Here is a 115,343-nt window from a genome sequence, read left to right as displayed (position 1 = left end):
GTGCTGGTCATGGGCGCGCCGCACGTCCCGCACGCGCAGGTCTACGAGCCGGCGACGAATGGCTGGACGGTGACCGGGCCCCTGGACGTCGCGCGCCGACGTCATACGGCCACGCTGCTCGGAAACGGAATGGTGCTCATCGCGGGCGGCACGGAATGGACGGGCGGCAGCCAGTGCGACCTCCGGAGCGCCGCGGTGTACAACCCCGTGACGAATAACTGGTCGATGGTGCCGAACCTGAGCAGGCTACGCAGCTCTCCGTCGTCCGTGCTCCTCGATGGCAATCGCGTCCTGGTCTTCGGGGGGTTGCTGGGAGGTTGCTCGTCCGGGGACGGCGACCCCGAGGCGCAACCAAGCACGGAGATTTACGAGGGCGGCGTCACCCCGGAGGGCAGCGGCGGAAGCGCAGGCGCGGGCGGGTCCGGCGGAATCGGCGGCTCCGGCGGAAGCGCAGGCGCGGGCGAGGGCGGGTCCGGCGGAATGGGCGGCTCCGGCAGCTCCGGCGGAAGCGCAGGCGCGGGCGGGTCCGGCGGAATGGGCGGCTCCGGCGGCTCCGGCGGAAGCGCAGGCGAGGGCGGAAGCGCAGGCGGCGCCGGTGGAATGGCCGGCTCCGGCGGCTCCGGCGGAAGCGCAGGCGAGGGCGGAAGCGCAGGCGGCGCCGGTGGAATGGCCGGCTCCGGCGGTCAGGGCGGTATGGGTGGCGTGAGCGGCACCGGCGGCTCCGGCGACGGCGAAGAGCCGGGCGACGGCTGCCGCGCCGCACGCGGATCCGCGGAGAATAGCGGGAGCGGCTTCGCGGCCCTCGTGGCCTTGGGCGCCCTCTTCACGCGCCGCCGCAGGCCCTGAAACGCGCGAAGGCTCTCGCAGGCTGCTTCGTTCAGGCGGCCCCTTCGATGCATGGGTAAGTGCCTCCTCAGAAGAGGCGGTTCAAAGGCCGGCGGCGTCCGTCACCCATCGAAGGCAGGGCGCCGGCCGCCTGCGCCGGCCACCCGGTGCTTCGCCAGGAGCTTCTGCAGGTAGGTCCGGTTGAACCCGGACTCCCGCGCCGCCTGCGACACGTTCCCTCCGTGCCGATCCATCAGCGCCACAAGGAACGCACGCTCCAGCTCGGCGACGCCCGCCTCGCGCGCCGCATCGAGCTCGTCGGCGGAGAGCCGCGAGAAGCGCGGCGCCAGCGGCCCGGGGCCTGCTGGCTGAGCCACATCGGACGGGAGCAGATCCACGTCGAGCTCCGGCCCCGTCGCCAGGATGCACGCGCGCTCCACCACGTGAGCGAGCTCGCGCACGTTGCCCGGATAAGCATGCTCGCGGAGCGTTCGCGCGGCGCGCTCCGTGAAGCGGGGCCGCTCGCCGGGGCGCTTCCAGCAGGTGCGGAGGAAATGCTCGACGAGGAGCGGGACATCGCTCGCGCGCTCGCGCAGCGGCGGAATCTCGATCTCGATCACCTTGAGCCGGAAGTACAGATCTCGCCGGAACTTCCCTGCCTCGACGAGCGCCGGCAGATCCTGGTGCGTCGCCGCGATCACGCGGACATCGACCTTGTCGGTCCGGTCGGAGCCCACGCGCTGGATCTCTCCGAACTGCAGGAAGCGCAGGAGCTTCGCCTGCACGTCGGGCGCGATCTCCGCGACCTCGTCGAGGAAGAGCGTGCCTCCCTGCGCCGACGCGACCCGCCCGACGCGGTCCCGGTCGGCCCCGGTGAACGCGCCTTTGACGTGGCCGAAGAGCTCCGACTCGAGGATGCTGCCCGGCAGCGCCGAGGTGTGCAGCGTGACGCAGGCCTTGCTGCGCCGCGGGCTGTTCACGTGGAGCGCGCGGGCGATGAGCTCCTTGCCGGTGCCCGTCTCCCCGCGGACGAGCACGGTCGCGTCCGAGTCGGCCACCTGCGCGACCGTCTTGAGGAGCGCGAGCATCCTGGCGTCCTGCGTGACGATGCCCTCGAAATCGTAGCGGGCGAAGAGATCGCGCTCGAGGCGCTGGCTCCGGCGGCGCAGCGCCTCGCGCTCGAGGGCCCGCTTGAGGAAGAGCCCCGCGAGCTCGGCGAACTCGGCGACGAAGCGGAGCGCCTCGTCGCTGGCGGCCCGGGACTTGTACTCCACGTAGACCGCGCCGTAGACGTCGGCGCCGTGGGCGAGGGGCGCCACGAGCGCGGCGGATGCGCCCGACTCCTCGAGGCTCTTGAGGAGCGAGGCGTGCGGCTCGTCGGCGTCCCTGGACAGGTGGACGATCTGCCGGGTCTCGATGGCCTGCCGCACGAGGCCGCGGCTGAACTTGCGCTCCTTGTCGGAGATCTTCGCCTTGTCGAAGTGGACCGCGAACTTCTGCTCGTAGGAGCCGTCCTCACGGACGACGATGAAGCCGCGATCGGCGCCCGTCGCCTCGAGGACGCGGCGGAGCACGAGCTCTGGGGCCTTCGCGTCGTCGTCCTCTGAGAGGAGGATCCTTACGATCTGAAGGAGCGAGGGGTAGAGATCCATGGGCGCAGAGCGCAGGGTACGATGAGGGGGGAAGGGAAGCCAAAGCGATTCCCCATGGCGCAGGCGGGTCCGCCGTGGCGTCGCCGGGTGTGAGCGCGGCGAATGGGCGGTCGCCCGTGCGCCCTGGCCTGGCGCGGTTGGTCACCGGGAGTGTGGTCCGGGCTGCATCGGCACGAAGAGGGTCGCCGGCACTGCCTCCTACGTGGGCGCCGAGGGCACCGCCAGAAGCATCGCGGAATCGTCCGGCCGACCGGAGATCGCGGGGTTCGCGCCCGACATCGGCAACTTGACGTCGCCCTCAAGCCCCTCAAAACCCGCGCCAATTCCACGCCATAGAGTGTGCACGCTCGACCCGAGACGGCATCTCCGCTGACCTTGCAGCTCGGCGCAACTATGCGGGGGCAACTGGAACAGTAATGAAGATGGGGCAGACACCAGAAACCACCTGCATGAATTAGGAAATGTCGTGACCCCACCTGTGCTACAAGTACATCGTTGCAGCCAATGAGATTCGCGAATGAGCATGTTCTGGTCACGAGCTCACGTTCGGATTACGATCGGCGCTTGGATTGGCTGCTGGAGCACGCTGAGGCGCAGCATGTCCATGGCCACTGGAAGAGCCTGGATGGCCGCCTGCGGGCTTGTTGCGTTTTCCCCCGCATCGAACAGCTCAAACACGACACCCACGCGTTGCTGGGCGGACACGGTCATAGCCGGCGGATACGCGCCGATCTCTTCGTATTCGACCTCGATGATCCAGAGCCCGTCGGCGGCGACGATGCCTTTTTCTTCGAGCACCTTGGGAGAAATGTCCAGCAGTCGATCGATCAGCGGGTAGGCGCCGCTTGCGTTGCCGCCTCCGCGCAACGCCGCTTCCCCACCGAAAGGGCGCACCCTGAGCGATACCTTTCTGCAAGCCCACGAATCCACCAAGGCACTATTGACCGGAGTGCTCCAGGCACACACTATCCGAAGCGTCGGCGTTGATGCCTTTCTCAGCCACTCGGCTGGCACCGGGAACTGAGCCCGGTTAATACTTTTTGCAGCTTGCAACATAGTCTGCCATACGAACACCGCGGAATGCTCGATCGGGGCTCGAAGCCGCTCGGCAGTCGGGAATCCCTTTCCCAGCGTCCTTTGTGCCAGTCGCTCGAACGCCCCCGGCAGCCGAGGTCTCTGAGCCACCAGATTCAGCCAAGCCTTGACGGTCGAGCTGAACGGTGCAACCGTCGGCGCACAATGCTGCGCCAGATCCTTAATTACCCAGGCCGCCTCGCGTGCGACGAGCGGCGCGGCCAAGGAAGTCCCGTTGGAATCCTCCCAGTTTCCCTCGGCATCGCACACCCATGGTCCAGTACCCGGAGCCCAAGCATAGCCCTCTGAGCAATCTCCCCCGGGAGCGCTGAAGCCCGGCACGGGGGAACCGCAGAGCCCGGGGCCAATTCTTGTGAAAGGGCTCGGCGCACCGACAATCCCAGCAACGGAATCGGGTACCAGGACATCGACGTATGCCCCACTGACGATGCCGTTGAACGTGCGGGCCTCGAATCCGAGTCCCCAACGGGGATCATCCACATGATTTGGATAGGCTTCTTTGGGGCTTAACCCAGGCGTAGAGTTCCCGGCGGCGATCACGAGGAGGACATCTCTAGCAAACGCAAAATTGTCCAGATCCTGGAGCTTCATTAAATGCTCGCGCCGAGTCACCGGATCGAGGGTATCGAGCGGAGCGCTACCGACGCTGAGATTGAACACACGCACGTCGGGCGCCGTGCCAACGATGGCATCCATCGCCGGGACAACGAGGTCGCTGTTGATGAAGCCGGCATCATGGGCCACCATCACGTCGATGACGCGACACCTTCCAGGCGGCGGAGGTTGTATACCTCCGTTCATGTTCAGCCTTCCGAAGACGGCGCACGAAGCTACGTGTGAGCCGTGGCTGCCCAGATATGGGTATATCGGATCAATATCCGGGTTCCGGAATCCGGATCGCCGATAGGGAGCAAGATGGACATGCTTTTCTGGAATCCCGCAATCCACGATGGCGACGGTTGGAAGCTCGCTAGGCGGGAGGGTTGGGAGATTTGATGCCGCCACGGATGCGCCGGGTGCGAGGGGACGTCGGCCCTTCCTGGCCATCGCTACCGGGCTGCGAATCGGCGGATGGATCGATTGCACTGAGCTGAATTCTCGGGCGACTGCGAGGATGAACTCCCGCGTCAGAAAGCCGGCGCACCAGTATCGCCCGGAGAACTCCCGGCCCGCCTTCGTCAGCCGAGAATGCTTGTCATCGAGCACCCGTGCCATCGATTGGAGAACGTCGTTGACCTCGAGACGAGTAAGCGCCGGCTGGAACCGGATCACGACCTCCACGACAGCGCCGGGATGCAGGGTCTCGACCCACGCCATCGAGACACGCGCAGTCCAATCGAGGGGCTCGAAAGTCTCGAAATTTATCCAACGAGCCTTTTCCCTGCTGCTCGCGCCAGGCAGTGATGCGATCGTGGAAAGAAGCTGTTCGGTTCGCGTCGAGAGAACGTGGACCGCCGCCTTTCCACCAGGGAGCGTCTCGATCAGATCCATCCCCAGCTTACGGAAGAGGTGGGACTGCTCGCCTCCGAAAGCGGGCGCTTCATACTTGATGCCTCCCGGAACCGTCTTTGCCTGGGAGCGCTTCTGAACGGCGTGGACGGGCACCGCGACGACGAAGAAATGCCGTCCAACGGAAGGATCCGCTGAACGGGCCGGCGGCGTGGTCGCCCGGCGGAAGGACGCCGAGAGACCGGCGGAACGAGCGGACCAGTCAATGGGAACATAGTCGGCCTGGCCCCCACCCCCGTCGCGATCGAAGCTTGCCAGCTCTTGCTTCTCGTTCAGGAAGAAGGTGCGTGGTTGAACCTTAGCTCCACTCCCCGGCGGCACCTTCACACCCCCCGCAGAAGGATTCGACGATGCTCGACCTGGAGGATCTGCTCGGCGTCCGCGAACGTTTTCGCGGACGCGAGTTCGTGCCGGACGCCGTTGATCAGTCGTATCCCGCGTTTGCTCGCCTCTCGCCCAGCAAAGGCCAGGATCTCCGCAGAGCTGGGGGCGGGGAATTCTAGGGTGAGATCGAATCGCCGCAGCAGAGCGACGTCGAGCTCGTCCGGGATGTTCGACGTGGCCACCAGCAGTCCGGCCGGGTGTGACAGGTCGAACTGCTGCATTAAGGAGATCACCACGCGGTCGAGCTCTCCAACGTCCGTCGTCTTGCCACGCCGCCGCCCGACCGCGTCGATCTCGTCGATGAGCACCACACAGGCGCGGACCTCGGCGAAGCGGAAGACCTCCCGGATCCTCAGGGAGGTCTGTCCAAGGTACGAGCCAACCAGAGCGTCGAAGCGCACGACGAAGACCGGCAGGCCCAGCTCCGTCCCGAGGGCACGCGCCGTAAGTGTCTTGCCGCAGCCCGGAGGACCGTGGAAGAACAGGCGGGAACGCGGGCTCAACGCGTGCGCGAGGAGGCGGCTCTTGTTCCGGTGCTCTCGAAGCACTTCATCCAGCTGCACTCGCGCCTTCTGGGGCAGCGTCACATCGCTGAGTGGGCCCGATGGCGGCAGTACCGTCAGGAGGTCGGGCTGGACGGCGAGGAGACTCTGCAAGGGCTGCCCGCCTCCCGTCTCGTCGGCCCGCGGACCGGTCTGAACCAAGGCGCCGCGGAGCCTGGCGGCAGCACCGTGGTGCCCCGCCTTTTCCTCAGCCTCCACTATTTCCTCGGCGAGCAGACGCGACGTGGTCCAGTCTCTGGTGGAAACGGCGTGGAACAGTTTGGCTAGATTGCTGATTCGGGCCATGGCCAGCGAGTTCCCGTGCGGGGGAGAGTAGGCTCTGTATACTTGGAGCCGGCCTCGATTTCTACGGCCGGCCGCGATCGGTGCGCTCCAGGTCACGGACGCGAGCCAGCGGACCGGGGGACGGCGGTGTCGTGCCGACTGTGGGCGGTCTCGTGGTACTTTCGCGGCCCGGCGGCGGCGCCGATCAGTCGTCGCAGCCAGCACCCGCGGCACAAATCCGTGCAAGTGTGCCAGGACTTCAGCATAGTCAGCGGGCGCCGCCGAAGAGCAAGCCTCTCGGGGACGTCCCAAACGCCCGGCAGACTCGACTAGCGGCGCGAGCTTGCTCCCTCTTCCGGTGCAGACGGCGGGCCGAGCAGCGGTCCGCCTCGTGAACAACCGGGGCCCCCTCGTCCGGAGGGCGGCGGTGCCGCTCGGGGGGCCGGCGAGCGAGGCGATCACAACGGCCCGAGGCGACAGGTCGGCCGGTGCCAGCTCCATAGGCAGGCGTTGGGGCCATGCGTTCCGAGGGGGCGAGCGGCGGTAACGTGCCCCACAAATGGCGACAAAGGAGACGGATCGCCACGGCAAATTCGTCGCGCAAGGACGTGGGGATCCATTGTTCTCGCCGGGGTTTTGAGGGCTTGGCGATGGCTCGCGATCCCTCGGAAGACACGGAGCGAGCACTCTCCTTGATGGCCAGCCTCTTGGGTCGGAACCCCTCACCATCAAGCACCATGCTCGATGCGATGGGCTGCGGCATCGATGAAAGCGCGCCGTAATGGCCCGCCGGGTGGGAATCGGCGATCGTCTGCGTGAGATTCGCGACGAGCACCTGGCGCGGGCTGCTCGCCGGAGCCGTGGGCGAGGTTGCTTCGGGTCGGGGGACTCGCCAGCGCAGCCTGCTCCACACTCGCCATAAGCACCGCCCGAAGCGTCACCGAATCGTCCGGCCGACCTGAGACAGATGGGTTCGCGCCCACATTCGCCAGGTAGACGTCGGCCTCGACACCCTCGAAACCCACTGAAACTTGCCCGGTGGCGTCTTCCCGCTCCCTGGAAAAGGGACGCCACCAACACCTTACCCCTGCATCGAAGGGCTCGCCTTCACGGCCGGACTCCCCTCCCCGCGAGGTTCACCCCCTAATCGTTGCACCGTGGATATGCGCGGCGAGATCGGCGTACTTCATCCGAAACCGTCCACAGCCCTCCGGCAGCGGCGCGCGCGGCGGGATGCCATGGCAGCTGTCCGACCCCGCAGGATTGCGCAGGATCACCGAAGCCGGCGTGCCATCCGCCCCACGCTCGATCTTCTCGCCCGCGACCCAGTGATAGCCCCCTTCCCATTTCAGAAGAACCGGCACCTTCTCCCCGCGCCCCAGGGCCCCAGCGACATCCTCAGCGACAGACGCCCCGCTGCGCAGCAGCGCCGAGACGCTCGTGTAGCTGCCGCCCATGATGTCCTGGAACAGGCTCGTGAAGTTGCCGAGCGGGACGCGCGAGTCGCCCCCCAGCGCAGCCCAGAACGAGTCGTTGTCCTCGGGGTTGTCGTAATCGAAGATCCAGCTCATCAGGGTCGCGTGGTTCATGAGCGCGGACTGGAACAGCCGGTCGATGTCGATGCGGCCCGAGGCGTCGCGCGAGATCGCGTTGCGCGGCATCCTGAGCACGCGGCCGGAGCGGAGCGTCACCTCGCCCGCCTCCCGCGTGATCCCGTCGAGGATCCGCGTGAACTCGGCCGGATCGGCGCGCAGCAGGACGTACTCCATCGTTCCCGCGCCGCAGGTGCCGTGGTGCGCCCCCTGCTTGACGCGCAGCGGGTTGTCCACGTGCCGGATCGCCTGCGCGAGCACGAGGTGCGGATCGATGCCGCCCTCGAGCACGAGCCTGCCGTCGCGCCGGACGCCCGCCATGGTCGCGAGGTTCGGCAGCAGCGCCCCTGCGTGCAGCCGGCCCGCGGCGAGCAGCCTCTCGAGCGCGGCCAGCGCGCGCGCGTCGCCCCCGAGCGCGCGCCGGACCTCGTCGAGGCACGCGCTCCGATCGGCGGCGAGCGCGCCGGCGGCGGTGGTCGTAGGCCTGTCGCCGACGGAGTCCACAGAGGGCGGCGGCGAGTCCGGGTCCGGCTCGGCCCCGGGCACGACCCGCGGGAGCCTCCTCGCGTCCGTGAAATAGCCCTGATCGTGGCGCGAAGCCGCGGCGGACGCCTGGACCGCGGACGGCTTGCGGCCGAGCGCCGCCACCTCCTCCGGGCTGAGCCCCGCGGCCCTGGCCATGGCCTCCTCGAGCGGCTGCGCACGCCGGGCCCCTAGGCGCCTGTCGAGGGCGGCGATCGTCGCGGCGTCCACGACACCCGTCTGCGGCAGGCCCTCCCCGCCTTGCAGCGCGACGAGGGCGGCGTGCGTCTTCGGCCCGAACGAGCCGTCGGCCTTCATCGCCTCGCCGATCGCGCCGAGCGCCTCTTGCAAGGCGCGCACGCCGTCGCCGTGCGCCCCCTGCGCGAGCGTCGCCGTGCCCGCCGCGACCGCTCTCAACACCTCGTTCGACGCGAGCTCGGGGGCGCCGAGCCGTGTGTTCCCGCTGTCCCCCATGGGTCCCCTCCTGCGATCACCAGGCGCGCTGGGTTCGTCCCAGGATACCACGCCGCGCCCGTCGGTGCGCGCGTCAGGCGGAGCTCGGTGCGCGGCCCCTCGGCACCGTGAATTCGTCCTTCGGACAGATCGTGGGACTGCTTTCCTTTCTATCATCGGGTCGCGACGATTGCCGCGGCGCGAAGAGCCGTCAGCTCTTGCCCAGCGTCTGCTGGAGCTGGTCCACAAGCGCAACAGCCTCCCTCTGTTCGACGGGCGAGGCGTCCAGCGCCCGCAGCGCATCCATGATCCGGTCTCTCGTGAAGACCTGATATTGACCACTGAACGGATTCAGCTCCGGCGTGTCCATACCATGGACCACTCCACGAACGAATGTCGAGCCTGTCACCAGGCAGATCTTGCTCGGCATGCGAAACAAGGATGAACATGGGTGGCTCATCATGCGCTGCCACTGGGCCGGAGACGGCGCGCTGCCGTCCGTCACGATCAGCGTGCGCGTACGGGTACGCCCCTGAAAATGAGCCACAATCGCGTCGAGGTACAGGTTCCACTCCTCGTCGGACGGCGCCATCTTTCCCTGTAGAAGCACGAAGATCTCGCCCACCGCTCCAAACGCCATCGTCTTCATGCTCCGAAGAATACCACGACGCGCTGACGGGCAGAGGGAGTGCATTCCGTCCGGGCAGGAGCGTGCGCCCGAGCCTACAGAGAACGTCGATATACCGGTCGCCCAACCAAGGCTGCCGATGGAGACGAGCAGAACGCCTCACGTCCAGCCCTGGGCCGGCCGCGCGTCCACTGGCAGCCGCATCGTGAACGTCGTGCCGCGCCCGGGAGCGCTGTCCACATGGACGCTCCCGCCGTGCGCTTCGGCGCAGGCGCGTACCAGCATCAGACCGAGGCCCCATCCGTGCGCGCGGTGCTCGCCTGCGGCGCGCATGAACGGATCGAACAGCGTCTCTTGTGCTTCCGGCGGGATCGGCGCGCCCTCGTTGTGCACGCTCATCTCGACGCCGTCCCGCAGCTTCGTGATGGCGACGGCGATCGGCGCGTCCTTCGCGCCGTACTTGAGCGCGTTCGAGATCAGGTTCCAGAGCGCGCGTCGCAGCTCCGAGGCACCCCAGATCCCTCGGACGCCCGAGTCTGCATGCAGCACGATGCGGTCAGGGTGATCGGCCGCGATTTCGTCGACGAGCTCGCGGCCGAGCTCGCCCAGGTTGCACTCCTCGAGCGTGACCGAGAGGCGCCGGCCGGCGTGAATCCGATCGGCGTCGAGTAGATCGGTCACCATGTGGTCCGCCCGATCCAGGTTGCGGACGATGACCTCGACCCGCTTTGCGACGCTCGGCCCGCTCGCGTCCGGCTGCGCGGCCAGCAGCGTCGCGGCCATCCTCGCGGCCGACAGCGGACCACGGAGATCGTGCGCCAGGATCGAGACGAACTGGTTTCGTACCTCGCGCGCGACGCGCAGGGCACCGAGCTGTTCGAGCAGCTCCGTATAGAGTCTGGCGTTATCGAGGTGGAGCGCGAGCCGCTCGCCAACCGCCGCGATACGCCGCGTCTCACGAACGGTGAACGTCCGCTTTTCACGGAGGCCGATGTACAGGACACCCATGAGAGAACGCTGCGGCGGAAGACGGATGCCGAGCAGCGAGTGGATGCCGCTGTGCCGGAGTCTATCCGGCACGTCGAGCAACGTGGTCTCCACGTCGCGCATCGACATCGCATAGTCCTGCAAGGCGACGGCGCCTGCGAAGGACGAGGCGTCGACAATTCGCACGTACTCGACGAACGGCTCGTCGGCCACGCCCACCGAGGCGACCATCTCCAGCTTCCCGGTCCTGATGTCGTGCAACAGCAACGCAGCCGTATCGGCGTCCATCGACTCCATGACGACCTCGAGGACCTTCCTCAAACGCTTCGACGACAGGGGCGCCTCTCCGCCGAAAGGCTGCAAGAACGGGTCATGGAGCAGCCGCAGGTAGCGCTTCTCGGCTTGCTCGTCCTCCAGGAGGTGTTGCCGGAACGCTTGCGCTATGAACACGGAACGGGCGTGGATCTCGGCGAAGAGGCGATCGATCTCCTCCAGGCTCGGCGGCTCGTCGGCGGCTGCGACGGACCAGGTGCGCACGATCGCACGGCCGAGGATGGCGAACTCTTCCAGCGCCTCCTCGAGGCTGAAGCCGGCACGCAAGCGGGAGGACAGATGGCTCTCGATGAGCTCGTTTCGCTCGCGGTGCACTTCCTCCCCGTCCCACCCACGCGCGAGCGACCGCACGTACTTGGGCATCATGTTTGTCAGCTCCGGGCGCGCCAGCCCCCGCGCCACCGCTGCTTTGTTCGCTTCGTCAGCCCAGAATTCGATGATCTCTGATGCGCGCGCCGCGATGATCTGTTTGATCGTCCGCATCGACCCCCTCACATCCTTGTCGAGATGATCCTTAAGACGCGCGACGGGGCTCGTGCCAGTGCGCGTCACCGAGGCTCCGGATCACACCACCCGAGCGCTTGGACGCATTCCCGGATCTCCTGATCAGCGAAACCCGCACGCACTCGGGCTCGCGCCAGTGATCGCGGTCGTAGCCCTGCCCCGGTCACCGACGCGCCGACCTACCCTGCTCTCACCGCCTTGCCTCGCCGCCCGCGCCCGTGCAGGCTTCGCCCATGGGCCAGCCCGCCGGGAAGCAGCGCCGCGCCACGTACGCCGACCGGACGCGCCGGGGGAGGTCGCGAGGCTACGGCAGACATGCGCTCAGCAGCACGCTCGCGCCGCCGTCGCTGTTTGCTGCGGCGAGATCGGGCGCGCCGTCGCCGTTCAGATCCACCGCAGCGACGGCGCGAGGGTGCGTGTATGCGGCGTAGCTGACCGGAGCTCCGAGCGTGCCGTCGCCTCGGTTGGGCAGCACGCTCAGGCTGTTGATGAAAGAATTCGCGACGACGACGTCGATCGCGCCATCGCCGTCGATGTCCGCGGTCGTGATCGATTGAGGGGTCCGGCCCGCAGGGTAGCTCACCGCGGCATCCAACGTCCCATCGCCTCGGTTGAACAGCACGCTCACCTCGCTGTCGAACGCGTTCGTGACGACGACGTCGAGCCAGCCGTCTCCGTTCAGGTCTGCCGCCGCGACCGACGCGAGCCCGGAACCCGCAGGGTAGCTCACCGGCGCATCCAACGTCCCGTCACCTCGGTTGAGCAGCACGCTCACGTCGCCACCTCGGTAGTTCGGGACCGCGAGATCGGGTTTGCCATCCCCGTTCAGGTCCGCCGCGACGAGCGAGAGGGGCACCGAGCCCACGGGATACGCCACAGACTCACGGAACGTGCCTGTCCCCTGGTTGAGCAGCACGCTCACGTTGTTGTCCTCGTTGTTGGCGACAGCGAGGTCGACGCTGCCATCGCCGTTCAGGTCCGCCGCCTCGACCGCGGTGGCATGCGCCCCCGTCCCGACGCTGACCGGCGAGCCGAAGGCGCCGCCGCCCTGATTGAGCAGCACGCTCACGCCGCGGCTGAAGAAGCCCGCGACGACCAGGTCGTTCCGACGGTCGCCGTTCACGTCCGCCGCCGCGATCGAGTCGCTGCCGCTCGAGCCCGTCGGGAAGAAGGCGGACACGAGGAAAGCGCCATCGCCCTGATTGAGCAGCACGCCCACCCGGTCACTGTTCGACACGGCGGCAATATCGGGCCTGCCGTCATCGTCCAGATCCGCCACCGCGATGTCCGTCGGTGAGTCCACCACGGAGTTGTTGAACGGCGCGGCGAACGTGCCCGTGCACGCGGGCGCGGCGCACACGCCCGCCGAGCAGAGCATCCCGGCGGGGCAGCGGTTCCCGCATCGCCCGCAGTTCGCGAAATCGGTGGTCGTGTCGGTGCACTCGTCCCCACACGAGGTCAATCCTGGTGCGCCGCAGCTCGGCGCCCCACCACCTGCCGTCTCTCCCGTCGTCGCTCCGCCGCCTCCGCCGCCTCCGCCGCCTCCGCCGCCGCCTCCGTCGCCGGTCGTGGCCGTCATCCCCCCGCCGCCGGCGGCGCCAGCTTCCACCGGAGGCGCGTCCCCCCCGCACGCTGCCAGCAGCAACCAACCGCCAGCCGCGCACAGCGCTGCGGCTGCCTGCCACGCGGCACGGTGCCTCGTCCCGATCCGGGTCATGTCCATCGAGCTGGTCTCCACGGGATACCTGGCGCCTTTCGATCCGACGCTGCGTCGTCGCGCGGCATGATCTCCCCCTTGGGTTCAAGGAACTGTCCGGCTAAGGCAGGCAGGCGTTCATGAAGACGGTCACGTGGGCGGCCGGGTTCAAGACGGCGAGATCGCGCATGCCGTCGCCGTCGAGATCGGCCGCCACCATCGACGTCGACGCGCGATTCATGCCGTAGTCCAGCGCGCGCGCGAAGGTGCCGTCCCCCTGGTTGACCAGCACGCTCACGATGGAGTTACCACCGCCGTCGTATCCGACAGCGAGGTCGGGCCGGCCGTCGCCGTTCAGGTCCGCAGCCGTGATCACGAGCGGCGATGGGCCCGCCGGGTAATTGACCGGCGCTGCGAGGGCGCCGTTGCCTCGGTTGATCAGCACGCTCACGTCGGAGGTCCCCCTGTTCGCCACGGCGAGGTCGGGCCGGCCGTCTCCGTTCAGGTCCGCGACGGCGATCGAGACGGGCACCGCGTCTGTCCCATAGTCGAGCGGGGCAGCGAACGTCCCGTCGCCATGGTTGACGAGGAGGCTCACGTCGTTGGCATCGCTGTTCGCGACCGCGAGATCGGTCCGGCCGTCGCCGTCGAGGTCCGCCGCGGCGATCGCAGCAGGGACGCCATGCACGGCGTAGCTCAGCGAGCCGGCGAAGGTGCCGTCGCCCTCGTTCAGCAGCACGCTCACAAGGTTGGTGTCCGAGCTGCCGACGGCGAGGTCGGGCGTGCCATCGCCGTCCAGGTCCGCCGCCACGATCGAGGCGGGAGGGCGATGCACTTCATGACTCCGGGGGCTGGCGAAGGTGCCGTCGCCCTCGCTCAGCAGCACGCTCACGGCCCTGGTCTCATAGTTCGCGACGGCGAGGTCGGGCATGCTGTCGCCGTTCAGATCCGCCGCGGCGACGGCCAGCGGGGTCCTCCCCGCGGGGTAGCTGTCCTGTACGGCGAAGGTGCCGTCTCCCTGGTTGACGAGCAGGCTGACAGCATCGCGGTCGACGCTCGCGACCGCGAGGTCCGGCCTGCCATCGCCGTTCAGATCCGCTGCGGCCATCGAGCGCGCATTCCAGCTGAGGTCCGAGCCGACGTCGTAGCCGGCAGCAGAGGCCACGGCGGGCCCAAAGGTGCCATCTCCCTGGTTGACCAGGACGCGCACCTCACCCGAGCCCTGGAGGGACGCGCCGTCGGTGGCGACGGCGAGGTCAGCCTTGCCGTCGCTGTTCAGGTCCGCCGCGGCGATCAAGTAGGGGTACGCGCCCACCCGGTAGTCGACCGCCGCGGCGAAGGTGCCGTCGCCACGATTCAACATCACCCGGACCTCGGCTTGGCTGGTCGCGACGAGGTCGAGCCTACCGTCTCCATTCAGGTCCGCCGCCGCCACGTACCTGGGGTCGAGGCCCGCGGCGTAGTCTGTCGACGCCGCGAAGGTGCCGTCTCCCTGGTTGAGCAGCACGACCACGCTGTCGGTGAGGTCGTCTGCGACCACGACGTCGAGCCGGTCGTCGCCGTTCAAGTCGTCCGTGACGATGGCGTGGAAGCCTCGATCCGCTTCGTAGCGGACCTGTGGACTGAACGTGCCATCGCCCTGATTGAGCAGCACGCTCACGCCGCGGCCGCTGACCGCGAGATCGGGCGACCCATCGCCGTTCACGTCCGCGGCCGAGATCTCGCCGGGGTACCCGTCCAGAAGATAGTCGACCGGTGCGGCGAAGGTGCCGTCGCCCCGGTTGAGCAGCACGTTCACCTCGTCGGTCAAGCGGCTCAGGACGGCGAGATCGGGACTGCCGTCGTGGTTCAGGTCCGCCGCCACCACCGAGCTGAGGCCGCTGCCCGCAGGGTAAGTGACCCGGGAAGCGAAGGTGCCGTCGCCGTGGTTCATGAGCACGCTCACCTCGTCGCTGCCATAATCCGTGATGGCGAGGTCGGCGCTGCCGTCGCCGTTCAGGTCCGCAGCAGCGATCGATGAGGCCATTTCGCCTGCGTCGTAGTCGACCTCCAGCGCGAAAGTGCCATCGCCGCGGCTGAGCAGCACGCTCACGGTGACGCCGGCAGCGACGGCGAGATCGGCCCTGCCGTCGCCGTTCAGATCCGCCGCGGTCATGGCCCGCCAGCCGAAGCGCAGCGGCGTCGTCAACCCCGGGAATCCAGGCTCGGGGCACGCAGGCGCGATGCACGCGCCCGCGACGCAGAGGATTTCCGCACCGCAGTCGCGCTCGCACCCGCCGCAGTTCGAAGGATCCACCGCGGTGTCGACGCACCCGCCGCCGCAGAGGGTGGTGTCGGGGGCGCAGTGGATCGTGCCTCCGCCGCCCCCCTCCCCCGCCGAGACTTCACCGCCCGTCGCCCCCGTGCCCCCGCCGCCCCCCTCCCCCGCCGAGACTTCACCGCCCGCCGCCCCCGTGCCCCCGCCGCCATCCCCGCTCGCGGCGGGGGGTAACTCCGCTCCACAACCTGCGATAACCGCGGCGCAGCAGGCCGCGGTAAGCCACCCAAGCGATGCCGTGCGCTTCAGCTGAAGCGGTATCGTCGTCTCAACCATCTTGGCTTTCATCGAGCGCTCCATCAGCCCATCGAGAGTCGCGAGGAGTCATCGAGGATCGCACGGACCTCACTCGGACACAAATCGTGGCACCTCTCACGACGGGAGGGCAGCGGGCAGCCCTACACGTTCCGTGTGCCGTGCCACTTCTCGGACAAGAGCGGGCAAGCCGTCATCGATCCGCTTCGTGCCGTCGACCGGGAGCGTCTCGCCCGTCGTCTTGGTCGCCACGCGCCGGCGCCCCTCACGCGCACCGTGGCCGTCCTTCAGGAAATGTTCTCTCCGTGAGCGGAGAGACACGCATCGTCGAACCCCCTGACGGTATCATCCACGCGGTATTTCGACGAGCCCGGCACCGCGCACGCCCATGAGCACCCCCTCGACCCCTGCCTCCGACGAGGCCGTCCTCCGCGTCCGCAACCTCCACAAGTCCCACGCGCTCGGCGCGACGCCCATCGAGGTGCTCCGCGGCGTCGACCTCGACATCCACGCCGGCGAGATGTGCGCGATCATGGGCCCCTCCGGCGTCGGCAAGAGCACGCTGCTCTCGTGCGTCGCCGGCCTCGAGTCGCCCGATCGCGGCGAGATCCGCGTGCTCGGCGAGGACATGGCCGCCCTCGACGAGCACGGGCGGACGCTCCTGCGCCGCCGCCGCGTCGGCATCGTCTACCAGTTCTTCAACCTCGTCCCGACCCTCACCGGCTACGAGAACATCATCCTCCCCTACCTCATCGACGGCGCCGCGCCCGACCACGACGCCGCGTCGCGCATGCTCGATCGCGTCGGCATGCGCGCCCGCGCCGAGCACCTGCCGTCGCAGATGTCCGGCGGCGAGATGCAGCTCATCTCCATCGCCCGCGCCCTCGTCCGCCGCCCCGCGCTCGTGCTCGCCGACGAGCCGACAGGCAACGTCAACGTCGCGACCGGCCGCCGCATCATGGCGCTGCTCGCCGACGCCCTCCGCGACGCCGGCAGCGCCATGCTCCTCGTCACGCACAACGCCGAGGACGCCGCCCGCGCCCACCGCGTCGTCTTCATGCGCGACGGCCTGCTCCTGCACGACGCCGCCCTCGCGGGCCCCGCCGTCACCTCGGCCGCCGTCCACGATCGGCTGAAAGAGCTCGGCATCTGAATGCTCCTCCTCCTCCGCGCCCTCCTCCAGCCGCTCGTCCGGATCCTCGCCCTGCGCAACCTGCGCGCCGACCGCTTCGGCGCCATGGCCGCCGTGCTCGGCGTCGCCCTCGGCACGGCCACGGTCAACGTCGTCCTCATCCTCGACGTCGGGACGCGCGCCGTCGAGGCGAGGAGCGCCGTCACCAACCCCGACCTCCCCGTCTTCACCGATCAGACAATCACCCTGCGCGGCCTCCGCCCCGACGGGCAGCCCATCGACGCGGAGGACGCCCAGGAGGAGACCCACGAGGACTACGAGATCATGCGGTCCGCGATCCGCCTCGGCTCGCTCTCCGCGTTCCTCGTCGGCGCCCTCATCGTCTTCTTCACCTTCAACGTCGCCGTCGAGCGCCGCCGCCGCGAGATCGCCCTGCTGCGCAGCGCCGGCGCGCTGCCGCCGCAGGTCGCGGCGGTCTTCGTCCTCGAGGCCCTGCTGCTCGGCGCCTTCGGCGCGGCGCTCGGCCTGCTCGGGTCGATCCCGCTCGCGTACCTCGCCGCGAAGGCGGGCATCACGACGACGGGCCGCGCGCGCATCCCGCTCAACGCCATCGTCCTGCCCTGGAGCGCGATGCTGCTCGTCTGCGGCACCGGCGCCCTGACCGCGCTGCTCGGCGTCCTGCGCCCGGTGCGCGACGCGCTCCGCCTCGACATCGCGCGCGCCCTGCGCCCGCGCTTCGTCGAGGGCGGGGCCGAGCAGCGGCGGCGCATGCGCGGCGTCACGCTGCTCGCGCTGCCGTTCATGGTGCTCGTCTACGGCCTGCTGCGCCCGTTCTTCCAGGAGTCCGTCCCGCTGTTCGCCTTCTTCGTGCTCGAGGCGGGCCTCGCGTGCGCGGCGTTCCTCGCCGCCATCGTCTTCGTCCCGGACCTCGTCGCCCGCCTCGGCGCGCTCGCCGTCCGCCTCGCGCCGCGCCGCTGGGCCGCCGAGCGGCTCCTCTTGCAGCGCCGGGTCGAGCACAGCGGCCACGAGCTCGCCTGGAGCGTCGGCGGCGTGATGATGGTGTTCGCCCTCCTGCTCGCGCTGCACATCGCCACGACGGCGCTCAAGCAGGAGGTCTCGGCCTGGGCCGGCCGCGCCCTCGCGCCCTACGCGTTCCTCTACCCCGACGAGCCGCTCGGCCACGCCGAGCGCCTGCTGCCGCGGTTGCCCGAGCGCCTCGTGGCGGCGCGGTTCTCGAGCCGCACCCCGTGGCCCAACGTCGCCTACGCCGTCCCCGCCGACGAGCTCCTCGCGCTCGCCGAGGCCACGGGCCGCGCCGAGCCGATCGCGCTCGCCCGCCGCTTCGGCCCGGGCAAGGCGCTCGTCTCCACGATGATGGCCCGCCGCTTCGGCGTCGGCCCCGGCGACCAGCTCGAGGTGGGCGGCCGCGCCGGCACGCGCCGCCTCGAGGTCGTCGGCATCACCGACGAGCTCGGCTACGTCCACGCGGCCGGCGCGTACCGCAACCTGCGCACGTACGCGGTCATCGACGCGTCCGACTTCCCGGTCATCTCCCCGTACGCGACCGCGATCGGACACACGATCGCCCTCGCCGATCCCCAGACCGGCGCCGCGGCCGCACGGGGCGGCTCGGCGACTCCGCCCTGGGCCGAGCTCCTCGCCGACGTGCCGCGCGCCCGCGACGTCCGGATGCAGACGGGGGTCGAGATCGAGGCCATCCGCCGGAAGGCGACGGGGCGCGACTTCGTGATCTTCGACATGATCCTCGGCTTCACGACCGTGCTCGCGGCGATCGGCGTGGCGAACCAGATGGTCCTGGCGCTGCACGCGCGGCGCCGGGAGCTCGCGCTGCACCGCGTGCTCGGCATGACGGCGGGGCAGGTCCGCCGGATGGTCCTGATGGAAGGCGCGCTGGTGGGCGCGCTGGGCGGCGCGCTGGCCGTGCTGCTCGGGATCCCGCTGGGCTCCGCGGCGCTCGGCGCGCTGCGCACGGTGTCGACCTTCGAGGTCGAGTTCCATATCCCGCCGGAGTACGGCCTGTTCACGGCGCTCGGCGCGACCGCGGTGGCGCTCTTCGCGTCGCTCTATCCCGCGCGGAGCGCGGGGCGGAGCAACGCGGCGGAGTCGGTCCACTACGAGTGACCACGAGCAGGGACGCGCGCCCGTCCTTCACGAAACTCGCCCGGCCGTCGCGGGCTCTTCTCCCCCGATCGCCCTCGGCGGGACGCCGCGAAGCGCTCGGACACGGCGCTTGCGCAGAGGCGTTCAGCATGACAAGCAACGTGGCATATCGTGGGCGCGACCACATCCCCGCGGGCATGTGCGACGGCGCTTCCGGCGCGTTCACCGCAACAGGCAGATCGCTCTCGAAAATAACTGTCACGGACAGCCTCGCTAGCCGTTGACGGCGAGCCAGCGCGCTCAGCGTCCCTGGCGTTGACGCGCCTCCCCGCGCTCGCCGGGACGGGCGGCCGCGCCGCGCGGCGCGCCCGCTCATGAAATCGCTCAGGCCGGACACGGAGCGCGGGACGTCGGTGTGCTCGCGTCGCGGCGACCCCGGAGGGGTGACTCTCTCCCTGGCACAGCGGTGCTCCGCTCGACTTCTGCGTTCGCTCCTTGCCCCTGACCGCGACTAACAGCGACGGATCGACCCTCGTCCGAGAGGAGGTAGGTGTGTTATTGGCCCAGCGGTTTGTGCAGATCTGGTTCGGAGTCCTGCTCGCGATCGCCGCCGCTCCAGCCGGAGCGACGCTGCCCCCGGACAGCGCCGCCCGCTCCGAGGCGAGCTGGGGATATCACCCCCCTCCGGAGGAGCGCGCTGTGTCCTCCCAGGGTTTCTGCAGCCTCGATCTGCCCTACACCGAGCCGCCCTTCCTGGCAGACCAGACGAGCGGCATCGCCTGCCCCGGTTACGCCACCCAATCGCCGCTCTGCACGGGGCCGTTCTGCCCAGCCAGCGGCGTTTGCCCGGGGACGAGGGCGCTGCACGAGGACCTGAATGCTTGCCAGGGGGCGGCCTGCTGCCTGCCAGGCTCCGTCGACCCGGACGGCGCGGTCAACGTCCTGCCCTACCTGGCGAGGCCGGCGGAATGGCCCTTCTCCGCCGAAGCATCCGTCGACCGCAGCACGAACGTCGACGACAGCCCGGGCATCGCGACGGCCATCGAGTGCGCGGCGTCGCTGAGCGCCAGCAGGCGCACCGTGGCTTTCCCTGCCGGGCGTTACGTGCTGCGCACCCCGCTGCGGCCTCACCATGACGCGCTCACCCTGGAGGGGCCGGAGCTGTCTCCCGAGGCCAGCCCGGGCGATCCCCGGACCGCGACCCTCGTGGCGATCCCCTGCAATCCGGAGCAGTACCCCGGGGCCATCCAGGTCACCCGGGTCGTCAAGCCGGACGGGACCGTCATCAGCGCGGTCCGGGGGCTCTGGATCCGCAATCTGCAGATCGTGGCCACGGAGGGGCCACGCAGGACGGCGAACAGCGGCATCCAGCTGAACACCTGCTCGGACTGCAAGGTGGAGAACGTCATCATGCGCTACTCGCCCCTCGTTCCCCAGCTACCTTCCTGCAAGCCGAGCAACCTGGAGGGCATCGGCTTCACCTGGGGCTCCGGGGGCGTCATCCGGAACGTGCTCGTGGATGGCTTCTCGAAGAGCGGCATCTACCTGTCCTCCGTCGCCGGGTACCACGACACGCCGCCCATCCTCGTGGAGAACTGCGAGATCAGGAACATCACCGGCCCGATCGGCGCCAGCGGGATCAAGATCATCACCGCCAACGTGACCGTGCGAAACTGCCATGTCCACCACAACATGATCCATCCCGGCGACGGCTCCACCACGGTCGCCGGCGGGCATGGCCTCTGGATCTCCACCCAGATCTCCCCTGGGCCCGGGATCCCGAGCCCGGCGCCGTACAACGTCGTGGTCAAGGACAGCTACTTTCATCACAACGGCGGCTCCGGCGTCGTGCTCGCGAGCCCCATCGAGGAAGAACGGCCGAAGGGGGTCCTGATCAAGAGGGTCAAGTTCGCTTACAACGGGGGCCATGGCGTCCACGTGCAGGCTGGCGCCGGCGTGGAGTTCTCGGACGTCTGGTCCTGGGGAAACGCGCTCTACGGCGTGCTCCTGAGCTCGCGGACGACGCTGCCCGCGACCTCGGTCCGGGTAGAGGATGTGACCCTGGAGAACCTGCTCGTCTTCGACAATGCCCTGCGCTTCGCGTCGGGCTCCTTTCCCGGCATCAGGATAGAGGCCAGCGACGTCACGATCCGCGGCGGCACGGTGGCTCGCTGCGAGCCCTGGCGCGGGGCGCAGTCGCGATCCATCCAGCAGCAATGCTGGCTGTCGGGGCCGGCCGGCGCGCAGGTGCTCTTTTCTCCGGAAGAGAACGTCATCTCGGACGTGAGCACCTACGGCACGAGCGCGCCGGAAGTGCTGGCGTGCCCTTATTGACGAGCGGCGGGGCCCGCGCTGCGCCGGCTCACTTCCCCCGCTTGCGGCGCCGGGGTGCCGGCCGGCGGCGCGTCGTCGCCTCGGCGGCGAACGGCCTGTCGCCGAGGCGCAGCGCGCTCCGCTGCTCCGGGTCGAGCCGCTTCACCGCCGCCCGGAAGTCCTCCCGGGCCAGCCGTAGCCGGTTCTGCCCCGTGTTCTCGTTGATCTGGAGCTCCCGGGCGATGTCCACCACCGGGATGTCCAGCATGTCGTGCATCACCAGCATCACCCGCCGCTGCGGGTCGAGGCTGGCGAGCAGCGCGTCGATCACCTCGGCCCGCTCCATCGCCTCCAGCCGCTGCTCCAGACGGGGCCGGCTGTCGGCGCCGGCGGAGATCGCGATGAGCCGCAGGCCGTCCGGGATCTCGCGGCGCCGATAGGCCCGGTCGCGGTAGTGGCTGACCTGCCGCCACGCGATCCCGTAGAGCCACCGGTAGAGCGAGTCCCACACCCGCCGCGGCTGCCCCTCCCCGATCCACGGGAGCACCTCGCTGAGCGGCACCGGCTCGTGGTCCTCGTCCTCGAAGTCGTCCTCGAAGAAGTCGTCCTCGTCGCGCCGCCCCTGCAACGCGCGCAGCAGGCGGCTCGCGTCGAAGGTCTCCAGATTGCGGTACGAGGCGAGGAGGACGTCGTGCAGCACGTCCTCGCGATCGTTCGCCCCCACGCCAAACCCCTGGAGCAGCCCGCGAAGGAAAGGAACGCCCACCTCGTGCACCACAGCGAAGCTGAGATGTTTGACGCGGAGGGCATCATCTGATCGTGATTCCACATATTATTTTTACGAACCCTCTTTCCGGGTCGTTTTGGAACCCTCCCCCGCGCGCAAAAACCGCGTTTTTTGAAGCGTTTTTTGATGAGCTCACCAGCGACTGACGCCGTGTGTAACGCCGCGGCTCGTCGTGGTGGTGCGTGGCGCGAGCCAGCCCTCATGTCGCGTCCGGAGATCCGATGCTCCGGTGACCAGAAGCCGTGACCTGCTGGCCGGGTATCGTGTAACGTTGGCGTTTCTCCCGGGAAAACGCGGGCTGCGCCCTCCCGCCGGCCCCCCGCGCGCCGGCCTCGGCCGCGGCCCCGCGGGGCTTGCCCGGCGCCGTCACGCGGTCACGCGGGCACCTCGCCCGCCGCCGGGGCCGCCCCCTTGCCGCCCGCTCTCCCGGCCCGTAGGGTGACGGCGCCGTGCCCCTCACCCAGCTCCGCCGAAGCGCCGGCGCCGCCCCCCGCGACCTGACCGCCTTCCTGCCGACGACCCGGGAGGAGATGCGCGCGCGGGGCTGGGACGCGCTCGACATCCTGCTCGTCAACGGCGACGCCTACGTCGACCACCCCGCGTTCGGCGCCGCGATCATCGGCCGCTTCCTCGAGGGGCGCGGCTTCCGGGTCGGCATCGTCTCCCAGCCCCGCTACCAGGACACGAGCGACCTCCTGCGGATGGGCGTACCCCGGCTCATGGTCGGGGTCACCGCCGGCAACCTCGACTCGATGCTGAACAAGCTCACCGCGCAGAAGAAGGTCCGCAGCGAGGACCAGTACTCGCCGGGCGGGCAGGTGGGCCTCCGCCCCAACCGGGCCTCGATCGTCTACGCGAACCTCTGCCGCCAGGCGTTCCCCGGCGTCCCCATCGTCCTCGGCGGCATCGAGGCGTCGCTCCGGCGCATCGCGCACTACGACTACTGGTCCGACCAGGTCCGCCGCTCGGTCCTGCTCGACGCCAAGGCCGACATGCTCATCTTCGGCATGGGCGAGAAGGCCGTCTGGGAGGTCGCCGATCGCCTCCGGCGCGGCGAGCCCGTCCGGTCGATCCGCGACGTCAGGGGCACCGCCGTCCCGCTGCGCAAGGGCGAGTGGGAGCACACCGAGGGCTCGCGCTACGTCGCCGACGGCAAGGCGGTGATCCTCCCGAGCTACGAGCAGGTGGCCGCGGACAAGGGCGCCTTCGCGGAGATGTCGCGCGCCTTCCAGTTCGAGACGAACCCCGGCAACGCCCGGCCGCTGCTCCAGGCGCACGGCGCCGAGGCGGTGTACTTCAACCCGCCCGCGTTCCCGCTGGAGACGGGCCAGATGGACGCGCTCTACGACCTGCCGTTCACGCGGGTGCCGCACTGGTCGTACGACGCGCCGATCCCCGCGTACGAGACGGTGAAGCACTCGGTCGTCACGATGCGCGGCTGCTTCGGCGGCTGCACGTTCTGCTCGATCACCGAGCACGAGGGCCGGGTCATCCAGTCGCGCTCGGCCGACAGCATCCTGCGCGAGGTGCGGGCGCTGCGGCGCATGGACGGCTTCCGCGGCGTGCTCAGCGACCTCGGCGGGCCGACCGCGAACATGTACCAGATGCGGTGCAAGGACGAGGCGATCGAGAACGCCTGCCGGCGGCTCTCGTGCGTCTTCCCGGAGGTCTGCGAGAACCTGAACACCGACCACGGCCCGCTGCTCAAGCTGATGAAGGCGGTGCGCGAGGAGCAGGGGATCAAGAAGGTCTTCATCGCCTCCGGCGTGCGCTACGACCTCGCGGAGCGGTCGCCCGAGTTCATCGAGGAGCTGGCCGCGCACCACACGGGGGCCAGCTCTCGGTCGCCCCGGAGCACAACAAGAAGGACGTGCTCGACAAGATGAAGAAGCCGGGCATCGAGAGCTACGAGCGCTTCGCCGAGCAGTTCCGGTGCGCGAGCGAGGAGGCCGGCAAGAACCAGTTCCTCGTGCCCTACTTCATCTCGGGGCACCCCGGCTCGACGCTGCGGGACATGGTCGACCTCGCCATCTACCTGAAGAAGAGCGGGATGAGGCCGCGCCAGGTGCAGGATTTCATCCCGACGCCGATGTCGATGGCGGCCTGCATGTACCACACGGGGATCGACCCGCTCACGCGGGAGCCTGTGTACACGGCCAAGGACCTGCGCGAGAAGAAGCTCCAGAAGGCGCTGCTCCTCTACTGGGACCCGGCGCACCACGACGAGGCGCGGGAGGCCTTGATCAAGGCGGGCCGCGGGGATCTCATCGGCACGAAGCCGCACTGCCTCGTGCCGCCGGCGGCCGGCAAGGGGGCGCCGCCGCGCTACCTCGCCAAGGTCCGCGGGGAGCGCCGGGGGAAGCCAGCCGATGCGACACACCGCCGAAATCGATAGGGATCGGGCGTTCACCGCGAAGCTCGGCGATCGCGGCCTGTTCCCGCACCTCACGCCGCTCGTCTACGTGAACCACGCGGGCATCTCGCCGCCGTCGCGGCCGGTGCGCCTCGCGATGATGGCGCTGCTCGACGACTACGCCGCGCAGGGGGCGGCCGCGTTCCCGGCCTGGTACGCGCAGCGGCTCCGCCTGCGGGAGAAGCTCGGCCGGCTCATCGGCGCCGAGGGCGAGGACATCGCCCTGGTCCAGAGCACGACGCGCGGGCTCACGGACATCGCGCTGTGCCTCCCCTGGCGGCCGCGGGACCGGGTGATCCTCTTCGACGGGGAGTTCCCGGCGAACGTGACCCCGTGGCAGCGCGCGGCCGAGATCTTCGGCCTGGAGGTCGTCTTCCTGCCGCTCGGCGGCTTCGCGGACGGCAGCGGCTCGGGCCTCGCCCAGCTGGAGGGCGAGCTCGAGCGCGGGGCGCGGCTCGTCGCGGTGAGCGCTGTGCAGTTCCAGACCGGGCTCAGGATGCCGCTCGCGGCGATCGGCGCGCTCTGCCGCGCGCACGGCGCCGAGCTCTGCGTGGACGCCGTGCAGGCGGTCGGCGCGACGCCGGTGGACGTCGAGGCGGCCGGGGTCGATTACCTCGCGTGCGGCGGCCACAAGTGGCTGATGGGGCTGGAGGGCACGGGCTTCCTCTACGTCCGCCGCGAGCGCCTGCCGTCGCTGCGGCCCGCGGTGGCGGGCTGGCTGAGCCACGAGGACGCCGTGAGCTTCCTGCTCCAGGGCCCGGGCAAGCTCCGGTACGACCGGCCGATCCGGCAGCGCGCCGACTTCGTCGAGGGCGGCAACCTCAACGCCGCGGGCTTCGCCGGGCTCGAGGCGGCGGTGGATCTGATCCTGCAGATCGGCGTCGAGCGCATCCACGAGCATGCGAACCGGTTCCTCGACCCGCTCGAGGAGGCGCTCCGGGAGCGCGGATGGGAGAGCCTGCGCCCGGGAGATCCGGCGCTGCGGGGTTGCTCGCTCGGGGTGAGGCCGCCGGGCGGCGCCCCGGTGGTCGAGCTGTACCGCGAGCTCACCCGCCTCGGGATCGCCTGCGCCATCCCGGACGGCGTGCTGCGCTTCTCGCCGCACTGGCCCAACGCGCTCGACGAGTGGGAGCAGGTGCTGCTGTCGGTCGACGAGGCGCTGAGTCGGGTCCGGAACGGGTGAGCGGCAGGTAGCGCACGCCGCGGCCCCGCGAGGCTACGCCATGCGCCCGCCGGTAGGGCTCCGTGTTCAGGAGATCCACGGCCCACCTGTAGTGACCATCCTGCCGCAAGCCATCCGCGCCGGAGTACAGATCACACGACCTGAGCGCATAGGAATACATTCCCCGGGAAGGAGTCCCCGTGCACGACGCCCAGCGGGCCGTCGTACCTCTGCCCGAGGTAGAGCTCGCGGAGCCGGGCCTGCTTCGCGGCGAGGTCGACACGTCCGCCTCCAGCGACGCCCACTGCCGCTCGATCTTGACCTCAGCGAGGCGGCAGACGAACTCGTACCATCCCTGAGCCCGCGCGCTGCTGGGCCAGCGCCCCACGGTGGGGCGGTGAGGAGAGCGCTTGAGTCCGATTCTTCAGAGCGTCCGGACGTCCAAGCCCCCGGACATAGATGTTGTACACTTTTGTGCTCGGGAATGCCCGCGATCGCAGGTCCGCTTGACTACAGACGTGGACAACATCCGTGTCCTGCGGCTTGGACGTCTATGACGTGGGGGCAGGCGGTCAGCCCATCACCACGGGGGCGGATAGATGTGAGTACGGTCGCAAGCCTCGAGGCAGTTGCTGTAGTTATCGTGACACCAGCTGATGCAATCCGCGCGGCCCGGCCCTGGATCCATATCTTCGCGGCAGCCGCGGTTGCATTCGTAGAGATGCCCACCGCAGGCGGAGAGGCAGCAGGTGTGGGAGCCCCCGCAGCCCGTCGAAGGCGGGGGGGACAGAGGCAGCGCGGCGACTTCGAGCTCCGACGCGTCCTGCCCCTCGAGGTCGGACGGGGCATCCTGCCCCTCGAGGTCGGACGGGGCGTCGGCCACACAGGCCGCGAGCGAGAAGGCGACGGCGCACGCGCCGAGCGCGGAGACGATGGGGCGAAGAATGGAATGATGCCGATGGCTCATGATATGGCCTCCTGGGAGATGACGATCATCCGGCGTGCGCCTGCGCTGTGACCTGCTTCGCGCCGGTCGCCGTCGCCTCAAGCAAGGCGCGCGCCGGCTGCCATGGCGTAGATTCGAAGCCCTTCGTGCGAGGACGACTGGTCGACGCGGCGCAGGTTGGGCTGTCACGACGCAAATTGCGCCGGTTCTGCGCAACGTCTACGAAGGCGCCCCGCGGCGCGACGTGCCCGACCGCGGGGCGCCGCGCGCCGTCACCATCGAATGCCGGTGCCGCACGCGGTGAGCGCGTTCACCGTCGTTCCAAGCGGCACGCTGTCGTTCGGCTGACGGAACGATGCCCCATCGATCAGGGTCGGCGGCCCTCGACGCGGATGTAATCATAATTACTGGCGATGATCCGAGCAGCGTGTCGTTGGCCTCCATCCCGTAGATCAGGTCCTGCCCGGCGGACCCGTCGAGATAATCGGCGAGGCCAGTACCGACGGGCGGGGTGCCACCTAAGGGATCCCCTTAGGGGCTCTACTGGTATGACTGCATTCCCACCCTGCGCGAGGACTGGCTTCGGCCCCTCATGATTGCCTTCGACCGCATCGCCCGGGGGCACGCCGTCTTCTCTCGGCTTGTCAGCCGAACGGGACCGAAGAGTCCACTTCCTTCAGGTCCGGCTCCACACCGCCCGGCGATCCGCTGGTTCAAGCGAAACTCTGACCCACTCCGGCGTATCAAGGGCGTGTCCGGAGTGGTCAACCGATCCTGCAGATCGGGGTCGGACGGATCCACGAGCACGCGAACCGCTTCCTCGACCCGCTCGAGGAGGCGCTCCAGGAGCGCGGCTGGGAGAGCCTCTGCTCTCCGGTACTGACGGGTTGTGGCGGCAGGGTGCCGCTTTCAGGTGCTGTGACCGAGCCAGCGATGGTGAGGGGGATCCTCGCGCGGCTTGGCCTCCCGCTGGAAGCTCCGGAATGCCGAGCGGGCAATCCTATGGAAGGGCTTGAAGCCAGCGCGCTGGAGGGCCGAGGATGTTCACGCTAGCCTGAAGCATGAACATGATGCGGCACAAGCACCTCAAGCTGGATCAGTCCAAGATTGATCGAGCCAAAAAGCTCCTCGGTGCGAAGACGGAGCAGGAGACGATCGAGCGGGCGCTCGATCTCGTCCTCGGCGAGGAGCCGATCCTGAAGGTCCACCGGCGCGTCAAGGCGGTCGGCGGCTTCGACGATACGCTTCGATGATCCTCCGGAAGGTCCTCCTCGATACGAACCTGTACATCGGCTGGCTGAACCGGGGGATCCACGAGGACCTGATGATAGGGCCGGGACTCGTCCGGTATCTCTCCGCCGTCGTGCAGATGGAGCTCCGCGCCGGCGCCACGACCCTCCCGGCGCGGCGGGCCGTCGATCATCTCTGCCGCGCGTACAGGGGCGTCGGGCGGATCGTCGCCCCGGACGCCGAGGTCTTCGACCATGCCGGACGAACGTTGCGGCGGCTCCGCGAGGCGGGGCGTGAGGTGCACCGAGCCTCGCTGGTCAATGACGTGTTGATCGCGCTCTCGGCACGTTCTCTCGGCGCCACCGTCCTGACAGCCGACGAGGACTACGATGCGATTCGAGCCGTCCTCGACTTCAAGCTGGAGCGGGTCGTAGCCTGAGCGCGCCTCGGCGGCGCTGCCCGCTGAGCTCCTCACCCGCACCGTCCCGCTCGGGATGTCGTTATCCGTCCTGTCGACATGTCGCATTCCGTGCGGCGGCGGCCTGACATCCACGCATTGAAGGATCCACCTTCACACCACATCCTATCGAGGCATCGCTCTCCCTCGACGCCATCGATGCTCGCCCTCCTTGACACGCGCGAAACCGAAGCGGACGATGAGAACGGCAAATAAGGACGGGACTGTCCTTCACGTGACCTAATCATCCGCGTGCGCTCGTGCGCTGGGGGGCTCCGCAAGGCGCTCGGCAGCAGCGAGCCGCTGTGGACCGCCTTCCAATCCAAGCTCGGGTCATTGGCTCCGGCGCCGCACACGTCGCCGGTCCGTCAGGGTTTACCACCGACAGGGAGAGCCACATGCCGCGTCATAGAACATCCATTCATGCACTCTGGTTTTGCATCACCGCCGTCACGTCGTGCAGCGCGGAGGTTGATCCAGCGAGCACGGACGGCGCCGAGGAAACTCGGCCTCACGGGCAGCAGGGGCCCGACGCCGCGTCCCTGGAGCGCCGCGCGGCGTTCATCGCGACAGTTCAGAGACAGGCGTCTTCTGCGTACAATGTAAGCCATAACACAGCGGGCGCGCGCGCCGGGGTGAGCGCTCTGAATCCGGCGCACGGCCTCGTCTCCGAGTTCACGTCGGCCGGCGTCGCCGTGACCCGCGAGGGCTCGGTGAGCGCGGGGCGAATCACGATGAAGCTCGCGCGTTATGGCTGCGAGGGGGCGCTCGTCCCCCTGGACGTCGCGGCCGAGCCGCGCGGATCAGACAACCGCGTCGAGCTCAGGCACCTAGCCCCGTCCGCGGGCCTGAGCGTCACGGAGTGGTACCTGAACGGCCCCCTCGGGCTGGAGCAGGGCTTCTCCCTGGATTCGCCGCCTCCATGCCGTCGCGACGGCGAAGGCAAGGTGGAGCTCGAGATCGCGCTCGGGGGCGATCTCTCGCCGGAGCTATCGGAGGACGGCCAGTCGGTGGAGCTCTTGGACGAGGCCGGCGCGGCCGTGCTGCGGTATGCCGATCTCGTCGTTCAGGACGCGCGCGGGAGCGTGCTTCCGGCGGAGATCAAGCTGAGCGACGCGAGCCTCTCGATCGTGGTGGACGACACCGGCGCGGCCTATCCGCTCGAGGTCGACCCGCTCATCGCCACCGAGCAACACGTGCTCTACGCCAGCAACGCTGCGAGCGACGACGCTTTCGGGTGGTCCGTGGCCATCTCGGGGAACACCGCGGTGGTCGGCAGCCTGGACGCCGAAGCAGCTTACGTGTTCGTGCGCAGCGGCGCGTCGTGGACCCAGGCGGCCGTGCTCGCGCCCAGCGATGGTCTGCCGGGCGATCGCTTCGGCGCGTCCGTCGCCATCGACGGGGATACGATCGTCGTCGGGACCTTCTCTTACCCGGCGAATCACGGCGCTGCGTACGTGTTCGCGCGCAGCGGCGACGTGTGGCACGAGCAGCAAAAGCTCGTCGCGCAGGACAACCCGCGCCGCGACAACTGGTTCGGATATGCCGTCGCCGTATCAGGCAGCACGATCATGGTCGGGGCGCCCTACGATAGCGGCCCGACGGTTGATGGCCCCGGCGCTGCATACATCTTCGCCCGGAGCGGGGCCGCGTGGGCGCAGCAGGCCAAGCTCGTCCCCAGCACCGACACCTTCGACCAAGGCTCGACCGTCGCCCTGGACGGCGACACCGCGGCCATGGGGGGAGAATGCGATGATGGGGTTGACTTCAATTCGGGCTGGGATCGTCCGTGCCAGGTTCACGTATTTGCCCGTGCCGGCAACACCTGGTCCGAACAAGCCATTCTTTACCCGCCGATCGGAGCGACACCGCACTACAGGTTCGGCGCCTCGCTCTCGTTGAGCGCGGAGACGCTGGCGATCGGCACCACCGTCTACGATGAGCGCGGCCCCGACAGGACGGCCGCCGTGGTCTTCGCGCGCAGCGAGGGCGCGTGGACCCAGCAGGCCATGCTCTACCGCAACGACGTCGACACGCCGGACTATGGCGGCTGGGGTCGCAGCGCCAGCGTCGCCGTGTCCGGGGACAGGTTGATCCTCGGCGGAAGCCACGACGGCGGGCTGGGACCGAGGATCTTCGCCAGGACCGGCGGCGTATGGACGCCGCAGAGCAAGGTCGAGAGCTCCACGTGGAACACGTGGGATGTTCGTGTAGCGCTCTCGGGAGACACGCTGATCGCCGGCACATGGGCCGATGGAGTTCGCGGCGAGGGCGCAGGCGCCGCTCACGTCTTCCAGGTGAAAGAGGTTCTGCCGGCTCACCTCGTGGGAGCCCGCGCTTTCGTCGAGCGTGCCGCCGACAAGCCGTTCGTGCTCGACAGCGCCGACACCAACAGGTTCGGGACGCCGAGCAGCATCGATTGGGTGAGCTTCACCGGGACCACGCAGGGCGCAACGCTGTTCACCCTGTCCCTCTTGCATGAGGATCCCACGCTGACGACCTCGATCCTCCGCGGCTGGTGGGGCTCCACGAGCCCGACCTCCACGAGCCTGTACGGTCAGGTCGTGGCTGGGAACCACTTCAAGCGGATCTCGAAGATCGGCGACATTCTGCCTGGCGATCTGCTGGTCATCAACTACACGGACGGCGGCTCGGGACACACGGCGATCGTCGACGCGTCCCCGACCGCCATCGCGCCGGCCGAGCCCGTCGTCTCCGGCACGACCCAGTATTCGCTCCGGGTCATCGACTCGACGAGCACCGCCCACGGGTGCGCCACGGACCCGAGCACGGGCGACACGCGATGGGTGCCGGCCGATCCCACCAAGCCGTGCCGCGGCGGGAGCACGGACGGGGGGGCGGGCAGGGGCACCATGCGTCTTTATGCAGTCTCCCAGGGCCGGGCGAACGCCGGGGACCTCACCGGGTACAGCTGGAGCCTCACGTCGGGCTCCGCGTACTTCCCGCAGACCGGCGCGCGGCCCCACGTGATCGGCCGCCTCGTCCGCTGACCTCGCTCACCGCCCCCGCTCGTAGTCGAGCGCGGCCTTCTCCACGACGTCCCAGTCCCGCGCGGCCCGCTCGGCCTCGGCCACGAGGTCCGCGGTGAACAGCGTGAGCCCCCAGATGCCGTTGTCTCGCCGCCGGAACGGGTACCGCGTGCCGCGCGCCGTCTCGACCGTGGCCCGCTCGCCCGTCACCTCCACCTTCCCGATGCCGGACAGGTCGCGCCGGAGGCGCGCGATGAAGCCCTGCTTCGTGGCCATGTCGACCCACACGTCCGCCCCGTCCTCGGCCATCGCGTGCGCGCGGTACTGCTCCAGCAGGCGCGCGCGCTCCGGCTCCGGGTAGCTCGCCTCGATCCGCTCGCTCGCCTTCCGCCGGTAGTCGCGGATGGTGTACGCCGCGTGCTGCGCCCGGTCCTCGAGGTACGAGAAGCACGCGCGCGGATCGCTGACGCCGATGCTGTACGCGATGCGGAGATAGGCGCCCTCGGGCGTCGTGTCCGGCGGGAACTGGTTGAGCTTGAGCCAGACGAGCACGAGGGCCAGCACGCCGACGGCGGCGGCGCCCCAGGCGATGGCACGGCGACGGGTCATGTCCGGCTCATCTCTCGCTCTCTCGAACCGCCCGGCACACTAGTCGAGGTGCCCGCCGAACTGCAGATAGAGCGACGTCACCCGCCCCCGGTCGAACGCGGGCCCGAGCGGCCTGTCCAGCGCGAGGAGCAGGCCGGCCCGCATGAAGAAGGTCTTCTGGCTGTCGTACACGAAATACGGCAGCAGCGAGACCTGCCCCTGATCGTCGTAGACCGACGACGGCACCCACACCGTCTGGAGCGCCACGCCGCCGCCGAAGCCGGAGCGGCTCTGGAGCTCGGGCTCGACCTTCGCCTGGAACACCGCCTCGAGATCGTCGGAGTCGTCGATGAACCCGCGCCGGACGCCGTCCCCCACCGGGATGAAGAACGTGAGGTCGCCGCCCGCCCGGAGCACGAAGGACCTCCCGAAGCGGTACTCGATGCCGCCCAGGCCGCCCACCGGGAGCGCGTTCGCCGCCCAGAGGTGCAGATCGTAATAGGCCATCGCCGACGCGCTGAAGCCCCTGGCCACGTGCCAGTCGTAGCCGTCGACCGCGCCGAGCGGCAGCCCGGCGCGGCCGCCCGCGTACCACGTGAGCTTGCGGGCAATGTCCGAGTAGTAGAGCGTGAACGTCGGGTTGCCGAGCGCGGCGCGCGACTGGCGGTCCAGATCCTCGAAGTCCCCCGGACCGTCGAACGAGAGCGCCAGCGGGAACTTCAGGTTGATGAACAGATCCGGCGACGGCTCGAACTGCACGAACGGGACGGCGGCGAGCGAGGTTCCGAAATCACGGGCGCTCCACAGGTAGAGATCCACGCCTGCGTCCGAGCGGTGCACCGGCGGATGCCAGGCGCGCGCCTCGGAAGGGGCGGCGAGGAGCGGAGCAGCGGCGGAGACCGCCAGGGCGAATGCTTGAAGCCATCGGGGCGTGCTCATCTCGAGAACTGCCCTACCGAGATCCGCGCCGCGCCGTCAACCGCGTCGAGCCCCCCTTCCTGAGAAGCCGGAGCGCCCCTACGATGCGCCCCATGTCCCGCACGAGACCAGAGGCCCCATTCCTCGACGCGCTCCGGCGTTCGATCCTCGTGTTCGACGGCGCGATGGGCTCGCTGCTCTACGAGCGCGGGGTGTTCGTCACCCAGAACTTCGAGCAGCTGAACGTCGCGCGCCCTGATCTCGTGAAGAAGATCCACGCCGAGTACGTCGCGGCGGGCGCGAACGTCATCGAGACGAACACCTTCGGCGCGAACAGGTTCCGGCTCGAGCGGTACGGGCTCGTCAACGAGGTCCGCAACTTCAACCTCGCGGGCGCGCGCCTCGCGCGCGAGATCGCGGGCGGCGACGCGTACGTCGCCGGCTCGATCGGCCCGACGGGGCTCGTGCCCGGCGTCGCCACGCGCGACGACCTCGCCGCCGCGTCCGCCACGTTCGCCGAGCAGGCCGGCGCGCTCGCCGAGGGCGGCGCCGACCTCCTGATCCTTGAAACATTTCGCCATCTTGACGAGATCAAGCTCGCCATCGACGCGGCGCGGGCGGCCGCGCCGGGGCTCCCGGTCCTCGCGTCGATGACGTTCGACACGAGCGGCGTCGCGGCGGACGGCAGCGAGCCGGAGCGCGTCGCGCGGACGCTGCGGGACTGGGGGGTCGAGCTGCTCGGCGTCAACTGCGGCGACGGCCCGCAGCTGTCGCTCGCCATGGCGGAGCGGATGGCGACCGCGGGGCTCCCGCTCTGCGTGCAGCCGAACGCCGGCCTGCCCCGCACGGTCGACGGCCGCCAGCTCTACATGGCCACGCCCGAGTACTTCGACGTCTTCGCCCGCCGCATGATCCAGGCCGGCGCGGCGATGATCGGCGGGTGCTGCGGGACCACGCCGGAGCACGTCCGGTGGATGGCCAAGTCGGCCCGCATGCTCCGGGGCGGCGCCGCGCCCGAGGCCGCCGCGCGCCCGCACATCACGATGGACGCGCCCACGGGGCTCGAGCCCACGCCGCTCGGCGAGCGGAGCCCCCTCGCGGCGAAGATCGCCGCCGGCAAGTTCGTGGTCTCCGTCGAGGTGAACCCGGCGCCAGGCCTGAACCCCGAGAGCGCGCTGAGCGCCGCGAAGATGCTCATCGACAGCGGCGTCGACGTCGTGAACGTCGCCGACGGCCCGCGCGCCACGGCGCGGATGACGAACCTCGCCTTCTGCTCGCTCCTGGTCCAGCGCTACGGCATCGAGCCGATCCTGCACGTCTGCGGCCGCGACCGGAACCTCATCGGCCAGATGGCGCACCTGCTCGGCGCCCACGCGATCGGCATCAAGAACCTCGTCATCATCACGGGCGATCCGCCGAAGATCGGCGACTACCCGGAGGCGACCGCCGTCTACGACCTCGACTCCATCGGGCTGCTCAACATGGCGAGCACGATGAACCGCGGCCTCGACCCGGCCGGCAAGCCGATCCCGGGCGGCAAGACGTCGTTCCTGCTCGCCACGGGGCTCGAGCCCGGCGCCCAGGACCTCGACAAGGAGATCGCGCGTCTGGAACGGAAGCGCGCGGCGGGCGCCGACATCATCATGACCCAGCCGATCTTCCACCAGGATCTGCTCGAGAAGGTGCTGCGGCGCATCGAGCACCTGGGCATGCCGGTGCTCGTCGGCGTGCTGCCGCTGGTCAGCCACAAGAACGCCGAGTTCCTCCACAACGAGGTGCCCGGCATGCAGATCCCGGAGGAGATCCGCGAGCGCATGCGCAAGGTCCCGGCCGGCCCCGAGGCGCGCAAGGAGGGGGTGAAGATCGCCCGCGAGATGCTCTTCTCGGTGCGCGACCGGGTGCAGGGGGCCTACCTGATGCCGCCCCTCGGCAAGTACGAGCTGGCGCTCGAGGTGCTCGACGGCCTCAAGACGGGCTGATCCGCCCGGCGGCCCGCCCCCGCGCACGAGTTCTTGCTTGCAGCGCCGGGCGCCGCGCGGGGAAACTTCGCGGAGATGTCCATCGAGTACCGGCTCCACTCGCGCTGCGCCTGCGGCTCCGTGCTGTCGTCGTCCGAGTTCGCCGCCGCGTCGCGGCCCTTCACGCTGGCCGGGACGAGGCGCGTCTACGAGCGCTCGCGCCCCTTCACGATCCGGCACATCGCCCTCGATCTCGCCCTCGACGTCGAGGCGCGCTCGATCCGCGGCACGGCGCGGCTCGACGCGGTCCGCGTCGACCCCGGCGCGCGCGAGATCGCGCTCGACGCCATCGGCTTCGACCTCGAGGCGGTCGAGATCAGCGCCGGGGCCGGGCGCGCCGCGAAGCCCAAGCGCGGCGCGGGCAAGGCGGCGAGCGGCGCGTTCCAGCCGGCCGAGCACACGTACGACGGCGAGACGCTCCGCGTCGCCGTGCCGCTCGACGAGGCCGAGGTGTCGATCCTGGTCCGGTACCGGGCGACGCCGCGGCGGGGGATCTACTTCCTCCAGCCGGACGAGCACGTCCCCGACCGCCCGCGCCAGGTCTGGACGCAGTGTCAGGACGAGGACGCGCGCCACATCTTCCCGTGCATCGACAAGCCCCATATCAAGCAGACGACCGAGCTCCGCGCGCAGGTGCCGCCGGGCTGGTACTGCCTGTCGAACGGCGAGCTCGAGGGCGACGCGAGATCGCAGAAGGAGGGCGTCTATCACTACCGGCTGGACGAGCCTCACCCGAGCTACCTGTTCACGCTCGTGGCGGGCGAGTTCGCCCGCATCGACGGCGCGGCGCTCGACGTCCCGCTCGCGTACTTCGTGCCGAAGGGGCGCGAGGAGGACGGCCGCCGCACGTTCGCGCGCACGCCGGACATGATCCGCCACTTCAGCGAGAAGCTCGGCGTCAAATATCCCTTCCGCCGCTACGCGCAGGTGGTGGTGAGCGACTTCATCTTCGGAGGGATGGAGAACACGACCGCCACCACGATGTACGAGCACATCCTGCTCGACGAGCGGGCGGCGCTCGACATCTCGTCGGACGATCTCATCGCCCACGAGCTCGCGCACCAGTGGTTCGGCGATCTGGTGACCTGCCGCGACTGGTCGCACGGCTGGCTCAACGAGGGATTCGCGACGTTCATGGAGCACGTCTATCGGGAGCACCACCTCGGCGCCGACGAGTACGATCACGGCCTGAAGGCCGATCTCGACTCGTACCTTGGCGAGGCGCGCGGGCGTTACCGGCGGCCCATCGTCTGTCAGGACTACGAAGCGCCGCTCGACATCTTCGATCGACACCTCTACGAGAAGGGCGGGCTCGTGCTCCACCTGCTCCGCCGGGAGCTCGGAGACGAGCTCTTCTGGCGCGGGGTGAGCACCTACCTGACGCGCCACGCGCGCGGGGTCGTGGAGACACGGGATCTCGCCCGCGCGCTCGAGGACGTGAGCGGCAAATCGCTGGAGCGCTTCTTCGAGCAGTGGGTCTTCCGCGCCGGGCACCCCGAGCTCGACGTGAAGATCGAGATCGAGGGCGACCAGTGCACCGTGACGGTGAAGCAGGCGCAGGCGGCCGGGCAGCCCAGCCGGGAGCACGCGCTCCAGCCGGACGCCTCGACGCCGCCCGTCTTCGCGTTCGACCTGGTGCTCGATTTCGGCTTCACGGAGGGCAAGGGCTCGATGACGCGGCGCGAGGTGCGGCGCGTGGATCAGGCGGCGCACACCTTCGTCATCCCGCTCCCGCGGCGGCCTCGCCTCGTGGTGGTGGATCCGGACCTCAGGATCCTGGGCGAGGTCCGGGTGGACGCGCCCGGCGATCTCCTGCGGGCGCAGCTCGCCCACGCGCCCACGGCGCGCGGCCGCATGCTCGCCGCGAAGCCGCTCTCTCGGCGCGACGACCCGCCGACGGCGCGGGCGCTCGGGCAGTCGCTCTCGGACGCGAGCGAGTTCTGGGGGGTGCGCGCCGCCGCCGCGGCCGCGCTCGGCGCGCTCCAGTCGAGCGCGGCGTTCGCGCTGCTCGAGGGCAGCGCGGGCGTGGAGCACCCGAAGGTGCGCCGGGCGGTCGCGAGCGCGCTCGGCAGCTTCCGCTCGGCCAAGGCGGCGGAGGTCCTCGGCAAGCTCGCCCTGCGCGACGCGAGCTACCTGGTGCAGGCCGAGGCGGCGCGCGCGCTCGGGGCCACGCGGCAGAGCTCGGGGTTCGAGACGCTGGTCGATCTGCTGGATCGCCCCTCGTGGGGCGAGGTCATCCGCTGCGGCGTGATCGACGGGCTGGCCAACCTGCGGGACGAGCGCGCCGTGCCGCACCTGACGGCCCGCACGCGCTACGGCGTCCCTACGCGGGGGCGGCGGGCGGCGATCATGGCGCTACCGAAGCTCTCCAGCGATCGGCGGACGCGCGAGCTCCTCGAGGAGCTCCTCGATCAGCCGGATCCGTACCTCCGGGTCGACGTCGCGCGCGCGCTGGGCGATCTCGGCGACGGCCGGGCGCGGGGCGCGCTCCAGCGGCAGCTCGACCGCGATCTCGACGGGCGGGTGCGGCGTCGGATCCGCGAGGTCCTGCGCGATCTCGGCGGGGCGGGCAAGCGCGAGCTGGATCGGCTGCGGGACGAGCTCGAGGCGCTGCGGCGCGACAACGCGGAGATCAGGGCGCGGCTGGGCAAGCTCGAGGTGGCGAGCACAAAGGCCAAGAAGGCGGCCGACGCCAAGTGAGCGAGCCTCTTTGCCGCTCCGCCGCGGTCGGCTAGGCAGGATCCATGTCGGAAGCCACTCCCGTGAAGCTCGACCGGCGTGGCGCGGTCGCGGTGCTCACCATCGATCGGGCGGATCGCCGCAACGCGCTCTCCCGGGACGCGCTGCTCGCGTTCGGCCGCCTCGGGCGCGAGCTCGTGGACGACCCGGAGGTGCGCGCGATCGTGATCACGGGCGCCGGTGACAAGGCGTTCTGCGCCGGCGCCGACCTCAAGGAGCGGCAGGGCATGAGCCCCGACGACGTCCGTCGCCAGGTGGGCCTGTACCGGACCGACCTCGGGGTGCTCGCGCGGAGCCCGAAGCCGGTGATCGCGGCGATCAACGGCGTCGCGTTCGGCGGGGGGCTGGAGCTGGCGCTGATCTGCGATCTCCGGGTGGCGGCGCCGCACGCCGAGCTCGCGCTGCCGGAGACGTCGCTCGGCATCATCCCGGGCGCGGGCGGCACGCAGCGGCTGCCGCGGGTCGTCGGCGAGGCGCGGGCGAAGGAGATGATCCTGCTCGGCAGGAGGCTCACCGCGCCCGAGGCGCTCGCCTGGGGTCTCGTGAACCGGGTGTCGCCCGAGGGCACGCCGGTGGTCGACGACGCGATCGCGTGGATCGAGCCGATCGCGAGCGGCGCGCCCATCGCGCAGGCCGCGGCGCTCGGGGCGATCGACGACGGCTATGACGTGCCGCTCTCGCTCGGGCTCGAGATCGAGCGGGTCCACTACGACGAGACGCTGCGCAGCGAGGATCGGCTGGAGGCGCTGCGCGCGTTCGCCGAGAAGCGGAAGCCGGTCTACAAGGGGCGGTGAGGGCGGCGAGCGGCGGTGACGGCGGGCGCTCTGCTCGCGTTGGGAGCGGCCGCGCGGCGCGCGCTGGCCCGCTGGTGAAGCTCGTGCGACCGCCTTCGTGCTAGCCTTGTCCGCATGGATCCCAAGCCGACCGGCGCCGCGCTCCTGCTCGCCCCGGCCGCCCGGGGCGGCGCGGCGGTGAGGTTCCCGCCCGCGGAGCCTCAGCGGGCGCATTTCCCCGCCGTCGATGAGCACCTCGTGGCGCCCGAGGTGACGCGCGACGAGCTGATCCGTGGGCGCAAGGTCGTCGCGGCGCCGGCGCTGGAGCCGCACGCCGAGCAGCAGGTGCGGCTGGATTTCCTGATCGCGCCGCACCTTCGGCCCGGCTACATCGGCGCGGCCGATCTCATCACCCGCGTCGCCGAGGGCTCGGATTTCGCCACCGACCTCTCCATCCGCAGGGCGGGGACCGATCCGGCGACGGGGCGCCGGTATCTGGAGGAGCTCTCGTTCGAGATCGTCAACGAGCAGTCGATGCGAGACGCGCGCGAGAAGGCCGAGGATCTCGTCGCCCGGGGCGTGCGCCGCGTCTTCGCCATCTTCGTCAAGCGCGACGAGGTCGCCGAGTGGTCGGCGGCCGAGGGGCGGTTCGTGCCGCTCGCGCCTGACGCGACGATCGAGGATCTGTGCTTGGTCCGTCCGGTCCCCGTCCGCGCGTTGCTTGACGGCGCGGCGGCTGAGCGTGAGGTCGTCCGCGCGCTGGAGCGCAAGGGCAATTCCGAGATCGAGGCCATCAAGGCCCGCGAGCGAAAGGCAGCGCTCGATGAGGGGCGGCGCGCCGGGCTCGACGAGGGGCGGCGCGCCGGGCTCGACGAGGGCCAGCGAGCCGTGCTGCTGCGCCAGCTCCGGGCGCGGTTCGGAGAGGTTCCCGAGGCGAGGCGGGAGCAGGTCTTTGCTGCGTCCGGGGAGCGGCTCGCGGAATGGGCCGAGCGGATCCTGACGGCCAGGACACTGGACGAGCTCTTCGAAGGCTGAAACGCCGCACATCGCGAGCGACTCAGCAGATGCATCGACATCTCCCTCGCTGAGAATGGCAATTGCAACATTGAATTCGCCTTGATGTTTGATGGCCGAAGCTCCTCGGAGAGCGCGCGGACGCCGCAAGCTCCCGAGAGCACGATTGGCTCACACGCAAAGCGCAACACCCGAAACCTGGCCTCAGCGCCGAGACCACTACAGCCCGTCGGTCGGCTGCCGCAGCACCTCGACCTTGCCCTCCAGCCGCTTCGACACCCATACCTTGTTGTTCCGGTCGACGATCACCGCCCCGCAGTCCTCGATCGACTCGACGAGCGCGAGCCCCTTCTCGGCGCCCAGGATGAACACCGCGTCATCGATGGCGTCCGCGGTCAGCGCGTCCTTTGCCCAGATGGTCACGCTCCGGCTCTCGGACGCAGGGAAGCCCGTCCGCGGATCGATGATGTGGTGATAGCGCCTGCCGTCCTTGATGAAGCTCCGCTCGTAGTCGCCCGCCGTGGAGAAGGCGTGGTCCTCCACCTCGATCATGGCGAAGTAGTCGTTCGCGTCCTTGCCGCGCGGGTCCCGCACCCCTGCCCTCCACGGCGACCCGTCCGGCTTCTTTCCGGCGATGTACAGGTCACCGCCGGCCTGCACGAAGAACGACGTCAGCCCCTCCCCGCGCAGCACCCGCGCCGCGGCGTCGACGGCGTAGCCCTTCGCGATCCCGCCGAGGCTCATCCGCATCCCGGGCTTCCCGAGCATCACCGTGCGCCGCGCGCGATCGATCTTGATCTGCCTGTGATCGATGAGCGCGCGCGCCCGCTCGACGTCTTCCTTGCGCGGCACGTTGTCGTCGATGTCCTCGTCGAACTTCCATAGCCCGTGCATCGCCTCGAAGGTGACGTCGAAGACCCCCTCGGAGCGCTCGCTGATCCAGAGGCTCTTCTCGATCACGGCGAGCGACTCCGGGCTCACCTCCACCGCGCCCTTCCCGGCCGCCGCGTTGACCCGCGACAGCTCGCTGTCCGGCCGCCAGGTCGTCATGAGCCCCTCGAGCCTGCGGATCTCGGCGATCGCCTTGTCCAGCCGGGCCCTGATCGCCGCCTCATCCATCGCCTCGCTCGTGTAGGCGGCGAGGAGCAGGCTCGTGCCCATCGCCCTCGCCTCGACCGCGACGCGGGCGGGCCCGGCCTGCGTCGGGGCGGCCTGGGCCGGCAGAGGCGCCGCGCTCGCGCTCGAGGCGGCCGGCCCGGCCTCCTGGCGCGCGCGTGGGCGCGCGTCGCAGGCAGCGAGCGCGAGCGCCGCCGCGAGGCAGGGGCAGAACCAGAAGAAGAGGAGCGGAGAACAGCGCGGTCCGTGCATTCGAGGGTCCTGGCTCCGTGAGAAGTCCCGAAAGCGTGGCGGCGCGGCGTGCGAAGGCGCGAGCGTGCGAGCGTCACCACCGGGCGCCGTCGGCGGAGCTCCTCCGCCAGCGCCACCATGGCCCGGGCGAGGCGCGCGGATCCAGAGTAGTATCGCTCGCCCCTATGAACCTCGACCCGAGCCGCATCCAGCGTGACATCGACGACCTCTCCCCGGACCTCCGCGAGATCGCCGCGCGCATCCACGCGAACCCCGAGCTCCGGTTCGAGGAGCACAGGGCCGCGGCCTGGCTCGCCGAGGCCGTCGAGAAGCGCGGCATCCAGGTCGAGCGGGGGCTCGCCGGCATGCCCACCTCGCTCCGCGCGCGCATCGGGCGAGGCGGGGGTCCCCACCTCGCCATCCTCGCCGAGTACGACGCGCTCCCGGAGATCGGCCACGCTTGCGGGCACAACCTGATCGCGGCGGGTGCGCTCGGCGCGTTCCTCGCGCTGGCGCGGCAGAAGGACGCCGTGGCCGGCACCATCGATCTGGTCGGGACGCCCGCCGAGGAGGGGGGAGGCGGCAAGATCAGGCTGCTCGAGGCGGGCGCCTTCGAGGGCGTCGACGCCGCGATGATGTTCCACCCGTTCGACCGCGACCTGCTCGCGCACGACACGCTGGCCAGCGCCTGGATCGAGCTCCAGTTCCGCGGCAAGCCGTCGCACGCCGCGCTCGCGCCGTGGGACGGCAATAGCGCGCTCACGGCCTGCCTCGACACCTTCCGGCTGATCGACGGCCAGCGCGTCCACTTCCGCGACGGCGTCCGGGTGCACGGGTTCATCAAGAACGGCGGTCAGGCGGTCAACATCATCCCGGAGCTCGCCGTCGCCGAGTTCTCGGTCCGCGCCCTCGACACCGAGGAGCTCGCCCGCGTGCGGGCGATCGTGGAGCGCTGCGCCCGCGGCGCGGCCATGGCGAGCGGGGCCGAGCTCACGCTCGTCGATCAGGGCGGCTACAAGAACATGGTCAACAACCGGAAGATGGCGCGCCGCTTTGGCGAGCACCTGCGCGCCCTCGGCCGCTCGCCGCTCGAGATGGACCCCGCCGTCGGCACCGGCTCGACCGACATGGGCGACGTGTCCCACGCGCTCCCCGCCATCCATCCGTGGATCGCGATCTGCGGCAAGGGAGAGACGACCTGCCACCAGCACGCGTTCGCCGCGCGCGCCGCGAGCCCCGCCGGCCAGGACTCGATGCTGATCGCCGCCAAGGCCATGGCGATGACGTGCGCGGATCTCCTGCTCGATCCCGAGCTGCGGCAGGGCGTGCGCGAGGAGTTCGCGCAGCGGAAGGCCGGGGCGAGCGCGCGCTAGTTCCCTCGGGGCTCCGCCCCGAACCCCGGCGCGTTCAGCCGTCGTCCTGAAGGGGGTTCCCGAGATCGTCCATCAGCCCGGTCCCCCCCTCGATCGGGATCGCCCGCGCGAGGGCGACCCGCTCCAGCATCACCGACAGCGCGATCCTGTCTCCGACGTCCGGCAGCCAGGTGCGGGACCCATCCCAGAGATCGAGCCGGATGTTGCTCGACGGCACGGTCCCGCTGACCGCGGCCGCGGCGCCGGCGCCCGCCTGCGCGGAGGGCACCGCCATCCGGTCGATCTGCGACCAGGCGAAGCGCCGCACGCGCGGCACGCCGAAGGTGAGCAGCTCGCGCAGCTCGATCCCTTCCGGGTGCACGACGACCCCCCGCATCTGCTCGCGCAGCACCATCGCCAGCGCGCTCACGCACAGGACGATGGCGCACACGCTGGAGGAGACGAGCCGGTGGCGATCGCCCTCGACGACGTACTGGAAGATCCGGGAGCTCGAGGGAGCGTTCTGGCCGTAGAAGATCACCGCGGAGACGCCGAGGGCGAAGGTCAGGTAAAGCAGCGCCGGGAGGCGCTCCTTCAGCGGCGGCCCGAACGCGATGCGCTTCTCGGGCCTGTACGTCATGTCAAAGCCGGGAGGTCTGGAGGGACGCGCCATAGACTCGTAGTCTACACGGCGGGGGAGCCGACGCTTGGGTCCGCCCCCTCGACCGGGCCGCCTCGGGCCGGGCCGCGCCGCGCTCCCGGCGACCCACGTTCGGGCGATGGGCTGAAACCCATTGCCGGGCGATGGCTGAACGGACATGAAGGGGCGTCCCGACGGCGTCCCGTCGACCCCTCCTGGAGCCTCCCATGCACGATCGCTTCCTGCGCGCCTGCCGGCGAGAGCCGACCGATGTCACGCCCGTGTGGTTCATGCGCCAGGCCGGCCGGTACATGGCCGAGTACCGGGAGCTCAGGAAGAAGTACACGCTCCTCGAGATCTGCAAGACGCCCGAGCTCGCGCTCGAGGTGACGCTCCAGCCGCTGCGGCTCGGGATGGACGCGGCGATCCTCTTCGCGGACATCCTGCTGCCGCTCGAGCCGATGGGCGCCCCCTTCGAGTTCGCGAAGGGCGAGGGCCCGGTGATCCACGAGCCCGTGCGCGATCGGGCCGGCATCGAGCGGCTGCGGGTGTTCGAGCCCGAGGAGGGCCTCGGCTACGTGCTCGACGCCGTGCGCCTCATCCGCAAGGAGCTGGACGGCAAGACGCCGCTCATCGGCTTCGCCGGCGCGCCGTTCACCATGGCGAGCTACCTGGTCGAGGGGGGCAAGTCGAGCGACTACCGGCTCACGAAGCAGCTGATGTGGAGCGACCCCGAGGCGTGGTCGGCGCTGATGGGCAAGATCTCCGAGGTCGTCCGCCGCCTGCTGCGCGCCCAGGTCGCCGCGGGCGCCCAGGCGGTGCAGCTGTTCGACTCGTGGGTCGGCTCGCTCTCGATCGACGACTACCGCGAGCACGTGCAGCCGCACGTGCGGCACATCCTCCGCGACCTCGAGGCGACCGGGGTCCCGGTCATCCACTTCGGCACGAACACGGGGGCGCTCCTGGAGGCGCAGCGCGACGCCGGCGGCACGGTCATCGGCGTCGACTGGCGCACGCCGCTCGACAAGGCGTGGCAGCGCATCGGGTACGATCGTGCGGTGCAGGGCAACCTCGATCCGCTGCTGCTCTGCGCGCCGCGCGCCGTCGCCGAGCGCCGCGCGCGCGCGGTGCTCGCGGAGGCCGGCGGGCGCGCCGGGCACATCTTCAACCTCGGCCACGGCATCATCCCGGAGACGCCGGTCGATACGGTCAAGGCGGTCATCGATCTCGTCCACTCCATCCCGCGCGCGTCGCTCCAGGGCGAGCCGGATCGCTGACGCCGCGCATCGCGCCGCGGCGTCGGATCGTGCGGCGGGCGCCAGGCTGCGCCGGCGCATCGCGCCGCGCCGGCGTATCGCGCCGCGCCGGCGCATCGCGCCGCGTCGCTGACCAGGATCGTGCGGCGAGGAGCGAGGCCGCGCCGCCGCCTGGCCCTGATGAAGAAGCCGCATCGGCGCCTCACCGTCGAGATCTCAGACACCCTCCCGAGGTGATATGGTCCAGCCGCGAGCATGTGCGAGCTCCTCGGGATGGAGTGCAACGTCCCCACAGACATCGTCTTTTCGTTCAACGGCCTCCGGCACCGGGGCGGCCGCACCGGTCCCCACGCTGACGGTTGGGGCCTCGCGTTCTTCGAGGGGCGCGCCGCGCGCGTGTTCCTCGATCCGAGCCCCGCCGCGGAGAGCCCGCTGGCGCGATTCCTCAGCGAGACGCCCATCAAGACGCTGCTCGCGATCGGCCACATCCGGCGCCGTACCCGCGGCGACGTGCTTCTCGCCAACACGCACCCGTTCGTGCGCGAGCTCTGGGGACGCCACTGGGTCTTCGCGCACAACGGCACGCTCCCTCGCGTCCGGCGCCGCGCGCTGGGCCGCTTCAACCCCATCGGAACGACCGACAGCGAGCACGCCTTCTGTTACCTGCTGGAGGGCCTCCGCAGCTCGTTTCCCGGCTATCCGCGCCGGCCCAGCGAGCTCTGGGAGGCGGTCGCGGCGCTCGGCGGCGAGCTCGGCCAGGACGGCACGTTCAACTTCCTGCTCGGCGACGGGCGCCACCTCTTCGCCCGCTGCGCAACCCGGCTCTGTCACATCATCCGCAAGGCCCCCTTCGGCATCGCGACGCTCCTGGACGACGATGTCCGCGTCGACTTCTCGGCCGTCACGACCCCGAAGGATCGGATCGCGGTGGTCGCGACGAGCCCGCTCACCGCGAACGAGACCTGGACCACGGGACGACCGGGCGAGCTCTGGGTATTCGACGGCGGCGAGCTGCGCGCGACGCTGTCGTCGCTCGCCTGACCGACGCGCCACCGCGGGGTCCACCTCTCGCGCGCCGTCGTGCCGCGGCCTGGAGATGGGCACGGCAGCCTGAAAAGAAAAACGCCGCGACGGACCTGGGGGGGGAAGGTCTCCGCCGCGACGCAGGTCTATCCTACGCACCCTGTGTGCCAAGTCAACTAACCGGCACGCTGGCGGGGCCGCTGCGCGGTCGCGGCGCACTCGGTTCCGCTCCGTTCCGCTCCGTTCCGTTCGGTTCGGCTCCGCGCCGCTTCACGCCGTTCTGCTCGGCTTCGCTCGGTTCCGCTCCGGTGCAGCTCCGTTCCGTGCCGCTTCGCTCCGTTCCGCTTCGTACGGTTCCGGTCCGCTGCGTTCCGCTTCGCTCAGTTCAGCGTTGTGATGCGCCCTGGTTTTGAGGCAGAACTCACAGAGCCTCGTCCCCGCAGAACGCGGACATGCCAGGCGAACAGACACATCGTGTTCCAGCAAACCATTCTCTCCCTTGCCGGCTCAATCGCTCGCCGGACGGGTGGCGGCGCGCTCGGGAAACGCATAGAGAGACCCGCGTCCTCGGCAGCTCGGGCTGCACAAGAGGAAAGAGATGGGGCGTCAACTGCGATAGCAGCGCACAGCGCCCCACAAGGCGCATCGGCGAGCACCGGCGGTGCGGCGCGGCGTGAGCGGCAGCAAACGGCGGCGAGGGGCGCGGACGGCGTGCGGGGAACAAGCCGAGAACGTGGAAGGGCGCAACGAGCGCGACGGAGCGCAGAGGGCGACGTAGGCCGTTGTCGGGTCGGGAAGGCGGAGGAAGCACTGAAGACGGCTCCGCCCGGATGGCCGTCTTGACGGGAGTCGGGGCATGTCAGTACGCTTTGACGTTGGGCGAGCTAGGGCATATCGAACCGTTGCATCGCGACCGAAGAGCCACGCCCGGGTAGGTTCCGTCTCGGGAAGAGCTCGAACGATGTCGAGGCTAGGTCGCACGACGGGTTGGGCTGAGCGCGCGTGAGTGACTTCGACGAAAAGACTCGTGTAACGCAGGTGGTCCAGCCCCCACCGGGCGGCGGCAGCAAGAACACGACCGACTGCCTGGTCGTGATCTACACGAAGGAGCCCACGCTGCTCGGCAAGCGGTTCGTGCTGGAGAACAACCCGACGCGGGTCGGTCGCGGCGCGGACAACCACATCGTGCTCGACGGCGACTCCGTGTCACGAAGGCACGCCCATTTCGAGCAGCGGCCGAGCGCCTGGATGGTCGTCGACGATGGGAGCACCAACGGGACGTACTGCAACGATGAGCAGATCTCCCGCGAGGTGGTGCTGAAGAACGGAGACCGGGTGAAGATCGGCCCCACGATCTTCAAGTTCCTCTCCGGCGCCGACGTGGAGGCGCAATACCACGAAGAGATCTACCGGATGACCATCATCGATGGTCTCACGCAGATCCACAACAAGCGCTACCTCTACGAGGCGCTCGAGCGCGAGATCATCCGCGGCCGCCGCCACGAGCGGGACCTCGCGATCCTCCTGTTCGACATCGACCACTTCAAGCGCATCAACGACGTCCACGGCCACCTGGCCGGCGACTTCGTGCTGAAGGAGGTCGCGCGCATCGTGCAGAGCCGCATTCGCCGCGACGAGGTCTTCGCGCGCTACGGCGGCGAGGAGTTCGCCATCATCCTGCCGGAGACGTCCATCGAGGGCGCGGCGGCCCTCGGCGAGACCCTGCGTCAAAAGGTCGCGGAGCACCTGTTCGTGTTCCAGGCCGACAGCATCCGCGTGACGATCAGCGTCGGCGTGGCGCTCCTCCAGGAGGGCGATCGCACCGCGAACGACCTCATCAAGCGCGCGGACGAGCGCCTCTACCACGCGAAGAACAGCGGGAGAAACCGGGTGTGCGCCTGAGCAGCCGCCCGCGGGCGCGCTAGGTTCCGGCGGAGGAAGGACGATGCCGAACAGCGATCTGCCGCTGCCGGCGGCGCCGGACGCGGGCAGCGGCGCGGAGCTGCCCGCGATCCTGTCGCCGCCGCCTGGTCCCCTGTCGCGGAGCGCCCTCGAGCGCCTCGAGCGCGTCGAGTGCCCGGCGTTCGGCCGGCGGCGCGAGGCGCGGGCACAGAAGAGCGGCGCCGACATGCTGCCGATCGTGCTGTCGCACGGGCGCGGCGCGAACGTCTGCGACGTCGACGGGAACCGCTACGTCGACCTGTGCGCCGGCTTCGGCGCGCTGCTGCTCGGGCACGCGGCGGCGCCGGTGCGGCGCGCGGCGGAGGAGCAGCTGTCGCGGCTGACCCTCGCGCTCGGCGACGTGTACTCGGCCGACGTGAAGATCGCCCTGCTGGAGCGCCTCGCGGCGCTGCACCCCGGGCCCTCGCCCATGGCGCTGCTCGGCCAGAGCGGCAGCGACGCGATCACCGCGGCCATCAAGACGGCGGCGCTCTCGACGGGACGGCCGGGGCTCGTCGCGTTCGAGGGCGCGTACCACGGGCTCGGGTACGCGCCGCTCGCGGCGTGCGGTCTGCGCGAGAGCTACCGGTCGCCCTTCGCGGAGCAGCTCAACCGGCGCGTGACGTTCGCGCCCTACCCGCGCGACGAGGCGGGCGCCGCGCGCTCGGTCGACGCCGTCGAGCTCGCGCTGCGCGGGGGCGACGTCGGCGCGGTCCTCCTCGAGCCGATCCTCGGGCGGGGCGGCTGCGTCGTCCCGCCCGACGCGTTCCTCTACGCGGTCTGCGAAGCGGCGCACCGGCACGGGGCGCTCGTGATCGCGGACGAGATCTGGACCGGCCTCGGTCGTTCGGGGGCGATGACGCGCACAGGAGAGCTCGGGGCGCCGGTCGATATCCTCTGCTTCGGCAAGGGGCTCGGCGGCGGGCTCCCCATCTCCGCGTGCGTGGCGCCCGAGCCGATCATGCGGGCGTGGGCGCGCGAGGGCGAGGTGGTCCACACCTCGACGCACTCCGGATCGCCCCTCGCGTCGAGCGCCGCGCTCGCGACGCTCGACGCCCTCGACGAAGGCCGGCTGGCCGCGCGCTCGCGCGACGTGGGCGCTCGCTTCCAGGCGATGCTGCGAGAGGCGCTCCCGCGCAGGGCAGGCGTCGTCGACGTGCGGGGCGCGGGGCTCATGGTCGGCGTCGAGCTCGAGAGCGCCGAGCTGGGGCTCCGGGCCATGCGCGGGATGCTGGCCGAAGGGTACCTGGTCCTCACGGGCGGGGTGCGCGGCGAGACGCTGACGCTGACGCCGGCGCTCACCATCCCCGAGGCGCTGCTCTCGGCCGCGGCCGGCGCGCTCGCGCGCGTGCTGACGACCTAGCGCGCGAGCGGAGCAGGACGCGCGTGCTATCCCGGTGCCCGTGGGACCGATAGACCAGAGCGAGGCGCTGCACCGCCGCGCGCGGGCGTTCATCGAGACGTCGCTCGGCGTGGACGGGGCGGGCTCGACAGGGGCCGGCCGAGCGGCGGCCGCCGCTGCTCCGCAGGACCACGGCGAGCGCGGAGCGCTCCCGGAGACCTTCGATGCGCTCGCGATCGCCCTCGCCCGGCACCAGGCCGCGCATTGCGCGCCGGTCGCCCGCCTGTTCGAGGCGCGCGGCGCGGACGTCGCCGCGATGGATCACGCGGCGCAGATCCCCGCTGTGCCGTGCGACGTGTTCCGGTTCGCGCGCGTCGCGGCCCACCCGCCGGAGGCGGACGAGCGCGTCTTCCGCACGAGCGGAACCTCCCTCGGCGCGGCGTCCCGCGGCGAGCACCCGTTCCGCACGACCGCCACGTACGAGCTGGCCGCGCTCGCGTGGGGGGAGCGCCTGCTGTGGCCCGACGGCGCGCGGCTCCGGGCGATCGTCCTCGCGCCGCCGCTCCACGAGGCGCCGGACTCGTCGCTCGGCTTCATGATCGACCGCTTCGCCGCGCGCCTCTCGGGGCCGTCGAGCTGGCACGTTCGCGGCGGCGAGCTGGACGCCGCAGGGTTCGCCCGCGCGTGCGCCGAGGCGCGCGCCTCGGGAGCGCCGGCGCTCGTGCTCGGCACGTCGTTCGCTTTCGTGCATCTGATCGAGCACCTGGCCGAGGCGCGGCTGCCCGAGGGCGCAGCGCGGCTGCCCGAAGGGAGCCGGGTCATGCAGACCGGCGGCTACAAGGGCCGCTCGCGGGAGGTGCCCGCGGAGGAGCTGCGGGCGGCGATCGCGCGGGCGCTGGGCGTGCCCCTCTCGCACGTGGTGAGCGAGTACGGCATGACCGAGCTCTCCAGCCAGCTCTACGAGGGCACGCTCGCGGCGGCGCTCGCCGGCGCACCGGGCGCTGCGCCGGGGCTGTACCTCGCGCCTCCCTGGACGCGCGTCACCGCGGTGGACCCCGAGACGCTCGCGCCGCTCCCTGCGGGGGTGATCGGGCTCGCGCGGATCGTCGATCTCGCGAACGTCGACTCGGCGGTCGCCATCCAGACCGCCGACCGCGTGCGCGTCACCGCGGAGGGCGTCGAGCTCCTGGGCCGCGCGTCCGGGGCGCCGCCGCGCGGCTGCTCGATCGCGATGGACCAGATGCTCGGCGGCGGGGCGTGATGATGGACGACGGCGCGGCGCCGCGCCTCCGGGTCGAGCGCGCGGTCGCCGCGGCGGCGCGGATCGCGGACGCGCGCGATCCGCTGGGCGAGGAGGCGCGCCTGCGGTTGCCTTCCACGAGCGGCCTCTCGCCCGAGGGCGTGGAGCTCGCGCTCGGCCGCCACCTCGAGGTCGCGCCGAGCCACGGCGAGCTCGACGCGCTCGTGGCGGCCTCGGGGCGCGCGCGCCGCTGCCACGTGGTCCTGGCGGCCAACGTCTGCACGGCGCCGCTGCGGGCCATCACCGTCGCGACGGCCACAGCGCCGGAGGTCTTCGTGCGCCCGTCCCGCCGCGATCCGGTGATCGCGGAGCTCCTCGTGCGCGCGCTGCAGGCCGACGAAGGCTTCCGCCGCGCCGGCGGGGCCATCGCGCTGGTCGCGGACGTCGCGCTCGGGGACGCCGGGGCGGCGGCCGGCGAGCGGGTTCCCGGGGATCTGCCGCACGCCGAGCTGCACGTCTACGGGTCGGACCAGACCGTGGCGACGCTGCGGGCCCAGGCCGGCCCGGGCGTGCTCGTGCGCGGGCACGGCGCCGGCCTGGGGCTCGCCGTCGTCGGCCTGGACGCGAACCTCGTCGAGGCGGCGCGGGACATCGCCGCGGACGTCGTGCCGTTCGATCAGCGCGGCTGCCTGTCGCCGCGCTTCGCGCTGGTGGAAGGCCCGGCCGAGCGCGCGGAGGCGCTCGCGCGCGCCCTGCACGAGGCGCTCGAGGAGGCGGGCGCGCGCGTCCCGCGCGGGCCGCTCGACGGCGCCGCCCGCGCGGAGGTGACCATGTACCGGGCCACGCTCGAGGCCGTGGGCTCGTTCTGGGAAGGTCGAGGACACGGGGTCGGTCTGGATCCGGCGCCGCGATCGCTGCTGCTGCCGCCGGCGGCGCGCGTCGTCCACGTGGCGGCGAGCAGCGCCGAGGCCGCTCCGGCGCTGCTCGCGCCGATCCGCGGCGCGATCACCGCGATCGGCGCGGGCGGAGGCGGGATGCTCGCGCGCGCGGCGGCCGCGGCAGCCCCGCGCGCCCGGCTCTCCGCGCTCGGGCGGATGCAGCGCCCGCCCCTCGACGGCCCTGTCGATCTGCGGACGCCCTGACGTCCGGCGGCCCGCGCGGGCGGCTCGCGGCGAGCGCGCACGTCGCGCGGCCGCCGCGCCGTCCAGACCGCGACACGATCGGGGCGTGGTGGGAGCAAGGTGCGCTCGAGCGACGGTGTGTGATAGCGATCATGGCATGTCGTCGCGCACCGATCCGAAGGCGACCCACCCGCCCACGGAGCTCGAAGCGATCGCGAGCCCGTCGGCGACGCCGTCCGGCGTGGAGGGCTCACGGGACAGCCTCGTGGACCGCCCGCTGGACGGGCTCCGCCCCGACGAGGAGGGCACGTCCGTCTCGAGCGACCCGGCCGGCAGCTCGGCCCGCGTCGCGGACGCCGACGACGAGGGCGCGCCGCCGTCGGTCGCCTCCGCGAGGATCCAGGTGCGCCGTGACGAGCGCCTGGATCTCGTGATCGAGTACCTGGCCTTCGTGGCGAAGCCGATGCCGCTGTCGCTCCTGCTCGACGAGGCGCCGCAGCGGATCGCCGCGATCCTCGGCGCCGACGTGGCCTCGCTGTACCTCCTCGAGGGCGACGGCGACGAGCTGGTGCTGCGCGGCAACGTCGGCTTCCCGCGCGAGGCGCGCGGAACGGTGCGGCTCTCGGTCGGGCAGGGCATCACGGGCATGGCGGTCGAGTGCCTGCGGCCGATCTCGGTCGTCCAGGCGACCGAGCACGAGCGCTATCGCGCGTTCCCTGAGCTCCGTGAAGAGCGCTTCCCGGTCTTCCTCGCGGCGCCCATCCTCGGCAGCGGTCGCCCGCTCGGCGCCCTGGTCGTGCAGCGGGCGGGCGATCGCGCCTTCACGGCGCGGGACGTCGAGCTCGTCATGGCGCTGACCGCGCCGATCGCGGCCGGCGCTCGCCACGCGCAGGTGCTCGACGAGCTGCGCGAGCGGCGGCGGCGCACGGGCGGCGGCACGCGCAAGGTCACGCTGCCGGGGTTGCCCGTCGTCGCCGGGCGCGCGCTCGGCGCCATCGCGGCCCTGCGGCGGCCGGCGACCTCATCGCTCGGCGCGCGGCAGGGCAGCGGCGATCCGAAGCTCCTGCGGCTCGCGTTCGACATCGCGGAGAAGGCGCTGCTCGACCTCAACGCGCGCGCGGCGAAGCGAGGGCTCGCGCAGGAGGCGGCGTTCCTCTCGACCTACCTCCTGATGATCGGCGACGGTCGCCTGCGCGCGCGCGCCTTCGAGCTCGCGGCCAGCGGGCGCAACGTCGCGCAGGCGCTCGGGACGGTCGCTCGCGAGGTGGCGCGGGCCGCCAACGGGATCGTCGGTGACCCGTTCTTGCAGGATCGCGCCCGTGACATCGAGGATCTCTGCGATGCGATCCTGATGCTGGCGACCCCGGATGCCCGGGCCGAGCTCCCGTCGAAGGCGGTCCTCGTGGGAGACCAGCTGACGGTCTTCGACCTCTTGATCTCCGCCCGGGCCCACCCGGTGGGCGTCGCGCTCAGCGACCGGTCCGGGCCGCGCTCGCTCGTGCTCCTCCAGCTGCTCGGCGTGCCGTCGATCGTGGATGTGGCGGGGGCGTTCCGCTGGGCGTCGCCAGGAGACGTAGCGCTCCTCGACGCGGACCACGGCTTCCTGGTGATCAACCCGTCCCGGGCCGAGGTCGCGACCGTTCGCGCGGCGCGACGCAGGGGACCGGCGTCGCCGGAACCCGACGAAGACGACGACGAAGAGGACGAGCCGGCGAGCTGAGCACCGGCCGGGGCCGGTGCTCGAGGCTCAGCTGCCGGACCGCGCGGCGGCGGCCGGCTCGGCCGGCGTCCCCTGGGCGCTCTGCAGCTCCTTCTTGGCGCGCCAGTTCGCCAGGCGCTTCGTATCGCGACGCTTCTTCTTGGCTCTCACTGCGGGCTTCTGCGGCATGGCCGGCGGTATAGTCGCTCGAGCCCCTCGAGGGAACCCCGTACTCACGCCGCCCCCTGTTCAGGCCACGGGGCGTTGACGCCCCACGGCGACCGCCCCATGACCGCTGCTCCGATGAACGTCCGTCTCGTACACGAGTTCCGCTTCGAGGCCGCCCACCGCCTTCCCAAGGTTCCGCAGGGGCACAAGTGCGCGCGCCTCCATGGTCACAGCTTCAAGGTCGAGGTCGCGATCCGCGGCCCGGTGAACGAGGAGACGGGGTGGTTCATCGATTACAGCCACCTCTACGAGGCCTGGGCTCCCCTCCACGACCTGCTCGATCACCACTACCTGAACGAGGTCCCCGGGCTGGAGAACCCGACGAGCGAGGTGCTCGCACGGTGGATCTGGACCCGCCTCGCGCCGTCGCTGCCGTCCTTGAACCGGGTCACCATCTTCGAGACCTGCGACGCCCGCTGCGAGTACGAGGGCGATTAGGTCGATGAAGACGCTCGTCTGCCGCTGCGAGGACGTCACGCTGCACGAGCTCGAGGCCGCGATGGATCGTGGCTACAAGGACATCGAGTCCGTCAAGCGCTACACGGGCTTCGGCACCGGCTGGTGCCAGGGCAAGTGGTGCCTCGCGCTCTGCGCGCGGCTCATCGAGGAGCGCGGGGGCGACGCCCGGAAGCCGATCACCCCGCGGCCGCCGTACCACCCGGTCTCGCTCGCGGCGCTCGCCGGGCTCGACGAGCTCGGCCTCCGCGGCGGCGGGCGCGGGCGCTAGCGCTGGCCGCGCTCCGCGCGACCAGCGCCCTGGCCCGATCGTCGACCGTGATCAGACGAGGGGGCGCCGAGCGCTCGCGCACCCGACGTTCACGGTCAGCTCGAAGACCCCTTCGGACCAGTACTTCGAGACCGCGTGGTGCAGGTACTTGAGCATCGAGTCGATGATCTGCGGCTCGACGTCGAGCATCGCCGTCGACTCGGGGATCACCATCAACCTCGAGATGGGATCCTCGAGGAACTCACGCCCGCTCTCGAACGACACGGCGATGAGCTGGACGTCGACCTCGACCTCGTCGAGCCCCGCGCCCTCGATCTCCTCGGCGATGGTCTCGATCGTGGGGCGGCTGACGGCGGCGGCGTCCACCGCGGCGCCGAGCTCCGAGAGGTCTTGCTTGAGCGCGCACTCCCGCGCGATGTCCGCGATCTCCGGGAACGAACCGCGCAACGGCAGCGCGATGAGCGCCTGGCCGCCGGGGACCAGGACCCGGCGCAGCTCGGCGAGGAGCTGCGCCCGCTCGCTCGGACGGCAGACCGGGTGCAGCGTGAACGCGTGGGAGAAGCTCGCGTCCGGCAGCGGCGTCGGCAGGGCCTCGGCGAGCACGTAGCTCGCGTTCATCCCGGAGAACAGCGCGGCCTTGTCGCGCGCGAGCTCGAGCGCGGCGGCGGAGCCGTCGACGCCCACGAGGGTCGCGCCGGGCAGCTTGTCGGCCACGATCGCGTCGGGGAAGCCGCTCCTGCAGCCGAGGTGGACGATGCGCGCCGCCTCGGAGGGCAGCAGCATCTCCACCGCCAGCGAGGCGAAGAACGAGAGGTAGCGCGGGACGACCGCGTGCTCGAACAACACGGCGTCCGCCGCGCTCAGCGGCGGGCCGATCATCAGGCGACCCCGTCCTCCTCGTCGTCGTAGGGCGCGAGGAGGCTGAGCGCCTCTTCGGCGAGCTCGCCGATCGTGACCTCCGACGTCGCGTCGTCGCCGCCGTCGTCCGCGAGCTCGACGGTGCGCTTGTCGTCGAGCAGCGGCTGGATGAGCGGCGCATGCGCCGGATCACCGATCTCGACAAGCGTCTCGATCGCCGCCGCGACCGCGTCCGGATCCTTGTGGCTCAGGAACTGGCTGAGCAGCTTCGGCACGCCCGGCTCCGGCACCTCGGCGATGAGGTACGGCAGCTCCGGGAGCGCCGACGAGCCCACCGGCAGCCGCTTCAGCGCGCGCTCGATCGCCTGCGCGACCTCCTTGAACCGATCGTAGGCCAGCGTTTCGATCTCCTCGCCCGCGGCCTGCCGCGCCTCGGGGTGCTCCGACGCGAGCACATCGATGAGCGCGTCGAGCGCGCGCGGCCCCTCGTGCTCGCCGAGCAGCGACGCGATACGCACCAGCCGGAGCGCCGCCTCGTCCTCGTCGTTCTCGCGCGTCGCGGCCGCGATCGCGTCCGTGAGGACATCCAGCAGCCCATCGCCGGGCATGGCCGTCAGGTCATCGTGGAGCCGGCGAGCCGTGCGCTCCGCGTCGAACAGCTTGTTCAGGGTCGTCTCGATCGCTTGACGATTTTGCACGAAGAGGAGCTATCAACAGCGCGTCGCCTCCGCAAGCCGGCAGGCAACAAGGGCCTGTTCCTCGCGAATTCCCGTCCACGGCGGGCGCGGCCGCGCGTGCCCGGCGCCGCCCACGCCGGGGCCGCCGCGCGCAAGCCGGGCGGGACGAGCGCGCCGCCGCTGCATCGAGCTCGCCCGCCGCGCGCGATGCGGTAGACCGTTCGTGGCATGCGTGTGTCCGGCTCATTGCAAGCCCGCCCGGCGAGGGCGGCGGTCTCCCCTTCCCCGCTGGTGCGCGGCGCCGCGGCGTCGGCGCTGGTCCTCGCGCTGGGCGGCATCGACGATCCCGAGCCGCCCCCGCCCGCGGTCGTCCCTCCGGCGGCCGCGGCGCGCGGCGCCGCGGGCGCGGCGGCGCTCTGCGGCCCGCGCACCGTGCCGGAGGGCGCCGCCTGCGTCCCGCTGCCTGCTCCGGGCGCGCCGCTCCCCGAAGGCGGCGCTGCGGCGCTCTCTGATCCTGCCGGCGCGCGTCCCGCCGGAGCGGGCACGCGCAACCAGGCCCAGGAGCACATCCCCCGCCGCCCGGAACGTCCGGCGAGCGCCGCCGCGTACACGTTCCCGCTCGGCGCGCCGGACGCGCCGCCGGGGTTCCTCCTTGTCGAGGACGCTCCAGCCGGGGCGGGCGCGCTGCCTGCAGCGGGCTCCGTCGCCGCGATCGGCGCGGCGCGGCCCGAGCCGCCGTCGTGGATCGGCGGGATCGACATCGCCGCGGCGCGCGGCGAGCGGGTGGCGGCGCTCAGGCTCGAGGGCCAGGAGGGGAAGGCCGAGGTCGTCTTCGTCGGCGCGCTGTCCGGGATCACGGTGGCCACGGCGCACGACGTGCGCGAGGCGCGCGACGTGGATCGCGTGCGCAGGTACCTCCTGCTCCATGGCCACCTCGATCGCCCTGGCCCCGGCGTCGTGGCGGGCGCGCGCCTCGACGCCGGTGACGTGGTCGGGTACGCCGGCGAGACGGGCAGCCCGGGCCTCGTCCGGCTGCGCCTCGAGGCGCGGCAGCTCCGCGAGGGCGCGCGCCTCCCCGAGCTCGATGCGAAGCGCATCACCGACGCCGCGGTGACGGTGCCTTGCGACCTCCGCAACGTCCTGCCGCTCCGTCAGGGAGCGAGCTTGTAACCGAAGCCGTAGACCGTGAGGATGTGCTCGGGCTTGTCGGGCGAGCGCTCGATCTTCTTGCGCAGCTTGACGATGAAGTTGTCGACCGTGCGGTTCGACGGCCCGGCCTCGATCCCCCAGATCTTCTGAAGGATCTCCTCGCGCGAGACCGGCTGGCCCACGCGCTCGTGCAGCAGGCGAAGGAGCTCGACCTCGTAGAACGACAGCTGATCCGAGCGCGAGCCCCGCGAGACCGTGTGCGCGGTCATGTTGATCTGCACGTTGCCGATGGAGAACACCTCGACAGGCGCCTCGGCCGGCCGGGCGGCGCGGCGGAAGAGGGCGCGCAGGCGAGCGATGAGCTCGCCCACGCTGAACGGCTTGGTCACGTAGTCGTCGGCGCCCGCGTCGAGGCCGCGGATCTTGTCGATCTCCTGGCCGCGGGCCGTCAGCATGATGATCGGCACGAACGCGTCCCAGCGCCGCAGATCCTCGCAGACCTTGAAGCCGTTGGTGTCGGGGAGCATGAGGTCGAGCAGGATGGCGTCCGGCTTCTCCTGCCGCGCGAGCAGCACGCCGTCCTTCCCCTTCGAGGCCGACGCCACCGAGAAGCCCTCGAACTCGAGGGCGTCCGTCAGCCCCAGCACGATGTGGGGCTCGTCCTCGATGATGAGAATCTTCTTGCGTGCCACCACGACGGAGTCCGGTCTTAGCACAAAACCGGGCAGGTCCCCCCGAGCGCTCCGCCGGCCAGCTCGCTGGCGCGGCTCTGTGGCCCCAGAAGCGCCGCAAAAGCGCCGCGGGGCGCGATCTCACGATCGCACCCCGCGCGCCGGGCTCAATCAGACGTCTGACAGACGCTGGCTGACGCCGTCTACTCGCCGGAGCAGGTGATGAACAGCGTGGCCCCTTGCTGGGCTTCGCCCTGACCCGTGAACCGGATCTTGCGCTGCTCGGTCGACGGGCAGTCGGCCACGATGGAGGCATCGCCGAGCCGGATCGACGGATCGACGTAGCACCACCCGTGCACCGGCTGGCCACCGGACTCAACGTTGTCGCCGACGTTGGTCCTGCACTCGTAGGCAGGCTCGCCCTCGTTCATGCCCTCGAGCTGCTGGATCTCGCACACGCAGTCCCAGCCGGAGGCCTTCGCGATGTCGAGGGAGAGCACCTCGTCCTTCGCGGGCTTATGCTTGCCCGTCACCTCGATGCGCCCCGGCATCCGCGGATCCGCGCAGTTGCACTGGCCCTGCGAGTTGCGCGCCTCGAGGATCAGGCAGGAGACCTGCTGCTTCGCGTCCGGCGTCAAGGTGCGCGGCAGGCACTGGCCGCCGAGCACCGTCTTCAGGCGGTCGATGATGGCGCCGATCGCCGGCCGGTAGCCGTAGTCGGCCGCGTCGTCGTCGAGGAGCTGGCGCGGGCACACCGAGCCGACGATGCCCTGGGGGCCGAGCTCCCGGATGAGCTGCAGCTCGCGGAGGCCCGGGTAGGCCTTCGCCTTGATCTGCGTCGTCGACCTGGGCTCCGGATCCTCCTGACTGTTCCCCGCGTCGGGCTCGCACAGCGGGTTGTCGGTCGGCTGCCCCCCCACCGCTCTGCAGTCGCAGCTCTGAGCCTGCCCGTCGCAAGTCTTCACCGCGTTCTCGGGGAGATCGAAGATGCAAGCGTACTGGAGGTCCCCCGTGCTCCCCTCCGGGATCGTGTACTCGCGGCCGTTGATGAGGTTCCAGCCCGCCTCCATCGGCCCGACGATCCTGTCGTTGGTGATCGGGTTCATGCCCGAGCGAGGCTTCATCGACTCGACCATGAAGGGATCCTTCGGCGGCTGGTACGTCGCGGGATCGCCGAGGATGAGCTCCCAGGTGCTGGCGGCGCCGGCCACCGGAGCGCTGAGCTCGTCAGAGTTCTTGAACCCACCGACCGGCTCGCCGTCCTGGTTGAGGCCGTTCAGCAGGTCGGGCTGGCCTTGCGCGTTCTGACGCGCGATGTCCTGCCACGGCACGCCGACGATACCGGCGAAGAAGACGAGCCCGGGATCGCGAATGTTGGAGTCGAGGTCGTCCGGGTTCGGATCGCTGAAGATCGGGTTCGGGACCAGCTCGCCCCTGCGGTTCGGGATCTGCGCCTCGGTGAAGGCGCGCCGGTAGCGGTCGATCGGGTAGAGGAAGTCGAAGCCGAACCGGCGCTTCTGATCCCAGCAGCGCGAGTTGACCGGGTCCTCCTCCTTGGTCAGCCTGGCGGTGTTGCCGTCCGCGCCCACGCACGTCGGATCCTCGGGGCAGCCGTCCGGCCTCTGGCTGCACGACCTGCAGCACTTGTCGCCCGGATCCCTGGCGCACTCGCTGCGCGGCCGCCACAGGCGGAAGCTTGGCGTGGTGTCTGCCACGAGGTAGTTCTTGCCCTCCTCGCGGATCGAGCAGTCGTTCTCGTCGGTGAGCATGATGATCGCGAGGAGCGAGCTCGGCCGCATGAAGTCGGCGCGCTGCTTCTTGACGACGGCATCCTCGCCGGTGACGACGACGTTCTGGTCCGCGTCAATGCCGATCGTCGCGTAGGGCTCCGGGTCGACGAGGAAGCGGTACACGCTCTCGAGCTGCGCCTCGAAGCCGCAGCCGGTCTGCCCCGTGCCTTCGACCATCGCGGTGAGCGCCCCGACCAGCGTCGTGTTGTTGAGGTCGGCGTTCGAATCATTCGGGCCGATGTCCGCCTCGCCGTCGTTCGGATCCGGCGTCTCCGGCTCACCGTCGAGCTTCTGATCCGGATCCCAGGCCAGGAAGCCCAGGTTGAGGTAGGTCGGGAGGTCGTTGACGTTGGAGTTCTCGTCGCTGCGCGCGAGGAGGTGCGCCATGTCCACGTTCGAGGCGCTCGTCGCCGCCTGGCAGGCGACCGACCCGTGGCCGCCGAGGCTCGAGCTGATGATGCCGATGTGGATGTCCTTGACCGGCTCGAACTCACGCTTGTAGTCCGGCGGACAGGGCGTGTTGGGCGAGTCGACCGTGGTCGTCATCACGCCGTCCCTGTGGATGCAGCGCGGGTTGACGAGACCCTGGACGAGGTCGGGGATCGCATCGGCGAGGACGTCCTGCTTGTCGGCCATCGAGCCCGAGTTGTCGATCGCCAGGAGGAGATCGATCTTGTCGACCGAGCTCTGCGTCAGCCGCTCGACGATCGTCGACGTCGAGCGGGGCTTGTTCTCGGCGATGGGGCGGCTCAGACATCCGAAGGCGCTGCCTGTGCCCGCGATCAGCAGGCCCGCCATGGCGAACCTCACCGCGCCCCTCCACGGGCGCCTGCTCTCACGCTCTATCCGCGTCATATTCGACTTTCCTTTCGACCACCGATCCAGTTGCGCGGCGGTCAAGCCACCGAAAAGGCCCGCCGTCCACGGGCCCATGACCGACTTCCGCAGGCGATCCACGGCTCGACGGGAGCCCGATGCTAGGGACCCGACCGGAAGGCTGTCAATTCGACCCGGCCGGCCCCGGTCGACCCCGCGAAGGGGTGCCATAGCAAACGAGGTGCCGCCGCCGCACCCGTGCCCTCCATGCCCCGCGCGCCGCCGCGACGTCAACCTGATTGCGCGACAGCCAACGCAGTAGGCGACCTGCCCCTCAACCTGGGTCGACCTGGCTCCTCCGGCCTGGTCCTCAACCTGGGTCGGCCAGTAGAGCGGCCAACAGAGAAAGTTCACTTATCACTGTATTGCAAACCACCCCTTCACGGGCCGCGGGAGCCCAGCCTCCATCGCGCGCGACCGGCGGTCGTGGGAGGCCCAACCTCGGTCGGCCGCGACGCCGCAGCCCAACCTCGGTCGACGCGGGGAGCAGGGTGGGTCGCGGGCCCGGCGCCGGTGGGGTTTGCCGCTTCCCAGCAGGGCCGAGTTGTGGTCAGTGCCCGGGCATGTTGCGCGTCGCCCTCGCCATGGTCCCGGAGGTACGGCAGCTGCTCACCGAGGATCCGGCGCAGCTCTCCGACCTGCTGGACGAGATCCACGACGAGGACCTCGCCGACCTCATCGGCCTGCTGGACGACGCCGAAGCGGCGAAGGTCCTGATGGCGCTCAGGGCCGAGGAGGCCGCGCCCATCTTCGAGCGCCTCGACGGCGAGACCCAGGAGGCGCTCGTCGAGCAGATGGGCATCGAGAGCATCGCGCCGATCGTCTCCGAGATGGCGGCCGACGACCGCACGGACCTCATCGAGGCCCTCCCGGACCAGGTCAGCGGCACGCTGCTCTCGACGCTGGAGAAGGTCGACCCCGAGGCGGCGGCCGAGGTCGAGGAGCTCGCCAAGTGGCCCGAGGACAGCGCCGGCGGGCTCATGACCACCGACTACGTGTCGGTGGGCATCCACCTCACGGTCGCCGACGTGATCGAGCGCATCCGCGCCGTCGGCGAGGACGCCGAGACCATCTACTACGTGTACATCGTCTCCGATCGCGGGCACCTCATCGGCGTCGTGTCGCTGCGCGATCTGCTGCTCGCCTCGCCGTCCGAGAAGCTCGCGGACGTGATGACCGAGAACGTCTTCGCCGTCAGCCCCGAGACCGACCAGGAAGAGGTCGCGCGGACCATGGCCAAGTACGATTTCAACGCGCTGCCGGTGCTCTCCGCGGACCGCAAGCTGCTCGGCGTCATCACCGTCGATGACGTGATGGACGTCCTCACGGAGGAGCAGTCCGAGGACATGCAGCGGCTCGGCGCGGTCGGCCCCATGGAGGACAGCTACTTCAAGACGAGCTTCTGGACGTTCATCCAGAAGCGAGCCCCGTGGCTCGCCGTGCTGTTCGTCGGCGAGTTCATGACCGGCGAGGTGCTCCGGCGCTTCGAGCACGAGCTCGAGGCCGTCGCGACGCTCGCCTACTACGTGCCCCTGCTCATCTCCACGGGCGGCAACTCCGGCTCGCAATCGTCGTCGCTCATCATCCGCGGCCTCGCCGTCGGCGATGTGCGCGTCGGCGACTGGGCGAGCGTCCTCGTCCGCGAGCTCGGGCAGGCGGTCGTGCTCGGCCTTATCCTCTCCGCCATCGGCATGCTCCGCGTCTGGCTCTGGGGCGACGGCACCGGCTTCGTCCTGACGATCGGCGCGACGCTGATGGCGATCGTCCTCATGGGCTGCACCGTCGGCGCCATGCTCCCCCTCCTGCTCCGCCGCCTCGGCCTCGATCCGGCGACGAGCTCCACGCCGTTCATCGCGAGCCTCGTGGACGTCCTGGGGATCCTCCTCTACTTCACGATCGCCCGGCTCTTCCTGGCCGACCTCCTCGCGCAGGCCGGAGCGGGCGGGTGAGCGGAATCACGCGGCATTGCGCGGAACCTGGCGGAATTGGACGGAGATCGGGCGGAGATCGGACGGCGATTCGGACGGCGATTCGGACGGCGGTCGAGCGACGCCGCGCCGCCCGTGCCGAGGCCCACGCCGGTCCCCCCGCGCGGGCGCGCCGCGTGCTTTTCGGCGCGCCACGACCCTTGACGCGTCGGCCCCCATGGGGGAGTGAAGCAGGCGACGTTCGTTCAGCGCAGCGTGCGCTGAGCCCCTCCTAGGGAAGGAGTGACGATGGCCGAAGGCTTGAATCGCGTAATGCTGCTCGGCAACCTGGGCGCCGACCCAGAGCTCCGGTTCACCCAGGGGGGCCAGGCCGTCTTGAACCTGCGGCTCGCGACGACCGAGTCGTACCTGGACCGCGACAAGGTCCGGAAAGAACGGACGGACTGGCACAACGTCGTGATCTGGGGCAAGCGCGCCGAGGCCTTGGGCAAGATCCTCAGCAAGGGTTCCTCGATCTTCATCGAGGGCTCGCTCCGCACGTCGAGCTACGACGACCGGGATGGCAACAAGCGCTACAAGACCGAGGTGATCGCGAACAACGTCCTGCTGACGGGCGGGGGCCGCGGTCGCGGCGCTGCCGGCGATGATGCAGGCGCGTTCGGCGCGGATCCCGGCGGTGGCTACGGCGGCGGCGGCGGTGGCGGTGGCGGTGGCTACAGCGGCGGCGGCGGCGGTGGTGGCGGTTACGGTGGCGGCGGTAGCGGCGGCGGTCGCCCGGCGGGTGGCGGCTACAACCGCGGCGGCGGCGGTCGCCCCGCGCCGGCTGCGCAGGATCCTGGTCCTCCGCCCGACGATTTCGGCGGCGGCGGTTACGGCGGCGGCGGCAACGACGACGACATCCCGTTCTGATCGCTCGCCCTGCCCGGTCGAGTCATCCGCCTGGCGGACACCTCTCTCTTCAACCTCTCGCATCCACGCGATAGGCCCTCTCCGAGGGCCGGGCAGCTCTCCACGAGCCCCTCTTCCCTGTCCTAGGGCCGCGGCCGCGGCCGCCGCGCCAGCAGGACGGTCACCCCCACCGCCGCGAGCACTCCGAGCGCCGCGGTGGTGGCGAGGGGCCGCTCCGCGGCGAGGAAGATCGTCCGCACGAGCAGCCCCGGCTCAGGCGGCGCCACGAACACGCCCTCGAACGCGGTCGCGCCGAGCAGCGCGCCGCACCGGGCGCCCGTCCCCAGCGCAGGCTCCAGGCAGGCCAGGCTGCAGAGCGCCGCGTCGTGCTCGCTCCCGGCGAAGCCGAGCACGTGCTGCCCGCGGATGACCACCGCGCGCGCGCCTGCCCTCCCGGCTCCCTCGAACGCCTGCTCGAACCGCTGCGAATGCGCGTGGATCGGCCCTGCTTCCCACCGCTCGATCGCCACCCCGAGGCCCCCCCGCACGAGCCCCGACGCCCGATCGAGCACGAGCTCCTCCAGGCCGGTCACCCATTGCCGCGACGGGGCCGTCACGCACACCGCGCGCAGCGAGAGCCCGTCCGCCTCGACGCCCCGCAGGAGCGTCACCTTCGCGCCCGGGATCGCGGAGACGTCGATCGCGGGAAGCGCCTCCTCCGGCGCGTCGCTCGCCCCGTCCGGCAACGCAAGGCGCAACCCGAGGCCCGGCGCCACGCCGTGGAGCTCAGACGCGCTCGAGCTCATCCATCAGCGCGATCACCTCGGTCCGGATCTCGACGAGGGCCGTGCGCATCCGCTGCACCTCCTCGTGGCTCGCGCCCGTGTCCGGCGCCGGCGGCTCGATGCCGCCCTCGCGCAGCTTGCGCCGCGCGCCCGCGATCGTGAAGCGGTGCGAGTAGAGCAGCTCCTTGACCTTGAGGAGCGTCTCGACGTCGCGCCGGCTGTAGACCCGCTGCCCCTTCGCCGACTTCTGCGGGCGGACGGAGCGGAACTCGGTCTCCCAGTACCGGAGCACGTGCGGCTCGACCCCCACGATGCCGGCCACCTCGCCGATCCGGTAGTACAGCTTCGCCGGAAGCTGCGCGCGCACCGCCAAGCGGACTACTCCTCGGCCGCCGAGGCCGTCTCACGCGGGTTGAGGACCTGCTTCAAGATCTGGCTCGCCTTGAAGTTCAGGACCCGGCGCTCCGTGATCAGGATGGGGTCGCCGGTCTGGGGGTTGCGGCCCTGCCGCTGGCGCTTGTCGCGCAGCACGAAGTTGCCGAATCCAGAGATCTTGATCTTCTCCCCGCGACCCAGGGTTTCCTTCATGGTTTCGAACACGAGGTCCACCAGATCGGCAGATTCCTTCTTCGAGAACCCCCCAAGGCGGGAGTAGACCGCCTGAACGATTTCGGCTTTCGTCATGACACCCCCATCGCCCTTGCAGAAGGGGGGACGCGCCGCAACCCCTGAAGACCGTTCAGGAAGCCGCGTGCGGTCCCCCGACCGGCCTGGAGGGCAGAATGCCAGCGTGCGTCGGTAAGGTCTAGGGGGTTACGCAGGCTTCGCCCGACGTGCACCAGGCACGCTTCGTGGAGCCCCCCCGAGCAACGCATCGCTCGGAGCGAACCTGCGACCCCACGAGCAGCGCCCCACACCTCGCACCCTCGATCCGGCGGCCAGGAATCCGACAGGCTCACCGGCGCGACCACGGGCGCAGGATGGGCTCGACGGCGACGATCCGCTCAGACGGCAAGATCGCCGAGGTGGCGTTCCTTCGTCGACTGCCGGGACCAGGCGCCGACGACGGCCGCCTCGCTCGGCCGCGCGTCGCTCCAGCCGACGACCGGCGCGCTCGAGGTCACATCGCGGCGGCGGACGATCTGCTCCTGGACGACCAGGAACGCCACGTAGAGGTAGCCGACGGCGAAGAGCACCGCGAACGGCGTGGCGAAGTAGTGCCCCGTCTCCACGGACGCGACGACCGCGCCGCACGACAGCACCGCGAGGATCGCCTCGGTGATCGGCAGGTCCGTGCGGACCTTGTACCGGCCCTTGTTGTCGCCCTGCTTCGGCGTCCGGACGAACTCGCCGGACATGCTGCGGAGCCCCTCGATCACGGCCTTCGACAGGTACGGCGCGAGCCCCGTCCCGAGCGCGATGAGCATCGGCAGGCGCCTGACAGCGCCCCAGCGCGAGCGGCCCTGCGCCGTCTCGGCCAGCATGTAGAACGCCGCGAGCGACCCGGTCGTCGCCGTGCAGAGCGGCAGATCGATCGCGATCATCGTCAGCGTGTCGGCCGCGGGGAACAGGACGAGCGCCGGCAGCAGGAGGACGCTCAGCAGCACGAGCAGCGGGTAGGCGAAGTGCGGCGTGAGGTGGAAGAACGCCTCGATCCGCTGCCCGAGCGAGAGCTTGGCGCTCAGCACGGTCGCCATCAGCTTGCGCGCCGTCTGCACCGTGCCCTTGGCCCAGCGGTACTGCTGCGCGCGCAGCGCCGAGATGTCCTCGGGGAGCTCCGCCGGCGAGACGACATCCTCGCGGTAGATGAAGCGGTAGCCCGCGAGCTGCGCCCTGTACGACAGGTCGAGGTCCTCGGTCAGCGTGTCGTGCTGCCAGCCGCCCGCCTCGCGGATGGCGTCCTTGCGCCACATCCCCCCGGTGCCGGAGAAGTTGAACAGCAGGCCCGCGCCGAAGCGCGCGCGGTTCTCGACGAGGTGGTGGCCGTCGAGCATGAGCGCCTGCACCTGCGTGAGGATCGAGACGTCGCGGTTCAGGTGGCCCCACCGCGTCTGCACCATGCCGACCGTCGGGTCCTCGAAGTGGCCGACGATGGACCGCACGAAGTCCGGCTGCGGGATGAAGTCGGCGTCGAAGATCGCGACCAGCTCGCCCTTCGCGATCTTGAGCCCCGCGTCGAGCGCGCCCGCCTTGTAGCCGACGCGGTCCACGCGGTGCAGGTACACCGCGTCGAGGCCCTGCGCGCGCAGCCGCTCGACGTGCGCGCGGACGAGGCCCTGCGTCTCGTCCGTCGAGTCATCGAGCACCTGGATCTCCAGCTTGTCGCGCGGGTAGTCCATCTTCGCGACGGCATCGAGCAGCCGCGCCGCGACCGTCGACTCGTTGAAGAGCGGGAGCTGGATCGTCACCGGCGGGAGGTCGCGATCGGTCAGGGCCGCGACCTCCTGCGCGCGGGTGATCTTCGCGCGGTTCATGCGACAGAGGACCACGAGGTGCAGCCGGTGCAGGCCGTAGCCGCTGAGGCCGAGCAGCACGCCGAAGTAGAGGACACAGAGCAGCAGGGAGAGCATCGCGAGCACCTACCGCCGGCGGGTTGCCGTGCAGCCGCGGGAACGGCGAGAGCGCCGTTCTCCACCCCTGCAAGGCGCCGGCAGACAACGAACGCGTACCATCCGCCGGATCCGAAGTTGTCAGGCACTTGTAATTCGTTGCAACTCTCTGTCGCGAGGTCCGCAAAGTTGACTTCGGCTCCAGTCGCCGCCGTCGGGAAATGACAATCACCGACAATCCCGCTTCGCCCGGGCGCGCGGCGCTGCCCGCAGGTCCGCCGCACGAACGCACGTGCGCGAGCGGCGCGCCGACTCAGGGAGTCCCGGATACTGGAGCTCCAAGTAAGGTGTTTTTGGTAAGGCTCCTCCGAAACCACGTTCAATGAGTAGGGCGCTCACCCGCTGGGCAGATTCACAGTACTGCGCGATTTCGGGGGCCGAGCGGAGGCCAGGGGCCGCGCGCCGGGCGCCGCGCGCCGCGTGCCGCGTCGGCAGAGGCCCGGGGTCATCTGCGCCTGGCACCAGCGGGGGCTCAGGGCTATCGGTTCCCCGATGGATCGCGCGCTACTTAATGAACTGAAGGCTCGTCAGATCGCGTTCCTCGAGGCGCGGCTCGTCTCGGAGGCGGCTGCGCGCGACTTCCGGGAGCGGCTGCCTGCCGGCTTCGCGGCGCTGCTCGCGACGCCGCTCGGCGAGCTCGTGGACGCGGGGGCGATCGGGCGCGCGCTCGAGGCGCTGGCGGCCGAAGAGCCGCTCCGGCGGGCGGTCCGGCCCGCGGCCGCCGCGGCGCTCGCGGCGCTCGTCGAGGCGGCGCGCGCCGAGCGGCGGAGCGCGAAGGAGCTCCTGCCAGAGGGCGCCCGCGACAAGCTCGACCGCATCCTCGAGCAGCCGAAGATCGTGCCGGAGCGGCTCGTGCGCGAGGTGCTGGAGAGCGCGGCGCTCGACGCGGTGATGCGCGACGTCCTCTACGACACGCTGATGGAGTTCACCGAGAAGGTGAACCCGTTCTTCGCCGAGTGGGGCCTGCCCGCGCTCCTCAAGCGGGTCGCCCCCTTCGGCCTCGGCGGGGTCGGCAAGACGATGGGCGCGATGCGGGGCGAGTTCGAGCGGCGGCTCGAGCCCGAGATCCGCCGGTTCTTGCAGGGCTTCTCGCGCACGGCGATGCGCCAGGTGCACGACATCCTCGTCGCCAAGGGCGACACGCCCGAGTTCGTCGGCCTGCGCAAGCAGGTCGCCACGTGGGTGCTGGAGCAGGAGATCTGCGCGCTCGTCGGTCAGCTCGACGCGAAGAGCTCGGCGATCGCCGAGGAGCTCGGCGCCGACATCGCCGCGCAGCTGCTCCGGGACCGGCCCGTCCGGGCGCGGACCAGCGAGGCGATCGCGGCGTTCGTCGCGGCGCACGCGCGGGAGCCGCTCGGCGAGGCGCTGGGGCGGCTCGGGATCGCGCCCGAGCTCGACGTCGGCGCGCTCGCGGACGCGCTCTGGCCCGTCGTGAGGAGCATGTGCGCGACCGGACCGGTGCGCGCCTGGCTCGCGTCCGTGGTGGAGGAGTTCTTCGACGGGTTGCCGGACGGGCTCGAGCCGTCCGCCTGAGGCGAGCCGATGCGAGAGGCGCCTGCCCCGGGGGGGACCCGGCCCGCGGTGAGCGCGGGCCTGGTCCCACCTGGGGCAGGCCCGCGGCGAGCGCGGGCCTCGGCCGAGGCCAGCCGCGGTCAGCCCATGGCCGAGGCGTCGGCCACCGCAGACTCGATGTACGCGAGGCCGCGCGACGGGCACGCGGGCACCGTGGGCGCGAACGCCTCCATGTCCAGGATGAGCTCGGGGCCGACCGCGGGCGTGAGCACCACGACGGGCACGCGCGGCGACATGCGGCGGAGCTCCTCCATCTCGCTGTGGAGCTCCGCCTCCTCCCGGGGCACGAGCACCATCACATGAGGACGCCAGCGGGCAAGCACGTCACGCGCATGGCCGAGCCCGCAGCACGTCTCCACCGTGTAGTCCCGGGATGAGAGGAAGTGGACGAGCGGCTGGGAGTTGCTGGCGTCGTCGTCGATCACCAGGACGCGGGTCGTGCTCTCAATCTCCATGGGTATCCCCCGTCAGCAGCCGGCTCTGGCCGCCGCTGTGAAAACCAGGTCTTCATGGCCTGGCTCACAGTGACCATACTCCATATTCGGCAAAGAGCGATATCAATCGCACCTCAGCGCATCACGCGATGCGTTGATACGCGCTTGAAACACCAGCGCTCTCTGCCTGTTTCTTTTCTGATCCGCTGTGTTCCGCCGTGTTCCGCCGTGTTCCGCGAGGGCCCGTCTGCGACCCGCTCGGGGAATCGCGCAGCGCCGGCGCGCACCGGCGCGGGAGCGGGATCAGCCGCCGAGGTAGGCCGCGCGGATCTCTTCGTTCGCCGCGAGGTCCTTCGACTCGCCGCTCATGGCGATCTGCCCAGTACGGAGCACGTAGGCGCGCGTCGAGTACTTGAGCGCCAGTCGGGTATTCTGCTCGACGAGGAGTACGGTTGTTCCCGACGCCGCGATCGTGGCGATCGACTCGAATATGTCCGCGACGAGCCGCGGCGCGATGCCGAGCGAGGGCTCGTCGAGGAGCAGCATGGCGGGGCGCGCCATCATGGCGCGGCCGATCGCGAGCATCTGCTGCTCGCCGCCGGAGAGCGTGCCGCCGTGCTGGTGCATGCGCTCGCCCAGCCGGGGGAAGAGCTTCACCACGTCGTCGACGGTCTCCGCCATGGTGGGGCCGTGCTTGTGGCACCACGCGCCGAGCTCGAGGTTCTCGCGGACGCTGAGGTTCGAGAAGATCGCGCGCCCCTCCGGGACGAGCGAGATGCCGGCCGCGACGAGCTCCTCCGTCGAGACGGACGCGAGGTCCTTGCCGTCGTAGCGGATGCGGCCGGAGGCGATCGGGAGGAGGCGGACGATCGTCTTCAGCGTGGTCGTCTTGCCGGCGCCGTTCGCGCCGATCATCGCCACGATCTCGCCGCGCCGCACCTCGAGGCTGACGCCCTTGAGCGCCTTGATTCCGCCGTAGCTGACGGCGAGATCGTCGACGACGAGCAGGGGGTCGCCGGGGGCCACCGAGGGGGGTTGCCGCGTCGGATGCGATGTCTTCATGCGGGCTCCTCCGCCGCCGCGCCGGCCGCCTCGTCGTCGATCTCCTCGCCCAGGTACGCGGCGAGGACCTTCGGGTCCCTGCGCACGACCTCCGGGGTGCCGTGCGAGATGGTCTCGCCGTGATCGAGGACGTGGATCTCCTCGCACACCCCCATCACGACCTGCATGTTGTGCTCGACCAGCACGACCGTGATGTCGAAGGTGTCGCGCAGCCAGCGGATCTGCTGCTTGAGCCCCTCGGCCTCGCCGTAGTTCATGCCCGCCGCCGGCTCGTCGAGCAGGAGCAGCCTCGGCTTGAGCATCATCGCCCGGGCGATCTCGAGGCGGCGCTGGTTGCCGTACGAGAGCGACGTCGAGATCTCGTCGGCCATGTCCTCCAGCTTGAACACCGAGAGCAGCGAGAGGGCGCGCTCGGTCATCTCCTGCTCGTCCTTGTAGAAGAACGGCGAGCGGAGCAGGGCGGCGGCGAGCGTGGATCTCCGCAGGTTCTCGCAGGCGACGAGCACGTTCTCGAGCACCGTGAGCTGGCCGAAGAGGCGGATGTTCTGGAACGTGCGGGCGATGCCGAGGCGCGCGATCTGGCTCGGCCGGAGCGGCGCGAGGTCGGTCCCGCCGAAGCGGATCGCGCCCTCGTCGTGCTTGTAGACGCCGGTGATCAGGTTGAACACCGTCGTCTTGCCCGCGCCGTTCGGGCCGATGAGCCCGAAGATCGAGCGCTCGGGCACGGAGAAGGAGACGTCGCCGACCGCCCGCAGGCCGCCGAACCGCTTGGTCACGTGCTTCAGATCGAGGTTCACTCGAGCTCCCTCCCGGCCGGCTTGCCCTCGCGGCCGACGGTGATGCCGGGCGGCGGCTCATCGGGCGGCGCGCCCGGGCCGGGCGGCGCGCCCTCGTGCCCGGCGCCCGCCTCCACGCCGGTCGTGGCGGGGACGGGCTCGGCCGGGCCCACCGGGAAGCGCTTCCTGCGCGACCAGCGCCGGCCGAAGAGCTCGCGCTCGCCGAACAGCCCCTCGGGGCGGAGGACCATCAACCCGATGAGGATGGCCGCGTAGATCACCATCCTGAGGGCGTTCAGATCGAGCGCGGGGTAGGCCGCCTTCAGCGCGAGGACGCTGTCGAGGCCCTGCAGCTGCTCGATGAGCTTCACCGTGAAGGTCACGAACACGCCGCCGAGGATCGCCCCGGAGACGCTGCCCGAGCCGCCGAGGATCACCATCGTGATGGCGTCGAACGAGTAGTTGAACGTGAACTGGTCCGGCTGGACGGTGGGGTTGCCGTCGCGCATCGACGAGAGGAGGGCGCCGGCGATGCCGCCGCCGGCGGCGGAGATGACGAACGACGTGACCTTGTAGCGCGTCGGATCGACGCCCACCGCGGCGGAGGCGATCTCGTCCTCGCGGAGGGCGCGCAGCGCGCGGCCCCAGCCGGAGAACTTCAGCCGCCAGGCGAGGATCGTCGCGAGCACGACGGCGCCGAAGATCCAGAACGGGCCGGCGTACTGCGGCACGCCGGTGTCGTCGGGGCCGGCGTAGCCGATCGGGCCGCCGAGCGCCCCGAGGAGCTTGCCGATCGCCCCCTGGTCGGGGCCGCCGGTCGTCGCCGTCGCGATCGTCAGGCGGAAGATCTCGGCGAACCCGAGGGTCACGATGGCGAGGTAGTCGCCGCGCAGCCGGAGGCTCGGCAGGCCGACCACGAGGCCGAAGAGCGCCGCGACGAGCCCGGACGCGAGCAGCGCCGCGGGCATCACGACGAACGAGTTGCCGAAGAGCGGGTCGCCGCCGCCGAGGTGCTGGTGCAGGTTGCCGGCCACGACCGCCCCGGTGTACGCGCCGATCCCGACGAAGCCTGCGTGGCCGATCGAGAACTGGCCGGCCATGCCGTTGATGACGTTGAGCGAGAGCGCCGCGATGACGTTGACCATCGCGAACAGGGCGAGCTGACGCCAGGCAGCGTCCGGCAAGAGGGTCTCGAAGCCGAACTCGAGGGCGACGACGACGCCGAGGAGCAGGAGCGCAGTCAGGACGCGCTGCAACGGTCGAGGCATGGCCGGCCAGAGTTGGAATGGCCGCGCGGCACCGTCAAGCAGTAGCGTCAGTGGCGTTACTTGATGACCCGCAAATAGGGGGGCAGTTCCCGCTTCGGCTTGCCCGCCCCTTGGCGAGGCTTGGGCTCGGGCTCACCGGAGCCACCCGATTCGTCGTCTTCGCGCCCCTCGGTGGATCGCACCGGCGCGAGGGCCGGCGCTGGCACCGGCGCGAGCGCCCTCACGGGCGCGCCGGCGTCCCGCGCCGGGGCCTCGCCCGCGCCGAGGCGCTCGCCGGCCTCCACGGGCTCGAGCTGCGGGCGCGCCCTGTCGCGCGCCCGCGCCTCGTCCGCCGCCTCGTCGCTCCGCTCGTCGTCGCCGCTGGGGGGCGCGACGGCGGCGAGCCGGGGGCGCGGCCGCTTGGCGGGCTTCTGCGGCGGGGCGACGGCGGGGCGCTGCTGCTTCTGCGCGGCGAGATCGGCCGGGATGTCCTCGGGCCACACCATGCCGCGCTGGTCCTCGCTCACGAGCGCCCAGATCGCGTGCCAAGGCAAGCGGCACCAGAACGGCGCGCGGTTGAACGACAGGGTGCAGCTGATCCCGTCGTCGTCCACCTTGAGGTCGGGGATGGCGATCGCCATGTTCATGCCGACCTGGAGGATCAGCTGCGGCTGCCCCGTGAACCACTTGGGGACGGAGACACCGGGCCGGCGCGGATCGAGGTGGATGAACACGCTCGGCTCTCGCTCGAGGAGGGCCAGCGCGACGTCCTTTTTCGGCGGGAGCGGTCTCTGCACGTCGGACATCGTACTGCTCTGCCCAATACCCCGGACCGCGCGGCTCCGCCAGCGCTTCGGGGAGGCCACGCGCCGAGCAGCGTGCCGGGTGAGCAGGCCGCCGCGCCCCAGGCACCAGGCGCTCCAGCAGATCTGTAGAAAACGCGCTGTGACCGTGAGCGCAGCGCGCGGCGCGGCCGGCGCCGGCGCCGCGCGAGCCTCCCGGCAGCCCCGGCGACGCTCACGCTGCGCGTCCCCGGCCCAGCTGGACGGGGACCTCGGAGAGGGTGACCCGGTGCTTGCCGCCGCTCGTGAGGGGGATGTCGTCGACGATCTGGACGCAGACCTCCGCGCGCTCGCCCAGGTGCTGCCGGACGAGGCGCTCGATGAGCCGCGCGGTCTCGGGCTGGAAGCCCTTGCCCGGCACGAGCTTGACCGTGAGCGCGCGCCGCCGGTCCTGGTGGACCTGGTAGCGGGCGATCGTCGGCTGGTCCTTGATGAGGTGCGGGAAGAACTCCCCGGCGAGCAGCTCGCCGTCGGGGCCGACGAGCAGGTCGAGGACGCGGCCCTCGACGGAGGCGAGCATCGGCAGCCCGCGGCCGCACGCGCACGGCGCGCCGGCGGCGATCGCGACGTCCTGGTTCTTGTAGCGGATGAGCGGCATCGAGCGGCAGACGAGGTCGGTCACGACGACCTCGCCGGGCTCGCCGGGGAGGGCGTGGCGCCCGTCGTGGAGCAGCTCGACGAACACGTTCTCCATGTTGATGTGCTTGCCGGCGTGCCGCCCGCACTCGGCGGCGATCAGCATGAGCTCCCGGCAGCCGTACCGATCGAACACCGGCGCGCCGAACGCGCGCTCGATGGCCTCGCGCTGGTGCGCGAACAGCCGCTCGGCGCTGGTGACGATGCCGCGCGGCGCGGGGAGCGCGCGGCCGTCCGAGAGCGCGTAGCGCGCCGCGTGGTACAGCGCGCTCGCGTACCCGACGATGAGCTGCGGCCGGTACCGCGCGATCTCGTCGAGCAACGCGGCGAGGCGCCGGTCGGACAGGTCGAAGGCGGAGATCATCTTCTTGCGGAGGATGGCCTCGTGAAGGGAGCGCTTGGCCTTCTTCGCGAGCGTCTCGCTGACCAGCACGGTGCTCCACAGGTGGAGCTCCCGGTCGCCGAGCCGGGCGCCCGCCCACCCGTCGGACCGCATGGCGGCCGCGATGCGGCGCTCGTAGGTGCGGTGATCGAAGCGGAACTGCACCGGCTCCCCCGTCGACCCGCCCGTGCCGCTCGCATAGAGCCGGCCGACGAAGCCCTCGGCGAGGAGGTCCTGCCCGTGGGCGCGGAGGTCGGCCCTCGTGAGGACGGGGAACCGCAGGAGGTCCTCCGGCGCCTTCACCGAGGCGGCGCGCACGCCGTGCTCGGCGAAGCGCGCCCGGTAGAACGGGACGTGCTGCTCGGCGAACTGGAGCGCGGCGAGCATCCGCCGGAAGCTGAGATCGCGAATCTCATTCTCCGATCGCCACTGGGAGCGCTCTATCCGCTCCAGGTCTTTCAGGGTCTCCCTGCCCATCAAACGGGTCTCGTAGAACGGGAACAGGATGTTTCGAAACAGCCCACCGTACATGGGCGAAGCGTTCTTTCGAATCATCGACCGTCAAGCGCGCGCGGGCGGCTCTCCCGCCAAATCCCTGTGTTCGTGGCGCGGAGTCCGACCGGAGCGGCGCGCGCGGGCAAACTCCTGAGGCATCCCCTTGGATTCGTCGGAGATTCACAGGGAGGCGAGGAGACGGGGAGGAGATCTTCAAATACGCCCTGTCTCCTCGCCTCCCTGTTCAAACTCTGTCCCAGCAGAGCTGGTGAGCGCTCGGCGCGATCGCTGCACGGACATACGCTGTCACGGCTGCACGCCGCGCCGGAGGGGGCCCGTCAGCCTGCGCTCGTGGCCGCGGACGAGCTCGACCCGAGGATCGCGACGGTGGCGCCGAGGAGGATGATCGCGGCGCCCGCGATCTCGAGCGCGGTCGGGGTGGCGTGGAGCCACAGGGCGCCGATGACGATCCCGCCGAGCGTCTCGCCGGGGGACACGAGCGCGACGATGGACGGGGACATGCTGCGCGCCGCGATCTGGACCGCGGTGTGGCCGACGACGGTGGGGACGAGCGCGAGCGCGACGATGGCGACGGCGGCGTGGGCCGGCGGCGGGGCGACGCCCTCGAGCGCGCCGGGCGCGAACGGGAGCGCCACGGCGAGGAAGACGGCGGCGCTGCTGTAGACGAGGGCGGCGTAGCTGCGCGCCGGCAGCGCGTCCCGGAGCCCGCGCGCGAAGGACACGTAGAGGCCGTAGAGGAGGGTGGCGCCGACGACCAGGAGGTCGCCCGAGAGCCGGTGATCGCCGGCGCCGGCCGAGCGCCCGACGACGAGCGCGCCGACGGTGGCGAGGAGCACCCCCGCCTGCTCGGAGCGCGTGGGGCGGACGCCGAAGAACGCCCACGCGCAGAGCACGACGGCGAGCGGCTCGAGCGAGACGAGCGAGAGCGCCGCGGCGAGGGACGTGCGGTCGAGCCCCCAGAGGAAGAGCGCGAAGTGGACGGCGAGCAGGAGGCCGGCGCAGAGGACGGCGGCGCCCTGGCGCGGCGAGAGGCGGGCAGCCGAGCGGGCGATCGCGCGCAGGTCGAGCAGGGAGAGCGCGAGCGCCGCGAGGGCGACCCGGCCAAAGGCGATGGCGAGCGGGTGGACCGGGCGCGCGTAGCGGGCGAGCGGGCCGCTCGCGGCGAACGCGAGGCTGGCCAGGACGACGAAGAGCGCGGCGCGGCGGGCGCGACGTGCCGAGGAGCGCGGCTCGTCCGTCATGCGAGGGTGCTAGTTCAGGAGACCGGGAAAGACAACCAGCGCGGCGCGCGCGGGGTCAGCGGGGCGGGGGCGGCGGGGGCGCGATGACGACGAGATTGAGCCCGCCTGGGTACTGGTAGCTCGTGTAGGCGCCGTAGCCGAGCACCTGGATGCCGACGGGCGCCGAGGCGGTCAGCACGTGCGCGCCGCCGTTGCCGGGGCCGAGCCGGACACGCGCGACACCGAAGCCGGAGCCGCTGCCGATCGGGGTCGGGGCGACGCCAACGGCGGCGTCGTCGAGCGTGATCGTGGCGTCGAGCGGCTGGATGATGTCGACGTAGCTCTCATCGTAGTCGCTCGGCGCGAGGAAGACGTACTTGGAGCGGTACTGCTCGACCGCGGTGGGGTGGCTCTGCGACGGATCGCCCTTCTGGCGAGGCTCGGTGTCCGCGTCGACGATCTCGGCGCCCAGCATGAACGTGCTGACCGCGAACTCGTGATCTCCCACGACCTCGAAATCCCGCCTCACCACGTCGAGGTCGACGACCTGGCCAGCGTCGATGGTGGTCGGCGCGCCGTCCGGCTTGCCGGACGGGTACGTCAGCGCCGTGCCATCGACGTTGCCGTAGAGGCGCACGATGTGGCCGATGACGCGGCCGCCCGGCGACGTCGGGACCGTCACGAAGTACCGCTTGCCCAGCGTCTCGGCGGGGAACACGGACTCTTCGATATGGTCGCAGGCCTGGTGGCCGACCGGCGCCTGCACGCACGGGATGCCCGTCAGCACCTGGACAGGGCGGGTCGCGGTGACGAGGCTGCCGCTGAGGTCGCTCCTCGGGTGCCCGAGGACCTCGACGACATCCCCCTCGTCGAGCTGGACGGTGAAGCTGCCGCCGCCGCTCGTCCGGGGGATGCCGTCGCCCGCGACCACCGAGCCTCCCTGGGCGACGTTCACGGTGACGCTGGTGCCGTCCTGGATCGCGCTGATGACGATGTAGCCGCCGAAGTCCGCCTGCGCCCAGCCGCGCTGGCCCGTGACGCGGTAGTTGCCCGTCATCGCGGTGCTCGGCAGGAGCAGCGACGCGTCGTTGGTGAAGGAGAAGCAGCCGAAGGGCTCCCCGTCGTTGGCCGCGCACGCCTCGTTGCCAGGGCAGGACGACCAGTCCTTCCCGGACGGGCCGCCCTCTCCCTTGTACTCGAGCGCGTTGAATTGATAGACCGTGACCGGCCTTGTCGAGACGAGGTGGTAAGCGCCGCCGTCGACGCGGACGGAGCTCGTGATCGAGTCTCCTCCGGTGCAATGGGTGGCGTCGGGCCCCTTCAGCTCGCGCACCCAGGGGAGGTAGATCTTGCTCAGGCTGTTGGGCTTGACCTCGGCGCGCGCCACCGGGGCGCCGGCGCGCGTCACCTCGACCTCGGCGATCTCGTCGCCGGCGTTCGCGACGACGACCGCGTAGTCGAAGATCGACCAGACGATGTTCGCGGTGACCGTGGGCCAGAAGTCACAGCCGATATAGGACTTGCTCGCGGCGGCCTCCGCGCACGTCTTCGGGTCACCGACCAGCTCGGGGCCGACGTCGCCGCCCCCGGTGCCGGCGCCGATGTCGTCGCCGAAACCGCCGGAGCTCATCGACCCGACGGCGTCACCGCCCGAGCCGGCGCCGCTGGAGGTGGTCCCAGGCCGAGGGTCGCCCGCCGACGAGCCGCTGGCGGAGCACGCCGCCGCGGAGGCGGCGCCCACCCAGAGTCCTACGCCGAGAAATAGAGCATGCTTCGAGATCTGCATGGGCCCTCCCGTCAACGGATCTCGAGCGCAGGGGCCTGTACGACAGCCCCGCTGGCGCGAGATATCATGGTGCTTTTTTGCTGAAGGTGCTGGTCGGGTGCTCGCGCACTCCTGGACACGTTGGTGTCCATCGATCCCGGCTACGCGCTTTTGCAGCGCGGTGCAAGCCGATCGAATACATACGTCATGGGCGATACCAATGAATATCGCGCTTCTCTGAAATGGATGGTCAGCGAGCGACGCAAATCACAAACGTGTCTGTCTCAGGCGCGTCGGGAAGAGCCGTCGCAGACGTTCTCTTTCCCACTCTGCCCCAGATGATCCATCTCCGCGCGGCCAGCGCCCGCACAGGAGAAGAGGGAATCGGCGTCAACCGAGCTCGTTCCGTTGCACCCAGCGCACGAAGCCCGCCCCATGGGTCACCAACGTGAACGTGGTCGTCAACGTGGTCGTGATCGTTCACGACCACGTTCGGATGTGGGAGAACGCGGCGCCAGGCTTGATTAACGCCTAGGGGGGAGAAGGGGCTTAAGGAACTGCCCTGTGTACGACCCCTTCACCTTCGCGACGTGCTCCGGCGTCCCCTCGGCGATGACCCGTCCGCCGCCTGCGCCGCCCTCGGGCCCGAGATCGATCACCCAGTCCGCGCACTTGATGACATCGAGGCTGTGCTCGATCACCACCACCGTGTTCCCCGCGTCGACAAGCCGGTGGAGCACTCCGAGCAGCTTGCGGATGTCCTCGAAATGCAGGCCCGTCGTGGGCTCGTCGAGGACGTAGAGCGTTCTCCCCGTCTGGCTCTTTCCGAGCTCCCGGCTCAGCTTCACGCGCTGCGCCTCGCCGCCGCTCATCGTCGGCGCGCTCTGGCCGATCTTCATGTACCCGAGTCCGACCTCGACCAGCGTCTCGAGGACGCGGCGCAGCGCGACGTGGTGCTCGAAGAGACGCAGGCAATCCTCGATGCTGGTGTCGAGGATGTCCGCGATGCTCTTGCCCTTGAACCGCACCGCGAGCGTCTGCGCGCTGTACCGCTTGCCGGCGCACACCTCGCACGGGACATAGACGTCGGCGAGGAAGTGCATCTCCACCTTCACCATGCCGTCGCCGCTGCACGCCTCGCAGCGCCCGCCCTTCACGTTGAAGCTGAACCGCCCCGGGCCGTAGCCGCGCGCGCGCGACTCCGGCAGCTCGGCGAAGATCTCGCGGATCTGGTCGAACGCCTTCGTGTACGTCCCCGGGTTCGAGCGCGGCGTGCGGCCGATCGGCTTCTGGTCGATCGCGATGACCTTGTCGAGCGCCTCGAGCCCCTGGATCGCGCGGTGCGCGCCGACCGGCTCGGTGCTGCGGTGGAGCGCCCGGCCCAGCGCCGGCAAGAGGATGCCGTTCACCAGCGAGCTCTTGCCGGCGCCGCTCACCCCGGTCACCGCGAGCAGCACCCCGAGCGGGAAGCGGACGTCGATGCTCCTCAGGTTGTGCTCGGCCGCGCCCAGGATCTCCAGCCACCCGCGCGGCGCGCGCCGCGCCTCGGGCACCTCGATGCGCGCGCGCCCCGCCAGGTACGCGCCGGTCACGCTCTCGGGGTCACGCGCGATCTCCTCGGGCGTCCCCGCGGCCATCACCCGGCCGCCGAGGTGCCCGGCCCCGGGGCCGAAATCCACGACGTAGTCGGCGGCCCGGATCGTCTCCTCGTCGTGCTCCACCACGAGCACCGTGTTGCCCAGATCCCTGAGGCGCCGCAGCGTCTCGATGAGGCGCTGGTTGTCCCGCTGGTGCAGGCCGATGCTCGGCTCGTCGAGCACGTACATCACCCCGGAGAGCTCGCTGCCGAGCTGGCTCGCCAGCCGGATGCGCTGCGCCTCGCCGCCGCTCAGCGTCGGCCCCGACCGGTCGAGCGTCAGGTAGTCGAGCCCCACGTTCAGGAGAAAGCTGAGCCGGCTCGTGATCTCGCGGCGCACCCCCTCCGTGATCTTCTGCCGGTTGCCCGGCAGTTCGAGCCGGGCGAAATGCTCGTAGGCGTCCCTCACCGTCATCGCGGTGACGTCGGCGATCCCCTTGGCCGCGACGCGCACGGCGAGCGACTCGGGGCGCATCCGCCGGGACCCGCAGGCGTCGCACGGGCGCTCGCTCATGAACTTGCGGTAAGCGTCCCGCGCCGACTCGGACGACGACTGCTGGAACCGGCGCATCAGGCTGGGGATCACGCCCTCGAACTTCATGCCCCAGGTGCCGTGCGTCTCGGTCCCTTCCTTCCCCCACGTCACCGCGATGCGCTTGCCGGAGAGGCCATGGAGCACCATCTCCTGCTTCTTCGCCCCGAGCTTGCGCCAGGGCACGTCGAGGTCGACGGAGCACGCCTTGGCCACGGCGTCGATGATGCGGAACGTCCAGCCCTCCCCGCGCGCCATGGCCGACGCCCAGGGGGCGATGGCGCCCTCCCGGATCGACAGCGCAGGATCCGGGATCACGAGGGCCGGATCGATCTCGAGGCGGGTGCCGAGGCCGTTGCATGCGCCGCACATGCCGAGCGGGCTGTTGAACGAGAAGCTCTGCGGCGAGAGCTCGGGGAAGCTCTGGCCGCAGCAGGAGCGCGCGGCGCTGAACAGCAGCGGGGCGTCGGGGCGACGCCGCTTCCCGGACGCCCCCTCGTCGGCCTGGAGCTCGACCCGGAGCTCGCCGCGCCCCTCCTGGAGCGCGAGCTCGACCCCCTCCGTGATGCGCTGGCGCTCGTCCGCCCGCACGACCAGCCGGTCCACCACGAGCGCGATGGTGTGCTTGAGCTTCTTGTCGAGCTTCGGCAGCTCGTCGAGCCGGTGCTGCGCCCCGTCGATCTCGACCCGCACGAAGCCGCGGCCCCGGAGCTCCTCGAACAGGTCCTTGAACTCCCCCTTCCGGTGCGTCACGAGCGGCGCGAACAGCACGAACCTCGTCCCCTCCGGCATCCCGAGCAGCTCGTCGACGATCTGCTCCGAGCTCTGCGCCTTCACCGGCTTGCCGCAGAGGTGGCAATGCTGCTCGCCGGCGCGCGCATAGAGCACGCGCAGGTAATCGTAGACCTCCGTGATCGTGCCGACCGTGGAGCGCGGGTTGCTCGACGCGCTCTTCTGCTCGATGGCAATGGTCGGCGACAGGCCGCGCAGGTGCTCGACCTGCGGGCGCTCGAGCTGACCCAGGAACTGACGCGCGTAAGAGCTCAGCGTCTCGACGTAACGCCGCTGCCCCTCCGCGTAGAGCGTGTCGAACGCCAGGCTCGACTTGCCCGAGCCGCTCACCCCCGTGAACACCACGAGCTTCCGCTTCGGCACCTCCAGCCGATCGATGCGGAGGTTGTGCTCCCGCGATCCGAGCACCTCGATGAAATCCGGCTCGCGCGCCGCGTCGAGGAGCTTGAGCGCCGGCCGGTGGTGCTCCGCAGGATCGAGCTCCGTCGCCGCCGGGCCGGCGCGCCGCGCGCCCGGTGAGCCGCCCTTCCCCGGCTTGCTCAGCGCCGCGCTCCGGGACGGGGATTCGATGGATTGCGGGTGTGTGGATCCGTTCGTTCGCGCGCCCATTGGATTCGCCACCGCCATTAACACGGTGGCGCGCTCTCTGGCACCTCCCGGCACGCGATGTTCCATGGAAAAACTGGCGGGCTGAGCGCAATGCTCTCGCCCTCACGCCGCCGGAGCGGCAGGGCGGGCGCGCGGATCAGCGCCTCGTCGGGCCGCCGGGCGAAGCGCGCCAGCGCACGACAACGCAGGTGACGTTATCGGGGCCACCGTTCTCGTTGGCACGCTTGACGAGCCGGGACGCGATCTCGGCCAGATCGGCCTGGGTCGCCAGGATACTTGCGATATCTTGCGCGGAGACCACGCCGGACAGGCCGTCTGAGCAGAGCAGGAGGACATCGCCTCCCTCGATGGCGTCGATCCGCGTCTCGACGTCGACCGCCTCGTCGGTGCCGAGGGCGCGGGTGATCACGTGCTGGAGCGGGAACGAGCTGGCCTGCTCGGGGAGGAGGTGGCCGAGCCGGATGCACTCGTTGACGAGCGAGTGATCGCGCGTGAGCTGCTCGAGGCGATGATCGCGGAGGCGGTATACGCGGCTATCGCCCACGTGCGCGACGGCGATGAAGCCGTCGCGCGCCAGCACGGCCGCGATCGTGGTGCCCATGCCGCGCTTCTCCCGGTCGCGCCGCGCGGCGGAGAAGATGCGGCCGTTCGCGAGCTGGATGCCCGCGACGAGCAGGGGGAGCCCCTGATCGACGTAGCGCGCCTCCGAGCCCCGCGTCGTGGGCGGCCCCACGCCGACGGCGACAGGCCAGGTGGAGTCCGGGTCGTCGAAGAAATCACGCACCGTATCGATCGCCAGGCGCGAGGCGACCTCCCCGGCGGCGCGCCCTCCCATGCCGTCGGCCAGGAGGAACAGCCCCCGGTGCTCGAGGATCGCGAAGCTGTCCTCGTTCGTGTCTCGGACCATGCCAGGATGGCTGATCCCGGCGGCTTCAAAAACGAGGTGACGCTGCACGGCGCTGCCCTCCAGCGTGCTCGCAGGCACGCTCTGCCGGACTGCCGGACGACGGGCGCGCGTCTTCCGTCATCGCGTCATCCACACCCTTCCGGCGCCTTCCTCGGACCGATCGCGCGACACGGGGTGCTTCGTCTGCTCATCTTGCCGCCCGCTCCGACTGCTCCCAGCGAGCCTACGCGCCAAGGATCGGTCGCGTCCACCAGATCAGGCCTCGGGGCGCGCCCGCCGACGGCCGTCCGCGCAGAGCTCGGCACGGTGCGCGATTGCGCCTCACGTTGCGCGCCCGTCGCCGTTCCGTTTCCAACGTCTCGATTTGCCGAGGCTTCGGGGTGGCCTCCCGTCGGGACAGCGAGCCGACCGGGCCGCCGGGCCGAGCCGGGGACGCCGGCGCGCGGCGGCCTCGTCACGGGACCGCGAACCGGTCGGCGCCGCCGCCGGAGCACGCGCTCAGCGCGAAGCCGAACCGCCCGTCGTCGGTGCCCTCCTGCATGATGCGCTCGAGGTTGCGGCACTCGTGGCGGAAGACGCCGCGGAGCGCGTAGCGATCCTTGCTGTTCACGACGACCACGACGCCCGTGAGCGTGACCTCGAGGCGGTAGGTGACGGGATCGCCTTCGATGGTGTACCGCGTGGTCGTGAACTCGGACGGGTCGTGGTTCCTGTACGCCTGCCAGATGCACTCGCGCGCCGCGCCGTTGTAGCCGTCGCCGCGCTTGACCACCTCGGTGCCGCACTGCTTGAGCGGCGGCGTGAGCGGCCCGCTCTGCACCTTGTCGGGCGAGGACGAGCAGGAGCTGGCGAGCAGGAAGAGCGCGAGGGAAGCGAGCGATCGGCCTGGCGAGCAAAGCATGGGGACTACTTACCTAACGCGATCCGCGAAAAAGGGATTCTTTTTTTCGGACGGACCGAGCCGGCCGTCGGCGAGGGGCGGCGTCGCTCGTGTTCCGAGGGGCGGCTTTTTTCCGCGCTGGCTTCTCGGGCTGCGGCTCGAGCGCGGCGGCCAGGGCGCCGAGGTCCTGGAGGCCGGCCACGAGCGCGCGCAGGTAGTGCTCCGAGAGCCGCTCGGCGGCGCAGAGCGCCCGGGAGGCGAGCACCTGGGCGTTGTAGGGGCCGGCGTCCTCCGGCACGTTGTCGGCCGCGCGCGCGACGGCGAGCGTGGCGCGCGCGCTCACCAGCGACTCGTGGAACAGCGCGGTGGACAGCGCGCTGCTGAGGGCCTGGGCCTGCCGCTTCACCCGGCGCTCGACGACGTCGCCGTCGCACGGGAGCTCGGCGAGATCGCGCGCGAGCGGCCCGGGGAGGCGCACGTCGCGCGCGGCCACCTCGCCGCGAAGGCGCGCGAGCGAGGGGACGGCGGTCGTCTTGCGCTCGGCGGCGAGCGCGCGCAGGCGGCGGCGCGCTGTCCTCACGACGGCGGGGAAATCGCCGAGCGCGAGCGCCGCGGCCAGGGCGCCGTCGTGAGGGAGGCCGGCGTCGGCGAGGGCGCGGAGGTGGGCCTCGGCGTCGGCGCGGGCGCGCTGGAAGGCGGCGTCGAGCGCCGCGAGCCGCGCGGAGGCGCGGGCGGCGAGGCGCGCGCGGGCGCCGCCGTCGAGGGCGCGAGCGCGCTCGAGGAGCGCCTCGACGAGGCGGTAGCCCGCGGGGTCGAAGCGGTGGGCGCCGGCCGCCCGCAGGGCGGCGAGGCGCGCGTCGGCCGGGGGCGACCCAGGTTGGGGGGACGGGGACGACCCAGGTTGGGGGGACGCGGCCAACCCGGGTTGGGAGGGCGCGGCCAACCCCGGTTGGGAAGGCATTGTCGGAGAAAAATCCGACGTGGATGTCATCAGGGCGCGCCTCGACGCGGGATCGGCGAGATCTCCACCCGGCGGTTCTTCGCCCGGTTCTCGCTCGTGTCGTTGGGCGCCACCGGGTGCCGCTCTCCGAAGCCCGCCGCGAACAGCGACGTGTCGGGGACACCCGCCGAGGCGAGCGCCCGCGTCACCGTGAGCGCTCGCTGCGCCGAGAGCTCCCAGTTGTCGGCATAACCGCGGGACGAGCTCGTGAGCGGGCGGTCGTCCGTGAAACCGCTCACCATGATGAGCTCGTCATGATGCTCGAGGTACGCCTTGAGCGGGTCGGCCAGCGCGCGGAGCAGCCCGATGCCCGCAGGCTGCAGCTCGGCCGAGTTGAGCTCGAACAGGATGCTGCCGCGGATCCCGATGCGCCCCTCCGTCAGGGTGATCCTTCCCTCGGCCAGCGGTCCGGCCAGGGCGCGCTCGAGCGCCTCCAGACGCGCGCGCTCCGTCGCGCGGGTGGCGCGCTCGGCGGCGAGATCGCGGGCCAGATCGACCTGAAACGAGATCGCCCAGACGAAAAAGAGCACGAAGAGGCCGAAGAGACAGGCCATGAGGTCGCCGAAGACCGGCCAGACCGCCGCCTGCTCGGGGACATCGTCTTCGGCCGGCGTCAGGGACATCGCCTCGCTCTCGCGGCTGACGTCAGCAAACGCGGTGAGATCTCGCCACGATCCGCCGAGCGCACGGCCTCGAGGGGCGAGAGACCAGGGCCCGACACACGCGAGGCGCGGCGCATCAGCTCGTCTTGCTCCTCAGCGCCCGTAGCTCGGAGAAGAGCTCGCGCTGGAACTGCAGCGAGTGATCGAAGACCTCACGGGTCTGGTCGAGGTAAGCGCCGAGGAGGTCCGTCGCCTCGCCGTGCTCCCGGCGCTCGATCGCGTCCTCGATCGCCCCCAGGCTGTTCAGCCAGCGATCGCTCGCGTCGCGGTAACGGTCAACCGCAACGGTGAACATTTCCGCCACAGACGTCATCTCGGCGCCGCCGGCCCGCACGAGCTCCGAGGCCTCCCGCACAACCGCTGCGGTTGCCTCGAGGCTCTCGCCGAGGCCGCGGGCGTGGGCGCTGAGCCGCTCGGCGAGCCCGTCGGCCGCCTCCCGCCGCGCTCCGTCGAGCCGCTCCTCGAACGCCAGCAGCCGCGCCGCCTGCTCCGCCAGCTGCGCCCGCGCCGCCTCGCCCAGCGCCGCCATGCGCGCCTCCTCGCGCGCCTCACGCTCCGCGCCGCTGCGCTCCGCCGCCTCCGCAAGCGCGGCCACGCGCTCTGCCTGCTCCCGCGCGCTCCCGGCCATCCCCGCCGTCGCCTCCGACAGCTTCTCCAGCAGCGCGTCCAGCCGCGCGTCCCGGGCTGCGTCCGCCTCCGCACGCGCCGACAGCCGCTCCGACGCCTCCCCGATCAGCCGCGACGCCGCCTCCGGCGCCGCCTGCGCCGCTCGCGCCGCCTCCGACAGCGCGCCCGACAGCGCCTCGCCCAACGCCGTCAGGTGCGCCGCTCGCTCCGCGTCCAGCTCCGCCTGCCGCTTCGCCGCTTCCGCAGCGCGCGCCGCGTGCGCTCGCTCCAGCCGCTCGATCGCCTCCCCCACCACCGACGACAGCCGCTCCGCCTGGCCCTCCAGCCTCGACGCCGACGCCGTCTCGAGCTCGCGCCGGCGCGCGGTAGCCTCCTGGTCGAGCCGAGCGAGCCGCTTCGCAGCGCCCTCTTCCATCCGCTCCAGCCGCGACGCCACGCCCTCTTCCATCCGCTCCAGCCGCGACGCCACGCCCCCTTCCAGCTGCGCCAGGCTCTCGCCGAGGCCGCGGGCGTGGGCGCTGAGCCGCTCGGCGAGCCCGTCGGCCGCTTCCCGCCGCGCTCCGTCGAGCCGCTCCTCGAACGCCAGCAGCCGCGCCGCCTGCTCCGCCAGCTGCACCCGCGCCGCCTCGCCCAGCGCGGCCACGCGCGCCTCGGCGCGTGCCTCGCGCTCCGCGCCGCTGCGCTCCGCCGCCTCCGCCAGCGCGGCCACGCGCTCCGCCTGCTCCCGCGCGCTCCCGGCCATCCCCGCCGTCGCCTCCGACAGCTTCTCCAGCAGCGCATCCAGCCTCAGATCCCGCGCTGCGTCCGCCTCCGCACGCGCCGACAGCCGCTCCGACGCCTCCCCGATCAGCCGCGACGCCGCCTCCGGCGCCGCCTGCGCCGCTCGCGCCGCCTCCGACAGCGCGCCCGACAGCGCCTCGCCCAGCGCCGTCAGGTGCGCCGCTCGCTCCGCGTCCAGCTCCGCCTGCCGCTTCGCCGCTTCCGCAGCGCGCGCCGCGTGCGCTCGCTCCAGCCGCTCGATCGCCTCCCCCACCACCGACGACAGCCGCTCCGCCTGACCCTCCAGCCTCGACGCCGACGCCGTCTCCAGCTCGTGCCGGCGCGCGGCGGCCTCCCGGTCGAGCCGCTCGAACCGCTTCGCAGCGCCCTCTTCCATCCGCTCCAGCCGCGACGCCACGCCCCCTTCCAGCTGCTCCAGCCGCGACGCCACGCCCTCTTCCATCCGCTCCAGCCGCGACGCCACGCCCCCTTCCAGCTGCGCCAGGCTCTCGCCGAGGCCGCGGGCGTGGGCGCTGAGCCGCTCGGCGAGCCCGTCGGCCGCCTCCCGCCGCGCTCCGTCGAGCCGCTCCTCGAACGCCAGCAGCCGCGCCGCCTGCTCCGCCAGCTGCGCCCGCGCCGCCTCGCCCAGCGCGGCCACGCGCGCCTCGGCGCGTGCCTCGCGCTCCGCGCCGCTGCGCTCCGCCGCCTCCGCAAGCGCGGCCACGCGCTCCGCCTGCTCCCGCGCGCTCCCGGCCATCCCTGCCGTCGCCTCCGACAGCTTCTCCAGCAGCGCGTCCAGCCTCACGTCCCGCGCGGCGTCCGCCTCCGCGCGCGCCGACAGCCGCTCCGACGCCTCCCCGATCAGCCGCGACGCCGCCTCCGGCGCCGCCTGCGCCGCCCGCGCCGCCTCCGACAGCGCGCCCGACAGCGTCTCGCCCAGCGCCGTCAGGTGCGCCGCTCGCTCCGCGTCCAGCTCCGCCTGCCGCTTCGCCGCTTCCGCAGCGCGCGCCGCGTGCGCTCGCTCCAGCCGCTCGATCGCCTCCCCCACCACCGACGACAGCCGCTCCGCCTGGCCCTCCAGCCTCGACGCCGACGCGACGTCCGCCTCGCGCCGCGCGCGCGCCTCCTCGTCGAGGCGCCGCTCGACCGCCTGCAGCGCGCCGCCCGCGACCGCGCCAGCGCGCTCCACCGCCTCCGCCAGGATCGGCCTGACCACGCTCGCCGCGACGTCGGCGGTCTGCCGGAGGCCCGCGGCGATGTCCCCGCGGACCTCGGCCGCGGCCGCGGCGAACGAGGCGGCGGCCTGGCGCGCGCCCTCCACCTGGACCGCGAGCAGCCGCTCCTCGAGGCGCTCGAGCCGGCCCGTGGCCTCGCGGAGCGACGCCGCCGCGGCGGGGAGCGCCTCGCCCTGCCGCGCGAGCGCCTCCAGCGCCGCGAGCTGCCGCCCCGCCACCGTGAGCGCCGCGAGCGGGCCCGACGCGTAGGCCTGGAGCGCCGCCGCGGTCCGCGCCTCGGCCCGGCGCAGGAGCACGCCGGCGAGCCCGAGCATCCCCGACGCCGCGACGCCCGCCGCCGACGTGCCGAACGCGCGCGAGAGGCCCTGCATGGGCGCGGCCAGGCTCTCCCGCAGCGCGTCGACGTCGGCGCTCAGCGTCAGCGCCTCGCGGGCCCCCCGCAGCGTCTCGAACAGGCCGAGGAACGTGCCGAGCAGCCCGATCATCACGAGCAGGCCGACGAGGTACGACGCGAACGTCGTGCTCGCCGGGGGCAGCGCCGCGCCCGCGATCCGCGCCTCGAGCATCGATCGGAGCGGCGCGCCGCTCTGCTCGATCGCCGCCCGCGTCGCCGGCCGCGGCAGCGCGCCGAGCTCGCGCTCGATCCGGGCAGCCCGCCCCGCGCGCACGAACAGCTCGAGCGTGCCGAGCGCGAGCCCCAGCGCGATGAGCTGCACGAGGCGGTACGCGAGCGGATCCGCCCCGCGGTAGACGAGCGCCGCCCGCCCCACCAGGGCGAGGCCGACCCCGCCGGTGAGGAGCACCAGGATCCGCGTCGTCCACTGCCGCGCCGTCGCGAGCCGCATCGTGAAGCCCCCCGCGAGCTACGCGGGCGCGCCCGCCGCCGCCGCCCCGTCCACCAGCGAGAGCAGCCGGCCCGCCTCGTGCGCGAGCACCGCCTGGACCACGAGCTCCATGCGCTGGAGCTCCCGCAGGAGCCACTGCTCCTGCCCGAACCAGCCCGCGACGTCCTCGAGCCCGGCCCCCTCCGGCAGCGCGCCCACGGCCGCGCGGAAGGCCCGCGCGAAGGCGCGCGAGAGCCCGGGGACGAGCTCGGCGAGCGCGCGCTCGCGCCGCTTCTGGGTCGCGGCGGAGATCGCGGCGTCGAGCCGCTCGAGCCGCGCCGCCTCCGGGCCGAGCGCCCGCAGCGAAGGCGCGAGCTCCTCGCGCAGCGCGCGCGTATCGAGGCGGATGCGGCCGAGGAGGCGGCCCATGAGCTCTCCGAACGGCTCCCAGATCTGCCCCACCGCGGACGCGAGCGGGCGCCCCCCGCGGTCGCGGGCGGCGCGCGCAGGCAGCAGCCCGGTCTGCTCCAGGGTCGCGTGCACCGCCGCCGCGTCGGGGAGCCTGTTCCGCCGGTGGAACGGGGCGGCGAACACCTGGTCGAGCGCCTCCGCGAGCTCGCCGAGGCGATCGGCGGCGAGCGCCCGGACCTCGGCGCGGGCGCCCCCGGACGCCGGCGGCGGCGCGGCGTGGCGGTCGAGGAGCGAGAGCTCGCGCGCGAGCGAGACGCTCCCGTGCAGGTCCATGAGCCCGGCCAGGACCGCCGCAGGATCGGCGAGATCCGCGAGCGGCGCGCGCGGGCCCTCCGCGAGCGCCGCGACGGCGGCCGCGAGGGGGCGCGAGATCAAAGGCCCGCGGCGGGGAGCCCCGGCTACGGGGTGAAGCGTTCGCACAGCGGCGCGTTGTTAGCCGTCGCGGCGCGGAGCCGCAAGCCTGTCCGTCGCCCCGCCCGCGGCGCGCGTCCCGCGCCTCACTGCTTGATGGACGGCGCCTGCGCGCTCGTGGCCCACAGCGCGAACGAGATCTGGTCGGCGCCCTTCGCGACCGCCGACTTGATGAGATCCGCGCCGCCGTGCCCGGCGTTCCGCTCGATGCGGAGCAGGACGGGACCGCCCGCGCTCGCGGACTGCAGCGCGGCGGCGAACTTGCGCGCGTGCATGGGATCGACCCGATCGTCGCTGTCGGCCGAGAGCAGGAGGACCGGCGGATACCGCTTCCCCGACTGGACGCGGTGATAGGGGGAGTAGGCGTAGAGCGCCTTGAACTGCTCCGGATCGTCGGCGGAGCCATACTCGCTGATCCATGTCTTGCCGGAGCCGAACAGGTGGTATCGCACCATGTCGAGCAGGGGGACGCCGCAGAGGACGGCCCCGAACAGATCGGGCCGCTGCGTGAGCGCGGCGCCGACGAGCAGGCCGCCGTTCGAGCCGCCCAGGATGGCGAGCCGCTCGGGCCGCGTGTACCCCTCGCCGACCAGGTGCTCCGCGGCGGCGATGAAGTCGTCGAAGACGTTCTGCTTCTTGAGCAGCATCCCGTCCCGGTGCCACGCCTCCCCGTACTCGCCGCCGCCGCGCAGGTTCGCCACCGCGTACACGCCGCCCCGCTCGAGCCAGGGGTACATCGAGGAGGTGAACGCGGGGGTCTGCGACATCTGGAACCCGCCGTAGCCGTAGAGCAGCGCGCGGGAGCTCCCGTCCTTCTTCATGTCCTTGCGGCGGACGATGAACATCGAGATCTTCGTGCCGTCCTTGGAGGGGAAGAAGGCCTGCTCGACGCTGAAGGGCGACGGATCGATGGGCACCTCGATGCGCGCGTAGAGCTCGGTCCGACCCGTCTTGATCGAGGTCGCGTGGATCTCGTGAGGCGAGGTGTAGGACTCGAACGAGAAATACGCCTCGTCCTCGTCGGGCAGCCCGGAAGGGCCGCCGACGGTGCCGATGCCCGGCAGCGGGACCTCGCGGACCAGCTTGCCGTCGAGCGCGCGCACCTCGACCCGGCTCGAAGCGTCCTTGAGATAGCTCAGCGCGAGGTGCCCACCCACGATGGAGACGCTGTCCAGCGTGGCGTCCGGGCGCTCCGGGACGATCTCCTTCCATGCGGCGCGATCCGGCCTGTCCGGATCGACCTCGAAGACGCGGTAATGCGGCGCGCCCTCGTCGGTGTGGACGTAGAACCGGTCCTTGTAGACCTCGACGGTGTAGTGGGCGTCGCGCCCGACCGCGAGCGGCTTGTCCGCGGCGGGGCCGCCCGGCCTGCGGAGATCGCGAAAGTAGACGTCGGCCGAGGTCCACCCGTGAGAGACGGTGAGCACCAGGAAGCGGCCATCCTTGGAGAGGGACGCGTTAAGGAACGTCCTTGGATCGCCCGTCCTGCCGCGCACCACGCGATCCTGCTTCGGATCCTGGCCGAGCCGGTGGAAGCGCACCTCGGCGTAACCCGGCCGCTCGGCGACCGGGATGGACGGGTCCGTGGGGAGCCAGACGTAGTAGAAGCCGTCGCCGGAGGGCGTCCACGACGCAACCGCGTACTTGGCCCCTTCGATGACGTCCACCTCGGAGCGCTTGCCGGACGCGACATCCATCACATAGAGGGTCGCTTCATCCGAGTTGTTCTGCTGGATCTTGTAGGCGACGTTCTTGCCGTCCCACGACACCTCCCATCCGCCCAGCGAGACGCTGCCGTCCTCGGACCAGGTATTCGGGTCGAACAGCACGCGCTCCTCGCCGCTCTTTCCCTCCTTCCAGTAGACGACCGACTTCTCCTTCGTCGCGTGCCGCCGGCTCAGGAAGTACCGGCCCCGGCGGTGGCGCGGGGCGGAGACCGCATCGATGTAGAAGAGCTGCTTCAGCCTTGACGCGATCGCGTCCCGCTCGGGGAGCCGGGCGAGCTCGGCGCGCGTGAACGCGTCCTGAGCCTTCATCCACTCCTTCACCTCGGGCGCGCTGCCGTCCTCGAGCCAGCGGTACGGGTCGGTGATCTCGACCCCATGCACGGCGTTCGTCACCGGGGCGACGCGGGTGGGCGGGTACGCGGGGCGGCTCGGGTTTTCAGGGGCGGGCGCGGCGATGGCCGCGGTGGGGAGCAGAGAGGAGCTTGCGGTCATGGTCGGCCCCGATGGGTGTGCCTCGCCACCTCCGCAGGCGCCAGCGAGAAACGCCGAGAGGAGCAGGCAGGGAGAGTACTTCATGGTGCGACAAGCATACCGTGCCCCAGCCGACAGGGGCACGCGGGTTCGCGCGGCTCGCGCCGGGGCGCGAGCGCCGTGCGCGGCGGGTGCGAGGCGGGTCGCTGAGGAGGGCGGTGTTCCCGCGCCGGCCAGAGGGCGGGAGGTCACATGATGGGCTGGAATATCCGATAGATGCGCTTCGAGCGCGCTTCTCGTCGTGTCCCGGCCTGGTGTTCGTGGCGGGGCTGGAGGGCCGGCTGCGGCATGACATCTCTTGATTCCCGAGAAGGCGTTTGCTCCTCTTGGCTCCTCACCTCGGACGATGCCCCCGCGCGGTATAAAAGGCGCAGCACCGAGCCACAGCGCTGCTGCCTCGGGCGCCGGCCGGGCTCTCGAGATTCCTTCCGTCCGTGAGAGGCCCCTGCCGCGTCGCCCCGGCTACACCGCGGCGAGCCCGGTGGCGCCCTGGGGCAAGCGGCCTACCGGCGGGCCCAGCGAGGTCAGCGCGCCGCTCGGCTCGATCCGGTAGCCGTGCACGACGGCCGGGCCCGCGCCCGTGAAGGGCGGCACGCTGAACCCGTCAGGGCTCAGCACGTAGAGGAAGTCGCCGCCCATGCTCACGGCGCAATCGAGGGCCAGCCCGCTCGTGAACGCCGCCTGCTCCGTCGCGCTCAGCGGCCCCACCGGCGTCAGGCTGCCGCTCCGGTCGACGCGAAGCGCGGTGACAGAGCGCGAGCCCGCCGACGTGATGAACGCGAACGTCGAGGGGCCGGCGGTCGCGGTCGCCACCCAGCACGCCGCGGTCGTGAAGATGCGCTGCTCCGCGATGAGCCGCATTTCGCCGGTGGGAGCGACGCTGTAGCGCGAGACCGAGCTGTCGCCGGTCAGCGACAGGTTCGAGAGGATGACGTGGCCGCGCCGATCGAACGTGAAGCCGAACGGCGCCTGGCCGGCCTTCACCACGTCCTGCCGGCGGACCGGCCCGGGCATCCCGTGATCGTCGACAGTGACCGTCTCGAGGCTCCCCATCGGCTCGCCGTCCCCGCGGCTCGCGATCACCAGGACATCACCCGTCCGGTTGAACGCAATGGTGGCGACCCCGGAGCCGCTCAGCGAGCGCGAGGCGCCGGCGAGCATCGTCAGCTCACCCGTGTGGCCGACCCGGTATCCCTGGATGCTCTTGCTGTCCGCGTTCGCGACGTAGAGCACGCCCTCGTGAAGCGCGAGGGAGACCGGGCGCGCGCCGTTCGAGGAGACAAGGCCGACCCGCTGGAGCTCCCCGCCTCGGCGGACGACGAACGAGGAGATCGTGTCGCTCCCTGCGTTGACGGCAAAGAGCATGCGCCCGTCCCGGCTGAGGACCAGAGCGCTCTGGGACTCGAGGATCGGGAAGCCGAGCGGAGGGTTCGGGGCGTGGCCGTTCCCGCCCGTCGGGTAGGACGCGCCCGGGGAGAGCGTGCCGTCGCCCGCCCGGTGGAACACCTGGATGGCATTCGGGGTCGCGTTGGTCATCACGTAGACGGCGCGTCGATCGTTGTTCGCAGCGTTGTTCATGACTCGATTCCTTGGGATGAGCGTTGATGGATGCGGTGGAATGGGCTCGTGAGCCTCAGAGGACGCCGATGCCGGCCGGGCTCCCGCCGGGGCCGAAGCGCTCCTCCGGCGCCCTGTCGCCGTCGACGGTCCTGGGGAGCCCGCCGTATTCGCCGATCTTGGTGAGCCTGCCGTCGCCCTCGATCCGCCAGGCGCCCACGCTCCCCGAGCCCGGCAGGACGTCATAGAGGAACCGGCCGTCGGGGCTGATGCCGAGATCGAGCGGCGTCGAGCCCTGCTGGCTCGCGCCGGGGGTGCCCGCGCGCTCGTCGGTGAGGCCGGCCTGCTCGTCGAGCACCGTCAGGCTGCCGTCGTCGCCGATACGGAAGCTCGAGATCGTGCCCGAGGTGTAGTTCGCGGTGAACGCGAACTCCCCGTTGTTCTCGAGCCAGCACGGATCGAGCTGGCTCACCTTCGCGGTCCGCGTGATGGGCGTGAGCGTCCCGTCCGCGTTGATCTGGAACGATCCGGCCGCGCCGGCGAGATCATCACCGCCAACGAACATGGCCGTGAGCAGGTGCCCGGCCGCGTCGAACGAGAACCCGAAGGGGCCGTCGTTGTCGAGGTCGGTCCGCGTGAACGTCTCCGCGAGCTGGCCGTCATCGAGCACGTCGAACACGAGCACCCGGCTCGGACCGGTCGGGGTCACGCCGTCGATCAGGCCCGCGGCGGGCCCGTCCTTGATCGTGACGACGAGCTGCCTCCCGTTCGGCGTGAAGGACGCCTGCGCCGGGTTGAACAGCGTGTCCGGCGGGCTGGCCTGGTTCGCGGAGAGCAGCCGGGTCGAGCCGGGGATCGGCGTGAGCTTCCCCTGGTCGCTCAGGCGGAAGCCGGTGACGCTCCCCTCGCCGGCGCCGTTCAGCGCATAGACGAGATCGCCGTGCTGGGTCACGCTGTTCGGGAAGCCCGGGCCGGCGCCGTCGCTCGTGGGCTGGACGTCGGTGACCTCGAGGGTGTTCTTTCCGACGCGGAGCACGGAGAGCGAGTCGCTGCCGGCGTTCGTGACGAGGAGGAATGCCCGGTCCTGGCTGAGCACCATCGAATGGGACGAGCCGAGGCCGTCGCCGGCGAAGCGCGCCGAGGGCCCGGACCCCTGGCCGCCGGTGTCGACGTGATCGGCGAGCTCGAGCGATCCATCGGCGAACCTGCGGTACACGGTGACCTGGTTGGCAGGTTCGCCGGCGTCCTGCGTGTTGTTATGGTTCGTCCCCACGAACACGAATCCGACGGCGCTCTGGCCGTCCGCGGGATTCTCGGGTTCACCCCCGCAGGCGCTCAGACAGGCCGACGCGAGGGATACGAGCAACAGGGCGCCAATCGAGCTTCTCATAGCTGCCTCTCCATTCTCTGATGGTTTGCGCTGACCGCAGCGCGCCATGCGAGCATTGCGGCCGTCGTGCGGCGTCCACGGGCGAGCCCGTGTCCGGATACGGCTGCATGCTTCGGCGATCGGCGCGCCGCCCCGCTCGTGTCGAGCGGCGCCCAGTCCTACGGCGAAGGCGCCGAGCGGTTTCTGGGTGAGCTCGATCTTTCAGATCGAGGCGGCCACGGGGGCGGAACGTGAGAAAGGAAACGAAGGACGCCGCTGGAAGCGGCCGGACTACATGTCCTGGACGACCGCGGCCTTCTGCTGCAGCGCGCGGGCATCGCGCAGCGGCGAGTCGCCGAACATGCGCGAATACTCGCGGCTGAACTGCGAGGCGCTCGTGTAGCCGACCTGGAACGCCGAGACCTCGGCGCCCACGCCCTCTTCGACCATCAGGCGGCGCGCCTCCAGCAGGCGCAGGCGCTTCTGGTACTGGAGCGGGCTCATCGCGGTGGCCTCCTTGAACCGCTTGAAGAACGCCGCCCGGCTCATCCCTGCGGCGCGCGCGAGCGCGGCGATGTCGACGTCCTCGTCGAGCGACGCCTGCAGGTGATAGACCGCCTCGGCGATGCGGTGCGCCTGGCTGCCCGCGCGCACGATCTGGCGGATCGCCGGGCCGTCGGGGCCTTTCAGCAGGTGAAAGGTCAGCTCCTTCCTTACGAGCGGCGCGAGCACGGTCGCGTCTTCGGGCGTTTCGAGCAGCGCGCCCAGCCGGACCGCGGCGTCGAGCATGCGGTCGCTCGCCTTGCCGATGAAGATCGCGCGCCCCGGGTTCTCGAGGCTCTCCGGCCGCGCGCGGTCGAGCTGCGCCGCGACCTCGCGCAGCAGGGCCGCATCGAAGTCCATCTTCAGGCCGAGGAGCGGCTGCGCCGGCGACACGCCCATCACCCGGCTCGTCACCGGCAGGTCGATGGGGCTGACGATGTAGTGCGGCTCCCGCTCACGAAAGACCTGCCGCTCGAGCAGGATCTCCTTCGTGCCCTGGACGACGATGCAGAACGACGCGCGCCAGTGCCGCTTTGCGCGTTGCTGAGAGCGCGAGACTTTGATGCAAGAAACTCCGGGCACCGGCGAGGCGTGCACGCCGTCGCTGGGGCACCAGCGCGCGATGAGGGTCTTCAGTTCGTCGCGCCCGAAGCTCACGTTGGCAGCCTAGCCGCGCGTAGACGATCGGGCAAGAACTGGAGACGGCCGTGTATTTCGCGTGCGCCGCGGCGGTGCCATGGTGGATCGCGAACCAAGGAGAGGTGTCCCATGCGTATCTTCCTCACGGGAGCCAGCGGCTTCATCGGATCTGCCATCGTCCCCGAGCTCGCGCGCGCCGGCCACCGCGTGCTCGGCCTCGCGCGCTCGGATGCGTCCGCCGAACGGCTCGCCGCCGCCGGCGTCGAGGTCCACCGCGGCTCGCTCACCGATCTCGATGGCTTGCGCCGCGGCGCCGCCGCCTGCGACGGGGTGATCCATTGCGCGTTCTCCCACGACGACTTCACCGACTACGCCGGCAACTGCGAGAAGGACCGCGGCGCGATCGAGGCGCTCGGCGGCGCGCTCGCCGGCTCCGGGCGCCCGCTCGTCATCGCCTCCGGCATCGCGCGCTTCGCGCCGGGGCGGGTCGCCACCGAGGACGAGGCGCCCGACGCGTCGGCCGGCGGCCTGCGGGCCGCCTCCGAGCAGCTCGCCCTCTCGTTCGCGAGCCGCGGCGTGCGCGCGTCCTCGCTGCGGCTGCCGCCGTCGGTCCACGACGATGGCGATCACGGGTTCGTCCCGATGCTGATCGAGATCGCGCGCAAGACCGGGCGCTCCGGGTACGTCGGTGGCGGCGAGAACCGGTGGCCCGCTGTGCATCGGCTCGACGCCGCGCGGCTGTTCGTCCTCGCGCTAGAGAAGGCGCCGGCCGGCGCGCGACTCCACGCGATCGGCGACGAGGGGATCCCGACCCGCGACATCGCCGGCGTGATCGGCCGCAAGCTCGGTTTGCCGGTCGAGTCGGTCCCCAAGGAGCACTTCGGCTGGCTCGGCGGGTTCTTCGCGCTCGACACCCCCGCGTCGAGCGCGCTCACCCAGGCGCGGTTCGGCTGGAAGCCCGAGAAGGCGGGGCTGCTCGCCGACCTCGAGCACGGCACCTACTTCGCACGCGCATTGGCCTGATGCGTCGTTACATGATCCTCCGCCGCCGACCTCAGCCGGATGGAACGCACGAGGTGACCTCGAACTCCCCGCACGCGGCGATGTCCGTGCTGCCAGAGCCGACCGAGAGATCCCACGAGAAGCCCGAAGGGCTGCCGACGAATGGCTCGACCGTGATCTTGCCCTCGACCTTGTCGATCCCGAACACCGCGCGCGCGGTGCCCTGAGGCGTCTCGACGCCGACGATGAAGGTGCCCGGCTGGCCGTCCCATCCCGTGATCCCCACGACGAGGACGTCCTGCGCGTCGGGTGTCGGCACGCAGACCGGGCCGGCGTCCGGCCAGATCTCGACGAAGAGCAGCAGCCCGCCCTCTTCGCAGCTCGTGTACGAGAAGGCCTGGCCGGGTGGAACCGTCCAGCTGGGCCCGGCGTCGCCGGGCCCAGCGCCCTGGGCAGCGCCCGCGCCACTCGAATTGCTGCCCGAGCCACCGCTGCCCCCGGAGCCATCGGAGCCCTCGGAGCTGCCATCCTCCGGAGCAATGGTCACGGATCCGCCGCACCCAGCGAGCGCGGCAACGAGCAGACAAGCGCAAAGACGCATCGTCACAGCGTACCGACCAGGACGCGCGATCACAAGCGCGCGACGCGGCTTCGCGGCCACGCCGAGGCGTTCCTTCGGGTCTGAAGCCGCGCAACGCAGCCTCCTCGGTCGTCATCTCGAAGAACGGGTGGGCCCTCCTCGGCTTGCTCCTGGCATTTCCATGGCGCGCTCCTCCGAACGGCGAAACCTCCTCATCTCGCGCGGCTGGGTCCAGGCGACGGCCCTCGTTTTCCTGTTCGGGTTCTTCGTGCTCGGCCTGCTCGCCTACCGCACCTACGCGGCACAGCCACCCATCCCCGCCCGGGTGGTCGACCCTGCGGGGCGCGTTCTGTTCACGGGCGACGACGTGCTCACGGGTCAGGAGCTGTTCCTGCGGAACGGGCTCATGGAATACGGATCCGTCTTCGGCCACGGCGCCTACCTCGGCCCGGATTTCACCGCCGATTACCTCCGCCGGGCCGCCTCCCACGCCGCCTCTCGCCACGGCGGCGTGGGCTCGGCGGAGGCGCTCGCGCGCACCGTCAGCGATTTTCGCCAAAACCGCTATGATCCCGCGACAGGGACGCTGGTCTTCACCGATGCCCAGGCAGAGGCCTTCGAGCTGCTGAAGGATCACTATCGGCGCTTCTTCGCCCAGCCCAGCGCCAAGCACGGCCTGCGCACCGGCCTCTTCTCGGACGCGCGCGAGCTCTCGCAGCTCACCTCGTTCTTCGCCTGGACGGCCTGGACCGCCGCGGCGGAGCGCCCCGGAGAGGCCTACTCGTACACAAACAACTGGCCTCCAGAGCCGCTCGTCCGGAACCAGCCCACGGGCGAGCTGGTGGTATGGAGCGTGCTCTCGCTCATCGCGCTCCTCGGCGGCACAGGCCTGCTCTTCGCGGCCTTCGGGCGATGGCGCTTCCTCGGCTGGCACGGGCGGGAAGGGCACCGGCTCAGCTTCCGCCAGCCGGGCGAGGTCGCCCTGACCCCGGCCCAGCGCGCGACGGCGTGGTTCTTCCTGGTCATGGCGTTGCTGTTCGCCCTCCAGTCCGTCCTCGGGGGCGCCACGCAGCATTATCGAGCCGAGCTGTCCAGCTTCTTCGGGTTCAACCTGGCCGGGGCCTTCCCCTTCAACCTGGTGCGCACGTGGCACCTGCAGCTCGCCATCTTCTGGGTCGCGGTCTCCTATCTCGGCGCGGGCATCTTCATCGCGCCCATGATCAGCGGGCGCGAGCCGAGAGGCCAGAGCTGGCTCGCCTATGGCCTGCTCGGGGCGCTCGTCATCGTCGTCGTGGGCAGCCTCCTCGGCGAGCTCCTCGCCATCCACGGCGCGTCGGACAGCATCTGGTTCGCGCTCCAAGGGTTCGAGTACCTCGATCTGGGCCGCTTCTGGCAGGTGCTCCTGACGCTCGGCCTGTTCGCCTGGGTGGCGCTGCTCTTCCGCGGGCTCCGGGGTCGGCTCGCCGTCGAGCACCGGGGCAACATGCCCTGGCTCTTCTTCTTCGCCGCGCTGGCCATCCCGGCCTTCTACGCCGTGGGCCTCCTCGCCCACCCGCGCGCGAACTTCACGAGCACCGACTTCTGGCGCTTCTGGGTGGTGCACCTCTGGGTGGAGGACTTCCTCGAGCTGTTCACCACGCTCATGGTGGCCTATCTCTTCGTCCTGCTCGGGGTGGTGGCCGAGGCGATCGCGCTGCGGCTCATCTACCTGGAGGTCATCCTCTATTCGGCGGGCGGGGTGATCGGCACCATGCACCACCTGTACTTCTCCGGCACGCCCGTGGAGCACATGGCGCTCGGCGCCTTCTTCTCGGCCGCGGAGGTGATCCCGTTGACCTTCCTCACGGTCGAGGCGTGGACCTTCCTCCGCCTGGGCATCGTGCAAGGAGGACAGTCGACGAAGCCCTTCCCGCATCGCTGGGCGATCATGTTCCTGGTGGCCGTGGGGTTCTGGAACTTCCTGGGGGCCGGGATCTTCGGGTTCCTGATCAACTTGCCGATCGTGTCCTATTACGAGATCGGCACCGCGCTGACCGCCAACCACGGGCACGCCTCGATGATGGGCGTCTATGGCATGCTGGCCGCCGGGCTCGCGCTCTTCGCGCTGCGCTACCTGACGCCCGCCGCGCGGTGGTCCGACAGGGCGGCCAAGATCAGCTTCTGGTCGCTGAACGTCGGGCTCGCGTGGATGGTCTTTGCCACGCTGTTCCCGCTCGGGCTCATGCAGCTCCACCACGCGGTGAGCTACGGGTATTTCGAGGCTCGGGAGCTCCAGTACCTGACGAACCCCACGAACCGCCTCATGGAGTGGATGCGCCTGCCGGGCGACGTGCTCTTCATCGTCGGCGGCACCCTGCCGCTCCTCCTCCTCGCCTACCGCGGCGTCCGCCATCGCGTTCCGCAGCTCGCGGGACCCGAAGCCCAGGACAACCTCTTCACCGAGATCGAGGCGCCCCCGGACAGCGCCGGGAGGGCAGCGCCCTCGGGCGCGGGGCAGGGCGAGCTCTCGTGAGCGTCGCGCCGGAGGCGCTGCTCGGCGCCGGATATGCGGTGCTGCTCCTGGGGATCGCCGCCGGGATCCGGGCGTGCGGAGGAGCCAGGGCCGAGCCCGAACCCGGGTGGCCACACGACGACGCGCGCCGCTTTCACCTCGGCCTCTCGCTCGTGGTCCTGCTCGTGGGCGATTGCATCGTGGGGGCGGTCGCGCTGCGGAACCACGGCCTCGCGGATCTCGGGATCCTCGGCCTCGCCGCGGCGCTCGTAACGACCGCGCTCGCCAGGGGCCTGGCCGCGTTCGCCCGAGGAGCCCGTCGCGCCTAGATGGGCTGTTCCAGGCGCGGTGGAGGAGGTTGTCCGAGGAGGGCCCTGCTTCATCGAGAGGAGGCCACACGATGACCGAGAGTCTGAAGAAGCCAGGGGCAGGCAAAGGGCAGCCCGAGATGGACGAGGCCGAGCGCTTCCATTCGCTGCTCGTCCCCGTCGATCTGACGGCCATTTCGGACCGCGTCCTCGGCCGAGTTGCGCTTCTGCCTCTGGCCGATGGAGCTCGCGTCACGCTGCTCCACGTCGTTCCCGGCAACCTCCCCGCCAGGGCCCAGGACCGCGCCGAGCAGGATGCCAGGAAATCACTCGTGAACGAGGCGCGGCATCTCGCAAAGACCCTGCCCGAGGGCGTCGACGTCGAACCGGTGGTGAAGGTCGGCAGCTCGGCCGCGGAGATCGCAGGCTGCGCGACCTCGACGAGCGCCGAGCTCATCGTCATGGGTCGCGGCGGCAGCCGCGCGATTCGGGACACCTTCCTCGGCTCGACCGCGGAGCGCGTCATCCGCCGCGGGCAGCTCCCGGTCCTGGCGGTCCGGCTGGCTCCTCGCGCGGCGTACAGCCGGCCCGCGGTCGCCCTCGATCTCGAGCAAGGATCCACGGATGTGCTCGCGCTGATGCTCCGGCTGATTCCGACCCCGCGGCCGCGTGTCACGGTGATCCATGCGTTCGACACGCCCTATCGCGGAGCCGTCTATCGCAGCCTCTCGGAGGAGGACGCAGAGGCATGGAGCAGCGAGCTCGAGCGAGCAGCTACACAGCAGCTCGTGAAGCAGCTCGCTGCCTCGCTCGCGCAGGCGAAGGTGCGGCCAGCGGACGCGCCGCCCTGGAAGATGCATGTTCGATGCGGCTCCGCGCGGCGCGTGATCGAGAGGGCGGTCAAGAAGGCAGACAGCGACCTCCTGGTGCTCGGCACCCACGGCTACTCCGGGGTCGCTCACGCCTTCCTCGGGACGGTCGCTGGAGACGTGCTGCGTGAGGTCGCCAGCGACGTGCTGATCGTGCCCGCTCTGCCGCGCGCCGACTGACTCCCCGGCCCCGAACCCCCCTCAGGGGTCGCGGTGTGGCGTGAGCGGAGGCGGGGTGTCGGCGGCTCCCGCGGCGCGGCGGCGGAACAGCGCCACACGTGCCAGGAGCACCGTGGTCACAGGGACCGTGATGGAGAGCATGATGACGATGAGCCACGGGTGCAGCACGGGCCGAGACTCGATCATCGAGGAGTAGAGGATGCCTGCCAGCGCCACGCACCAGCTGCCGAAGGTGTACGCCAGCGCAGGGGGATGCATGCGCAGGAAGAAGTCTGGCAGGCGCAGGAACCCGAACGCGGAGATGACCACGAACAGGCCGCTCAGCACGAGCAACGCAGCGACCGCCGCCTCGACCCAGAGGGGGAGCTGGTTCATTCAATCACCTCCCCGCGCAGGATGAATTTCGTCATCGCGGATGAGCTCACGAAGCTGAAGAGCGCGATCAGCAACGCGACCTCGAAGTACGTGTCGCTCCGGTGACGGATACCAAGCACCAGCATGACCAGCATCGCGTGGAAGTAGAGCAGGTCGAGCGCGAACACGCGATCCTGCGCCCGCGGCCCCCGGATCAACCTGATGACCACCAGGACCGACGCGACGGCGTAGCAGCCGAGCGCGAAGGCGATCGCGCCAGACAGGAGTGCGCTCATTCGAAGATCTCCCTGAGAGGCTCCTCGTAGCGAGCCTTGAAGCGGGCGACGAAGGCGCCTTCATCACCGACATCCCACACGTGCAGCAAGAGCGCGCGGCGATCGAGCGCGAGCTCCGACCACACGGTGCCCGGAACCACGGTCGTCACCATGGATAACGCGGCCAGCCCGACGGGGTCACGCAGCTCGAGGGGCACGATCACGAACCTCGACCGCGGTCGCCGCCATTGCCATGTGACAACGCCCCAGGCGACCTCGAAATTCGAGAGCAGAACGTCGTAGCCGACCCTCAGGATGAAGCGCACGACGACCAGCGGTCGCCGCGCCCGGACATTCGTCAATCGCAGGGCCGAGGTAAGGAGCGGCACCGCCAGCGCGAGCCCCAGCCCCAGGACGAGCTGGCCCGCGCTCGTGGAGCGCGCGAGCGCCAGCCACAAAGCGAACAGTGCCGCGGACAGCAGCGGCGCGGGCACGATGTTCTTGAGGAAGGTCACGGCGCCCCCTCCGCTTCGATCACCGGACGCGTCGGTCCCGGACGAGGCCTCATCGACAGGACGGCCTCGATGTACGCCTTCGGCGCGTGCAGTCCCGCGGCTGTCGCGCGCGTGGTGCGCATGACCGGCTCAGCGTACAGCGTGAGCAAGATGCAGCAGAGGAGGAGGCCGAGGACGGAGGCGGCCTCGACGCCCTTCAAGCGGGGCGGGAGCCGTCCAGCCGTCGACCAGAAGTGTCGAATGCCCGCCCTCGCGAGGGAGATGGTGGCCGCGAGCCCCGAGAGGAGCAGCAGCCCAAAGAGGGTCCACGCGGCGGGCGAGACGGGGGCGCTGGCGCTCGCGTGGCCGTCCCCTCGGGGCGACAGGAGGGCTGTCAGCAACGAGGTCTTCGCGACGAAGCCCGAGAGCGGCGGCAGCCCCGCGACGAGCAGCGCGCACACCATGAACGCCAGGCCGAGCAACGCGATGGACACCGGAAACGCCTGGCCGACGAGCGGCGCCTCCTCTTCATCGAGGTTGGTGTCCTCGCCCGGCTCCACGTCGAGGTCCGGCGCCCGCCGCTGTCCATCGGAGCCGACGCGCTCCACCAGCTCGACGAGGAGAAAGAGAGCGCTCACCGCCAGCGTGGCGCTCAGCATGTAGAACAGCGCCGCCGACGTCACCGCGGCGGTCCCCGTCCCGAGCGCCGCGAGGAGCGTCCCCGACGACACGATCACCGAGAAGCCCGCGATGCGCCCGAGGGACATGGACGCCATGAGGCCTATCGCGCCGAAGGCGATCGTCGCGAGCCCTGCGTAGAGCAGGGCTTTCCCCCCGAACTGCGCTGAAGCGCCCGCGGAGAAGAACAGCGTCCACGAGCGCACGAGCGCGTAGATGCCCACCTTGGTCATCAGCGCGAAGAGCGCCGCGACAGGCGCGCTCGTCGCCGTGTAGGCCGGCACCAGCCAGGCGTTGAGGGGCCATATCGCCGCCTTGATGAGGAACGCCACGGCGAGGACGGCCGCGCCTGCATGCAGGAGCCCGCGATCGCGCGCCGGGACGAGCGCGAGCTTCTCGGCGATGTCGGCCATGGAGAGCGTGCCCACGACGCCGTAGAGCACCGCGAGGCCGACGAGGAAGAGCGACGACGCGAGCAGGTTCACCGCGATGTAGTGGAGCCCCGAGCGCACGCGCGGCCACCCCGACCCATGAAGATGCAGGCCATACGACGCCGCGAGCATCACCTCGAAGAACACGAAGAGGTTGAAGAGGTCTCCCGTGAGGAAGGCGCCGTTGAGCCCCATCAATTGAACCTGGAAGAGCGCATGGAAGTACGCGCCCGCGCGACCCCACGCGGCCTCGGCGTACAGGGCGGCGCAGAGGCTCACCACACCGACCAGCACCAGCATGAGCGCCGAGAGCCGGTCCGCGACGAGCACGATCCCGAAAGGCGCCTCCCAGTTCGACATGAGATACACGAGAGCGGCGCCGGACGAACCGCCGGCGTCGGCGCCGCGCAGGATCTCCAGCGCCACGAGGAGGCCCGCCAGGGCCGCGCCGACGTTGACGATCGACTTGGCGCGCTTGCGCTTCTCACCGAGCAGAAGCAGCAGGGCCGCCGTCATCTCATCAGCGGCAGCACGACGGGCGCGACGATGAGGTGCGGGAAGCGCTCGGTCATGGCTCCTCCCTCGTTCCATCCACGTGGTCGGTCCCGCTGAGGCCGCGCGAGGCGAGGAGCACGACGAGGAAGAGCGCCGTGGTCGCGAAGCCGATCACGATGGCCGTGAGCACGAGCGACTGCGGCATCGGATCCGTGTAGTGCTGGAGATCGGCAGGCACTCCAGGTCGCACGATCGGCGGCTTGTCGATGAAGATGCTCCCCATGCTGAAGATGAAGAGGTTCACCGCGTACGAGAGCAACGTGAGCCCCATGATCACCTGGAAGGTTCGCGGGCGCAGCACGAGCCACACCCCGGCTCCGCCGAGCACGCCGATGACGAGCGCGAGCAGGGCTTCCATCTAGCTCGCGCCCCTGCTCGTCGCCGACGCTGGACCCTGCGTCGATCGCCGGTGCGCGCGCAGCGACTGGTGAGCGAGCGCCGTGAGGGTGAGGAGCGTCGCCCCCACGACGGCCGCGAACACGCCGAGGTCGAAGAAGGTGGCGCTCGGCAGGTGGACTTCGCCGACCAGCGGCAGCCTGACATGCGCCGTGTGCGTCGTGAGGAAGGGATAGCCGACGGCGAGCGCGCCGAGGCCCGTGGTCGCCCCGAGCAGCAGCCCAGCGGCGATCCAGCGCGCCGGACGGAGGCGCGCGCGCGCCTCCAGCCAGAGCGCCCCCGAGACCATGTACTGCATGAGCATGGCGATCGCGACGACGAGGCCGGCCACGAAGCCGCCGCCTGGCTCGTTGTGCCCACGAAGAAGGAAGTGCGCCGCGACGAGGACGGAGACCGGCAGGAGCACGCGCGCGATGACCGCCGGCACCATCATGTATCCGCGCTCGGCGTCCTCGGCCGTGCGCGGCTTCATGAGGTCGGTGACGATATCGGCCGGCAAAGCTCTCTGTTGCTGGGGCTGCTCGATGCTCTCCGGCGGCGGTCGAAAGCGGCGCAGGAGGGCGTAGACCGTGAGCGCGACCGCGCCGAGGACCGTGATCTCGCCGAGCGTGTCGAAGGCACGAAAGTCGACGAGCATGACGTTGACGACGTTGGCGCCTCCTCCCTCCGGCAGCGCGCGGCTCAGGAAGAACGGTGAGATGCTGTGCGGCGCCGGCCGGGTCAGCATGGCATAGGAGAGCGCGGCGAGACCGCCGCCGGCGCCGATCGCGAGCAGCAGGTCGCGCGCGCGCCGCACCCTGTCGCGGGCCGTGACAGGCCTCGAAATTCCTTCGATGCGCATCGGCAACCAGCGCAGCCCGAGCAGGAAAAGGATGGTTGTGACGACCTCCACGACGACCTGTGTGAGGGCGAGGTCGGGCGCCGAGAACCACATGAACGTCAGGCAGGTGACGAGGCCTGCGCCGCCCATCAAGGTGATCGCGATCAACCTGTGGAACTTCGCCATCACGGCAGCGCCGACCGCGCAGACCGCGCCGATGCCCCACAAGATCACGAACGCAGGCGACGCGGGGAGCCTGTCCCGGTCGCCCCACTCCAGCGGGACGCCCTGCGCCGCGAGGAGCGCGAGGAGGAGCGCGACCGCGATGATCGCGAACATCTGCGTCTGAAGTCGTCGAGTCCCGGCGAGCCGGAGCGCCCTCCGCGAGAGGCGCGTGAGCCCGAGCAGCGCGCCCTCGAACAGCCGCCTTCCGTTGAGCCGCTCGACGAAGGGCGTATCTTGCAGCCGCCCCTGCTCCTGATGCTTGCGCAGCCAGAGGTACCCGACGACGCCGCCTGAGATGGCGACGAGGCTCATGACGAATGGCGGGTTGAAGCCGTGCCATATGGCCAGGCTGTAGTCCGGGAGCGTCCCGCCGACCACGGGGCGGGCGGCCGCCGCGAGCGATGGCCCGATGGAGATCGCCGGCGCGACGCCGACGATGAGGCAGCTGAGCACAAGGAGCTCGATCGGTGTCCGCATCCACCGCGGGGCCTCCTCCGGCCGGCGAGGGAGATCGGTCGACGGCGGGCCGAAGAAGATGTCGTAGCCAAAGCGCAGCGAGTACACGACAGCGAAGATCGCCGCGAGCGTCGCCAGCACCGGGAGCCCCACTTCGACCGAGGGGTGCGCGGACAGGAACATCGTCTCGGCGAAGAACATCTCCTTCGACAGAAAGCCGTTGAGCAGCGGCACGCCGGCCATCGCGCCGCTCGCCACGAGCGCCAGCGTGCCGGTGCGGGGCATCGCATGAATCAGCCCATTCAAGCGACGGATGTCGCGCGTCCCGGTCTCGTGGTCGACGACGCCCGCGGCCATGAACAGCGAGGCCTTGAACGTCGCGTGGTTCATGATGTGGAACACGCCGGCGACGGCGGCGAGCGAGCTGTTGAGCCCGAAGAGGAGCGTGATGAGGCCGAGGTGGCTGACGGTCGAGTAGGCGAGCACGCGCTTCAGATCGTTCTGGAACATCGCGATGTACGCGCCGAGCAGGAGCGTCGTCATGCCCGCGCCGCTGACGATCCAGAACCACAGCTCGGTCCCCGAGAGCGCCGGCCAGAGCCGCGCGAGCAGGAACACGCCCGCCTTCACCATGGTCGCCGAGTGCAGGTAGGCGGACACCGGCGTCGGCGCGGCCATCGCCCGTGGCAGCCAGAAGTGAAACGGGAATTGAGCGCTCTTGGTGAGCGCACCAAGCAAGACGAGGACGAGCGCGACCGGGTAAAGCGGGTGTGCCCGCACGCTGTCGCCCGAGGCGAGGGCCACATCGAGATCGTAACTGCCGACGATGTGGCCGAGGACGATCACGCCTCCGAGGAGCGCGAGCCCGCCCGCGCCGGTCACGGTGAGCGCCATGCGCGCGCCCCGCTGCGCGTCCACCCGGTGATGCCAGTAGCCGATGAGCAGGAACGAAACGAGGCTCGTGAGCTCCCAGAAGAGGACGAGCTGAACGAGGTTGCCCGAGACCACGACGCCCAGCATCGCGCCCATGAACGCGAGGAAGAGCGCGTACAGGCGCGCCACCGGATCCTCGGGGGACATGTAGTAGCGCGCGTACAGACAGACGAGGGCGCCGATGACGGTGATGAGCACGGCGAACATCCACGCGAACCCGTCGATCCGAAGGACCAGATCGAGACCGAGCGAAGGCACCCACGAGATCGTCTCGCGGATCACGCCCCCGTCACGCACCCGCGGGAACAGGCTGATGACCCAGGCCGCCGCGCCGGCCGACACGAGCCCTGCGCAAGCCGCAAGCTCGGACCGTGCCCGCGTCGGCAGGAGCGCGGTGAGCACGCTCCCGAGAAATGGCAAGAGGAGCAGGGCGACCACAGGCATGGCGCGCGAGTGTACTTACCGACCGCGCCGGTTTCAGCCAAAAGGTGGGCGGGTCGCGGCGTTCGCGGCCTGCGCGACGACGTCGGTCAGGTAGAGCTCGCTTTGCGCGACGCCGCTGCCCGCGCGTGCGCCGCGCTCGAAGGCAGAGGCCGCGAAGCTGCATGAGCGGTCCTGCGATTCCAGATCGACGTCCCCGCACAGAGGAAGCCGATCAGGATGGGATAGACGGCGCAGCGCTCGACGAGGCCGATGAGGACGTTGGCCCCCGAGCTGGCGACCGCGAGGAAGGCCACCATCGAGGCGAGCCCGAACACGCCGAGGACGACCATGGCCCTCCCGGCCCTCGGAGTGACTCCGATCCGTTGGCGCTGGCGTCCAAGAAAGATCGCGAGCACGTTGCCTCCGACGATGGACGCGAAGGCGCCCAGGCCGTGATAGTCGACCGCGCCGTCGGGCGGCTCTCCGGAGCCGGGGTTGAGCGCCAGCAAGACGCCGCCAAGCGCCACGAGAGCTCCCAGGAGGAGCGCTGCCCAGCGGCGCCAGCCTCTTAGGCCCTCGAGCGCGGCGACACCAAGGAAGAACATGATCCCGAAGAGAAAGAACCCGGTGTTCATGACCCACGCGAGCGGCGAGTTCATGAACTGGCCAAGAGCCTCGAGGGGGCCACGGACTCCCAGGTTGCTGATGTAGTGATGCGTGTAGCTGTAGGGAGGGTCCGTCCATGCCGCGGCGGCGATGAGCTCGGCGAGGAAGAATATCGCCGCCCCGGCGACGAGCGCCGCGCCGGCGGGGCGACGTTGCATCATCGGGTTCGCCTCGGGGTGAGCCGCCGGGCCTCTCTCGTGTCGCCTCATGTCGAACAGCCTGCACCGTCGCGTTCGAGACCACCAAGACATTGATCGCAACGGTTTCAGACCTGATAGATCTGAAACATGGAGCTGCGTCACCTGCGGTACTTCATCGCCGTCGCGGAAGCGGAGCACTTCGGGAGGGCGGCCGAGCAGCTTCACGTCTCGCAGTCGCCCTTGAGCCGGCAAATCGCTCAGCTCGAAGCGGAGATCGGCGTCGATCTCTTCGTGCCCTCGGGACGCGGGGTGAAGCTGTCCGCCGCCGGCCGGAGCTTCCTCGAAGGTGCGCGCGCGACCCTGGCTCGCGCCGCGCTCGCGGTCGAGGACGCCCGCGCGACGGCGCAAGGCCGTATCGGGACGGTCGTGGTCGGATTCGACGGCGCCCTGGCGGACACCCTCCTGCTGCCGCGGATCGTGCAGGCGTTCCGCGCGCGTCATCCGCGCGTCGAGGTGCGCCTTCGGCCGCTGCCGAGCGAGGAGCAGGTCGCCGCGCTGCGCGATGGCAAGATCTCGGTCGGGTACGGCTATCATTCACCGGAAGACGACCCGCTCTTCCGCTTCCGCGTGCTGTATCGCGAGCGCGTCGGCGTCGTGATGTCGAAGAGCCATCGCCTCGCTGCACGGCGCACGCTGAGGGTCGCGGACCTGAAGCAGGAGCGCTTCCTCTGGCCTCCACGCAAGGAGGGCCCGCGCCTCCAGGACGACATCATCGCCGCCTTCCGAGCGCACGGTCAACCGCTCGAGCTCGCCCACGAGGAGGCCAGCAGCGATGTGATCCTCATGCTCGTGGCGAGCGGCGAAGGTCTCAGCTTGTTTCCCGAGAGCGCCGCGGCGACGCTCCTTGCCGGGGTGGTGTTCAAGCGGGTTCGGGACCTCGACGTTGTCATCCTTGGCCGCTCGGTGTGGCGCGCGATGGACGACAAGGACCCGCTCGTGCGGTCGCTCCTCGAGATCACGAATTCGGTGCATGGATCCTGCGGATAGGGAGCCGTGAAACGTTCGCCCGGGTCAAGCTCCGCGGGGACGGCGCCTGGCGAGCCGTTTTCGGCCCAAGCTCGCGGCGATCACGGGAGCGGGCCGTAGGAGAGCAGGCCCACCTTCGGGGTCTTCATCGACAGCAGCGTGATGAGCCCGAAGTTGGTGAGGAGTGCGTGCTTCTCCGAGCCCAACGTCGCGAGCGCGACGCTCGCGGGCCCATCGAGCAAGCCGCCGCTGGCGAGCACGGCCGCTTTGCCGTCTGTCCCGACCCGGACGAGCGCGTTGCCCCCGTTGCCGGCGACAAGGATGCTCCCGTCGGCGTCCACGGTGATGCCGTCGGCGCCCTGGAGCGGCAGGCATGTCGCCGGATCCGAGGTGGAGAACTCGACCGCGACGTCCGGTGTCCCGTCGGCCTTGATCGGGATCTTGATGAGCGCCGCCTTGTCCGTATTGGCCACGTAGAAGGCGCTGTGCGAGAGCGCGAGGCCGTTGGCGCCGAACGGGATGCCGAGGACCGTCTTGCAGGGGTTCGTCGCAGCGATGTCCCCCTTGAGCAAAGGATCGGTGAGCCAGTTGGTCACCGTCTTGCCGTCGGGGCTTATCTTGAAGATCGCACCCAGGGCCGAGTCCGTGACGAAGAGGTTGCCCTCCTCGTCGAAGACGAGCCCATTGGGCAGGTTCATGGCCGCGTCGGTGGCGAAGGCCGTGGTCACCGGACCGCCCGCCGCCGGGATCTTGTAGATGCCGGGCGCGTACGACGCCGGGTCGAGCGACGCGGCGGCCACGTAGAGATCGCCGGCAGCAGACTGGGTGATGCCGGTGACGAAGCCCGTGTTCGCGGGCGGCGCCGGCACGGTGGCGAAGGCAGACACCTTGTTGTCAGCGAGCGAGACGGCGACGATCTCGCCGGTCAGGGCATAACCCATATACGCCGTCTTGCTGTCGGCGGTGACCCAGAGCCCCTCGGGCAGCTGGAACTTCGCTGCATCGAGCTCGGCGTGGACATTGAGCTCTGGCGTCGAGACGCTATCGCCGCTGCCGCTGCCGCTGCTCGTGGTGCTGTCTCCGCCGCACGCGACGAGAGATGCGCTGAGCCCCAGCGCCGTCAGGAGGATCGAGCGGGAGAGTGCCATGGTCGATTTCATGAGAGCTCCTTCGGTAAGATGCATTTAAAATCAGGGCGGCTGCCGCCCCTCGGTGAGGCGTGAAGGACCGTGAAAGGTCGTGCCCGCGCGAACGAGCGGATGAGCGCACGAGCGCACGAGCGCACGAGCGTCCGCCCTCGCGCCGCGAGGTCTCGCCAGTGCCCGCGACAGCAGGCAGCGCCGCGCGGCGTTGCGCGGACGGCCTGAAGATGAAGCGGCTTTCGTCGTTGCGGTAGAGTCCTCCGCCGGTTAAACTGTTCTGCTCACAGGACAATGCTGACCACCTCCCTGGACGATCTCCTCTCGATGGCGATCTTCGCGCGCGTGGTGGAGCGCAAGTCCTTCACGGGCGCGGCGAGCGTGCTCGGGCTCTCGAAGTCGGTCGTCAGCGCGCGACTCGCGGCGCTCGAGGAGCGGCTCGGCGTACGGCTGCTCCACCGCTCGACGCGGCGCCTCGCGCTCACCGAGGAGGGCGTGCGGCTCTACGAGAGCTGCGAGCGTATCCTCACAGCCGCCGACGAGGCCGCGTCCGCGATGCATGGCGTGAGCCGGGTCCCCGAGGGGCTCTTGCGCGTGTCGGCGCCCATCTCGTTCGGCATACTGAAGATCGCTCCCTTGCTAGGCGACTTCGCGGCGCGCTTCCCGCAGGTCCGCCTCGAGCTCTCCCTCTCCGACAGCCTCGTGGATGTCGTCGGCGGGGGCTTCGACGTCGTGGTGCGTTTCGCGCGGCAGCTCGATGAGGCGCGTGTCGCGCGCAAGATCGGGTCTTACCGTCGTAGGGTCTATGCCTCGCCCGGCTACCTCGCGCGCCACGGCGCGCCGCAGGTGCCCGGCGATCTCGTCCGGCACAACTGCATCCGTCTCTCGGGGCAGTCGAGCGAGTGGGTCTTCGAGTCCGGCGCGGAGACGCTCGCCGTGCCGGTCAGGGGCAATCTGGTCGTGGACAATGTCGTCGTGCTCAGGCAAGCGCTCGTCGACGGGCTCGGCCTCGCAATGCTGCCGTACTTCGCCGTAGCAGCGGATCTGGCAGCCGGTCGGCTCGAGCCTGTGCTCTTGAGCCATGTCGGGCAAGAGATATCGATCTTCGTCGTCTTCCCTCACCACCTCCACCAGCCCGCCAAGGTCCGGGCGTTCGTGGAGCTCCTCGTCGAGCGCCTGGGGAACGAGGCAGGAGCAAGCGCCGCGCCGGGGAGAAGGAAATCCAAAGCAGCTCGGACATGACAAGCCCCGATTGCCCGATCTGCCCGTAAGCTGTGGAGTGACCGCGGCAACATGATCATCTGCTGAAGCGCGCCTGCCCGTTGCGGCGGCGACCTCAGGCGCGATCCACCAGGCCGAACGGAGAGCGCCCCGCTCCGGCGGCCAGCCGTCGCCACTGGTACGAGGCTTGCTTTCTTGCTTTGAAGATCAACATGAAAAAGCAGCAGAAGAATAAGGCGACACCTGCGACGAGCCAGCAGCAGCAGGCGGACCCGGCGGCGAAGAGAGAAACGAGGGAGTCCTCCCCGGAGGAAGAGCTCGCCGGAGGCGCTGCCAAGGGGGCGCTCGTCGGAGGCCTCCTCGGAGGCGCCGGCGGCGCGGCCGTGGGCGGCGCGGCCGGCCTGATCGGCGGCGTGCTGGGCGAGGACGAGAAATCCGGCTGGTGACCGGCATCAGCCGCCCGGGTCGGTCGCCTGCGGCGACGCGCCCGCCTTTTCGCCCCACCCCTTTTCGCCCCACCCCGGGCCGTCATCGATCGATGGAATGGCCGTCAATCGGAGATGGGGCACTGCTCGTAGCAGCGCCAGACCTCCGTGCTCCGGTCCGTGCCGCCGGCGAACGACGCCTTGATCTCGTCGCAGGGCGCGTCGAGCACGCACGACGCGCGACACGCCTCGTGATCGGAGCAGCCGACGAGATCGTCCTCGAGCTCTAGGCCGTCGACCCCGCAGGCCTCCGCGTGCTCGACGGCATCCGCGCATGTCCCCGTCTTGCAGCCGGCCGCGAGGAGCGCGGTCGCAAGGAAAATTGACGCGATGAGATAAGTAGTGCGCATGGTCCAGCCCTGCAGCTCGCAACGTGTGGATGGAGGGGAGCCGGCCGGCCCATGCAGCGCGGCGCCCCGGAAGCGGCCCGCCGTTGTCGCCGGCCCCTTCACCCTGGGAAGAACGTGACGGAGCCAGTCTGGGCACGGGCCGATGTCGATTTTTGAGTTCGCGTCTTGCTGGAATCCGGCGGAGATTGAACCGGGCGCCGCACGCCGGCTCAGTACGTCTCTGCGCACACGCCGTAGCCGCACGGATGGACCATGAAGGCGCCGGCGACGGCGCTTCGCGAACCCGGGAAGGTCGCGAGCGCCGCCCCTGTCTCGATGTCATAGAGGACGCCGTCGTAGCGCGAGTAGAGCGCCGTCGCCGAGACCCGCTGGATCCCGTAGTTGTCGCGCACATCCCCGGAGTCGGTGCGGATAGGGATCCTCGGCAGCGGCGGCGCGTCGACCGGGTTGCCGAGCTCGTCGTAGATCGTGGAGGCCTGGTACGTCCAGGGGCTGCTATGGAGGAGGCGGGTGTACGACTGGACGAGAACGCGGGTGTCGTCGATCCAGCCGATCGCGCAGCCGGGCACCACGTTGACGAGCGCGCCGTCCTCGTAGAGCTGCGTGAACCCGCAGCCTTCCGAGGGGGCGGAGTCCGTGACGACGACGTGGTGGCCGTCGGGGGAGACGAGCGGCGCCGGCCGGTGCCCTGTGTCCTGGAAGAGCGGCGCGCCGCCCGCCCAGTCGCTCACGACGCGCTCCGTCCTGTACGAGTCGACGCGGTAGGTGCGGCCGACCGTGCTGCCATCGAAGGACATCGAGAAGTCTTGAATCACCTCCTCGCGCGAGAGCGAGGCGAGCTGCGCGCCGTCCGGCAGCGAGAAGAGACGGAGTGATGTGTCGGTGACCATCGGATCGAGGGCGGCGCGCGCCGCGAGAAGGCCGCCGTCCGCCGAGAGCAGCACCTTGTTGCTGTGGAACGGAACCACCGCCGAGGGCCCGGCGTCGAGCGCCGCCGTATCATAGACGAGCGTCTTGCCCGAACCCGTCGCGAGGGCCGCGTGCCCCGAGGGAGCGCCTGCGACCGAGTGGAGCGCGCCGCAGCCGAGCAGCCCCGAGCCTTCCGGATCGGTGAGGGTGCCCGTGTACGAGATCGCGCCGTACACGTTCGAGACCGCCAGGCGCAGATCCTGGTCGATGTGGACGCGGGCGTTCGCGACCAGCGGCGGCACGTGTTCGCTCAGGGTCACCTCGGGGCCGTCGAGATCGAGGATGTCGATCCTCGACGCTTGCTTGTGGAGCAGCGCGAGCGCGCGCTCGGTCGGCGCGAACGTGTAGCGATAGTCGGCTCGGTCAGGGTACTCGGCGACGGGGACGGCTCCGCCTCCGACGCGATAGACCATGAGCGGAGAGCCCGCTCTGTTGTCCGCGAGCATCCAGAAATAGTCACGCGTCCCCGCGAGTTGCGTGGTCGACGGCAGGTTGACGATGCCCTCCTGGGTCGCCGCCTTCGAGTACACGCGCACCGTCGTACCGACGGTGGTGAGGAACCGCTCGCCATCCTGGAACCAGGAGTGGAATGAGCCCGAGAGCTCGGGGGTGACCGTGGGAGGCGAGCCGTCAGCGGGGAGCACGGCGATGCTATTTTGCAGCGGAACAGAAGGCTCCGGTGCGATCCGGAGCGCGTCCGGCGCCGCGTGGACGTCGCCGTGGTGGTTCACCGCCGCGGACCAGCGCTCGACCCCCGCGGTGCTCCAGAGCGTGATCGTGCTGGTGGACTGGCGGCGCGTCCAGGCGTAGCTGCCGTCGCTCGCGAGCCCCGCCTGGTCGTACTCGGTGGTCACGGAGGCCAGGACGGATCCGTCGATGGCGCTGCGCAGCTCGAAGGCGTGCTCCGGGTCCGTCTGGATCAGCACGATGTTGCCACGGAGAACCACGCCGCCCGGCAGCTCGAACGGAGGGATCCCGAGGTTCGGGCTGCCGGGGTCGAAGCCGCCCGGCGCGTGTCCGTCGGCGATCGCAGCGCTGGAGTCGGTATCCCAGAGCATCCAGCGATCGTAGTCCCAGCTCAGCACGCGGCTTCCGGAGACGAAGAGCCGGCTGAGGCCATTCTGGTGACCGAGATCGAGAAAGGCCTCCGGAGGGCCGAACGAGGTGCCCGCAGTGCCGCACGGCCCGAAGGCGGCGCTGCCCCCTTCGCCGCCGCCCCCGTCGCCGCCGCCTCCTTCGCCGCCGGCGCTGCCGGTGCCTGACGTGGAGCTCTCACCGCCCGAGCCCCCGGCGCCGCCGTGGCCTCCGGAGCCGGAGGTGGAATTCTCGCCGCCGGAGCCTCCGTCTCCTCCGCCTCCGCCCCCGGAGCCGCCCTCCGCGCCGGTCGTCGTTCCAGGACCAGCTCCGCCTCCGCCGAGGTTTCCGCCCCCTGCGTCGGAGCAGCCGAGGAGAGCGACGAACGACACCGCGACAATCTGGGTGGTTCTCGTGTGCATGGCGCCTTCGATGCCGCCGATCCCCTGGCCATTCATCGCCAAGCCAGCGCCAGGGGGCGTCGCAGGGCACGAGTCTGCACAGTCGAAGTTGTTGTGCGTCCCCTCCCCTTCTACCACCCGAGTGAGCGGGACAATGCGACCCTGAGCGTGTTCTAGATACGGTCGAGCGCTCTCATCGCGTCGTTGGACAGCTCGAGATCTGCCGCCGCGAGGTTCTCGCGCAGGTGCTCGACGCTCGACGTCCCGGGAATGAGAAGGATATTCGGCGAGCGCCGCAGCAGCCACGCGAGCGCGACCTGCATCGGCGTCGCGCCGAGCTGACGCGCGACGTCGGACAGCGTCGAGGACTGGAGCGGCGAGAAGCCGCCGAGCGGGAAGAACGGCACATACGCGATGCCTGCCGCGGCGAGGCTGTCGATCAGCGCGTCGTCCTGCCGGTGCGCGAGGTTGTACAGGTTCTGCACGCACACGATCTCGGTCATCGCGCGCCCCTCTTCCACCTGCTTCGCGGTCACATTGCTGAGGCCGATGTGGCGGACCTTGCCCTCCCGCTGCAGCTTCATGAGCGCGGAGAGCGGCGCCTCGATGGAGCCTTCCGCGGGCCCCTGCGCGTCGAACAGGACGCGCAGGTTCACCACGTCGAGCGCGTCGACGCCGAGGTTCCGGAGGTTGTCGTGGACCGCGCTCGTGATGTCCTCGGCGGCGAACGCCGGCTCCCAGGATCCCTGCGGGCCGCGTTTTGCGCCGACCTTCGTGGCGATCACGAGATCCCTCGGATACGGGTGCAGCGCCTCCCGGATGATCTGATTCGTGACGTGCGGCCCGTACACGTCGCTCGTGTCGATGTGATCGACGCCGCGCTTCACCGCCTCGCGCAGCACGGCGAGCGCGGCAGCGCGGTCTCTCGGCGGTCCGAACACGCCCGGCCCGGCGAGCTGCATGGCGCCGTATCCGAAGCGCTTCACCGTGCGACTGCCCATCTTGAACGTCCCGACCTTGGCTAGATTCGTCATGGCTGTCGACGGTAGGCCACGACGGGGTGTATGATAAGAGCCTCAAATCAGTACGGCCTGTACGGAAAGGCGAACAATGGCAGTGGATCTCGACGACGTCCGAGTCTTCGCCGCGGTGGCGCGCGCCGGCGGCTTCCGCGAGGCGAGCCGCACGAGCCGCACGAGCGCGTCGAGCGCGAGCGAGGCGGTGCGCCGGCTGGAGGGCGAGCTCGGCGTCCGGCTTCTTCATCGGACGACCCGCAGCGTCGCGCCGACCGAAGCCGGCGCGCGTCTCCTCGAGCGGCTCGGTCCTGCGCTCGCCGAGATCGCAGCGGCGCTCGACGTCGTGAAGAGCTCGCGCGACCAGCCAGCCGGCACGCTCCGGTTGAACGTCCCCGTCGTCGCCGCGCGGCTCGTGCTCCCACGGATCTTGCCGCCGTTCCTCGCCGCATATCCCGATATCCGCGTCGAGGTGACGGCGGACGACAAGCTCGTCGACATCCTCGCCGCGGGCTGCGACGCGGGCATTCGTTACGAAGAGACGCTCGAGAAAGACATGATCGCGGTCCCGATCGGCCAGCGCGAGCAGCGCCTGGCGCTCGCGGCGTCGGGCGCCTACCTCGAGCGGCACGGGCGCCCGACCCACCCGCGCAAGCTCCTCGATCACGCATGCCTGCGCGGCCGCTTCCCGAGCGGCGCGCTGTGTCCGTGGGAGTTCGAGCGCGACGGCGAGGTCGTGAAGGTCGACCCGACCGGCCCGCTCGTCGGCAGCCTCGGGAATGCGACGGACCTCCTGGTGGACGCCGCGATCGCGGGCACCGGTCTCATCTACTGGTTCGAGGACTGGCTGCGCCCGCACATCGAGAGCGGCGCGTTGAAGCCGGTCCTGGAGCGCTGGTGGTCGCGTCTCTCAGGCCCCTTTCTTTATTATCCGAGCCGCCGCCACATGCCCGCGGCGCTTCGCGCGTTCGTGGACTTCCTCCGCGCGGACAGCAAATAGTCATGGTGGGAGCATGGGAGATCGATTCACCAGCTAGCGAGCGAGCGAGCGAGCGATGCGTCGCGGCGCTGCCTCGCGGCCGAGCTCCACGTGCTCCGCGCGCCGCCGTCCGCCGCTCAGCGCGGCGTGCCGCTCGCCGCCGGCACCGCCGTCCGCTGCCCTGAGCCCGAGCGCGCGCCGCCCTTGATGCGCGCCTCGGTCACGACCTCGTCCCACTGCGCGTCGTACCCATCGAAGTGGACCCGGTAAGAGCCGGGGGCGACGACGCCGGTGATGCTCGCGGGCTTGTACGACCCCTTCCACTCGACCTCGATGCGGTCGCCGACCTTCCGCGCGCCGCCCTCGCCCGAGGCGCGCTGCTCCTCGTCGCGCAGGCGCCGGGCGCTCCCCTCGTGCAGGCATTGCTCGCGGTGGCAGGCGAGGCCGGAGGCGCAGTCGTCGTCGGCGCGGCACGGAGACCCGAGCGGCGCCTTCTTTCCGCAGGCGGCGAGCGCCCCGGGCACGGCGGCCACGATCAACAGCGCTCTCAGGAAGGTAATGGCTCGAACGCGCACGACACGGCATCCCAGCAGAGCGGCCGCGGCCCGACAACAGGGATCACAACGCCCGCGATCGGCGCCCCCGCCGCCCCCCGGCACGCCGCGCCCCCGCCCCTGCCACCCAGTCCGCCCTACCCGGGCCGCCCTCTGCTATGGTCGCCCCCGCTGTGCGTCTGCTCGCCGCCCTCGCGCCCGTGGCCCTGCTCGTCGCGGCGCCGCCGCTCCTGGGCTGCGGCGGCGGCCCCGCCAAGAACGCGGGCGTGTGCGCAGGCGCGGGCGTCTGCGGCGCCGGGTACTGCGTCGCCGGGCGCTGCCGGCCAGCGAGCGCCCTCCCCGCGCCCCTCGACGCGCGCCGCGTGC

The 115,343-nt window shown here is 70.8% G+C and carries 89 protein-coding genes and 3 pseudogenes (2 of these 92 only partly in view); 36 read left to right on the top strand and 56 right to left on the bottom strand.

What is annotated here, in order from left to right; translation table 11 throughout:
• Window positions 1–846, top strand: partial view of a kelch repeat-containing protein gene (locus WME95_RS47285; RefSeq protein ID WP_437905744.1) — the final stretch only. 2,094 nt of this gene lie to the left of the window's left edge; 846 of the gene's 2,940 nt are visible here — the last part of the coding sequence; the start codon falls outside the window, past its left edge; its stop codon occupies window positions 844–846.
• Between the two features lie 101 nt (window positions 847–947).
• Here WME95_RS47285 and WME95_RS47280 read toward each other — a convergent pair whose 3' ends face one another.
• From WME95_RS47280 to WME95_RS47245, 8 genes are all read right to left on the bottom strand, one after another.
• Window positions 948–2,477, bottom strand: a complete 1,530-nt coding sequence (locus WME95_RS47280) for a sigma-54-dependent Fis family transcriptional regulator (RefSeq protein ID WP_437905743.1) — start codon at window positions 2,475–2,477, stop codon at window positions 948–950.
• Window positions 2,478–3,017: 540 nt separating this feature from the next.
• Window positions 3,018–5,408 carry a S8 family serine peptidase gene (locus WME95_RS47275; RefSeq protein ID WP_437905742.1) on the bottom strand — a complete coding sequence of 797 codons (2,391 nt, stop codon included), beginning with the start codon at window positions 5,406–5,408 and terminating at the stop codon, window positions 3,018–3,020.
• Entirely contained in the window at window positions 5,405–6,313 is a 909-nt protein-coding gene (locus WME95_RS47270) for an AAA family ATPase (RefSeq protein ID WP_437905741.1), read from the bottom strand. The genes WME95_RS47275 and WME95_RS47270 overlap by 4 nt, the downstream gene beginning before the upstream one ends.
• 1,115 nt (window positions 6,314–7,428) lie before the next feature.
• On the bottom strand, window positions 7,429–8,880 hold the full coding sequence (locus WME95_RS47265; protein ID WP_437905740.1) for a peptidoglycan-binding domain-containing protein: 1,452 nt from the start codon (window positions 8,878–8,880) through the stop codon (window positions 7,429–7,431).
• Window positions 8,881–9,070: 190 nt separating this feature from the next.
• The gene (locus WME95_RS47260) at window positions 9,071–9,508 is read right to left on the bottom strand and encodes a hypothetical protein (RefSeq protein ID WP_437905739.1); all 438 of its coding nucleotides are present in this window, start codon (window positions 9,506–9,508) and stop codon (window positions 9,071–9,073) included.
• Window positions 9,509–9,646: 138 nt separating this feature from the next.
• Window positions 9,647–11,290 (bottom strand): ATP-binding protein, encoded by a 1,644-nt coding sequence (locus WME95_RS47255; protein WP_437905738.1) that lies wholly within the window; start codon window positions 11,288–11,290, stop codon window positions 9,647–9,649.
• Between the two features lie 325 nt (window positions 11,291–11,615).
• Entirely contained in the window at window positions 11,616–12,920 is a 1,305-nt protein-coding gene (locus WME95_RS47250) for an FG-GAP-like repeat-containing protein (RefSeq protein WP_437905737.1), read from the bottom strand.
• Between the two features lie 208 nt (window positions 12,921–13,128).
• Window positions 13,129–15,612, bottom strand: coding sequence for an FG-GAP-like repeat-containing protein (locus WME95_RS47245; RefSeq protein ID WP_437905736.1), 2,484 nt, complete (start codon window positions 15,610–15,612; stop codon window positions 13,129–13,131).
• Window positions 15,613–15,967: 355 nt separating this feature from the next.
• On the opposite strand from WME95_RS47245, the gene WME95_RS47240 reads away from it, so the two are divergent.
• From WME95_RS47240 to WME95_RS47230, 3 genes are all read left to right on the top strand, one after another.
• Window positions 15,968–16,732: an ABC transporter ATP-binding protein gene (locus WME95_RS47240; RefSeq protein ID WP_437528943.1), complete on the top strand. Its 765-nt coding sequence runs from the start codon at window positions 15,968–15,970 to the stop codon at window positions 16,730–16,732.
• Window positions 16,733–18,853, top strand: a complete 2,121-nt coding sequence (locus WME95_RS47235; RefSeq protein WP_437905735.1) for an FtsX-like permease family protein — start codon at window positions 16,733–16,735, stop codon at window positions 18,851–18,853.
• Window positions 18,854–19,384: 531 nt separating this feature from the next.
• The gene (locus WME95_RS47230; protein ID WP_437905734.1) at window positions 19,385–21,166 is read left to right on the top strand and encodes a right-handed parallel beta-helix repeat-containing protein; all 1,782 of its coding nucleotides are present in this window, start codon (window positions 19,385–19,387) and stop codon (window positions 21,164–21,166) included.
• A gap of 28 nt (window positions 21,167–21,194) precedes the next feature.
• Here WME95_RS47230 and WME95_RS47225 read toward each other — a convergent pair whose 3' ends face one another.
• The gene (locus WME95_RS47225) at window positions 21,195–21,911 is read right to left on the bottom strand and encodes an RNA polymerase sigma factor (protein ID WP_437547511.1); all 717 of its coding nucleotides are present in this window, start codon (window positions 21,909–21,911) and stop codon (window positions 21,195–21,197) included.
• Between the two features lie 470 nt (window positions 21,912–22,381).
• Between WME95_RS47225 and WME95_RS47220 the strand changes: the two are divergent.
• Window positions 22,382–24,327 (top strand): annotated as a pseudogene (locus WME95_RS47220) (YgiQ family radical SAM protein).
• Window positions 24,302–25,528, top strand: coding sequence for an aminotransferase class V-fold PLP-dependent enzyme (locus WME95_RS47215; RefSeq protein WP_437905733.1), 1,227 nt, complete (start codon window positions 24,302–24,304; stop codon window positions 25,526–25,528). Before WME95_RS47220 ends, WME95_RS47215 begins: the two are co-directional and overlap by 26 nt.
• Before the next feature lie 559 nt (window positions 25,529–26,087).
• Here the strand turns inward: WME95_RS47215 and WME95_RS47210 are convergent.
• Together WME95_RS47210 and WME95_RS47205 are read right to left on the bottom strand one after the other, a co-directional pair.
• The gene (locus tag WME95_RS47210; RefSeq protein WP_437905732.1) at window positions 26,088–26,474 is read right to left on the bottom strand and encodes a hypothetical protein; all 387 of its coding nucleotides are present in this window, start codon (window positions 26,472–26,474) and stop codon (window positions 26,088–26,090) included.
• Between the two features lie 198 nt (window positions 26,475–26,672).
• Window positions 26,673–26,942 (bottom strand): annotated as a pseudogene (locus tag WME95_RS47205) (hypothetical protein); the annotation flags it as partial.
• Window positions 26,943–27,514: 572 nt separating this feature from the next.
• On the opposite strand from WME95_RS47205, the gene WME95_RS47200 reads away from it, so the two are divergent.
• The 3 genes from WME95_RS47200 to WME95_RS47190 all read left to right on the top strand — a co-directional run bounded on the left by WME95_RS47200 (window position 27,515) and on the right by WME95_RS47190 (window position 31,151).
• Window positions 27,515–27,706, top strand: a complete 192-nt coding sequence (locus WME95_RS47200) for a hypothetical protein (protein ID WP_437905731.1) — start codon at window positions 27,515–27,517, stop codon at window positions 27,704–27,706.
• Window positions 27,703–28,122, top strand: a complete 420-nt coding sequence (locus WME95_RS47195) for a type II toxin-antitoxin system VapC family toxin (protein WP_437905730.1) — start codon at window positions 27,703–27,705, stop codon at window positions 28,120–28,122. Before WME95_RS47200 ends, WME95_RS47195 begins: the two co-directional genes overlap by 4 nt.
• A 653-nt stretch (window positions 28,123–28,775) precedes the next feature.
• Complete coding sequence (locus WME95_RS47190) at window positions 28,776–31,151, top strand: hypothetical protein (RefSeq protein WP_437905729.1); 2,376 nt, start codon at window positions 28,776–28,778, stop codon at window positions 31,149–31,151.
• 6 nt (window positions 31,152–31,157) lie between these two features.
• Here the strand turns inward: WME95_RS47190 and WME95_RS47185 are convergent, their stop codons facing one another.
• Together WME95_RS47185 and WME95_RS47180 are read right to left on the bottom strand one after the other, a co-directional pair.
• The gene (locus tag WME95_RS47185; RefSeq protein WP_437547506.1) at window positions 31,158–31,739 is read right to left on the bottom strand and encodes a hypothetical protein; all 582 of its coding nucleotides are present in this window, start codon (window positions 31,737–31,739) and stop codon (window positions 31,158–31,160) included.
• A 39-nt stretch (window positions 31,740–31,778) separates the two neighbouring features.
• Window positions 31,779–32,657, bottom strand: coding sequence for a hypothetical protein (locus tag WME95_RS47180; RefSeq protein WP_437905728.1), 879 nt, complete (start codon window positions 32,655–32,657; stop codon window positions 31,779–31,781).
• Between the two features lie 92 nt (window positions 32,658–32,749).
• Here WME95_RS47180 and WME95_RS47175 point away from each other — a divergent pair, with 92 nt between their 5' ends.
• From WME95_RS47175 to WME95_RS47160, 4 genes are all read left to right on the top strand, one after another.
• A complete protein-coding gene (locus WME95_RS47175) occupies window positions 32,750–34,615 on the top strand; it encodes a bifunctional homocysteine S-methyltransferase/methylenetetrahydrofolate reductase (RefSeq protein ID WP_437905727.1) in 1,866 nt (621 codons plus the stop codon).
• A gap of 33 nt (window positions 34,616–34,648) precedes the next feature.
• Entirely contained in the window at window positions 34,649–37,354 is a 2,706-nt protein-coding gene (locus WME95_RS47170; protein WP_437905726.1) for a M1 family aminopeptidase, read from the top strand.
• Between the two features lie 44 nt (window positions 37,355–37,398).
• Entirely contained in the window at window positions 37,399–38,187 is a 789-nt protein-coding gene (locus WME95_RS47165) for an enoyl-CoA hydratase-related protein (RefSeq protein WP_012241241.1), read from the top strand.
• Window positions 38,188–38,301: 114 nt separating this feature from the next.
• The gene (locus tag WME95_RS47160; RefSeq protein ID WP_437905725.1) at window positions 38,302–39,201 is read left to right on the top strand and encodes a DUF4351 domain-containing protein; all 900 of its coding nucleotides are present in this window, start codon (window positions 38,302–38,304) and stop codon (window positions 39,199–39,201) included.
• A gap of 198 nt (window positions 39,202–39,399) precedes the next feature.
• On the opposite strand, the gene WME95_RS47155 is transcribed toward WME95_RS47160, so the two are convergent.
• Window positions 39,400–40,548 carry an FAD:protein FMN transferase gene (locus tag WME95_RS47155; RefSeq protein ID WP_437905724.1) on the bottom strand — a complete coding sequence of 383 codons (1,149 nt, stop codon included), beginning with the start codon at window positions 40,546–40,548 and terminating at the stop codon, window positions 39,400–39,402.
• 164 nt (window positions 40,549–40,712) lie between these two features.
• Between WME95_RS47155 and WME95_RS47150 the strand changes: the two genes are divergently transcribed.
• A complete protein-coding gene (locus WME95_RS47150) occupies window positions 40,713–41,900 on the top strand; it encodes an amidohydrolase (RefSeq protein WP_437547500.1) in 1,188 nt (395 codons plus the stop codon).
• A 34-nt stretch (window positions 41,901–41,934) separates the two neighbouring features.
• On the opposite strand, the gene WME95_RS47145 is transcribed toward WME95_RS47150, so the two are convergent.
• Window positions 41,935–42,519, bottom strand: coding sequence for a hypothetical protein (locus tag WME95_RS47145; RefSeq protein WP_437905723.1), 585 nt, complete (start codon window positions 42,517–42,519; stop codon window positions 41,935–41,937).
• 227 nt (window positions 42,520–42,746) lie between these two features.
• On the opposite strand from WME95_RS47145, the gene hemE reads away from it, so the two are divergent.
• The 7 genes from hemE (at window position 42,747) to WME95_RS47110 (ending at window position 52,162) form a co-directional block, all read left to right on the top strand.
• A complete protein-coding gene (gene hemE / locus WME95_RS47140; protein WP_437547498.1) occupies window positions 42,747–43,796 on the top strand; it encodes a uroporphyrinogen decarboxylase in 1,050 nt (349 codons plus the stop codon).
• Window positions 43,797–44,030: 234 nt separating this feature from the next.
• The gene (locus WME95_RS47135; RefSeq protein ID WP_437905722.1) at window positions 44,031–44,816 is read left to right on the top strand and encodes a class II glutamine amidotransferase; all 786 of its coding nucleotides are present in this window, start codon (window positions 44,031–44,033) and stop codon (window positions 44,814–44,816) included.
• A 984-nt stretch (window positions 44,817–45,800) separates the two neighbouring features.
• Window positions 45,801–46,700, top strand: coding sequence for a GGDEF domain-containing protein (locus tag WME95_RS47130; RefSeq protein WP_012241235.1), 900 nt, complete (start codon window positions 45,801–45,803; stop codon window positions 46,698–46,700).
• Window positions 46,701–46,743: 43 nt separating this feature from the next.
• Window positions 46,744–48,102: an aspartate aminotransferase family protein gene (locus WME95_RS47125; RefSeq protein WP_437547496.1), complete on the top strand. Its 1,359-nt coding sequence runs from the start codon at window positions 46,744–46,746 to the stop codon at window positions 48,100–48,102.
• Window positions 48,103–48,142: 40 nt separating this feature from the next.
• Window positions 48,143–49,342 carry an acyl-protein synthetase gene (locus WME95_RS47120; RefSeq protein WP_437905721.1) on the top strand — a complete coding sequence of 400 codons (1,200 nt, stop codon included), beginning with the start codon at window positions 48,143–48,145 and terminating at the stop codon, window positions 49,340–49,342.
• Window positions 49,342–50,463: an acyl-CoA reductase gene (locus tag WME95_RS47115; protein WP_437911099.1), complete on the top strand. Its 1,122-nt coding sequence runs from the start codon at window positions 49,342–49,344 to the stop codon at window positions 50,461–50,463. The genes WME95_RS47120 and WME95_RS47115 overlap by 1 nt, the downstream gene beginning before the upstream one ends.
• Before the next feature lie 136 nt (window positions 50,464–50,599).
• Window positions 50,600–52,162: a GAF domain-containing protein gene (locus WME95_RS47110; protein WP_437905720.1), complete on the top strand. Its 1,563-nt coding sequence runs from the start codon at window positions 50,600–50,602 to the stop codon at window positions 52,160–52,162.
• Window positions 52,163–52,189: 27 nt separating this feature from the next.
• Here WME95_RS47110 and WME95_RS47105 read toward each other — a convergent pair whose 3' ends face one another.
• The gene (locus tag WME95_RS47105; protein ID WP_272096326.1) at window positions 52,190–52,312 is read right to left on the bottom strand and encodes a hypothetical protein; all 123 of its coding nucleotides are present in this window, start codon (window positions 52,310–52,312) and stop codon (window positions 52,190–52,192) included.
• A 132-nt stretch (window positions 52,313–52,444) separates the two neighbouring features.
• Between WME95_RS47105 and queD the strand changes: the two genes are divergently transcribed.
• Window positions 52,445–52,807: a 6-carboxytetrahydropterin synthase QueD gene (gene queD / locus WME95_RS47100; RefSeq protein WP_012241229.1), complete on the top strand. Its 363-nt coding sequence runs from the start codon at window positions 52,445–52,447 to the stop codon at window positions 52,805–52,807.
• Between the two features lie 4 nt (window positions 52,808–52,811).
• Window positions 52,812–53,096: a (2Fe-2S)-binding protein gene (locus WME95_RS47095; protein ID WP_437547493.1), complete on the top strand. Its 285-nt coding sequence runs from the start codon at window positions 52,812–52,814 to the stop codon at window positions 53,094–53,096.
• A 51-nt stretch (window positions 53,097–53,147) separates the two neighbouring features.
• On the opposite strand, the gene WME95_RS47090 is transcribed toward WME95_RS47095, so the two are convergent.
• Together WME95_RS47090 and WME95_RS47085 are read right to left on the bottom strand one after the other, a co-directional pair.
• Window positions 53,148–53,975 carry a class I SAM-dependent methyltransferase gene (locus WME95_RS47090; RefSeq protein ID WP_437905719.1) on the bottom strand — a complete coding sequence of 276 codons (828 nt, stop codon included), beginning with the start codon at window positions 53,973–53,975 and terminating at the stop codon, window positions 53,148–53,150.
• The gene (locus tag WME95_RS47085) at window positions 53,975–54,652 is read right to left on the bottom strand and encodes a HEAT repeat domain-containing protein (protein ID WP_437296418.1); all 678 of its coding nucleotides are present in this window, start codon (window positions 54,650–54,652) and stop codon (window positions 53,975–53,977) included. Before WME95_RS47085 ends, WME95_RS47090 begins: the two co-directional genes overlap by 1 nt.
• 207 nt (window positions 54,653–54,859) lie before the next feature.
• On the opposite strand from WME95_RS47085, the gene WME95_RS47080 reads away from it, so the two are divergent.
• Window positions 54,860–55,801 (top strand): M23 family metallopeptidase, encoded by a 942-nt coding sequence (locus WME95_RS47080; protein ID WP_437905718.1) that lies wholly within the window; start codon window positions 54,860–54,862, stop codon window positions 55,799–55,801.
• Here WME95_RS47080 and WME95_RS47075 read toward each other — a convergent pair.
• Window positions 55,783–56,472: a response regulator transcription factor gene (locus WME95_RS47075; protein WP_437713728.1), complete on the bottom strand. Its 690-nt coding sequence runs from the start codon at window positions 56,470–56,472 to the stop codon at window positions 55,783–55,785. The two genes, WME95_RS47080 and WME95_RS47075, sit on opposite strands and share 19 nt — an antisense overlap.
• Before the next feature lie 182 nt (window positions 56,473–56,654).
• The gene (locus WME95_RS47070; protein WP_437905717.1) at window positions 56,655–59,039 is read right to left on the bottom strand and encodes a hypothetical protein; all 2,385 of its coding nucleotides are present in this window, start codon (window positions 59,037–59,039) and stop codon (window positions 56,655–56,657) included.
• A gap of 641 nt (window positions 59,040–59,680) precedes the next feature.
• On the opposite strand from WME95_RS47070, the gene mgtE reads away from it, so the two are divergent.
• Together mgtE and WME95_RS47060 are read left to right on the top strand one after the other, a co-directional pair.
• On the top strand, window positions 59,681–61,066 hold the full coding sequence (gene mgtE, locus WME95_RS47065; protein WP_437742894.1) for a magnesium transporter: 1,386 nt from the start codon (window positions 59,681–59,683) through the stop codon (window positions 61,064–61,066).
• 267 nt (window positions 61,067–61,333) lie between these two features.
• Window positions 61,334–61,954, top strand: coding sequence for a single-stranded DNA-binding protein (locus WME95_RS47060; protein ID WP_437905716.1), 621 nt, complete (start codon window positions 61,334–61,336; stop codon window positions 61,952–61,954).
• A gap of 122 nt (window positions 61,955–62,076) precedes the next feature.
• Here WME95_RS47060 and WME95_RS47055 read toward each other — a convergent pair whose 3' ends face one another.
• The 4 genes from WME95_RS47055 to WME95_RS47040 all read right to left on the bottom strand — a co-directional run bounded on the left by WME95_RS47055 (window position 62,077) and on the right by WME95_RS47040 (window position 65,288).
• Window positions 62,077–62,739 (bottom strand): hypothetical protein, encoded by a 663-nt coding sequence (locus WME95_RS47055; RefSeq protein WP_437905715.1) that lies wholly within the window; start codon window positions 62,737–62,739, stop codon window positions 62,077–62,079.
• Entirely contained in the window at window positions 62,720–63,085 is a 366-nt protein-coding gene (locus WME95_RS47050; RefSeq protein WP_437905714.1) for a MerR family transcriptional regulator, read from the bottom strand. The genes WME95_RS47055 and WME95_RS47050 overlap by 20 nt, the downstream gene beginning before the upstream one ends.
• 11 nt (window positions 63,086–63,096) lie before the next feature.
• Entirely contained in the window at window positions 63,097–63,402 is a 306-nt protein-coding gene (locus tag WME95_RS47045) for an integration host factor subunit alpha (RefSeq protein WP_272096313.1), read from the bottom strand.
• 320 nt (window positions 63,403–63,722) lie between these two features.
• A complete protein-coding gene (locus WME95_RS47040) occupies window positions 63,723–65,288 on the bottom strand; it encodes a glycosyltransferase family 2 protein (protein WP_437905713.1) in 1,566 nt (521 codons plus the stop codon).
• A gap of 531 nt (window positions 65,289–65,819) precedes the next feature.
• Between WME95_RS47040 and WME95_RS47035 the strand changes: the two genes are divergently transcribed.
• Window positions 65,820–66,860 (top strand): hypothetical protein, encoded by a 1,041-nt coding sequence (locus tag WME95_RS47035; protein WP_437905712.1) that lies wholly within the window; start codon window positions 65,820–65,822, stop codon window positions 66,858–66,860.
• Window positions 66,861–66,979: 119 nt separating this feature from the next.
• On the opposite strand, the gene WME95_RS47030 is transcribed toward WME95_RS47035, so the two are convergent.
• From WME95_RS47030 to WME95_RS46940, 19 genes are all read right to left on the bottom strand, one after another.
• Window positions 66,980–67,354 carry a response regulator gene (locus WME95_RS47030; RefSeq protein WP_012241215.1) on the bottom strand — a complete coding sequence of 125 codons (375 nt, stop codon included), beginning with the start codon at window positions 67,352–67,354 and terminating at the stop codon, window positions 66,980–66,982.
• 282 nt (window positions 67,355–67,636) lie between these two features.
• Entirely contained in the window at window positions 67,637–68,395 is a 759-nt protein-coding gene (locus WME95_RS47025) for an ABC transporter ATP-binding protein (RefSeq protein ID WP_437905711.1), read from the bottom strand.
• Window positions 68,392–69,192 carry an ABC transporter ATP-binding protein gene (locus WME95_RS47020; protein ID WP_437547482.1) on the bottom strand — a complete coding sequence of 267 codons (801 nt, stop codon included), beginning with the start codon at window positions 69,190–69,192 and terminating at the stop codon, window positions 68,392–68,394. The genes WME95_RS47025 and WME95_RS47020 overlap by 4 nt, the downstream gene beginning before the upstream one ends.
• Window positions 69,189–70,439: a branched-chain amino acid ABC transporter permease gene (locus tag WME95_RS47015; RefSeq protein ID WP_437905710.1), complete on the bottom strand. Its 1,251-nt coding sequence runs from the start codon at window positions 70,437–70,439 to the stop codon at window positions 69,189–69,191. Before WME95_RS47015 ends, WME95_RS47020 begins: the two co-directional genes overlap by 4 nt.
• Before the next feature lie 56 nt (window positions 70,440–70,495).
• A complete protein-coding gene (locus WME95_RS47010) occupies window positions 70,496–71,224 on the bottom strand; it encodes a ClpXP protease specificity-enhancing factor SspB (protein ID WP_437905709.1) in 729 nt (242 codons plus the stop codon).
• 211 nt (window positions 71,225–71,435) lie between these two features.
• A complete protein-coding gene (locus WME95_RS47005; protein WP_437905708.1) occupies window positions 71,436–72,809 on the bottom strand; it encodes a phenylacetate--CoA ligase family protein in 1,374 nt (457 codons plus the stop codon).
• 302 nt (window positions 72,810–73,111) lie between these two features.
• Entirely contained in the window at window positions 73,112–74,035 is a 924-nt protein-coding gene (locus WME95_RS47000) for a DMT family transporter (protein WP_437905707.1), read from the bottom strand.
• A gap of 55 nt (window positions 74,036–74,090) precedes the next feature.
• Window positions 74,091–75,800 carry an IgGFc-binding protein gene (locus tag WME95_RS46995; protein ID WP_437905706.1) on the bottom strand — a complete coding sequence of 570 codons (1,710 nt, stop codon included), beginning with the start codon at window positions 75,798–75,800 and terminating at the stop codon, window positions 74,091–74,093.
• Between the two features lie 503 nt (window positions 75,801–76,303).
• Window positions 76,304–79,348: an excinuclease ABC subunit UvrA gene (gene uvrA / locus WME95_RS46990; RefSeq protein WP_437905705.1), complete on the bottom strand. Its 3,045-nt coding sequence runs from the start codon at window positions 79,346–79,348 to the stop codon at window positions 76,304–76,306.
• A gap of 136 nt (window positions 79,349–79,484) precedes the next feature.
• Window positions 79,485–80,255, bottom strand: coding sequence for a PP2C family protein-serine/threonine phosphatase (locus WME95_RS46985; RefSeq protein WP_437905704.1), 771 nt, complete (start codon window positions 80,253–80,255; stop codon window positions 79,485–79,487).
• Window positions 80,256–80,709: 454 nt separating this feature from the next.
• Window positions 80,710–81,156 carry a hypothetical protein gene (locus WME95_RS46980; protein WP_437547474.1) on the bottom strand — a complete coding sequence of 149 codons (447 nt, stop codon included), beginning with the start codon at window positions 81,154–81,156 and terminating at the stop codon, window positions 80,710–80,712.
• Window positions 81,157–81,169: 13 nt separating this feature from the next.
• The gene (locus WME95_RS46975) at window positions 81,170–82,054 is read right to left on the bottom strand and encodes a DUF2894 domain-containing protein (protein ID WP_437905703.1); all 885 of its coding nucleotides are present in this window, start codon (window positions 82,052–82,054) and stop codon (window positions 81,170–81,172) included.
• 71 nt (window positions 82,055–82,125) lie between these two features.
• The gene (locus WME95_RS46970) at window positions 82,126–82,758 is read right to left on the bottom strand and encodes an OmpA family protein (protein ID WP_437905702.1); all 633 of its coding nucleotides are present in this window, start codon (window positions 82,756–82,758) and stop codon (window positions 82,126–82,128) included.
• A gap of 115 nt (window positions 82,759–82,873) precedes the next feature.
• Complete coding sequence (locus tag WME95_RS46965; protein WP_437905701.1) at window positions 82,874–86,263, bottom strand: hypothetical protein; 3,390 nt, start codon at window positions 86,261–86,263, stop codon at window positions 82,874–82,876.
• A gap of 18 nt (window positions 86,264–86,281) precedes the next feature.
• Window positions 86,282–87,088, bottom strand: a complete 807-nt coding sequence (locus WME95_RS46960; RefSeq protein WP_437905700.1) for a hypothetical protein — start codon at window positions 87,086–87,088, stop codon at window positions 86,282–86,284.
• 122 nt (window positions 87,089–87,210) lie between these two features.
• Entirely contained in the window at window positions 87,211–89,343 is a 2,133-nt protein-coding gene (locus tag WME95_RS46955; RefSeq protein WP_437905699.1) for a prolyl oligopeptidase family serine peptidase, read from the bottom strand.
• Window positions 89,344–89,844: 501 nt separating this feature from the next.
• Window positions 89,845–90,960, bottom strand: coding sequence for a lactonase family protein (locus WME95_RS46950; RefSeq protein ID WP_437905698.1), 1,116 nt, complete (start codon window positions 90,958–90,960; stop codon window positions 89,845–89,847).
• A 55-nt stretch (window positions 90,961–91,015) separates the two neighbouring features.
• Complete coding sequence (locus WME95_RS46945; protein ID WP_437905697.1) at window positions 91,016–92,329, bottom strand: lactonase family protein; 1,314 nt, start codon at window positions 92,327–92,329, stop codon at window positions 91,016–91,018.
• A gap of 270 nt (window positions 92,330–92,599) precedes the next feature.
• Entirely contained in the window at window positions 92,600–93,508 is a 909-nt protein-coding gene (locus WME95_RS46940) for an AraC family transcriptional regulator (RefSeq protein ID WP_437905696.1), read from the bottom strand.
• Window positions 93,509–93,619: 111 nt separating this feature from the next.
• Here WME95_RS46940 and WME95_RS46935 point away from each other — a divergent pair, with 111 nt between their 5' ends.
• Window positions 93,620–94,513: an SDR family oxidoreductase gene (locus WME95_RS46935; RefSeq protein WP_437905695.1), complete on the top strand. Its 894-nt coding sequence runs from the start codon at window positions 93,620–93,622 to the stop codon at window positions 94,511–94,513.
• Between the two features lie 31 nt (window positions 94,514–94,544).
• Here WME95_RS46935 and WME95_RS46930 read toward each other — a convergent pair whose 3' ends face one another.
• A complete protein-coding gene (locus tag WME95_RS46930) occupies window positions 94,545–95,039 on the bottom strand; it encodes a hypothetical protein (RefSeq protein WP_437905694.1) in 495 nt (164 codons plus the stop codon).
• Window positions 95,040–95,253: 214 nt separating this feature from the next.
• Here WME95_RS46930 and WME95_RS46925 point away from each other — a divergent pair, with 214 nt between their 5' ends.
• From WME95_RS46925 to WME95_RS46915, 3 genes are all read left to right on the top strand, one after another.
• Window positions 95,254–97,584, top strand: a complete 2,331-nt coding sequence (locus WME95_RS46925; RefSeq protein ID WP_437905693.1) for a nitric-oxide reductase large subunit — start codon at window positions 95,254–95,256, stop codon at window positions 97,582–97,584.
• The gene (locus WME95_RS46920) at window positions 97,581–97,892 is read left to right on the top strand and encodes a hypothetical protein (protein WP_437905692.1); all 312 of its coding nucleotides are present in this window, start codon (window positions 97,581–97,583) and stop codon (window positions 97,890–97,892) included. Before WME95_RS46925 ends, WME95_RS46920 begins: the two co-directional genes overlap by 4 nt.
• 71 nt (window positions 97,893–97,963) lie before the next feature.
• Entirely contained in the window at window positions 97,964–98,920 is a 957-nt protein-coding gene (locus tag WME95_RS46915) for a universal stress protein (RefSeq protein WP_437905691.1), read from the top strand.
• 21 nt (window positions 98,921–98,941) lie between these two features.
• On the opposite strand, the gene WME95_RS46910 is transcribed toward WME95_RS46915, so the two are convergent.
• The 7 genes and pseudogenes from WME95_RS46910 to WME95_RS46880 form a co-directional block, all read right to left on the bottom strand.
• A complete protein-coding gene (locus tag WME95_RS46910; protein ID WP_437905690.1) occupies window positions 98,942–99,295 on the bottom strand; it encodes a Na+/H+ antiporter subunit G in 354 nt (117 codons plus the stop codon).
• The gene (locus WME95_RS46905; protein WP_437547458.1) at window positions 99,292–99,570 is read right to left on the bottom strand and encodes a K+/H+ antiporter subunit F; all 279 of its coding nucleotides are present in this window, start codon (window positions 99,568–99,570) and stop codon (window positions 99,292–99,294) included. The genes WME95_RS46910 and WME95_RS46905 overlap by 4 nt, the downstream gene beginning before the upstream one ends.
• Window positions 99,567–100,064 carry a Na+/H+ antiporter subunit E gene (locus WME95_RS46900; RefSeq protein WP_437905689.1) on the bottom strand — a complete coding sequence of 166 codons (498 nt, stop codon included), beginning with the start codon at window positions 100,062–100,064 and terminating at the stop codon, window positions 99,567–99,569. The genes WME95_RS46905 and WME95_RS46900 overlap by 4 nt, the downstream gene beginning before the upstream one ends.
• A pseudogene (locus tag WME95_RS46895) lies at window positions 100,061–101,724 on the bottom strand (monovalent cation/H+ antiporter subunit D). Before WME95_RS46895 ends, WME95_RS46900 begins: the two are co-directional and overlap by 4 nt.
• Window positions 101,721–102,065 (bottom strand): Na+/H+ antiporter subunit C, encoded by a 345-nt coding sequence (locus tag WME95_RS46890; protein ID WP_437547455.1) that lies wholly within the window; start codon window positions 102,063–102,065, stop codon window positions 101,721–101,723. The pseudogene WME95_RS46895 and the gene WME95_RS46890 overlap by 4 nt, the downstream one beginning before the upstream one ends.
• Complete coding sequence (locus WME95_RS46885; RefSeq protein ID WP_437905688.1) at window positions 102,066–104,981, bottom strand: monovalent cation/H+ antiporter subunit A; 2,916 nt, start codon at window positions 104,979–104,981, stop codon at window positions 102,066–102,068. It abuts the gene before it with no gap.
• Window positions 104,982–105,067: 86 nt separating this feature from the next.
• Window positions 105,068–105,787: a DUF998 domain-containing protein gene (locus WME95_RS46880; protein WP_437905687.1), complete on the bottom strand. Its 720-nt coding sequence runs from the start codon at window positions 105,785–105,787 to the stop codon at window positions 105,068–105,070.
• Between the two features lie 126 nt (window positions 105,788–105,913).
• On the opposite strand from WME95_RS46880, the gene WME95_RS46875 reads away from it, so the two are divergent.
• Window positions 105,914–106,813, top strand: a complete 900-nt coding sequence (locus WME95_RS46875) for a LysR family transcriptional regulator (RefSeq protein ID WP_437905686.1) — start codon at window positions 105,914–105,916, stop codon at window positions 106,811–106,813.
• Window positions 106,814–106,893: 80 nt separating this feature from the next.
• On the opposite strand, the gene WME95_RS46870 is transcribed toward WME95_RS46875, so the two are convergent.
• On the bottom strand, window positions 106,894–107,940 hold the full coding sequence (locus WME95_RS46870; RefSeq protein ID WP_437905685.1) for an SMP-30/gluconolactonase/LRE family protein: 1,047 nt from the start codon (window positions 107,938–107,940) through the stop codon (window positions 106,894–106,896).
• Between the two features lie 285 nt (window positions 107,941–108,225).
• Here WME95_RS46870 and WME95_RS46865 point away from each other — a divergent pair, with 285 nt between their 5' ends.
• Both WME95_RS46865 and WME95_RS46860 read left to right on the top strand, forming a co-directional pair.
• Window positions 108,226–109,173 carry a LysR family transcriptional regulator gene (locus WME95_RS46865; RefSeq protein WP_437905684.1) on the top strand — a complete coding sequence of 316 codons (948 nt, stop codon included), beginning with the start codon at window positions 108,226–108,228 and terminating at the stop codon, window positions 109,171–109,173.
• Window positions 109,174–109,364: 191 nt separating this feature from the next.
• Complete coding sequence (locus WME95_RS46860) at window positions 109,365–109,598, top strand: hypothetical protein (protein ID WP_437905683.1); 234 nt, start codon at window positions 109,365–109,367, stop codon at window positions 109,596–109,598.
• Window positions 109,599–109,702: 104 nt separating this feature from the next.
• Here WME95_RS46860 and WME95_RS46855 read toward each other — a convergent pair whose 3' ends face one another.
• From WME95_RS46855 to WME95_RS46845, 3 genes are all read right to left on the bottom strand, one after another.
• A complete protein-coding gene (locus WME95_RS46855) occupies window positions 109,703–109,987 on the bottom strand; it encodes a hypothetical protein (protein WP_437547448.1) in 285 nt (94 codons plus the stop codon).
• A gap of 209 nt (window positions 109,988–110,196) precedes the next feature.
• Window positions 110,197–112,452 carry a hypothetical protein gene (locus tag WME95_RS46850; protein ID WP_437905682.1) on the bottom strand — a complete coding sequence of 752 codons (2,256 nt, stop codon included), beginning with the start codon at window positions 112,450–112,452 and terminating at the stop codon, window positions 110,197–110,199.
• Window positions 112,453–112,604: 152 nt separating this feature from the next.
• Complete coding sequence (locus WME95_RS46845; protein ID WP_437905681.1) at window positions 112,605–113,465, bottom strand: aldo/keto reductase family oxidoreductase; 861 nt, start codon at window positions 113,463–113,465, stop codon at window positions 112,605–112,607.
• A 76-nt stretch (window positions 113,466–113,541) separates the two neighbouring features.
• Between WME95_RS46845 and WME95_RS46840 the strand changes: the two genes are divergently transcribed.
• Window positions 113,542–114,444, top strand: coding sequence for a LysR substrate-binding domain-containing protein (locus WME95_RS46840; RefSeq protein WP_437905680.1), 903 nt, complete (start codon window positions 113,542–113,544; stop codon window positions 114,442–114,444).
• Window positions 114,445–114,560: 116 nt separating this feature from the next.
• On the opposite strand, the gene WME95_RS46835 is transcribed toward WME95_RS46840, so the two are convergent.
• Window positions 114,561–114,998 carry a hypothetical protein gene (locus WME95_RS46835; protein ID WP_437905679.1) on the bottom strand — a complete coding sequence of 146 codons (438 nt, stop codon included), beginning with the start codon at window positions 114,996–114,998 and terminating at the stop codon, window positions 114,561–114,563.
• A gap of 152 nt (window positions 114,999–115,150) precedes the next feature.
• Here WME95_RS46835 and WME95_RS46830 point away from each other — a divergent pair, with 152 nt between their 5' ends.
• Window positions 115,151–115,343 carry the 5' end (the start) of a DNRLRE domain-containing protein gene (locus WME95_RS46830; RefSeq protein ID WP_437905678.1) on the top strand. It continues 494 nt past the right edge of the window, so the window shows 193 of its 687 coding nt (coding positions 1–193); its start codon is at window positions 115,151–115,153; its stop codon lies beyond the right edge, outside the window.

This window comes from Sorangium sp. So ce327 (assembly GCF_051530205.1).
GTDB classification, from domain to species: Bacteria; Myxococcota_A; Polyangia; order Polyangiales; family Polyangiaceae; genus Sorangium; species Sorangium cellulosum_B.
Note: the sequence above shows the minus strand (reverse complement) of the source record. Positions and strands in the feature narration are given on the sequence as shown.

Coding starts and splice junctions, on each gene's coding strand:
- WME95_RS47280 (WP_437905743.1), bottom strand. CDS start 2,477: ATGGATCTCTACCCCTCGCTCCTTCAGATCGTAAGGATCCTCCTCTCA.
- WME95_RS47270 (WP_437905741.1), bottom strand. CDS start 6,313: ATGGCCCGAATCAGCAATCTAGCCAAACTGTTCCACGCCGTTTCCACC.
- WME95_RS47265 (WP_437905740.1), bottom strand. CDS start 8,880: ATGGGGGACAGCGGGAACACACGGCTCGGCGCCCCCGAGCTCGCGTCG.
- WME95_RS47260 (WP_437905739.1), bottom strand. CDS start 9,508: ATGAAGACGATGGCGTTTGGAGCGGTGGGCGAGATCTTCGTGCTTCTA.
- WME95_RS47255 (WP_437905738.1), bottom strand. CDS start 11,290: ATGCGGACGATCAAACAGATCATCGCGGCGCGCGCATCAGAGATCATC.
- WME95_RS47245 (WP_437905736.1), bottom strand. CDS start 15,612: ATGAAAGCCAAGATGGTTGAGACGACGATACCGCTTCAGCTGAAGCGC.
- WME95_RS47240 (WP_437528943.1), top strand. CDS start 15,968: ATGAGCACCCCCTCGACCCCTGCCTCCGACGAGGCCGTCCTCCGCGTC.
- WME95_RS47235 (WP_437905735.1), top strand. CDS start 16,733: ATGCTCCTCCTCCTCCGCGCCCTCCTCCAGCCGCTCGTCCGGATCCTC.
- WME95_RS47215 (WP_437905733.1), top strand. CDS start 24,302: ATGCGACACACCGCCGAAATCGATAGGGATCGGGCGTTCACCGCGAAG.
- WME95_RS47210 (WP_437905732.1), bottom strand. CDS start 26,474: ATGAGCCATCGGCATCATTCCATTCTTCGCCCCATCGTCTCCGCGCTC.
- WME95_RS47200 (WP_437905731.1), top strand. CDS start 27,515: ATGAACATGATGCGGCACAAGCACCTCAAGCTGGATCAGTCCAAGATT.
- WME95_RS47195 (WP_437905730.1), top strand. CDS start 27,703: ATGATCCTCCGGAAGGTCCTCCTCGATACGAACCTGTACATCGGCTGG.
- WME95_RS47185 (WP_437547506.1), bottom strand. CDS start 31,739: ATGACCCGTCGCCGTGCCATCGCCTGGGGCGCCGCCGCCGTCGGCGTG.
- WME95_RS47180 (WP_437905728.1), bottom strand. CDS start 32,657: ATGAGCACGCCCCGATGGCTTCAAGCATTCGCCCTGGCGGTCTCCGCC.
- WME95_RS47175 (WP_437905727.1), top strand. CDS start 32,750: ATGTCCCGCACGAGACCAGAGGCCCCATTCCTCGACGCGCTCCGGCGT.
- WME95_RS47165 (WP_012241241.1), top strand. CDS start 37,399: ATGTCGGAAGCCACTCCCGTGAAGCTCGACCGGCGTGGCGCGGTCGCG.
- WME95_RS47160 (WP_437905725.1), top strand. CDS start 38,302: ATGGATCCCAAGCCGACCGGCGCCGCGCTCCTGCTCGCCCCGGCCGCC.
- WME95_RS47155 (WP_437905724.1), bottom strand. CDS start 40,548: ATGCACGGACCGCGCTGTTCTCCGCTCCTCTTCTTCTGGTTCTGCCCC.
- WME95_RS47150 (WP_437547500.1), top strand. CDS start 40,713: ATGAACCTCGACCCGAGCCGCATCCAGCGTGACATCGACGACCTCTCC.
- WME95_RS47145 (WP_437905723.1), bottom strand. CDS start 42,519: ATGACGTACAGGCCCGAGAAGCGCATCGCGTTCGGGCCGCCGCTGAAG.
- hemE (WP_437547498.1), top strand. CDS start 42,747: ATGCACGATCGCTTCCTGCGCGCCTGCCGGCGAGAGCCGACCGATGTC.
- WME95_RS47135 (WP_437905722.1), top strand. CDS start 44,031: ATGTGCGAGCTCCTCGGGATGGAGTGCAACGTCCCCACAGACATCGTC.
- WME95_RS47125 (WP_437547496.1), top strand. CDS start 46,744: ATGCCGAACAGCGATCTGCCGCTGCCGGCGGCGCCGGACGCGGGCAGC.
- WME95_RS47115 (WP_437911099.1), top strand. CDS start 49,342: ATGATGGACGACGGCGCGGCGCCGCGCCTCCGGGTCGAGCGCGCGGTC.
- WME95_RS47110 (WP_437905720.1), top strand. CDS start 50,600: ATGTCGTCGCGCACCGATCCGAAGGCGACCCACCCGCCCACGGAGCTC.
- queD (WP_012241229.1), top strand. CDS start 52,445: ATGAACGTCCGTCTCGTACACGAGTTCCGCTTCGAGGCCGCCCACCGC.
- WME95_RS47095 (WP_437547493.1), top strand. CDS start 52,812: ATGAAGACGCTCGTCTGCCGCTGCGAGGACGTCACGCTGCACGAGCTC.
- WME95_RS47090 (WP_437905719.1), bottom strand. CDS start 53,975: ATGATCGGCCCGCCGCTGAGCGCGGCGGACGCCGTGTTGTTCGAGCAC.
- WME95_RS47080 (WP_437905718.1), top strand. CDS start 54,860: ATGCGTGTGTCCGGCTCATTGCAAGCCCGCCCGGCGAGGGCGGCGGTC.
- WME95_RS47070 (WP_437905717.1), bottom strand. CDS start 59,039: ATGGCGGGCCTGCTGATCGCGGGCACAGGCAGCGCCTTCGGATGTCTG.
- mgtE (WP_437742894.1), top strand. CDS start 59,681: ATGTTGCGCGTCGCCCTCGCCATGGTCCCGGAGGTACGGCAGCTGCTC.
- WME95_RS47060 (WP_437905716.1), top strand. CDS start 61,334: ATGGCCGAAGGCTTGAATCGCGTAATGCTGCTCGGCAACCTGGGCGCC.
- WME95_RS47055 (WP_437905715.1), bottom strand. CDS start 62,739: ATGAGCTCGAGCGCGTCTGAGCTCCACGGCGTGGCGCCGGGCCTCGGG.
- WME95_RS47045 (WP_272096313.1), bottom strand. CDS start 63,402: ATGACGAAAGCCGAAATCGTTCAGGCGGTCTACTCCCGCCTTGGGGGG.
- WME95_RS47040 (WP_437905713.1), bottom strand. CDS start 65,288: ATGCTCTCCCTGCTGCTCTGTGTCCTCTACTTCGGCGTGCTGCTCGGC.
- WME95_RS47035 (WP_437905712.1), top strand. CDS start 65,820: ATGGATCGCGCGCTACTTAATGAACTGAAGGCTCGTCAGATCGCGTTC.
- WME95_RS47030 (WP_012241215.1), bottom strand. CDS start 67,354: ATGGAGATTGAGAGCACGACCCGCGTCCTGGTGATCGACGACGACGCC.
- WME95_RS47025 (WP_437905711.1), bottom strand. CDS start 68,395: ATGAAGACATCGCATCCGACGCGGCAACCCCCCTCGGTGGCCCCCGGC.
- WME95_RS47015 (WP_437905710.1), bottom strand. CDS start 70,439: ATGCCTCGACCGTTGCAGCGCGTCCTGACTGCGCTCCTGCTCCTCGGC.
- WME95_RS47010 (WP_437905709.1), bottom strand. CDS start 71,224: ATGTCCGACGTGCAGAGACCGCTCCCGCCGAAAAAGGACGTCGCGCTG.
- WME95_RS47005 (WP_437905708.1), bottom strand. CDS start 72,809: ATGTACGGTGGGCTGTTTCGAAACATCCTGTTCCCGTTCTACGAGACC.
- WME95_RS47000 (WP_437905707.1), bottom strand. CDS start 74,035: ATGACGGACGAGCCGCGCTCCTCGGCACGTCGCGCCCGCCGCGCCGCG.
- WME95_RS46995 (WP_437905706.1), bottom strand. CDS start 75,800: ATGCAGATCTCGAAGCATGCTCTATTTCTCGGCGTAGGACTCTGGGTG.
- uvrA (WP_437905705.1), bottom strand. CDS start 79,348: ATGGGCGCGCGAACGAACGGATCCACACACCCGCAATCCATCGAATCC.
- WME95_RS46985 (WP_437905704.1), bottom strand. CDS start 80,255: ATGGTCCGAGACACGAACGAGGACAGCTTCGCGATCCTCGAGCACCGG.
- WME95_RS46980 (WP_437547474.1), bottom strand. CDS start 81,156: ATGCTTTGCTCGCCAGGCCGATCGCTCGCTTCCCTCGCGCTCTTCCTG.
- WME95_RS46970 (WP_437905702.1), bottom strand. CDS start 82,758: ATGTCCCTGACGCCGGCCGAAGACGATGTCCCCGAGCAGGCGGCGGTC.
- WME95_RS46965 (WP_437905701.1), bottom strand. CDS start 86,263: ATGCGGCTCGCGACGGCGCGGCAGTGGACGACGCGGATCCTGGTGCTC.
- WME95_RS46955 (WP_437905699.1), bottom strand. CDS start 89,343: ATGACCGCAAGCTCCTCTCTGCTCCCCACCGCGGCCATCGCCGCGCCC.
- WME95_RS46950 (WP_437905698.1), bottom strand. CDS start 90,960: ATGAACAACGCTGCGAACAACGATCGACGCGCCGTCTACGTGATGACC.
- WME95_RS46945 (WP_437905697.1), bottom strand. CDS start 92,329: ATGAGAAGCTCGATTGGCGCCCTGTTGCTCGTATCCCTCGCGTCGGCC.
- WME95_RS46935 (WP_437905695.1), top strand. CDS start 93,620: ATGCGTATCTTCCTCACGGGAGCCAGCGGCTTCATCGGATCTGCCATC.
- WME95_RS46925 (WP_437905693.1), top strand. CDS start 95,254: ATGGCGCGCTCCTCCGAACGGCGAAACCTCCTCATCTCGCGCGGCTGG.
- WME95_RS46915 (WP_437905691.1), top strand. CDS start 97,964: ATGACCGAGAGTCTGAAGAAGCCAGGGGCAGGCAAAGGGCAGCCCGAG.
- WME95_RS46910 (WP_437905690.1), bottom strand. CDS start 99,295: ATGAACCAGCTCCCCCTCTGGGTCGAGGCGGCGGTCGCTGCGTTGCTC.
- WME95_RS46905 (WP_437547458.1), bottom strand. CDS start 99,570: ATGAGCGCACTCCTGTCTGGCGCGATCGCCTTCGCGCTCGGCTGCTAC.
- WME95_RS46890 (WP_437547455.1), bottom strand. CDS start 102,065: ATGGAAGCCCTGCTCGCGCTCGTCATCGGCGTGCTCGGCGGAGCCGGG.
- WME95_RS46885 (WP_437905688.1), bottom strand. CDS start 104,981: ATGCCTGTGGTCGCCCTGCTCCTCTTGCCATTTCTCGGGAGCGTGCTC.
- WME95_RS46880 (WP_437905687.1), bottom strand. CDS start 105,787: ATGATGCAACGTCGCCCCGCCGGCGCGGCGCTCGTCGCCGGGGCGGCG.
- WME95_RS46875 (WP_437905686.1), top strand. CDS start 105,914: ATGGAGCTGCGTCACCTGCGGTACTTCATCGCCGTCGCGGAAGCGGAG.
- WME95_RS46870 (WP_437905685.1), bottom strand. CDS start 107,940: ATGGCACTCTCCCGCTCGATCCTCCTGACGGCGCTGGGGCTCAGCGCA.
- WME95_RS46865 (WP_437905684.1), top strand. CDS start 108,226: ATGCTGACCACCTCCCTGGACGATCTCCTCTCGATGGCGATCTTCGCG.
- WME95_RS46860 (WP_437905683.1), top strand. CDS start 109,365: ATGAAAAAGCAGCAGAAGAATAAGGCGACACCTGCGACGAGCCAGCAG.
- WME95_RS46855 (WP_437547448.1), bottom strand. CDS start 109,987: ATGCGCACTACTTATCTCATCGCGTCAATTTTCCTTGCGACCGCGCTC.
- WME95_RS46850 (WP_437905682.1), bottom strand. CDS start 112,452: ATGCACACGAGAACCACCCAGATTGTCGCGGTGTCGTTCGTCGCTCTC.
- WME95_RS46845 (WP_437905681.1), bottom strand. CDS start 113,465: ATGACGAATCTAGCCAAGGTCGGGACGTTCAAGATGGGCAGTCGCACG.
- WME95_RS46840 (WP_437905680.1), top strand. CDS start 113,542: ATGGCAGTGGATCTCGACGACGTCCGAGTCTTCGCCGCGGTGGCGCGC.